112 protein-coding genes, 2 tRNA genes and 1 riboswitch (2 of these 115 cut by a window edge) are annotated in these 112034 nt (G+C 72.8%); of the genes, 75 read left to right on the forward strand and 39 right to left on the reverse strand.

The window, feature by feature from the left end; genetic code table 11:
- Positions 1 to 459 carry the 5' portion of a TetR/AcrR family transcriptional regulator gene (locus JT1_RS00865; RefSeq protein WP_082807382.1) on the reverse strand. Its footprint begins 192 nt before the window's first position, so the window shows 459 of its 651 coding nt (coding positions 1–459); its start codon is at positions 457 to 459; the stop codon falls past the left edge of the window.
- Positions 460 to 527: 68 nt separating this feature from the next.
- Between JT1_RS00865 and JT1_RS00870 the strand changes: the two genes are divergently transcribed.
- A tRNA-Gln gene (locus tag JT1_RS00870) sits at positions 528 to 606 on the forward strand.
- 2 nt (positions 607 to 608) lie between these two features.
- Here the strand turns inward: JT1_RS00870 and JT1_RS00875 are convergent.
- Complete coding sequence (locus tag JT1_RS00875) at positions 609 to 1244, reverse strand: cation efflux transmembrane domain-containing protein (protein WP_068321551.1); 636 nt, start codon at positions 1242 to 1244, stop codon at positions 609 to 611.
- A gap of 55 nt (positions 1245 to 1299) precedes the next feature.
- On the opposite strand from JT1_RS00875, the gene JT1_RS00880 reads away from it, so the two are divergent.
- Genes JT1_RS00880 through JT1_RS00895 form a run of 4 tightly spaced genes read left to right on the forward strand, consistent with a single transcriptional unit; the run spans position 1300 to position 5046 of the window.
- A complete protein-coding gene (locus JT1_RS00880) occupies positions 1300 to 2679 on the forward strand; it encodes a hypothetical protein (protein WP_169701784.1) in 1380 nt (459 codons plus the stop codon).
- Complete coding sequence (locus tag JT1_RS00885; RefSeq protein ID WP_068321558.1) at positions 2676 to 4019, forward strand: hypothetical protein; 1344 nt, start codon at positions 2676 to 2678, stop codon at positions 4017 to 4019. Before JT1_RS00880 ends, JT1_RS00885 begins: the two co-directional genes overlap by 4 nt.
- Position 4020: 1 nt before the next feature.
- Positions 4021 to 4359 (forward strand): hypothetical protein, encoded by a 339-nt coding sequence (locus JT1_RS00890; protein WP_068321561.1) that lies wholly within the window; start codon positions 4021 to 4023, stop codon positions 4357 to 4359.
- Between the two features lie 9 nt (positions 4360 to 4368).
- Positions 4369 to 5046: a histidine phosphatase family protein gene (locus tag JT1_RS00895; protein WP_068321564.1), complete on the forward strand. Its 678-nt coding sequence runs from the start codon at positions 4369 to 4371 to the stop codon at positions 5044 to 5046.
- 143 nt (positions 5047 to 5189) lie between these two features.
- Here JT1_RS00895 and nagA read toward each other — a convergent pair whose 3' ends face one another.
- The 3 genes from nagA to JT1_RS00910 are packed head-to-tail and all read right to left on the reverse strand — an operon-like array spanning position 5190 to position 8317.
- Positions 5190 to 6308 (reverse strand): N-acetylglucosamine-6-phosphate deacetylase, encoded by a 1119-nt coding sequence (gene nagA, locus JT1_RS00900; protein ID WP_255218217.1) that lies wholly within the window; start codon positions 6306 to 6308, stop codon positions 5190 to 5192.
- Positions 6305 to 7570, reverse strand: a complete 1266-nt coding sequence (locus tag JT1_RS00905; protein ID WP_082817141.1) for a PTS transporter subunit EIIC — start codon at positions 7568 to 7570, stop codon at positions 6305 to 6307. The genes nagA and JT1_RS00905 overlap by 4 nt, the downstream gene beginning before the upstream one ends.
- A gap of 3 nt (positions 7571 to 7573) precedes the next feature.
- A complete protein-coding gene (locus JT1_RS00910; protein WP_068321567.1) occupies positions 7574 to 8317 on the reverse strand; it encodes a GntR family transcriptional regulator in 744 nt (247 codons plus the stop codon).
- Between the two features lie 87 nt (positions 8318 to 8404).
- Here JT1_RS00910 and JT1_RS00915 point away from each other — a divergent pair, with 87 nt between their 5' ends.
- The 10 genes from JT1_RS00915 (at position 8405) to JT1_RS00960 (ending at position 18751) form a co-directional block, all read left to right on the forward strand.
- The gene (locus JT1_RS00915; RefSeq protein WP_068322452.1) at positions 8405 to 9424 is read left to right on the forward strand and encodes an SIS domain-containing protein; all 1020 of its coding nucleotides are present in this window, start codon (positions 8405 to 8407) and stop codon (positions 9422 to 9424) included.
- Positions 9421 to 9684 carry a PTS sugar transporter subunit IIB gene (locus tag JT1_RS00920; RefSeq protein ID WP_255218231.1) on the forward strand — a complete coding sequence of 88 codons (264 nt, stop codon included), beginning with the start codon at positions 9421 to 9423 and terminating at the stop codon, positions 9682 to 9684. Before JT1_RS00915 ends, JT1_RS00920 begins: the two co-directional genes overlap by 4 nt.
- On the forward strand, positions 9681 to 10142 hold the full coding sequence (locus JT1_RS00925) for a PTS sugar transporter subunit IIA (protein ID WP_068321573.1): 462 nt from the start codon (positions 9681 to 9683) through the stop codon (positions 10140 to 10142). The genes JT1_RS00920 and JT1_RS00925 overlap by 4 nt, the downstream gene beginning before the upstream one ends.
- A gap of 151 nt (positions 10143 to 10293) precedes the next feature.
- Positions 10294 to 11055, forward strand: coding sequence for a DeoR/GlpR family DNA-binding transcription regulator (locus JT1_RS00930; protein ID WP_068321574.1), 762 nt, complete (start codon positions 10294 to 10296; stop codon positions 11053 to 11055).
- Positions 11052 to 12011: a 1-phosphofructokinase gene (gene pfkB, locus JT1_RS00935; RefSeq protein ID WP_068321581.1), complete on the forward strand. Its 960-nt coding sequence runs from the start codon at positions 11052 to 11054 to the stop codon at positions 12009 to 12011. Before JT1_RS00930 ends, pfkB begins: the two co-directional genes overlap by 4 nt.
- A gap of 22 nt (positions 12012 to 12033) precedes the next feature.
- Positions 12034 to 14079 carry a PTS fructose transporter subunit IIABC gene (locus JT1_RS00940; protein WP_068321585.1) on the forward strand — a complete coding sequence of 682 codons (2046 nt, stop codon included), beginning with the start codon at positions 12034 to 12036 and terminating at the stop codon, positions 14077 to 14079.
- Between the two features lie 71 nt (positions 14080 to 14150).
- Positions 14151 to 14423, forward strand: coding sequence for an HPr family phosphocarrier protein (locus JT1_RS00945; protein WP_068321589.1), 273 nt, complete (start codon positions 14151 to 14153; stop codon positions 14421 to 14423).
- A gap of 5 nt (positions 14424 to 14428) precedes the next feature.
- Complete coding sequence (ptsP, locus tag JT1_RS00950; protein WP_068321593.1) at positions 14429 to 16114, forward strand: phosphoenolpyruvate--protein phosphotransferase; 1686 nt, start codon at positions 14429 to 14431, stop codon at positions 16112 to 16114.
- A 187-nt stretch (positions 16115 to 16301) separates the two neighbouring features.
- Positions 16302 to 17783, forward strand: coding sequence for a bifunctional UDP-N-acetylglucosamine diphosphorylase/glucosamine-1-phosphate N-acetyltransferase GlmU (gene glmU, locus JT1_RS00955; protein ID WP_082807383.1), 1482 nt, complete (start codon positions 16302 to 16304; stop codon positions 17781 to 17783).
- Positions 17780 to 18751, forward strand: a complete 972-nt coding sequence (locus tag JT1_RS00960) for a ribose-phosphate diphosphokinase (RefSeq protein ID WP_068321596.1) — start codon at positions 17780 to 17782, stop codon at positions 18749 to 18751. Before glmU ends, JT1_RS00960 begins: the two co-directional genes overlap by 4 nt.
- Before the next feature lie 3 nt (positions 18752 to 18754).
- Here the strand turns inward: JT1_RS00960 and JT1_RS00965 are convergent, their stop codons facing one another.
- A complete protein-coding gene (locus JT1_RS00965; RefSeq protein WP_068321599.1) occupies positions 18755 to 19309 on the reverse strand; it encodes a CGNR zinc finger domain-containing protein in 555 nt (184 codons plus the stop codon).
- Positions 19310 to 19364: 55 nt separating this feature from the next.
- On the opposite strand from JT1_RS00965, the gene JT1_RS00970 reads away from it, so the two are divergent.
- The 3 genes from JT1_RS00970 (at position 19365) to pth (ending at position 21987) form a co-directional block, all read left to right on the forward strand.
- Positions 19365 to 20381: an EamA family transporter gene (locus JT1_RS00970; RefSeq protein ID WP_068321602.1), complete on the forward strand. Its 1017-nt coding sequence runs from the start codon at positions 19365 to 19367 to the stop codon at positions 20379 to 20381.
- Between the two features lie 184 nt (positions 20382 to 20565).
- A complete protein-coding gene (locus tag JT1_RS00975; RefSeq protein ID WP_068321605.1) occupies positions 20566 to 21249 on the forward strand; it encodes a 50S ribosomal protein L25/general stress protein Ctc in 684 nt (227 codons plus the stop codon).
- Positions 21250 to 21396: 147 nt separating this feature from the next.
- Positions 21397 to 21987, forward strand: coding sequence for an aminoacyl-tRNA hydrolase (gene pth / locus JT1_RS00980; RefSeq protein ID WP_068321610.1), 591 nt, complete (start codon positions 21397 to 21399; stop codon positions 21985 to 21987).
- 43 nt (positions 21988 to 22030) lie between these two features.
- Here the strand turns inward: pth and JT1_RS18155 are convergent, their stop codons facing one another.
- The 3 genes from JT1_RS18155 to JT1_RS00990 all read right to left on the reverse strand — a co-directional run bounded on the left by JT1_RS18155 (position 22031) and on the right by JT1_RS00990 (position 25014).
- Positions 22031 to 22186 (reverse strand): hypothetical protein, encoded by a 156-nt coding sequence (locus JT1_RS18155; protein ID WP_169701785.1) that lies wholly within the window; start codon positions 22184 to 22186, stop codon positions 22031 to 22033.
- 2 nt (positions 22187 to 22188) lie between these two features.
- Entirely contained in the window at positions 22189 to 22905 is a 717-nt protein-coding gene (locus JT1_RS00985) for a PspA/IM30 family protein (protein WP_068321613.1), read from the reverse strand.
- A 75-nt stretch (positions 22906 to 22980) separates the two neighbouring features.
- Positions 22981 to 25014, reverse strand: a complete 2034-nt coding sequence (locus JT1_RS00990; RefSeq protein WP_068321616.1) for a TPM domain-containing protein — start codon at positions 25012 to 25014, stop codon at positions 22981 to 22983.
- A gap of 97 nt (positions 25015 to 25111) precedes the next feature.
- On the opposite strand from JT1_RS00990, the gene mfd reads away from it, so the two are divergent.
- The 9 genes from mfd (at position 25112) to JT1_RS01035 (ending at position 34773) form a co-directional block, all read left to right on the forward strand.
- On the forward strand, positions 25112 to 28747 hold the full coding sequence (gene mfd, locus JT1_RS00995) for a transcription-repair coupling factor (RefSeq protein ID WP_068322458.1): 3636 nt from the start codon (positions 25112 to 25114) through the stop codon (positions 28745 to 28747).
- A gap of 25 nt (positions 28748 to 28772) precedes the next feature.
- Positions 28773 to 29348, forward strand: a complete 576-nt coding sequence (locus tag JT1_RS18160) for a SurA N-terminal domain-containing protein (RefSeq protein ID WP_169701774.1) — start codon at positions 28773 to 28775, stop codon at positions 29346 to 29348.
- Positions 29349 to 29398: 50 nt separating this feature from the next.
- A complete protein-coding gene (locus tag JT1_RS01000; RefSeq protein ID WP_369407426.1) occupies positions 29399 to 30112 on the forward strand; it encodes a MazG nucleotide pyrophosphohydrolase domain-containing protein in 714 nt (237 codons plus the stop codon).
- A gap of 10 nt (positions 30113 to 30122) precedes the next feature.
- Positions 30123 to 31247: a GNAT family N-acetyltransferase gene (locus JT1_RS18790; RefSeq protein WP_082807385.1), complete on the forward strand. Its 1125-nt coding sequence runs from the start codon at positions 30123 to 30125 to the stop codon at positions 31245 to 31247.
- A gap of 100 nt (positions 31248 to 31347) precedes the next feature.
- A complete protein-coding gene (gene eno, locus JT1_RS01015; protein ID WP_068321619.1) occupies positions 31348 to 32628 on the forward strand; it encodes a phosphopyruvate hydratase in 1281 nt (426 codons plus the stop codon).
- Positions 32629 to 32636: 8 nt separating this feature from the next.
- Positions 32637 to 33173 carry an FtsB family cell division protein gene (locus tag JT1_RS01020; protein WP_068321622.1) on the forward strand — a complete coding sequence of 179 codons (537 nt, stop codon included), beginning with the start codon at positions 32637 to 32639 and terminating at the stop codon, positions 33171 to 33173.
- The gene (locus tag JT1_RS01025; protein ID WP_068321626.1) at positions 33170 to 33706 is read left to right on the forward strand and encodes a DUF501 domain-containing protein; all 537 of its coding nucleotides are present in this window, start codon (positions 33170 to 33172) and stop codon (positions 33704 to 33706) included. Before JT1_RS01020 ends, JT1_RS01025 begins: the two co-directional genes overlap by 4 nt.
- The gene (locus JT1_RS01030) at positions 33703 to 34686 is read left to right on the forward strand and encodes a Ppx/GppA phosphatase family protein (protein WP_068321630.1); all 984 of its coding nucleotides are present in this window, start codon (positions 33703 to 33705) and stop codon (positions 34684 to 34686) included. Before JT1_RS01025 ends, JT1_RS01030 begins: the two co-directional genes overlap by 4 nt.
- 12 nt (positions 34687 to 34698) lie before the next feature.
- Positions 34699 to 34773 (forward strand) — tRNA-Leu (locus JT1_RS01035).
- A gap of 21 nt (positions 34774 to 34794) precedes the next feature.
- Here JT1_RS01035 and JT1_RS01040 read toward each other — a convergent pair.
- Positions 34795 to 35628, reverse strand: coding sequence for a siderophore-interacting protein (locus tag JT1_RS01040; protein ID WP_068321633.1), 834 nt, complete (start codon positions 35626 to 35628; stop codon positions 34795 to 34797).
- Between the two features lie 80 nt (positions 35629 to 35708).
- On the opposite strand from JT1_RS01040, the gene JT1_RS01045 reads away from it, so the two are divergent.
- The 4 genes from JT1_RS01045 to JT1_RS01060 all read left to right on the forward strand — a co-directional run bounded on the left by JT1_RS01045 (position 35709) and on the right by JT1_RS01060 (position 39597).
- Positions 35709 to 37091: a cystathionine beta-synthase gene (locus tag JT1_RS01045; protein WP_068321636.1), complete on the forward strand. Its 1383-nt coding sequence runs from the start codon at positions 35709 to 35711 to the stop codon at positions 37089 to 37091.
- 6 nt (positions 37092 to 37097) lie between these two features.
- The gene (locus tag JT1_RS01050) at positions 37098 to 38279 is read left to right on the forward strand and encodes a cystathionine gamma-synthase (protein ID WP_068321639.1); all 1182 of its coding nucleotides are present in this window, start codon (positions 37098 to 37100) and stop codon (positions 38277 to 38279) included.
- A gap of 107 nt (positions 38280 to 38386) precedes the next feature.
- Positions 38387 to 39340, forward strand: coding sequence for a Bax inhibitor-1/YccA family protein (locus tag JT1_RS01055; RefSeq protein WP_068321642.1), 954 nt, complete (start codon positions 38387 to 38389; stop codon positions 39338 to 39340).
- Positions 39337 to 39597, forward strand: a complete 261-nt coding sequence (locus tag JT1_RS01060; RefSeq protein WP_068321645.1) for a hypothetical protein — start codon at positions 39337 to 39339, stop codon at positions 39595 to 39597. Before JT1_RS01055 ends, JT1_RS01060 begins: the two co-directional genes overlap by 4 nt.
- Before the next feature lie 164 nt (positions 39598 to 39761).
- On the opposite strand, the gene JT1_RS01065 is transcribed toward JT1_RS01060, so the two are convergent.
- Positions 39762 to 40757, reverse strand: a complete 996-nt coding sequence (locus JT1_RS01065; protein WP_068321650.1) for an SGNH/GDSL hydrolase family protein — start codon at positions 40755 to 40757, stop codon at positions 39762 to 39764.
- 134 nt (positions 40758 to 40891) lie between these two features.
- On the opposite strand from JT1_RS01065, the gene JT1_RS01070 reads away from it, so the two are divergent.
- A complete protein-coding gene (locus tag JT1_RS01070) occupies positions 40892 to 42904 on the forward strand; it encodes an NADPH-dependent 2,4-dienoyl-CoA reductase (protein WP_068321653.1) in 2013 nt (670 codons plus the stop codon).
- A gap of 166 nt (positions 42905 to 43070) precedes the next feature.
- Here the strand turns inward: JT1_RS01070 and msrA are convergent, their stop codons facing one another.
- The gene (msrA, locus tag JT1_RS01075) at positions 43071 to 43769 is read right to left on the reverse strand and encodes a peptide-methionine (S)-S-oxide reductase MsrA (RefSeq protein WP_068321656.1); all 699 of its coding nucleotides are present in this window, start codon (positions 43767 to 43769) and stop codon (positions 43071 to 43073) included.
- Between the two features lie 100 nt (positions 43770 to 43869).
- Between msrA and JT1_RS01080 the strand changes: the two genes are divergently transcribed.
- Complete coding sequence (locus tag JT1_RS01080; RefSeq protein ID WP_068321659.1) at positions 43870 to 44493, forward strand: WXG100 family type VII secretion target; 624 nt, start codon at positions 43870 to 43872, stop codon at positions 44491 to 44493.
- A gap of 70 nt (positions 44494 to 44563) precedes the next feature.
- On the opposite strand, the gene greA is transcribed toward JT1_RS01080, so the two are convergent.
- A complete protein-coding gene (gene greA / locus JT1_RS01085) occupies positions 44564 to 45058 on the reverse strand; it encodes a transcription elongation factor GreA (protein WP_068321663.1) in 495 nt (164 codons plus the stop codon).
- A gap of 170 nt (positions 45059 to 45228) precedes the next feature.
- Positions 45229 to 45654 (reverse strand): DUF4307 domain-containing protein, encoded by a 426-nt coding sequence (locus tag JT1_RS01090; protein ID WP_068321666.1) that lies wholly within the window; start codon positions 45652 to 45654, stop codon positions 45229 to 45231.
- Positions 45655 to 45819: 165 nt separating this feature from the next.
- Between JT1_RS01090 and mca the strand changes: the two genes are divergently transcribed.
- Positions 45820 to 46752, forward strand: a complete 933-nt coding sequence (gene mca, locus JT1_RS01095; protein ID WP_068321669.1) for a mycothiol conjugate amidase Mca — start codon at positions 45820 to 45822, stop codon at positions 46750 to 46752.
- Complete coding sequence (locus JT1_RS01100; protein WP_169701786.1) at positions 46749 to 47033, forward strand: hypothetical protein; 285 nt, start codon at positions 46749 to 46751, stop codon at positions 47031 to 47033. The genes mca and JT1_RS01100 overlap by 4 nt, the downstream gene beginning before the upstream one ends.
- Here JT1_RS01100 and trhA read toward each other — a convergent pair.
- Positions 46974 to 47693 carry a PAQR family membrane homeostasis protein TrhA gene (gene trhA / locus JT1_RS01105; protein ID WP_068321674.1) on the reverse strand — a complete coding sequence of 240 codons (720 nt, stop codon included), beginning with the start codon at positions 47691 to 47693 and terminating at the stop codon, positions 46974 to 46976. The two genes, JT1_RS01100 and trhA, sit on opposite strands and share 60 nt — an antisense overlap.
- Before the next feature lie 129 nt (positions 47694 to 47822).
- Here trhA and JT1_RS01110 point away from each other — a divergent pair, with 129 nt between their 5' ends.
- The 4 genes from JT1_RS01110 to JT1_RS01125 all read left to right on the forward strand — a co-directional run bounded on the left by JT1_RS01110 (position 47823) and on the right by JT1_RS01125 (position 52433).
- Complete coding sequence (locus tag JT1_RS01110) at positions 47823 to 48578, forward strand: isoprenyl transferase (RefSeq protein ID WP_068321677.1); 756 nt, start codon at positions 47823 to 47825, stop codon at positions 48576 to 48578.
- 157 nt (positions 48579 to 48735) lie between these two features.
- Positions 48736 to 49773: an IS481 family transposase gene (locus tag JT1_RS01115; RefSeq protein WP_068321680.1), complete on the forward strand. Its 1038-nt coding sequence runs from the start codon at positions 48736 to 48738 to the stop codon at positions 49771 to 49773.
- A gap of 468 nt (positions 49774 to 50241) precedes the next feature.
- Positions 50242 to 51480, forward strand: coding sequence for an RNA 5'-3' helicase PhoH2 (gene phoH2 / locus JT1_RS01120; protein WP_245634778.1), 1239 nt, complete (start codon positions 50242 to 50244; stop codon positions 51478 to 51480).
- A 194-nt stretch (positions 51481 to 51674) separates the two neighbouring features.
- On the forward strand, positions 51675 to 52433 hold the full coding sequence (locus JT1_RS01125; protein ID WP_068321683.1) for an aggregation-promoting factor C-terminal-like domain-containing protein: 759 nt from the start codon (positions 51675 to 51677) through the stop codon (positions 52431 to 52433).
- Between the two features lie 66 nt (positions 52434 to 52499).
- On the opposite strand, the gene coaA is transcribed toward JT1_RS01125, so the two are convergent.
- A complete protein-coding gene (gene coaA / locus JT1_RS01130) occupies positions 52500 to 53465 on the reverse strand; it encodes a type I pantothenate kinase (protein ID WP_068321686.1) in 966 nt (321 codons plus the stop codon).
- Positions 53466 to 53515: 50 nt separating this feature from the next.
- Between coaA and glmS the strand changes: the two genes are divergently transcribed.
- From glmS to JT1_RS01145, 3 genes are read left to right on the forward strand one after another with little or no spacing between them, the layout of a single operon-like run.
- Complete coding sequence (gene glmS / locus JT1_RS01135; RefSeq protein WP_068321689.1) at positions 53516 to 55375, forward strand: glutamine--fructose-6-phosphate transaminase (isomerizing); 1860 nt, start codon at positions 53516 to 53518, stop codon at positions 55373 to 55375.
- Between the two features lie 4 nt (positions 55376 to 55379).
- Positions 55380 to 55733 (forward strand): holo-ACP synthase, encoded by a 354-nt coding sequence (locus JT1_RS01140; protein ID WP_068321691.1) that lies wholly within the window; start codon positions 55380 to 55382, stop codon positions 55731 to 55733.
- A 35-nt stretch (positions 55734 to 55768) separates the two neighbouring features.
- Entirely contained in the window at positions 55769 to 57244 is a 1476-nt protein-coding gene (locus JT1_RS01145) for a bifunctional ADP-dependent NAD(P)H-hydrate dehydratase/NAD(P)H-hydrate epimerase (protein WP_068321695.1), read from the forward strand.
- Here JT1_RS01145 and JT1_RS01150 read toward each other — a convergent pair.
- Both JT1_RS01150 and mgrA read right to left on the reverse strand, forming a co-directional pair.
- On the reverse strand, positions 57241 to 57789 hold the full coding sequence (locus JT1_RS01150; RefSeq protein WP_068321698.1) for a glycine cleavage system transcriptional repressor: 549 nt from the start codon (positions 57787 to 57789) through the stop codon (positions 57241 to 57243). The genes JT1_RS01145 and JT1_RS01150 overlap by 4 nt on opposite strands.
- A 32-nt stretch (positions 57790 to 57821) precedes the next feature.
- Positions 57822 to 58865, reverse strand: a complete 1044-nt coding sequence (mgrA, locus tag JT1_RS01155; RefSeq protein WP_068321700.1) for an L-glyceraldehyde 3-phosphate reductase — start codon at positions 58863 to 58865, stop codon at positions 57822 to 57824.
- 49 nt (positions 58866 to 58914) lie between these two features.
- Between mgrA and alr the strand changes: the two genes are divergently transcribed.
- The 6 genes from alr to tsaD are packed head-to-tail and all read left to right on the forward strand — an operon-like array spanning position 58915 to position 64036.
- Positions 58915 to 60123: an alanine racemase gene (alr, locus tag JT1_RS01160; protein ID WP_082807386.1), complete on the forward strand. Its 1209-nt coding sequence runs from the start codon at positions 58915 to 58917 to the stop codon at positions 60121 to 60123.
- On the forward strand, positions 60123 to 61265 hold the full coding sequence (locus tag JT1_RS01165) for an alpha/beta hydrolase (RefSeq protein WP_068321703.1): 1143 nt from the start codon (positions 60123 to 60125) through the stop codon (positions 61263 to 61265). The genes alr and JT1_RS01165 overlap by 1 nt, the downstream gene beginning before the upstream one ends.
- Positions 61262 to 61744, forward strand: a complete 483-nt coding sequence (gene tsaE, locus JT1_RS01170; protein ID WP_068321705.1) for a tRNA (adenosine(37)-N6)-threonylcarbamoyltransferase complex ATPase subunit type 1 TsaE — start codon at positions 61262 to 61264, stop codon at positions 61742 to 61744. The genes JT1_RS01165 and tsaE overlap by 4 nt, the downstream gene beginning before the upstream one ends.
- Positions 61741 to 62490, forward strand: a complete 750-nt coding sequence (gene tsaB, locus JT1_RS01175; RefSeq protein WP_082807387.1) for a tRNA (adenosine(37)-N6)-threonylcarbamoyltransferase complex dimerization subunit type 1 TsaB — start codon at positions 61741 to 61743, stop codon at positions 62488 to 62490. Before tsaE ends, tsaB begins: the two co-directional genes overlap by 4 nt.
- On the forward strand, positions 62487 to 62960 hold the full coding sequence (rimI, locus tag JT1_RS01180) for a ribosomal protein S18-alanine N-acetyltransferase (protein WP_255218219.1): 474 nt from the start codon (positions 62487 to 62489) through the stop codon (positions 62958 to 62960). Before tsaB ends, rimI begins: the two co-directional genes overlap by 4 nt.
- Entirely contained in the window at positions 62957 to 64036 is a 1080-nt protein-coding gene (tsaD, locus tag JT1_RS01185) for a tRNA (adenosine(37)-N6)-threonylcarbamoyltransferase complex transferase subunit TsaD (protein WP_068321708.1), read from the forward strand. The genes rimI and tsaD overlap by 4 nt, the downstream gene beginning before the upstream one ends.
- Before the next feature lie 30 nt (positions 64037 to 64066).
- Here the strand turns inward: tsaD and JT1_RS01190 are convergent, their stop codons facing one another.
- Together JT1_RS01190 and JT1_RS01200 are read right to left on the reverse strand one after the other, a co-directional pair.
- Entirely contained in the window at positions 64067 to 65356 is a 1290-nt protein-coding gene (locus JT1_RS01190; RefSeq protein WP_255218220.1) for a glycoside hydrolase family 3 N-terminal domain-containing protein, read from the reverse strand.
- A 47-nt stretch (positions 65357 to 65403) separates the two neighbouring features.
- Positions 65404 to 66657 (reverse strand): THUMP-like domain-containing protein, encoded by a 1254-nt coding sequence (locus JT1_RS01200; protein ID WP_439645736.1) that lies wholly within the window; start codon positions 66655 to 66657, stop codon positions 65404 to 65406.
- Between the two features lie 193 nt (positions 66658 to 66850).
- On the opposite strand from JT1_RS01200, the gene groES reads away from it, so the two are divergent.
- Both groES and groL read left to right on the forward strand, forming a co-directional pair.
- Positions 66851 to 67147 carry a co-chaperone GroES gene (gene groES, locus JT1_RS01205; protein ID WP_068321718.1) on the forward strand — a complete coding sequence of 99 codons (297 nt, stop codon included), beginning with the start codon at positions 66851 to 66853 and terminating at the stop codon, positions 67145 to 67147.
- 98 nt (positions 67148 to 67245) lie between these two features.
- Complete coding sequence (groL, locus tag JT1_RS01210; RefSeq protein WP_068321720.1) at positions 67246 to 68853, forward strand: chaperonin GroEL; 1608 nt, start codon at positions 67246 to 67248, stop codon at positions 68851 to 68853.
- Positions 68854 to 68944: 91 nt separating this feature from the next.
- On the opposite strand, the gene serA is transcribed toward groL, so the two are convergent.
- Positions 68945 to 70147 carry a phosphoglycerate dehydrogenase gene (gene serA, locus JT1_RS01215; protein ID WP_068321722.1) on the reverse strand — a complete coding sequence of 401 codons (1203 nt, stop codon included), beginning with the start codon at positions 70145 to 70147 and terminating at the stop codon, positions 68945 to 68947.
- A 114-nt stretch (positions 70148 to 70261) separates the two neighbouring features.
- On the opposite strand from serA, the gene JT1_RS01220 reads away from it, so the two are divergent.
- Positions 70262 to 70957, forward strand: a complete 696-nt coding sequence (locus JT1_RS01220; protein WP_068322475.1) for an aspartate/glutamate racemase family protein — start codon at positions 70262 to 70264, stop codon at positions 70955 to 70957.
- Between the two features lie 39 nt (positions 70958 to 70996).
- Here JT1_RS01220 and JT1_RS01225 read toward each other — a convergent pair whose 3' ends face one another.
- Together JT1_RS01225 and JT1_RS01230 are read right to left on the reverse strand one after the other, a co-directional pair.
- The gene (locus JT1_RS01225; RefSeq protein ID WP_068321725.1) at positions 70997 to 71242 is read right to left on the reverse strand and encodes an RNA-binding S4 domain-containing protein; all 246 of its coding nucleotides are present in this window, start codon (positions 71240 to 71242) and stop codon (positions 70997 to 70999) included.
- A gap of 29 nt (positions 71243 to 71271) precedes the next feature.
- Complete coding sequence (locus JT1_RS01230; protein WP_068321728.1) at positions 71272 to 71574, reverse strand: WhiB family transcriptional regulator; 303 nt, start codon at positions 71572 to 71574, stop codon at positions 71272 to 71274.
- A 180-nt stretch (positions 71575 to 71754) separates the two neighbouring features.
- Between JT1_RS01230 and guaB the strand changes: the two genes are divergently transcribed.
- Together guaB and JT1_RS01240 are read left to right on the forward strand one after the other, a co-directional pair.
- A complete protein-coding gene (gene guaB / locus JT1_RS01235; RefSeq protein ID WP_068321731.1) occupies positions 71755 to 73296 on the forward strand; it encodes an IMP dehydrogenase in 1542 nt (513 codons plus the stop codon).
- A gap of 11 nt (positions 73297 to 73307) precedes the next feature.
- On the forward strand, positions 73308 to 74285 hold the full coding sequence (locus tag JT1_RS01240; protein WP_068321734.1) for a hypothetical protein: 978 nt from the start codon (positions 73308 to 73310) through the stop codon (positions 74283 to 74285).
- Here JT1_RS01240 and JT1_RS01245 read toward each other — a convergent pair.
- Together JT1_RS01245 and JT1_RS01250 are read right to left on the reverse strand one after the other, a co-directional pair.
- A complete protein-coding gene (locus JT1_RS01245; protein ID WP_068322478.1) occupies positions 74269 to 75300 on the reverse strand; it encodes a P1 family peptidase in 1032 nt (343 codons plus the stop codon). The two genes, JT1_RS01240 and JT1_RS01245, sit on opposite strands and share 17 nt — an antisense overlap.
- Positions 75301 to 75327: 27 nt before the next feature.
- Positions 75328 to 76554, reverse strand: a complete 1227-nt coding sequence (locus JT1_RS01250; protein ID WP_068321737.1) for an extracellular catalytic domain type 1 short-chain-length polyhydroxyalkanoate depolymerase — start codon at positions 76552 to 76554, stop codon at positions 75328 to 75330.
- 199 nt (positions 76555 to 76753) lie between these two features.
- On the opposite strand from JT1_RS01250, the gene JT1_RS01255 reads away from it, so the two are divergent.
- Entirely contained in the window at positions 76754 to 77779 is a 1026-nt protein-coding gene (locus JT1_RS01255) for a dipeptidase (protein WP_068321740.1), read from the forward strand.
- A gap of 1 nt (position 77780) precedes the next feature.
- Here JT1_RS01255 and JT1_RS01260 read toward each other — a convergent pair whose 3' ends face one another.
- Complete coding sequence (locus tag JT1_RS01260) at positions 77781 to 78074, reverse strand: antitoxin (RefSeq protein ID WP_068321743.1); 294 nt, start codon at positions 78072 to 78074, stop codon at positions 77781 to 77783.
- Between the two features lie 92 nt (positions 78075 to 78166).
- A complete protein-coding gene (locus JT1_RS01265) occupies positions 78167 to 79915 on the reverse strand; it encodes a DHA2 family efflux MFS transporter permease subunit (RefSeq protein ID WP_369407425.1) in 1749 nt (582 codons plus the stop codon).
- A gap of 51 nt (positions 79916 to 79966) precedes the next feature.
- Here JT1_RS01265 and JT1_RS01270 point away from each other — a divergent pair, with 51 nt between their 5' ends.
- From JT1_RS01270 to guaA, 6 genes are all read left to right on the forward strand, one after another.
- Positions 79967 to 81088 carry a GuaB3 family IMP dehydrogenase-related protein gene (locus JT1_RS01270; RefSeq protein ID WP_068321749.1) on the forward strand — a complete coding sequence of 374 codons (1122 nt, stop codon included), beginning with the start codon at positions 79967 to 79969 and terminating at the stop codon, positions 81086 to 81088.
- Between the two features lie 66 nt (positions 81089 to 81154).
- Positions 81155 to 82747 carry a succinic semialdehyde dehydrogenase gene (locus tag JT1_RS01275; RefSeq protein ID WP_068321752.1) on the forward strand — a complete coding sequence of 531 codons (1593 nt, stop codon included), beginning with the start codon at positions 81155 to 81157 and terminating at the stop codon, positions 82745 to 82747.
- 5 nt (positions 82748 to 82752) lie between these two features.
- Positions 82753 to 84549, forward strand: a complete 1797-nt coding sequence (locus tag JT1_RS01280) for a GMC oxidoreductase (RefSeq protein WP_169701788.1) — start codon at positions 82753 to 82755, stop codon at positions 84547 to 84549.
- A 9-nt stretch (positions 84550 to 84558) separates the two neighbouring features.
- Positions 84559 to 85308 carry an SURF1 family protein gene (locus tag JT1_RS01285; RefSeq protein ID WP_068321757.1) on the forward strand — a complete coding sequence of 250 codons (750 nt, stop codon included), beginning with the start codon at positions 84559 to 84561 and terminating at the stop codon, positions 85306 to 85308.
- Entirely contained in the window at positions 85305 to 85652 is a 348-nt protein-coding gene (locus tag JT1_RS01290; protein WP_068321760.1) for a DUF3817 domain-containing protein, read from the forward strand. The genes JT1_RS01285 and JT1_RS01290 overlap by 4 nt, the downstream gene beginning before the upstream one ends.
- A gap of 9 nt (positions 85653 to 85661) precedes the next feature.
- Positions 85662 to 87263: a glutamine-hydrolyzing GMP synthase gene (gene guaA, locus JT1_RS01295; RefSeq protein WP_068322481.1), complete on the forward strand. Its 1602-nt coding sequence runs from the start codon at positions 85662 to 85664 to the stop codon at positions 87261 to 87263.
- A 24-nt stretch (positions 87264 to 87287) separates the two neighbouring features.
- Here guaA and JT1_RS01300 read toward each other — a convergent pair whose 3' ends face one another.
- On the reverse strand, positions 87288 to 87755 hold the full coding sequence (locus tag JT1_RS01300; protein ID WP_169701789.1) for a hypothetical protein: 468 nt from the start codon (positions 87753 to 87755) through the stop codon (positions 87288 to 87290).
- A gap of 30 nt (positions 87756 to 87785) precedes the next feature.
- Here JT1_RS01300 and JT1_RS01305 point away from each other — a divergent pair, with 30 nt between their 5' ends.
- The 3 genes from JT1_RS01305 to JT1_RS01315 are packed head-to-tail and all read left to right on the forward strand — an operon-like array spanning position 87786 to position 90640.
- Positions 87786 to 88484, forward strand: a complete 699-nt coding sequence (locus JT1_RS01305) for a lysophospholipid acyltransferase family protein (RefSeq protein ID WP_082807388.1) — start codon at positions 87786 to 87788, stop codon at positions 88482 to 88484.
- 24 nt (positions 88485 to 88508) lie between these two features.
- On the forward strand, positions 88509 to 89852 hold the full coding sequence (locus JT1_RS01310) for a Mur ligase family protein (protein WP_068321767.1): 1344 nt from the start codon (positions 88509 to 88511) through the stop codon (positions 89850 to 89852).
- The gene (locus JT1_RS01315; protein WP_082807389.1) at positions 89849 to 90640 is read left to right on the forward strand and encodes a type 1 glutamine amidotransferase; all 792 of its coding nucleotides are present in this window, start codon (positions 89849 to 89851) and stop codon (positions 90638 to 90640) included. Before JT1_RS01310 ends, JT1_RS01315 begins: the two co-directional genes overlap by 4 nt.
- Here JT1_RS01315 and JT1_RS01320 read toward each other — a convergent pair whose 3' ends face one another.
- Complete coding sequence (locus JT1_RS01320; protein ID WP_082807390.1) at positions 90641 to 91708, reverse strand: lysylphosphatidylglycerol synthase transmembrane domain-containing protein; 1068 nt, start codon at positions 91706 to 91708, stop codon at positions 90641 to 90643. It abuts the gene before it with no gap.
- On the reverse strand, positions 91705 to 92550 hold the full coding sequence (locus tag JT1_RS01325) for a PIG-L family deacetylase (RefSeq protein WP_068321770.1): 846 nt from the start codon (positions 92548 to 92550) through the stop codon (positions 91705 to 91707). The genes JT1_RS01320 and JT1_RS01325 overlap by 4 nt, the downstream gene beginning before the upstream one ends.
- Positions 92551 to 92593: 43 nt before the next feature.
- On the opposite strand from JT1_RS01325, the gene JT1_RS01330 reads away from it, so the two are divergent.
- Genes JT1_RS01330 through JT1_RS01340 form a run of 3 tightly spaced genes read left to right on the forward strand, consistent with a single transcriptional unit; the run spans position 92594 to position 94687 of the window.
- A complete protein-coding gene (locus tag JT1_RS01330; protein WP_068321773.1) occupies positions 92594 to 93673 on the forward strand; it encodes a glycosyltransferase family 4 protein in 1080 nt (359 codons plus the stop codon).
- Positions 93670 to 94314, forward strand: coding sequence for an NUDIX hydrolase (locus JT1_RS01335; RefSeq protein ID WP_068321776.1), 645 nt, complete (start codon positions 93670 to 93672; stop codon positions 94312 to 94314). Before JT1_RS01330 ends, JT1_RS01335 begins: the two co-directional genes overlap by 4 nt.
- A gap of 34 nt (positions 94315 to 94348) precedes the next feature.
- Entirely contained in the window at positions 94349 to 94687 is a 339-nt protein-coding gene (locus JT1_RS01340; RefSeq protein ID WP_068321779.1) for a hypothetical protein, read from the forward strand.
- Positions 94688 to 94748: 61 nt separating this feature from the next.
- Here JT1_RS01340 and JT1_RS01345 read toward each other — a convergent pair whose 3' ends face one another.
- The 3 genes from JT1_RS01345 to JT1_RS01355 all read right to left on the reverse strand — a co-directional run bounded on the left by JT1_RS01345 (position 94749) and on the right by JT1_RS01355 (position 97602).
- Positions 94749 to 95621, reverse strand: a complete 873-nt coding sequence (locus tag JT1_RS01345) for a DUF559 domain-containing protein (protein WP_068321782.1) — start codon at positions 95619 to 95621, stop codon at positions 94749 to 94751.
- Between the two features lie 137 nt (positions 95622 to 95758).
- Positions 95759 to 96748, reverse strand: coding sequence for a quinone oxidoreductase family protein (locus JT1_RS01350; RefSeq protein ID WP_068321785.1), 990 nt, complete (start codon positions 96746 to 96748; stop codon positions 95759 to 95761).
- Between the two features lie 23 nt (positions 96749 to 96771).
- Entirely contained in the window at positions 96772 to 97602 is an 831-nt protein-coding gene (locus JT1_RS01355) for a uracil-DNA glycosylase (protein WP_068321788.1), read from the reverse strand.
- Between the two features lie 33 nt (positions 97603 to 97635).
- On the opposite strand from JT1_RS01355, the gene JT1_RS01360 reads away from it, so the two are divergent.
- Complete coding sequence (locus tag JT1_RS01360; protein WP_068321791.1) at positions 97636 to 97962, forward strand: TfoX/Sxy family protein; 327 nt, start codon at positions 97636 to 97638, stop codon at positions 97960 to 97962.
- On the opposite strand, the gene ligD is transcribed toward JT1_RS01360, so the two are convergent.
- Together ligD and JT1_RS01370 are read right to left on the reverse strand one after the other, a co-directional pair.
- Entirely contained in the window at positions 97959 to 98924 is a 966-nt protein-coding gene (ligD, locus tag JT1_RS01365) for a non-homologous end-joining DNA ligase (protein WP_068321794.1), read from the reverse strand. The genes JT1_RS01360 and ligD overlap by 4 nt on opposite strands.
- A gap of 21 nt (positions 98925 to 98945) precedes the next feature.
- A complete protein-coding gene (locus tag JT1_RS01370) occupies positions 98946 to 99536 on the reverse strand; it encodes a GNAT family N-acetyltransferase (RefSeq protein WP_068321797.1) in 591 nt (196 codons plus the stop codon).
- 49 nt (positions 99537 to 99585) lie between these two features.
- On the opposite strand from JT1_RS01370, the gene pcrA reads away from it, so the two are divergent.
- A complete protein-coding gene (gene pcrA / locus JT1_RS01375) occupies positions 99586 to 102033 on the forward strand; it encodes a DNA helicase PcrA (protein WP_068321800.1) in 2448 nt (815 codons plus the stop codon).
- A 98-nt stretch (positions 102034 to 102131) separates the two neighbouring features.
- On the opposite strand, the gene JT1_RS01380 is transcribed toward pcrA, so the two are convergent.
- Complete coding sequence (locus JT1_RS01380; RefSeq protein ID WP_068321803.1) at positions 102132 to 103058, reverse strand: M23 family metallopeptidase; 927 nt, start codon at positions 103056 to 103058, stop codon at positions 102132 to 102134.
- 120 nt (positions 103059 to 103178) lie between these two features.
- Positions 103179 to 104105 carry a lipase family alpha/beta hydrolase gene (locus tag JT1_RS01385; RefSeq protein WP_245634764.1) on the reverse strand — a complete coding sequence of 309 codons (927 nt, stop codon included), beginning with the start codon at positions 104103 to 104105 and terminating at the stop codon, positions 103179 to 103181.
- Between the two features lie 178 nt (positions 104106 to 104283).
- On the opposite strand from JT1_RS01385, the gene sucC reads away from it, so the two are divergent.
- The 6 genes from sucC to ribH all read left to right on the forward strand — a co-directional run bounded on the left by sucC (position 104284) and on the right by ribH (position 110276).
- Entirely contained in the window at positions 104284 to 105465 is a 1182-nt protein-coding gene (sucC, locus tag JT1_RS01390) for an ADP-forming succinate--CoA ligase subunit beta (protein WP_068321806.1), read from the forward strand.
- Between the two features lie 17 nt (positions 105466 to 105482).
- Positions 105483 to 106373, forward strand: coding sequence for a succinate--CoA ligase subunit alpha (gene sucD, locus JT1_RS01395; RefSeq protein ID WP_068321809.1), 891 nt, complete (start codon positions 105483 to 105485; stop codon positions 106371 to 106373).
- 218 nt (positions 106374 to 106591) lie between these two features.
- Positions 106592 to 106725: riboswitch (FMN riboswitch) on the forward strand.
- A gap of 140 nt (positions 106726 to 106865) precedes the next feature.
- Complete coding sequence (gene ribD / locus JT1_RS01400; protein ID WP_068321812.1) at positions 106866 to 107957, forward strand: bifunctional diaminohydroxyphosphoribosylaminopyrimidine deaminase/5-amino-6-(5-phosphoribosylamino)uracil reductase RibD; 1092 nt, start codon at positions 106866 to 106868, stop codon at positions 107955 to 107957.
- Positions 107957 to 108568: a riboflavin synthase gene (locus tag JT1_RS01405; RefSeq protein WP_068321815.1), complete on the forward strand. Its 612-nt coding sequence runs from the start codon at positions 107957 to 107959 to the stop codon at positions 108566 to 108568. Before ribD ends, JT1_RS01405 begins: the two co-directional genes overlap by 1 nt.
- Positions 108565 to 109809 (forward strand): bifunctional 3,4-dihydroxy-2-butanone-4-phosphate synthase/GTP cyclohydrolase II, encoded by a 1245-nt coding sequence (locus JT1_RS01410; protein ID WP_068321818.1) that lies wholly within the window; start codon positions 108565 to 108567, stop codon positions 109807 to 109809. Before JT1_RS01405 ends, JT1_RS01410 begins: the two co-directional genes overlap by 4 nt.
- Entirely contained in the window at positions 109806 to 110276 is a 471-nt protein-coding gene (gene ribH / locus JT1_RS01415; RefSeq protein WP_068321821.1) for a 6,7-dimethyl-8-ribityllumazine synthase, read from the forward strand. Before JT1_RS01410 ends, ribH begins: the two co-directional genes overlap by 4 nt.
- A gap of 54 nt (positions 110277 to 110330) precedes the next feature.
- On the opposite strand, the gene JT1_RS01420 is transcribed toward ribH, so the two are convergent.
- Both JT1_RS01420 and JT1_RS01425 read right to left on the reverse strand, forming a co-directional pair.
- Positions 110331 to 110597 carry a hypothetical protein gene (locus JT1_RS01420; protein ID WP_068321824.1) on the reverse strand — a complete coding sequence of 89 codons (267 nt, stop codon included), beginning with the start codon at positions 110595 to 110597 and terminating at the stop codon, positions 110331 to 110333.
- A complete protein-coding gene (locus JT1_RS01425; RefSeq protein WP_068321827.1) occupies positions 110590 to 111096 on the reverse strand; it encodes an RNA polymerase sigma factor in 507 nt (168 codons plus the stop codon). The genes JT1_RS01420 and JT1_RS01425 overlap by 8 nt, the downstream gene beginning before the upstream one ends.
- A 190-nt stretch (positions 111097 to 111286) precedes the next feature.
- Here JT1_RS01425 and JT1_RS01430 point away from each other — a divergent pair, with 190 nt between their 5' ends.
- Positions 111287 to 112034 carry the 5' portion of a cell division protein PerM gene (locus JT1_RS01430; RefSeq protein ID WP_068321832.1) on the forward strand. Its footprint extends 350 nt past the window's final position, so the window shows 748 of its 1098 coding nt (coding positions 1–748); it begins with the start codon at positions 111287 to 111289; its stop codon lies beyond the right edge, outside the window.

The following is a 112034-nucleotide window of genomic DNA, read 5'->3' on the forward strand; positions in this document are numbered from 1 at the left end:
CCGCTGCTCGAAGGCGTCGGAGAGCAGGTAGGAGACCTGGGCGGCCACGTCGGACATGAGCGACGAGTAGGTGCCGGTCGGAGCCCCGCCGGCGACATCGCGCACGAGGATCCGGAACCCGTCCGACGAGCCCTCGATGTAGTCGAAGAGGGCGAGTGCGGCCCGCTCGATGGTCTCCCGGTCCGACCCGCCCTGGGTGAGGGAGGTGGTGATGCGGTCCGTGAGCGTGCGCAGCTCGCGGTCGACGACGACCGCGTACAGGCCCTCCTTGCCGCCGAAGTGCTCGTACACCGCCGGCTTGGAGACCCGGGCGGTCGCGGCGATCTCCTCGACCGAGGTGCCGTCGACCCCCTTCGCCGCGAAGAGGCCACGACCGACGCTCACGAGCTGCTCGCGACGCGCGGCACCGGTCATCCGCGGACGCCGGGGTGTCGGTGTCTGGTCGTCTCGCTGGCTCATGCGTCCATTGTCGGTGACGGGCGAAGGGGGTGGGTCGACTACCCTGACCGGTGCCGCTCCGGCGGCGTTCCCCGGTTGGTCTGCCGGCAGGGCCCGCCTGACTTTGAATCAGGACTAGCGACGTAGGTTCGACTCCTACCCGGGGAGCTTCAGTCGATCTCCTCGCCCGCGAGGGCCTTGGCGGCGAGGCGCTCCTGCTCGCTCACCTCCCAGACCTCCCACGCGGCGTGCAGCGCGATGGCGATGATCCCGCAGCCGAGGACGAGGTCCGGCCAGCCCGACGAGGTCCACAGCGTGATGACGGCCATCCCGATGACGGCTACGTTGACGAGCACGTCGTTGCGCGCCGAGAGGAAGGCCGCGCGGCTGAGCGAGCCGCCCGCGTGCCGCACGCCCGCGAGCAGCCAGCCGCTCGTGCCGTTGATGACGATGGCGCCGAGCGAGGCGAGGACGACCGGCAGGACCTCGGGGGCCACGGGGTCGGAGAAGCGCCGGACGGCCTCCCAGCCGGCGACGGCGGCGGGGCCGAGGATGACCAGGGCCATGCCCTTGCCCATGAGCGCCCGTCGGGCGAGCGGCCAGCCGAGTGCGACGAAGATCAGCAGGTTGATCGACGTGTCCTCGAGGAAGTCGACGCTGTCGGCGAGGAGCGACACCGAGCCCGCGACGAGGGCCACGGAGAACTCGACGAAGAAGTAGGCGAAGTTCAGCCCGGCGACGACCAGCACGACCCGCCGCAGCCGGTCGGCATCGAGGCGCGGCGGGTGCTGCGTGTCGGTCCCCATGGGCCGCAGGCTATCCCGCGCGACGCGGCCGGGCCGGGTCGGCGACAATCTCCCCGTGACGACCTCGCCCCACACCAGCCCAGTGCAGGAGAGCGGTCCCCGGCGCCGCGTCCCGTGGATCTTCCTCGGGGTGCTCGCGCTCTCGCTCGTCCCGGCCGCCATCTACTTCTGGGACGACCTCCCGGCGTTCGGCGGCGAGGATCCGCAGGTGGGTGGCCGGGTGCTGTGGAGCAGCGAGGACATCGCGGTCCAGCTCGGCCCGGACGGGTGGGTGACCCACCCGGCGGACGGCGACGGGTACGTCGCCACCAACGTGCGCACGGACGAGAGCTGGACCGTCGGTGACATGTCCTCGCGGCGCGAGATCACGCCGAAGGGGGTCATCGTCCAGGACGTCGAGGGGCAGGTCGTCCTCCAGCGTGACGGGTCGCGGTTGACGACCCGGGCGCAGGACATCGTCGAGGCCTTCGGCGACGCGGACCTGTGGCCCGGCGAGGACGTCGTCCCGGTCGGGGTGAGTGCCGATCACGTCGCCGTCCTCACCTGCCTCGCGCCCGCACCGGCCCGCCTGGTCGACGAGGTCGAGGGCGGCACGCAGGTCGTCGCGGGCATCGACCTCGAGGACGCCTCGGTCGCGTGGACGCACGACACGGGGGTGGCGTGCGGGCCGCAGGTGACGCCGTCGTACTACCCGGGCACGCTGCCGGAGCAGGAGTACCTGCTCGTCGAGACCGCTGACGACGCCCGCCACGCGGTCGACCTCGACACCGGCCGGGTGGAGCGTCGCTGGACCGGCGTCCGCAGGTCCGACGTGACCGTCCACGGGGACCACGTCCTCGAGCCGGCCGGCGCGGATGCGGTCGCCTACCGCTCGCTGGCGACGGAGGAGGTCGTGGCGCGGGTCGAGTGCGACGGGGCGAGTGCGGGCGACCCGCAGCACATCAGCCGGCAGCTCGCGCCGGAGGTCATCCCCTTCGTCGCCTGCCGGGACGGCGTCCGCCTCGTCGACGACGGCGAGGTCGTCGACAGCGGGGCCGCCCCCGTCACCGGGATCGACGGCGAGCTGGGCTCCGAGCCGGTCGCGGTGGGCCGGACCGTCCTGCGGCGCACGGGCGACGGCGTGCAGCTCTCCGACGGGCTCACCGACGAGACCATCGGCACCCTGGACGTCCCGGAGGGCTACGAGGTCGGGCAGTTCGGGCCGGTCGGTCGGCTCATCGGGTTCGTCCGCATCGACGCCGGCGGGGAGCGCGTGACCGGTGACTACCGGGTCTTCGACGCGACGACCGGCGAGCTCGTGCTCGCCGCCGGGCCGGGGATGCGCACGGGGGCCGACCTGGCTCCGTCCGGGGAGGTCCTCGTCTCCCTCGACGAGGACGCTGCGGAGGACGGAGCGCCCCGCACCTGGGTCGCGGGCGCGCGGGAGGCGTCATGACCCGCACACCGAGCAAGGCGGCCGACCTCACCAGGCTCGTCGCCGTCGTCGTGGTCGGAGCACTGCTCGCCGGGGCGGGGTTGTGGTTCTTCACGAGCCGCGGGAGCGGCGCCGTCGACGGCCGGGTCTACTACCAGGGCGACGACACCTTCTCGGTGCAGCTGGGGCCCGGGGGCTGGTTCGTCCACTCCGACGACGAGGGCGGATACCTCGTCGAGCACGCGCAGGAGGGCGGGGCCTGGCAGCTGCCGGGCCACGGGCGGCCCGAGGCGCTGACCTCCGACGGGAGGTCGGTCAGCGCGCTCGGCGGGGACGTCACGATCTCCGGTGACGGCACACGGGTGCAGGCGCTGGCCGCGGACCTGCTCGTCGCGCACGGTGACAAGACTCTGCGGGCGGGGGAGTCGGCCGAGGTCATCGGGCTCTCCGAGGAGCACGTGGCGGTCGTGTCCTGCCTGTCCTCGGACGGCGCAGCCAGGCTGGAAGAGGAAGGGACGGACGGTCAGCTGGTCGTCTCCGGGGTCGCGCTCGACGACGGCGCGGTCACGTGGAGCCACGACCCGGGGGTGGCGTGCGACGCCGACCTGGCCGCGCTCTACCCCACCGCTCTGCCGGAGCAGCGCTACGTGCTGCTCACGCCGCGCACGGACCGGACCGAGGCCCTCGACCTCGACACCGGCAGGATCGCCCGGAACTGGCAGGACTCACCTCGCGGCCGCGTCGTGGTGCGCGAGGACATCGCGGTGCACCGCTCGGGCGACGAGGTGACGGCGACCTCCCTCCGCTCCGGCCGGGAGGTCGCACGGGTCAGCTGCCCGGGCGCGCGTCTCGACACCCCCGGTGACTCCGGCGGGCGGTTGGCGGCCGACGCGACGCCCCTCGTGAGGTGCGGCGACTCGGTCCGGCTCTTCGACGGGTCCGGGTTCGTCACGGTGAAGGCCCCTCCCGTCGACGAGAGCCAGGAGGTGCCCGATGGCAGGAGCGTCGTGCACGACCGCTACCTGCTGCGGCGCGACGGTGACCGGGTGACGATCACGGACGCGTTGTCCGGCACGGGCGTCGGCTCGGTCGAGGTGCCCGACGGCATGCGCATCGCGACCAACGAGCCACGCGGGCGACTCGTCGTGTTCTACCGCACGCGCGAGGCGGTGTTCGGCGACAAGCTCAGCTCGAGCCAGCGGGTCGTGGACGCGCGGACGGCGACGACGGTCGCGGCAGGTGACGGGATGGCCCCCGGAGTCCAGACCTCTCCCGACGGCTACGCGGTCCTCAGCAAGCGGACCGAGCGTCGTCGCAGCCGCGCCGCCCGCCAGTACGTGTGGGTCGTCGGGGTGCGCTGACGTGGACCCGCGGCCGGGATCCCCGTCGCGCCCGACGAGGGCGGTCCTGCACGACGGGACTTCCACGCCTGCGTTCGTCGACCTCGAGGACGAACTGCTGCGCGCCCTCGGTCCGGACGGCGTGGAGGCCGTCATCGACGCGGGTGAGTCCACCTCCCTCCGCCTGCTGGCGGGGATGCCGGCGCAGCGCGACTGGACGCGCGAGCTGGTGCTGCGGCGCTTCCTCACGTCGCAGTCTGGTCGCAAGGCGAGGTACGCGGGGCTGTGCGTCCAGGCGCTCGACCTCGACCGCGCGCCGGCCCCGCTGACCGCGGTGCTGGCGGCCGTGGCGGCCACGTAGCCTGCTGGCGTGCGACTCCTCCTCATCCGTCACGGCCAGACCCCCAACAACGTGACCGGTGCGCTCGACACCGCCTTCCCCGGTGCGGGTCTGACCGAGCTCGGTCAAGCCCAGTCCGCGGCCGTGCCCGCGGCGCTCGCGGACGAGGACGTGAGCGCGGTCTACGCCTCGCCGCTCGTGCGCACCCAGCTCACCGGGTCCCCGCTCGGCGCGGAGCGCGGCGTCGACGTGCACGTGCGCGAGGGGCTCCAGGAGATCGCCGCCGGCGAGTACGAGATGCGGTCGGACCGATCGGCCGTCGAGGCCTACCTCGGGGGAGTGGCCGCGTGGTTGCACCGCGACCTCGACCACGTCCTGCCGGGCGGCGCGACCGGGCACGACTTCATGGCCCGGTACGACGGGGCCGTGCGCGGCATCGCCCAGGCCCACGGGCGCGACGACACGGTCGCGCTCTTCAGCCACGGCGCGGCGATCCGCGTCTACGCAACCCTCGCGGCCGGACTCGACGCGGCGCACGTCGAGGAGCTGTGGATCAACAACACCGGCATGGTCCTGCTCGAGGGCCACCCCGGTGACGGCTGGGACCTCGTGCGCTGGCACGCCGACCCGCTCGGCGGCGCCCACCTCGCGGGCGTCCGCGCCCACGACGTCACGGGCGAGGCGATCGACGAGGAGCTCGAGGGCTGATCCCTCGGGCCACGTCGAGTGCGCCGTGGCCCGCGCGGCCCGGGCAGTGCGCCGAGTGCCTTCTCCACTGCTCCGTACTCTGGGCCCGCGTGCTCAGAGTACGGAGCAGTGGAGAAGGCGTGGACCGAGACCACGGGAGGTCGTCAGGGCCCCGTCGTCCACGACCCCGAGCGCATCACCGCGGTCACCTCGAGGGTCTCGTCGAGCACGACGAGGTCGGCGCGGGCGCTGGCCTCGATGCGACCGACGTCGCCCAGGCCGAGGGCGGCCGCCGGTGCCCGGGTCGCCGCGTCCACCGCCTGCTCGAGCGTGAACCCGCTCGCGACGGAGTGCCGCACGGCAGCGGCCATGGTCAGCGTCGAGCCGGCGATCGCGCCGCTCGGTGTGCGGGCCACCCCGTCGCGCACCTGCACGTGGATCGGGCCGAGGTGGTAGTCGCCGTCGGCCGCGGCGGCCGCGCCCATCGCGTCGGTGACGAGCACGATCCGGCCGGGCGCCGCGCCGAGCGCGAGGCGGAGCATCGCCGGGTGGACGTGCACGCCGTCGGAGATCAGCTCGACCGACACCCGCTCGTCCTGCAGGAGTGCCGCGATCGGTCCGGGCCGGCGGTGGTGGAGGCCGCGGACCTGGTTGTACAGGTGGGTCGCGGTGCTCGCGCCGGCGTCGATCGCCGCCCGCGTCTGCTCCCAGGTGGCGTCCGTGTGCCCCACCGCCGCCACCGCACCCGCACCGACGACCCGGCGCACCGCGTCGAGGCCCCCGTCGAGCTCCGGTGCGAGCGTCACCATCCGCAGCGCCTCGCCCCCGGCGGCCAGCAGCTGCTCCACGTCCTCCGGCGAAGGGGGACGCAGCAGCGCCGGCTCGTGGGCGCCGCAGAAGTCGCGCGCGAGCCACGGGCCCTCGAGGTGCAGCCCGGCGAGCAGCCCGTCGGTGACGAGGTCGCGCAGCCCCCGCATCGACCGGTCGAGGGCGTCGACCTCGTCGGTCACGAGGCTCGCGACGAGGCTCGTCGTGCCGTGGCGCAGGTGCGCCGCGGCCACGGTCGCCGCCTCGTCGGCGTCACCGACGGTGAAGGACGCGCCGCCGCCCCCGTGGCAGTGGGTGTCGACGAAACCCGGCGCGAGGGTGCCCGGCAGGACCACCTCGGCAGGTGAGGGGGGACCCCCTTCGCCGGTCCCGACGATGCGGTCACCGGCGACGCGCACCCACCCCGGGGCGAGCGTGCGCCCCGGGGCGAGGACGCGGTCGGCGGCGAGGATCACGCGCTGTCGTCCGCCGTGACCAGGGACTCCTCGCCCTCCTCCTCGCGGCCGGGGGTGCGCAGGTTCCACCGGCGGATGACGAAGCGGAAGAGCACGTAGTACACGAGCGCGTAGCCGAGCCCGATGACGACGAGCAGCAGGGGCTTGGTGGCGATGTTGAAGTTGAGGACGTAGTCGAAGAGGCCGGCGGAGAAGCCGAACCCGTCCTTGATCCCGAGGGCGTTGACCAGGGCCAGCGAGCTGCCGGTGAGGAGCGCGTGGATGACGTAGAGCGGCCACGCGACGAACATGAAGGCGAACTCGAGCGGCTCCGTGACGCCGGTGAGGAAGGCGGTGAGCGCGGCCGAACCCATGATGCCGCCGACGACCTTGCGCTGCGCCGGCTTGGCCTCGTGGTAGATCGCCAGGGCGGCGGCCGGCAGGGCGAACATCATGATCGGGAAGAAGCCGGTCATGAAGGCGCCCGCCGTCGGGTCGCCGTTGAGGAAGCGGGCGATGTCACCGGTGACCGGCTGGCCGCCCGCGGGCGTGTACTCGCCGATGAGGAACCACGGCGGGTTGTTGAGGATGTGGTGCAGCCCGGTCGGGATGAGCAGCCGGTTGACCGTGCCGTAGACGAAACCGCCGAGCACCTCGTTGTCGGCGACCCACTCACCGAGGTTGGTGATGCCGGCGTCGAACCACGTGTAGACGAGGCTGACGAGCACGGAGATGACGATGGCCGCGGTGGCGGTCGCGATCGGGACGAAGCGGCGGCCGCCGAAGAAGGCGAGGTATGCCGGCAGCTTGATCCGGTGGTAGCGCTGCCAGAGCCACGCCGCGACGAGGCCCATGATGATGCCGCCGAAGACGCCGTAGTTGATCAGCTCCTGCTCCTCGCCCTCGGGGGCAGCGCCGAGGACGAAGGGGGACATCGCGTCGCCCACGCCCTTGAAGACGAGGTAGCCGACGACGGCCGCGAGGGCCGTCGAGCCGTCCGACTTCCTCGCCATGCCGATGGCGATGCCGACGGCGAAGAGGATGGGCAGGTTGTCGAAGAGCGCGCCGCCCGCGGCGCCGATGACCGGCGCGACGCGCGTCCACCCGAGGCCGTCGGCGCCGAGGAGGTCGGGCTGGCCGAGGCGCAGCAGGAGCGCCGCTGCGGGCAGGGCCGCGATGGGCAGCATGAGGCTGCGCCCGAACTTCTGGAGCGGGGCGAGGTTGAGCTTCTTGCGTTCCGGGCGGTCGCCGGGCACGTCGATGGGCCCGTCTGCAGTGGTCACGAGTCAATCCCTTCCTTCAGGTGCCGGGGGTGGGGTGTCGTCCCGGCGCAACGACATGTGCAGCTGGTAGCGGTCCCCGCGGTAGCGGGAGACGACGTGCTCGACCGGGCGGCCGAGACTCGAGGAGAGGCGACGGAAGACGAGCAGCGGCGTGTGCGCCGGGCTCGCGAGCAGCCGGGCGACGGTGCCCTCGGCGCTCTCGCCCCACAGGGTCTGCTCGGCGGCGTCGATGGCGACGCCGTACTCGTCGGAAAGGAGGGCGTAGATCGAGTCGCCCAGGTCGTGGGCATCGAGGTCGGGCAGGAGCGTGGCGGAGTACCAGCTCTCCTCGAGGGCGATCGGCTGGCCGTCGGCCAGCCGCAGGCGCTCCAGCCGCCACGAGCTGTCCTCGCCGAGCCATGCGGCGACCTCGCCCGGGGGAGCCGCCCGCTCGACGGCGAGCAGCCGGGTCGAGGGCTCGAGCCCGCGCCGGCGCATGTCCTGGCTGAAGCTCGCCAGGTGCAGCTGGCTCTCGAGCCGCGGTCGGGTGACGAAGGTGCCCTTGCCGTGCACGCGGCTCAGCAGGCCGTCGGCGATGAGCGACTCGATCGCCTTGCGCACCGTGGCCCGCGAGACGTCGTGGGTCGTCATGAGCTCGCGCTCGGAGGGGATGGCCGCGTCGGGCCCGAGGGCATTCGCGAGCTCGGCGAGGCGGGCGCGCAGCTGCGCGTGCTTCGGTCGAGAGCCGATCAGCCTGTCCCGGGACACTTCCGGATCCTCACCCTCATTGGTACGGTCTGGTACGTACCAGTGAGGATCCACGTCGAGGTGGGAGGTGTCAAGCACGTGAGCGTCATGGCCGACGAGATCGCGCAGCAGCCCGATGCGGTCCGTCGCACCCTCGCCGCCCTGCTGCCGCTGCGTGCCGACGTGCACGCCCTGGCCCGGGGTCGTCGCCGCGTCCTGCTCGTCGCCCGCGGCTCGAGCGACAACGCCGCCGTCTACGCCCGCTACCTCCTCGAGGCCCGCGCGGGCGTCCCGACGGGCCTCGCCGCCCCGAGCATCGCGACCCACTACCGCGCCCGCCTCGACCTCACCGACACGCTGGCCGTCGCGATCTCGCAGTCCGGCGCGACCACGGAGATCGTCGACACGCTCGCGTGGGCCCGGGCCTGCGGTGCCGCGACCGTGGCCGTGACCAATGTCGAGGGCTCCCCGCTGGCGAAGGGGGCGGACCTCCCCTTCGTCACCCGGGCCGGGCCGGAGCGGGCGGTGCCCGCCACGAAGACCTACCTCAGCCAGCTCGCCGCGACGGCCGTCCTCGGTGACGCCCTCGGCGCGCGGGTCGAGGAGCCGCTCGCCCGGGTCGCTGACGAGGTCGAGGCGGCGCTCGCCGACCCGGGCCGGCTCGACCCCGCCGTGGAGCTGCTGCACGGCGCTGAGCACGTCGTCGTCTCGGGCCGCGGGATGTGCCTCGGCACCGCGCTGGAGACCGCGCTGAAGATCGAGGAGACCTGCCTCGTGCCCGTGCGCGGCTACTCGTACGCCGACCTGCGACACGGGCCGATCTCCGTCGTCGACCCCGGCGTCGTCGCGGTGCTCGTCGCCGCCCAGGACGGCCCGATGACCGGACCGGTCACCGAGCTCGCCGACGACCTGCGCCGCAGGGGCGCGCAGGTCGTCGGCATCGGCGGGGACACCCCCTTCGCGCGGGCCTGCGACGTCCACGTCGCCGGGCCCGACCTGCCGGAGGCGGTGGCTCCGCTCGGGCTCATCGCGCCGGCCCAGCAGCTCGTCGAGCGGCTCTCCCGAGCGCTCGGCCTCGACCCCGACAGCCCCCGCGGCCTGGCCAAGGTCACCCGCACCGACACCTGACGCACCACCCTACGAGAGGACACACCATGGCAACCAAGGCGGAGCAGATCCTCGCCGGCCTCGGCGGCGCCGACAACGTCGTCGAGATCGAGCCGTGCATCACGCGGCTGCGCACCGAGGTCCGCGACGGCTCCAAGGTCGACCAGGCCGCGCTCAAGGCGGCCGGCGCGCACGGCGTCATGGCCCAGGGCACGGTCGTCCAGGTCGTCGTCGGCCCCGAGGCCGACACCCTGGCCGAGGACATCGAGGACCTGATGTGAGTGAGGTCCTCGCCCCCTGCGCCGGCGCCGTGCGGCCCGTGACCGAGAGCGTCGACGACGTCTTCGCCGCCCAGCTCGTCGGCCCCGGGGTCGTCATCGACCCACCCGACGGCCGGACGAGCGTGCTCGCCCCGATCGGCGGGGCGGTGATGAAGGTGCACCCGCACGCCTTCGTCGTCGTCGGCGAGGGCACCGGCGTGCTCGTGCACCTCGGGATCAACACCGTGGGGCTCCAGGGCGAGGGCTTCGAGGTGCTCGTCGAGCAGGGCGCGACGGTCGCCGCCGGTGACCCGATGATCACCTGGGACCCGTCGTCGCTGCCGAACGAGGTCGCGGGGCGGCCGATCTCGCGCGAGGTCCCGGTCATCGTCCTCGACGCCGCCCCCGACTCGCTCGACCTGTCAGGCGTGCCGGAACGTGTCGGCGCCGGCGACCTGCTCTACGCCGTGCCGGGCTAGGCGGCGCGGGCAGGTCCTGCCGCTCGGAACTCCCAACACAAATACAGGTTGGTTTCTCTTTACTTCTGTTGGTTCGGGTCCTATCGTGGTGCTTCGTCACCACTGGTACGGGCGCCCGTGACGCCCATGGAGGACGAGGGAGTCCACCGCGATGTACGCACCCGAGCGGCAGCAGCGCATCCTCGAGATGGCGCGCGCCCACGGGCGGGTCGAGGTCCTCGCCCTGTCCTCGGCCCTGGGGGTGACGACGGAGACCGTCCGGCGTGACCTCACCGCCCTCGAGCGCCGGGGGTCCGTGCGCCGGGTCCACGGCGGGGCGCTCCCGGTCGAGCGGCTCGAGGTCGAGCCGCCCCTGGCGACCCGCGCGAGCCAGAACTCGCAGACCAAGCGCCGCATCGCCGCCCGGGCCCTGGACGAGCTGCCCACCGAGGGCGCGATCCTCCTCGACGGCGGCTCGACGACGCGGGCGCTCGCCGAGCTCCTCCCGGACCGCGAGGGGCTCACGGTCGTCACCAACTCCATCGACACCGCGGTGATCCTGCAGGGCCACACCCACACGGGCCTCTACGTCCTCGGGGGTCGCGTCCGCGGCCGGACCGGCGCCTGCGTGGGGGCCTGGGTCACCTCCGCCCTCGCCGATGTCTGCGTCGACGTCGCCTTCCTCGGCACCAACGGCTTCTCCCCGACGCGCGGCATGACGACCCCGGACCAGGCCGAGGCCGTGGCCAAGCGGGCCATGGTCTCCGCCGCGCGCCGGACCGTCGTCCTCGCGGACTCGACCAAGTCCGGGGACGACCACTTCCACCGCTTCGCCGACGGTGGGTCGATCGACCTGCTCATCACCGACGAGGACCTCGACACCGACACCGCCGCCGCGCTCGGCGCCGAGGGCATGGCCGTGGTGCTCGCATGATCATCACGCTCACGCCCAACCCGAGCGTCGACCGCACCGTGGCCTTCGACGACCTGCACCGGGGTGCGGTCAACCGCGCGACCTCGAGCCGGATCGACCCCGGCGGCAAGGGGGTCAACGTCTCGCGGGCGCTCACCGCCCAGGGCGCGGCGACGCTCGCCGTCCTGCCCGAAGGGGGCCCCGAGGGGCACCTGATGGCCGACCTGCTCGACGACGCAGGAGTCGCCCGCCGGGGGGTCCCGATCCGCGGCTCCGTCCGGCTGAACATCACCGCCGTCGAGCCCGACGGCACGACGACCAAGCTCAACGAGCCCGGCCCGACCCTCGACGCCTCGGAGGTCGGCCGCCTCCTGCAGACCGTCGCCGACTGCGTCCGCTCCGTCCCCGACGAGCCGGTCTGGGTCGTGACGTGCGGCTCCCTGCCACCCGGTGCGCCCGTCGACCTGCACGCCCGGCTCGTGCGTTCTGCTCGGGCGGCGGGGGCCCGCGTCGCCGTCGACTCCTCGGGCGACCCCCTGCGTCCCGCGGTCGCCGAGCGCCCGGACCTCGTCAAGCCCAACCGCGTCGAGCTCGAAGAGCTCGTCGGTGCCGAGCTCCCCACGCTCGGCGACGTCATCGACGCGGCCCGCGACATCGTCGCGCAGGGCATCGGCACGGTCGCCGTGAGCCTCGGTCGCGACGGCGCGGTCCTCGTCGACGCCTCGGGAGCCACCCACGCCCGGGCCACGATCGGCACCCCCCGGTCCACCGTCGGTGCCGGCGACTGCATGCTCGCCGGCCTCGTCCACGACCTGTCGAGCGGCACCACACCCGAGGCCGCCCTGCGCACGGGCGTGCTCTGGGGCGCCGCGGCCGTCACCCTGCCCGGCAGCCGCGTCCCCGGCCCCGACGACCTCGTCGGCATCGCCGTCGAGCTGACCTCCACCCCCGACCGCTCCCTCGCCGTCCGCGACTGAGCTGTCCGAAAGGAACCCCGAGATGGCGCTCATCACCCAGTCCCAGGTCGTGCTCGACCTGGTCGCCCCGGATCGGCACGCGGCCACCCGGACGCTCGCCGAGACCCTCGTGACCGCCGGTCGCGCGACGGACCTCGAGGCCTTCCTCGAGGACGTGCGCGCCCGTGAGGAGGTCATGGCCACCGGTCTCCCCGGAGGCATCGGGATCCCCCACGCCCGCAGCGCGGCGATCACCGAGCCGTCGCTCGTCTTCGGACGATCGCGCGAGGGGATCGACTGGGGCGCGGCGGACGGCCCCGCCACCCTCGTCTTCCTCATCGCCGCCCCCGGGGGCGGGGGAGAGGCGCACATGCAGGTCCTGCCCAAGCTCGCCAGGGCCCTCATGGACACGAGCTTCCGCGCGGACCTCGAGGCGGCGACGACGGAGGCCGAGGTCGTCGACATCGTCAACGCGCGGGTGGCCCTGGACGAGCCCGCCGCCGCCGCAGCGCCGGCAGCAGTGCCGGCCGAGGCTCCCGCGGCAGCGCCGTCGGACGCGCCCCTCCACCTCGTCGCGGTCACCTCCTGCCCGACCGGCATCGCCCACACCTACATGGCCGCCGAGGCCCTCGAGCTCGCCGCCACCGAGGCCGGGCACACGATCTCCGTCGAGACGCAGGGCTCTGCGGGCTCGAAGCCGTTGTCGCGCAAGGAGATCCAGAGCGCTGACGCGGTGATCTTCGCCCACGACCTCGAGGTCCGGGACAAGGACCGGTTCGCGGGCAAGCCCACGGTCGACGTGGGCGTGAAGAAGGCCGTCTCCGACGCACCCGAGCTCGTCCGGCGCGCCACGACGCTGGCCCGCGAGTGGGCTGCCGACCCCGAGCGGGCCGCGGCCCGGGCCGCGCGCACGGAGGACGACGACTCGGCCGGGGCGCAGGACGAGGTGTCGACGGCCACCAGGGTGCGCCAGTGGCTCATGACGGGCGTGAGCTACATGATCCCCTTCGTCGCCGCGGGCGGGATCCTCATCGCGCTCTCCTTCATGCTCGCCCAGGTCGCCCTCGGCGAGCAGGGCGCCATCGAGATCACCAAGTACGCCCTCGACGCGGAGGGGAAGTACAACATCACCAACAGCTTCGACCCGGTGAGCCTCACCTCGTGGGCCGCGCTCCTCTTCGTCATGGGCGGCGCCGCCTTCGGGTTCCTCGTGCCGATCCTCTCGGGCTACATCGCCTACGCCATCGCCGATCGTCCCGGCCTCGTCCCCGGCATCGTCGGCGGCTGGATCGCGGCGACGATGGGGGCCGGCTTCCTCGGCGGCCTGGCCACGGGCTTCCTCGCGGGCTTCGTCGCCCGGTGGCTGGCCGGCTGGACCGTGCCCGCCGGCGTGCGCGGCATCATGCCCGTCGTCGTCATCCCGCTGCTGTCGACCTTCATCACCGCCGGCCTCTTCATCACCGTCCTCGGCCGGCCGATCACCTGGCTCATGGACAACCTCACGGCGGCGCTCGAGGGCATGGGCGGAGGCAGCTCGCTCGTCCTGGGTCTGATCCTTGGCGCGATGATGGGCTTCGACCTCGGCGGCCCGGTCAACAAGGTGGCCTACGCCTTCGCCACGACCGGCCTGGCCACGGCGGGCGCGGCGACCGACGCCATCCAGCTGAAGATCATGGCCGCGGTCATGGCGGCCGGCATGGTCGCCCCCCTCGCCATGGCGCTCGCCACCACCGTGCGGCCGCGGCTCTTCACCGAGCCCGAGCGGGAGAACGGCCGCGCGGCCTGGCTGCTCGGCGCGTCGTTCATCTCGGAGGGGGCCATCCCCTTCGCCGCCGCCGACCCGGTCCGGGTCATCGCCGGCTCCGTCGTCGGATCGGCCCTCACCGGGGGCATCGCCCTGGCCGCCGGGGTCACCCTGCGCGCACCCCACGGCGGCATCTGGGTCCTGCCACTCATGGGCAACTTCCTCATGTTCGTCGTCGCGCTCGTGATCGGCGTGCTCGTGATGGCCCTGATCGTCGTCGTCCTCAAGTCCCTCGGGGCCCGCACGACGGCGGTCGACACGCAGCCACAGCGCGTCGCCGCCTGACAAGGTGGGAGCCTGCCCGCGCCAGCGGGCCGGCTGACCGCCGACCACCACCACACCACCAGGAGAACCCCATGGCCCGTCGCACCACCACCATCGCCTCCTCCGTCGGTCTCCACGCCCGGCCCGCCGCGCTGTTCGTCAAGCAGGCCAGCGAGTCCGGTCTCGACGTGCAGATCGCCCGCCTCGGCGAGGCGCCCGTCGACGCGACGAGCATCCTCGGCGTCATGGCTCTCGGGGCCAAGCACGGCGAGCGGGTCGAGATCTCCGCCGACGGGGACGGCGCCGAGGAGGTCCTCGACGGTCTCGTCGAGCTCCTCGAGACCGACCTCGACGCCAAGGAGTGAGCCCGATGGCCGTCGAGGACAGCACGCGCCGCGGCATCGGCGTCTCCCCGGGCAGCGCGTACGGCCCGGTGGTGCTCGTCGCCCCGCCCGTCCGCGCGCCCGAGGGTGAGCCGGCCGCCACCGACCCGGAGCAGGCGAAGGGGGCGGTCGCCGCGGCCTTCGAGTCGGTCGCCCGGGACCTCGAGGACCGCGCCGGCCGGGTCGAGGACACCGCTGCCGAGATCCTGTCGGCCACCGCGCTCATCGCCCGGGACAAGAGCCTGCTCAAGGCGGCGGGTGCGCACCTCGACGCCGGGGAGGGGCCGGCCACCGCGATCGAGTCGGCCGTGGACGAGTTCGTCGTGCAGTTCGAGGCCCTCGGCGGGTACTTCGCCGAGCGCGTCGCCGACCTCAGGGACGTCGGCGCGCGGGCGGTCGCGGCGGTCCTCGGGGTGCCAGCTCCCGGCGTCCCGGACCTCGCCGAGCCGAGCATCGTCGTCGCCGAGGACCTCGCGCCGGCGGAGACCGCCGTCCTCGACCGCGCCCTCGTCCTGGCCATCGTCACCAGCGGTGGTGGCCGCACGAGCCACACCGCCATCCTCGCCGCGCAGCGCGGCATCCCCGCCGTCGTGCAGTGCGACCGGGCGCTCGAGCTGGTCGCCGGCACGCCGGTCGCCGTCGACGGGGACCTCGGCACCGTGACGCTCGACCCCAGCGAGGAGTTCGTCGCCGACCTCACCGCACGCCGGGAGCGTCGCGCCGCGGCCCTGGTCGGCGCCATCGGTCCCGGGCGCACGCGCGACGGGCACCCCGTGCCGCTGCTGGCCAACATCGGTGACGTCGAGGACGCGGAGTCCGCTGCGGCCCAGGACGTCGAGGGGGTCGGGCTCTTCCGGACCGAGTTCGTCTTCCTCTCCGCCACGACCGCCCCGACCGTCGAGGAGCAGGCGGAGATCTACCGCCGGGTCCTGGCCCCCTTCGGGGACCGGCGCGTCGTCGTGCGCACCCTCGACGCCGGCGCCGACAAGCCGTTGTCCTTCGCCGACCTCGGTCCCGAGGAGAACCCGGCCCTCGGCCGTCGCGGCCTGCGGCTGTCCGCCGCCCGACCCGAGCTGCTCGACACCCAGCTCGCGGCGCTCGCCGTGGCCGCCGCGGACACCGGAGCCGACGTGCGGGTCATGGCCCCGATGGTCGCCACCGCCGAGGAGGCGGACTGGTTCGCCCGGCGGGTGCGCGAGCACGGGCTGCCCACGGTCGGCGTGATGATCGAGGTGCCGGCCGCCGCCCTTCGCTCGCGGCACGTCCTGGCCGACCTGGACTTCGCGAGCATCGGGACCAACGACCTGTCGCAGTACACCCTCGCGGCGGACCGGATGCAGGGTGAGCTGTCCGACCTGCTCGACCCCTGGCAGCCGGCCGTCCTCGACGTCATCGCCGCCGCGTGCGACGGGGGAGCGGCGACCGGGACCCCGATCGGTGTGTGCGGCGAGGCGGCGGGCGACCCGCTGCTCGCCCTGGTCCTCGTCGGCCTCGGCGCCTCGAGCCTGTCGATGGCCCCCTCCAGGGTGCCGATGGTCCGGCTCGCCCTCTCGCTGCACTCCCGCCCGGACTGCCAGCGGATCGCCGTCGCCGTGCGGGACGCCCGGACGGCAGCGGACGCCCTGCGCGCCGCGCTCGACCTCGCCGACCCGGGCCTGCGCGACCTCCTGTGACGGCATTCCCCTAGGGCAATGCAGCCCCTCGACGTCGAGACTCTGCATTGCCCTAGGGGAATGCAGGGTCCTGCCGGTCCGTCGCGGTCGGGGGGGCGCCGGGTCGAGGGGCGCGCCGATCGGCCGCTACAGTGGCGAGGCGGCCCGGTCGGCCGGCCGCACCCCCGACACCTCGGAGATCAACCGCGTGAACGACGTCCGTCCCGACGCAGTCATCATCCTCGCCGCGGGCGAGGGCACCCGGATGAAATCGACCCTCCCCAAGGTCCTCCACCCCCTGGGTGGGGCCCCGCTCCTCGGTCACGCCATGCGTGCCGCCGCGGGTGCCGGCGCCGCGGAGACGGTGGTCGTCGTCCGCCATCAGCGGGATCGGGTCGCCGCCTTCATCGAGGAGTACGCGCAGCGCAGCGGGCTGGCCTGCCGCACCGCCGACCAGGACGAGGTCAAGGGCACCGGCCGAGCCGTCGAGTGCGGCCTCGAGGTCCTCCCGGCCGACCTCACCGGCACCGTCGTCGTGACGATGGGCGATGTCCCGCTGCTGTCCGCCGAGACGATCAGCGAGCTGACCCGGGTGCACCACGAGGAGCGCGCCGCGGTCACCGTCATCACCTCGGTGCTCGAGGACGCCAAGTCCTACGGCCGCATCGTCCGCGACGCCGACGGCCACGTCGAGCGGATCGTGGAGTTCAAGGACGCCACCGAGGCCGAGCGCGGCATCCGCGAGATCAACTCGGGCATCTACGCCTTCGACGCCGCCGTGCTGCGCCGCGAGCTGGCCAACGTCAGGAGCGACAACGCCCAGGGCGAGAAGTACCTGACCGACGTCCTCCAGCTGGCGCGTGCCGCCGGGGGGACGGTCGCCGCCCACGTCCTCACCGACCTGTGGCAGACCGAGGGCGTCAACGACCGCGTCCAGCTCGCCCAGCTCGGCAAGGAGCTCAACCGCCGCACCTGCGAGCGCCACATGCGTGCCGGCGTGACGATCATCGACCCCGACACGACCTGGATCGACGTCGACGTGACCATCGGCCAGGACACCCGCCTGCTCCCCGGCACCCAGTTGCTGGGGGCCACGAGCATCGGCGCGGAGGCGACGATCGGGCCGGACGTCACGCTCACCGACTGCGAGGTGGGCGACGGGGCGGAGGTCAAGCGCGCCGAGGGCCTGCTCGCGGTCATCGGCGACGGTGCCAAGGTCGGCCCCTTCTCGTACCTGCGTCCGGGGACCGAGCTCGGGGCGAAGGGGAAGATCGGCGGCTTCGTCGAGACCAAGAACACGAAGATCGGCGAGGGGGCAAAGGTCCCTCACCTCACGTACGCGGGGGACGCCGACATCAGGGAGGGCGCCAACATCGGCGCCGGCACGATCTTCGCCAACTACGACGGTGTCCACAAGCACCGGACCGTCGTCGGGCGCCACTCCTTCATCGGCTCCGACGCCGTGCTCGTCGCGCCCGTCGAGATCGCCGACGGTGCCTACGTCGCCGCCGGCTCCGCGGTGACGGAGGCCGTCGGCCCCGGCCAGCTCGCCGTCGCCCGCGGCCACCAGCGCAACGTCGACGGCTGGGTCGCCAGGCAGCGGCCCGGCACCCAGACCGAGGCCGCCGCGCTCGCCGCAGCCCAGCCCCCTTCGTCCGCCACCCCCGACAGCAGCGAGGACACCAAGTGACCGGTATCAACAAGACCACCGAGAAGAACCTCATGGTCTTCACGGGGCGGACCCACCCGGCGCTCGCCGAGGCGGTCGCGGAGAAGCTCGGGACCGAGCTCGTGCCCTCGAGCGCCTACGAGTTCGCCAACGGCGAGATCTACGTGCGCTACGAGGAGTCGGTGCGCGGCTGCGACGCCTTCGTCCTGCAGAGCCACGCGACGCCGATCAACGAGGCGATCATGGAGCAGCTGCTCATGGTCGACGCCCTCAAGCGCGCGAGCGCCAAGCGGATCACCGTGGTCCAGCCCTTCTACGGCTACGCCCGCCAGGACAAGAAGCACCGCGGCCGCGAGCCGATCTCGGCCCGCCTCATGGCCGACCTCTTCAAGACCGCCGGGGCCGACCGGCTCATCGCGGTCGACCTGCACACCGACCAGATCCAGGGCTTCTTCGACGGGCCGGTCGACCACCTCATGGCCCGGCCGATCCTCGCGGACTACGTCAAGGACAAGTACGGCGACCGTGAGCTCGCCGTCGTCTCCCCGGATGCCGGCCGGATCAAGGTCGCCGAGCAGTGGTCCCGCCAGCTCGGCGGCGTCCCGCTGGCCTTCATCCACAAGACACGCGACATCGACCGGCCGAACGAGTCCGTCGCCAACCGCGTCGTCGGTGAGGTCGAGGGCCGCTGGTGCGTGCTCGTCGACGACATGATCGACACCGCCGGCACGATCACCAAGGCTGCGGACGCGCTCATGGCCGACGGTGCCGCCGGCGTCATCATCGCCGCGACGCACGCGATCTTCTCCGGCCCGGCCGTCGAGCGCATGCAGGCCTGCGCCGCCGAGGAGATCGTCGTCACCGACACCCTCCCGCTCTCCGACGAGCAGAAGTTCGACGGCCTCACGGTCCTGTCGATCGCCCCCCTCGTCTCCCGCGCCATCCGTGAGGTCTTCGAGGACGGGTCGGTCACCAGCCTCTTCACCTGAGGCTCAGCCCTGCCGCGAGCGGTAGGCGGCGGCGGCGAGGCGGTTGCCGCAGCCGCCGTCGCAGTAGCGCCGGGACCGGTTGCGGGAGAGGTCGACGAGCACGTCGTCGCAGTCGTCGGCGGCGCAGACGCGCAGCCGGGAGAGCTCACCGGCACGGATGACGTCGACGAAGGCCATCGCGGCCTCGACCTGCACCCGCCGGGCGAAGGGGGCGTCCGCGTCGGTCGCGTGGATGTGCCAGCCGTAGTCGTCGTGGTCGACGAGCTGGGGGAGGGCGCGTCCGTCGCGCAGCAGCTCGTTGACGGCCTCGACCGCCGCCGCCTCGTCCTCGGCGCGGACCCACACCCCGCGCAGCCGGTCCCGCAGCCTGCGCACCTGCTCGAGCTCGGCCGCGTCGCCGTCGAAGCGCCCCGTCCAGCCCCACCCGACGTAGAACTCGTGGAGGGCCTCGAGGGTGGCCAGGGTGTCGCCCTGCTCGTCGGGGAAGGCGCCGACCCCCGTGTTGACCAGCGCCGCGGCCGTGCGCAGAGCCACGTCGGTGTCATGGGCAAAGGTCATGTTGACTCCTGACGGCGTCGAGGTCTAGCGTCATCAGCAACAGGTTACTTCACTCATGACGTCAGGAGCAGCCGTGCGGGCCGCCACCACGGGTCACCAGACCCCCTTCGTCGTCGGGCTGGGCATCGCGCTCTTCTCGGCTGCCGCCTTCGGCTCGTCCGGCACCTTCGGCACCGCGCTCATGGCCACCGGGTGGAGCCCGGCCGCCGTCGTCACGCTGCGCATCGTCGGCGCCGCGCTGCTCCTCGCCGGCCCGACGGCCGTCGCGATGCGCGGGCGCTGGCACCTCCTGCGGCGCAATGTCGTCCCCGTCCTCGCCTACGGCCTCCTCGCCGTGGCGGGCTGCCAGTTCGCGTACTTCATGGCGGTCGACAGCCTGTCCGTCGGCGTCGCGCTCCTCCTCGAGTACCTCGCGCCGGTGCTCATCGTCGGCTGGATGTGGGCGCGCCGGGGTCACCGGCCGAGCCGGCTGACCTCGGCCGGCGTCGTCGCCGCGATCGTCGGGCTCGTCCTCGTCCTCGACGTGGCGTCCGGGGCCGAGCTGGACGTCGTGGGTGTCCTGTGGGGCCTGCTCGCCGCCGTCGGCCTCGTCGTCTTCTTCCTCGTCGCCGCGCACGAGAGCGAGCACTCGCTGCCGCCCATCGCGCTCGCCGGGGGCGGCCTCGCGGTCGGTGCCCTCAGCCTCGTGGCCACCACCGCGCTCGGTATCCTCCCGTGGTCGGCCAGCACGGCCGACGTCACGCTCGGCGGCTGGTCGCTGCCGTGGTGGGCCGCGGTCCTCGAGCTCGCACTGGTCGCCGGGGCCGTCGCCTACGCGACGGGCATCGCGGCGGCCCGCGTCCTCGGCGGCACGGTCGCCTCCTTCGTCGGCCTGAGCGAGGTCCTCCTCGCGATCACCTTCGCCTGGCTCCTCGTCGGCGAGGCGATGAGCCCGGGCCAGCTGCTCGGCGGCGTCGCGGTCCTCGCGGGCGTCGTCATGGTCAAGCTGGGCGAAGGGGAGGGCCCCGCCCTCCCGACGCCCACGGACGAGGCGATCGGGGCCGGTTTGGCCGACGCCACGCGGGTCCACTAGGATCTCGGGGTTGCCTCGGCGAGGGACGCTGCACGGTCGCAGCGATCCGTGATCGACGCGGTGCCGCCATGTGGGTTCGCCTGCGCGTCGACACCCTTCGTCCGCGCCACGTCCCGCGTCGAGGCCACCGCCCGAGACTCGCCCGCTCCCTTCGCGGGCACACCCCCACGACAAGGAGCACCACATGTCCAGCGACGAGATCCGCCTGGTTTCCGACAAGCGCACCGAGTTCGGCAAGGGCGCGGCCCGCAAGCTGCGCCGCGCCGAGAAGGTCCCCGCGGTCCTCTACGGCCACGGCGAGGCCCCCATCCACCTCGCGCTGCCCTTCCACGACACCTTCCAGGCGCTGAAGAACCCCAACGCCCTGCTCACCATCGCCGTCGACGGTGAGGGCGACCAGCTGGCCCTGGCCAAGGACGTCCAGCGCGACCCGATCAAGCCGATCATCGAGCACGTCGACCTCGTCATCGTCAAGCGCGGCGAGAAGGTCACCGTCGAGGTCCCCGTCCACGTCGAGGGCGACGCGGCTCCCGAGACCGTCGTGACGCTCGACGCCCAGACCCTCGAGATCGAGGCCGACGTCACCAACCTGCCCGAGGGCCTCACCGTCTCCGTCGAGGGCCTCGAGGTCGGCACCCAGGTCCTGGCGAGCCAGGTCGAGATGCCCGCCGGCGCGACCCTCGTCTCCGACCCGGAGCTGCTCGTCGTCAACATCACCCAGCAGATCTCCGCGGAGGAGCTGGAGGCCGAGCTCGCCGAGGCCGAGGCCGAGGCCGGCATCGAGCACGACGAGTCCGACGCCGAGGCCGCCGAGGCCGCCGAGGGCGAGTCCTCCGAGGGTGGCGAGGAGTCCTCCGAGCAGGAGTGACCCCACGTATACCGTCTCGAAGGCGTTCCCTGAGGAGGCCGCTCGCGGCCGTCTCGAAGGGCGGGACCTCCACCACGGAGGTCCCGCCCTTCGTCCGTCTGCAGCAGGCGCGGGACCTGCCTGCTGCATTGCCTAGAGTGGGGCCCCGTGAGTGATGACACCTGGCTCGTGATCGGTCTCGGCAACCCCGGACCGCAGTACGCGGGCAACCGGCACAACGTCGGCGCGATGGTGGTCGAGCACCTCGCCGAGCGCGCCGGGGCGAGGTTGCGCAGCCACAAGGCCGGCGCCGCGGCGGAGTCGATCCGCCTCGGGCCGATGCCCGGGACGCGCGCGATCATCGCGATCCCGAGCTCGTACATGAACCTCTCCGGCGGCCCGACCAAGGGCCTCGCGAGCTTCTTCTCCGTCCCGCCCGAGCGCACGATCGTGCTGCACGACGAGCTCGACATCCCCTTCGGCGAGGTGCGGCTCAAGCTCGGCGGCGGCGAAGGGGGGCACAACGGCCTGCGCTCGATCTCCAGCAGCTTCGGGACCAAGGACTACCTGCGGGTGCGCGTGGGCATCGGCCGTCCGCCCGGTCGCATGGACGCCGCCGCCTACGTGCTCAAGGACTTCAGCTCGACCGAGCGCAAGGAGCTGCCCTTCCTCGTCGACGACGCGGCCGACGCGGTCGAGCTGCTCATCGACAAGGGCCTGACCGACGCGCAGCAGGTCGTCCACGCCCCGCGCGTCTGACCCCCGATACGAGAACCTGCTCCGCGCCCTGCAGAGGGTCACGTCATGCACGAAGACGGTGATTTTCGTGCATGACGTGACCCTCTGCCGCGGTGCGTCGGGTGGCTACCCGGCGCGAGCTCATCGAGCCACCGCGACGCGCGATGACCGCGCCGAGCCCGGCGATGGCGGCGGCGATGCCGCCCAGCAGCCACCACATGCTCAGGCCTGCTTGCGCAAGGCGGCCAGGCGCGCCTCGATCTCGGCGTCCTGGCTGTGGTCCTCGAGCTCGGCGAACTGGTCCTCGAGGGAGGTCGACTGCGCCTCCGCACGGCCCTGGACGAGCGCCTCCTGCTGGCGGATGCGGTCCTCGAAGCGACCCAGCTCGCTCGTCGGGTCCATGACGTCGATGGAGCCGATGGCCTCCTGGACGCGGGACTGGGCCTCGGCCGAGCGGGCGCGGGCGATGAGGGCCGAGCGGCGGGACTTCAGGTCCTCGAGCTTGGTCTTCATCTGCACGAGACCGGACTTGAGCTGCTCGACCTGCGCGTTCTGCTGCGCGATCGCCGGCTCGGCCTCCTTGGCCTCGCCCTCGTGCTGGATCTGGCGCTGCAGGGCGACGCGGGCGAGATTGGTGAACTTCTCGGCGCCGGCGGTGTCACCGGCGGCGGTGAGCTCGTCGGCCTTCGCGGCCGCGGCAGCGGCCTTGCGCCCCCACTCGGTCGCGGCCTCTTGGTCGGCCTTGAGGTCGCCCTCGGCCATGCGCGTGTGCGCGATGGTCTGGGCCACGGCCTCTTCCGCCTCGGCGATGGAGTTGGTGTAGTCCCGGACGAGCTGGTCGAGCATCTTCTCCGGGTCCTCGGCGCGGTCGAGGAGGGCGTTGATGTTGGCCTTGGCCAGCTGGCTGACGCGGCCGAGGATGGTCTGCTTCTTGGTCATCGTGCGTTCCTCCTGGCGGTGGGACCGCCGGTCGTGGTGCCTGGTGATCGGTTCACGTGCTGGTCCTGGCCGCGGTCAGAAGCGACCACCCCCGCCGAAGCCGCCGCCTCCGCCTCCGAAGCCGCCCCCGAACCCGCCGGAGGAGCCGCCCCAGCCGCCGCCCCGGCCACCGAAGCCGCCGGAGAGGATGCCGCCGAGGACGAGGGAGCCGATGTCGATGCCGCTGCTGCCGCGGCGGGTGCCCCCGCCGAAGCCGCCCCAGTCGTCGTCCCGGGAGTGCAGGTTGCCGGCCACGCGCTCGGCGAGGATCTCGGCCTCGGTGAGGTGCTCGGCGGCCAGGTCGAGGTTGCGCTCGCGCTCGCCGTGGGCCAGCGACAGCAGGCGGGAGGCCTCGCGCAGCTGGGTGCGCGGCTCGGCGTCGACCCGCCCGCGCACGCTGTCGAGCTCGCGCTCGAGGGTGATGATGCGGGTGCGCACGTGCTCGTAGCGTCGGTCGAACTTCTCCGCCCTGGCCCCCGCGCGGTCGGCGTCCTTGCGGTACCGCTCGAGGGCGGTGTCGAGGTAGTGCTCGGCCCGCTCGAGGGTGCTCAGGGCGCCGATGACGTCGCCGCCGCCACGGGCCCGGGTGCCCATCTCGACGGCGCGCTGCGCCTCGGCGACCGCGGAGAGGGTCATCTGGTCGTTGGCCTGCAGCCGCGTGGCGTCGAGCAGGTCGGAGGAGATCGAGGCCAGGGCCTGGTCGAGGGCCGCTGCGGCGTCGGCCAGCACGGTGCGCGCGGACAGGACCGCCTCGAGTCGGTTGTCCGCCTGGCCGAGGGCGTCCTCCGCGGCCCGGGCGGCCGCGACCGCCGACGGGCGGTCACCGGCCTGCAGGTGCTGCTCGCCCGTGGTGACGAAGCCGCGCGCCGACTCGATGAGGCGGGGCGCCTGCTCGACGTTGGCCACGAGCGTGGTGAGCGCGTCGCGGGCATGGGTCGCGGACAGCCCCGCGAGCTCCTGCCGCGCGACCGTCACCCGGGCCTCGACCTCGGCGATCCGGGTCCGCAGCGAGGCGAGGAACTGCGGGACGGTGGCCTCCAGGTCGCGCAGCCTGGCGAACTCCGCCTCCTGGGCGTCGAGCTCGGCGTCCGCGGACCGGGTCAGCTCGAGGACCTGCGCCAGGCGCGCGCGTTCCTGGGCCTCGACGAGGCGGCCCGCGCCGCGGGCGACGTCGAGCTCCTGCTGGATGCGAAAGGCCTCGGCGGCCTTGCCGCGGGCCGCCTCGAGGGCGGCCGTGAACTGCTGGGTCGCCTGCTCGCCGAACTGGGCCTGCGCGAAGGACAGCTCCTGGCCCGAGGCACGGATCGCGTTGTCGAGGTCGACGAGGGCCGTCGCGACCTGCTGGCGCAGCTGGTCGGTGGGGACGGAGGGCAGGACCGGCTCGGCCTGGCCGATCGGCGGGGCCGCGGGCTGGGGGTCGCGGCGCCCGCGGACGGCGCCGACGACCTTGCCGATGACCGGCAGGAGGACCATCCCGACCAGCAGGAGGGGGAAGAAGGAGAAGAGGTTGAACCCGCCGAGGATGCCTCCGCCGCTGCTACCGCTGGTGTCGTCGTAGCGTTCGTCGAGGCCTTGCGCGGCGGCGGTCACGGCGCCGTCCCAGTCGTCCTGGCCCAGCCGCGGCTCGACGTCGCGGGTCTGGACCTGCGTCAGCAGGTCCGGGGTGACGCCGGCGCCCTCCTGGGCCCACATGCCGTAGGCGCGGTCCTGGACGGCGACCGCGAGCAGCACGTCGTTGGTCCCGAAGCCGGACTCCTCGTAGGTCGCCCTGACCCACTCCTCGCCGGTCCGCCCGTCGAAGCTGTCGACGTAGACGACCCACAGCTGGATGCCGCGCTCGCGCTGGAGGGTGTCGAGGTCGTCCTGCAGTGCGCCCTCGTCGAGGACGTCCGCCCGGTCGGTGATCTGGTCCGGCAGGGAGAAGGGGGCCTCTGCGGGGACGGCGGCGACGGTGACCTGCGGTGGGGCGGAGGCGGTCGTCGCACCTGCCGGCGAGGCGCCGAGCACCAGTGCGGCAGCACCCGCGAGGCCGCACAGGACCCCGCCCAGACGTCGCGTGCGGTCGGTCATCCGGTGCCCTGCCCCTTGGTGCGCGAGCCCCCGGCCTGTCGCCGGAGCCCAGTGCTTGCTGAGTATTACAGACACGTGCGGCAGAATCATGGCCAGCATGACTTCCTCCCTCGCCCCGCTCCTGAGTGCGATCGCCGGCCTGCCCGGTCTCGCCGACATCCCACGACACCGCGACGCCAGCGACCTGGTCGACATCGTCGCGCCCTCCGGTCTGCGGGCGCCCACGGTCGCCTGCATCGGTGGCGATCGCGCCTCGCACGCACCGCGGCTCGTCGTCACCTCGACCGCGCGCGAGGCCGACGACATCGCCACCGCGCTCGGTGAGCTCGTCGGCCACGAGCAGGTGGTCACCTTCCCGAGCTGGGAGACGCTGCCGCACGAGCGGCTCAGCCCCCGCAGCGACACCGTCGGCCGTCGGCTGGCCGTCCTGCGCCGGCTGGCGCACCCCGACGAGGGGGAGGGGCACGGCCGACCCGGCTACGTCATCGCCTCGGTCCGAGCCGTCCTGCAGCCGATCGCCAAGGGGCTGGCCGACCTCGAGCCCGTGCGGCTGCGCGTCGGTGACGAGGCGGCGCTCACCGAGGTCACCGAGGCGCTCGCGGGCGCCGCGTACGTGCGCACCGACCTCGTCGAGCGCCGCGGTGAGTTCGCGGTCCGCGGCGGCATCCTCGACGTCTTCCCGCCGACCGAGGAGCACCCCGTCCGCGTCGAGTTCTTCGGCGACACGGTCGACGAGATCCGGTGGTTCAAGGTCGCCGACCAGCGCAGCCTCGACACGGCGGTCGAGCTGTGGGCCCCGCCCTGCCGGGAGGTCCTGCTGACCGACACCGTGCGTCGCCGCGCGGCGACCCTCGCCGGGGAGCTGCCCGGCGTCGCCGACATGCTCCTCAAGGTCGCCGAGGGCATCGCCGTGGAGGGCATGGAGTCGCTCGCGCCCGCGCTCGTCGACGGCATGGAGTCGGTCCTCGACGTCCTGCCGCAGGGCGCCGGCGTCGTCGTCCTCGACCCCGAACGGGTGCGCGCCCGCGCCCACGACCTCGTCTCGACGAGCGAGGAGTTCCTCCAGGCCAGCTGGGCCAACGCCGCCGCGGGCAACGCCGTCCCGATCGACCTCGAGGGCGTGCTCGGCACGGCCTCCCACTGGACCCTGGGGCAGGCCCGCGACCACGCGCTCGAGATCGGACTGCCGTGGTGGAGCATCACCCCCTTCGCCGTCGACGACGAGCTGGCTGCCATCGCCGCCGACCTGGACGACCGGGTCGACCACGACCACGTGGGCCTGCGGGTGCCGGCGGAGGAGCCGCCGCACTTCCGCGGCAACACCGAGGCGGCGATCGCCCAGCTGCGCGAGTGGACCGCCGAGGGCTGGCAGGTGCTGATCGCCACCGACGGCCCGGGTCTCGTCAAGCGCGTCACCGAGGTGCTCGGTGACGCGGGCGTCCCGACCCGCGTCGCGGACGAGGGCGAGCCGGTCGCCCTGACGGCGGGCGTCGTCGCGCTCACCCGGGCCAGCCTCGGCACGGGGTTCGTCGTGCCCGAGCGGCGGCTGGCCGTGCTCACCGAGGCCGACCTGCTCGGCTCGAGCGGGGCAGGGGCGAGCACGCGCGACATGCGCCGGATGCCCTCGCGCCGGCGCAAGCAGGTCGACCCGCTCCAGCTGCGTCCCGGGGACCACGTCGTCCACGAGCAGCACGGCGTCGGCTCCTTCGTCGAGATGATCCAGCGGACCGTGCAGGGCGCGACCCGCGAGTACCTCGTCATCGAGTACGCCCCGTCCCGCAAGGGGCACCCCGGTGACCGGCTCTTCGTGCCGACCGACCAGCTCGACCAGGTGACCCGGTACGTGGGCGGCGACGCCCCACCGCTCAACAAGATGGGTGGCAGCGACTGGCACAAGACCAAGTCGCGCGCCAAGCGCCACGTGCGCCAGATCGCCGGCGAGCTCATCCGTCTCTACAGCGCGCGCATGGCCACGCCCGGCCACGCCTTCGGCCCGGACACCCCGTGGCAGCGAGAGCTCGAGGACGCCTTCGCCCACATCGAGACGCCCGACCAGCTCAGCACCATCGACGAGGTCAAGGACGACATGGAGAAGACGGTCCCGATGGACCGCCTGATCTGCGGCGACGTCGGCTACGGCAAGACCGAGATCGCGGTCCGGGCGGCCTTCAAGGCGATCCAGGACGGCAAGCAGGTCGCCGTCCTCGTGCCGACGACCCTGCTCGTGCAGCAGCACCTCAACACCTTCTCCGAGCGGTACGCCGGCTTCCCCGTCACCGTCAGGGCGCTGAGCCGCTTCCAGACCGACAAGCAGGCCAAGGAGGTGCTCGAGGGCATGGAGTCCGGTGCGATCGACCTCGTCATCGGCACTCACCGGATCCTCGGCAACGAGGTGAAGTTCAAGGACCTCGGCCTGGTCATCATCGACGAGGAGCAGCGCTTCGGCGTCGAGCACAAGGAGCAGCTCAAGGCGATGCGCACCAACGTCGACGTGCTCGCCATGTCGGCCACACCGATCCCGCGCACCCTCGAGATGGCGGTCACCGGCATCCGCGAGATGTCGACCCTCGCCACGCCCCCGGAGGAGCGCCACCCGGTGCTCACCTTCGTCGGCGGCTACGAGGAGAAGCAGGTCGCCGCCGCGATCCACCGCGAGCTCATGCGCGAGGGGCAGGTCTTCTACGTGCACAACAACGTCAGCACGATCGACAAGACCGCGGCCCGCATCCGCGAGCTCGTGCCCGACGCCCGCGTCGAGACCGCCCACGGCAAGATGGGCGAGCACCGGCTCGAGCAGGTCGTCCTCGACTTCTGGGAGCGGCGCTTCGACGTCCTCGTGTGCACGACGATCGTCGAGACCGGCCTGGACATCTCCAACGCCAACACGCTGATCCTCGACCGCGCCGACCGCTTCGGCCTGAGCCAGCTGCACCAGCTGCGCGGTCGCGTCGGGCGTGGTCGCGAGCGCGCCTACGCCTACTTCCTCTACCCGCCGGACAAGCCGCTCACGGAGATGGCCCACGACCGCCTCGAGACGATCGCGAGCAACACCGACCTCGGCTCCGGCATGCAGGTGGCGATGAAGGACCTCGAGATCCGCGGCGCGGGCAACCTGCTCGGCGGCGAGCAGTCCGGCCACATCGCCGGCGTCGGTTTCGACCTGTACGTGCGGATGGTCGGCGAGGCCGTCGCGGACTTCAAGGGCGAAGGGGAGACCGCCCCGGCCGAGGTCAAGATCGAGCTGCCGGTCGACGCCCACCTGCCGCACGAGTACATCCCGGGGGAGCGGTTGCGGCTGGAGGCGTACAAGAAGCTCGCGTCCGCGGAGACCGAGGCCGACCTCACCGAGATCCTCGAGGAGCTCACCGACCGCTACGGCCAGCCGCCGGAGCCGGTGCGCAACCTCGTCGAGGTCGCCCGCCTGCGCATCGTCGTGCGCTCGGCCGGACTGACCGATGTCGTGGCCCAGGGGGCCAACGTGCGCTTCGCCCCGGCCCGGCTCCGCGAGAGCCAGCAGCTGCGGCTGGCCCGCCTCTACCCCAGGTCGAGCTACAAGGAGGGCACCCAGACGGTGCTCGTCCCCAAGCCCACGACCGCGCGCATCGGGGGGGCCCCGCTTCGGGACACCGCGGTGCTCACGTGGGCCACTGACCTCATCCGTCAGGTCATGCTCGATGATGTCATCGTGGACAGCGGGGCGACGGCGCCCCGAGACACCTCGCGCTCGCGCTGAGGACCGGACGAAAGGGACCCACACCGTGCTCCGTCGACAGCCCCTCGCTCGCCCCGCCCGGGCGATCGCCCTCGCAGCCGCTGCGACCCTCGCCCTCTCGGCGTGCGGCGGCTCCGCCAACGACCCGGTGGACGTGGACGGCTCGGGCAGCGACGCCGTCGCGGCCAAGGTCGGCGACGAGGTGGTCACCGTCGGCGACGTGCAGCGCACCACCCGCGAGCTGGGCACGATCATCGAGGCGCAGAGCCAGGGCCAGCCGGGTCAGGAGATCACCGCGGACCAGGTCGTCGCCCTCCTCGTGCAGGTGCCGTCGGTCCTCGAGTTCGCCGACGAGCAGGGCACCCCCGTCCCGTCGGCCGGGAGCGTGCGCCAGCAGCTCGCGCAGGTCCTGCCCTCACCGTCGGACACGACCGTCGACTTCCTGCGCGCCAACTCGCTCAACTCCCAGCTCGACGAGGCCGCCCGCAAGGAGCTGAGCGCGCACGTCCAGGAGCAGGACGTGACCGTCAGCCCCCGGTACGCCGCCGCCGTCGGCGAGTCGCCCGACTGGCTCCAGGAGCCCGCCGCGCAGGATGCCCAGCTGCCGACGGGCACGCCCTGACGGCCGGTCGCCTGGTCCTCCTCGCGACCAGCCCCCGCGTCTCGCCCGGCCTGCTCAGCCGGGACGCGTGGCGTGCCCTCGAGGCCGCCGACGCCGTCCTCGCCGCCGACCCGGGCGACGCCCTGCCGCTCGCGCTCGTCGACGACGGCGTCGCCGTCGAGACCATCGGTGCGCAGGCGCCCCACGAGCGGGCGCGCCTGCTCGTCGACGCCGCCCGGTCCAGCCAGGTGCTGTGGGTCGGCTCATCGGACGGCGACCCCGGCCTGAGCGATGCCGTCGCCGCGGAGGTCTCCCGCCTGGAGGACGCACCCGAGGTCGAGGTGCTCGTCGGCTCCTGGGACGTCGAGGGCGGTCGGCTGCTCGACGCCGTCGCCGTCATGGACCGCCTCCGCTCGTCCGGCGGGTGCGCCTGGGTCGCCGCGCAGGACCACGCGAGCCTGCTCCCCTTCGTCCTGGAGGAGGCGCACGAGGTGACCGAGGCGCTCGAGGCCGTCATCGCCGTCCCCGACGACGTCCGGCTGCGCGAGGAGCTGGTCGACGAGCTCGGCGACCTGCTCTTCCAGGTGCTCTTCCACGCCCGGGTCGCGGCCGACCACCCGGACGCCCCCTTCACCGTCGACGACGCGGCCGCCGCGCTCGTCGACAAGCTCGTGCGCCGCAACCCGCATGTCTTCGGCGACGCGACCGCCGAGACCCTCGAGGAGATCGAGGCGCAGTGGCAGGCGATCAAGGCGCAGGAGAGGTCCGAGCGGCCCGCTCCGTAAGGTCGTGCGCATGGACCAGCGCATCAGCTTCGTCACCCTGGCCGTCGCCGACCTCGACGCGACGCGCCGCTTCTACCTCGACGGGCTGGGGTGGCGCGCGGTTCTCGACGTCCCCGGCGAGGTGCTCATGATCCGCGTCGGCGAGCACCTCGTGCTCTCGCTGTGGGACGAGGACGAGTTCGAAGGGGAGGTCGGCCCGATCCGCGGCGGCCCGGGCATCGCGCCGGTCACCCTGGCGCACAATGTCGCCGGCGAGTCGGAGGTCGACGCGATCCTCGAGCTGGCCCGCGCCGCCGGCTCGCCCGAGGTGCAGCCGGCGCAGCGCCGCGACTGGGGCGGGTACACGGGCTACTTCGCCGACCCCGACGGGTTCCGCTGGGAGGTCGCGGTCAACCCGGGGCCGATCGGCCAGGTCGTGCTGCCGCCGGCGTCGCGCGACGAGGTGCGCGCGACCCCCTTCGGGCAGCCGGTCGGGCCCCCGGTCGACGGGTGGGCCGGGGCGCCGTGGCCGCAGGTCACGACGATCACCGGGAGCCACTGCACGCTCGAGGCGCTCGCGCCCGAGCACGCCCACACGTTGCGTCAGCAGGTCGCGGGGGAGGACCACGACGACCTGTGGACCTACCTCAAGGAGGAGCGCCCGGGCGATGCCGCCGCCTTCGACGCGTACATCGCCCGGCGCTGCGGGCCGGGCACGGTCGACGTCGTCGTCCGGGACGGCGAGGGCGTCGCCTGCGGCCTGGCCAGCCTGATGCGCATCGACGAGGCGAACGGCGTCGTCGAGATCGGCAACGTCCTCCTCGGTCCGCGGCTGCAGCGCACCACCGCGGCGACGGAGGCCTTCTCGCTCCTCGCCCGGCACGTCTTCGACCTCGGGTACCGGCGCCTGGAGTGGAAGTGCGACTCCCTCAACGCCCCCTCGCGCCGGGCGGCGCAGCGCCTCGGGTTCACCTGCGAGGGCACCTTCCGCCGCCACGTCGTGACGAAGGGGAGGTCCCGCGACACCACGTGGTTCGCCATGGTCGTCGAGGACTGGCCGGCCATCCGGGCGGCGCACGACGCGTGGCTCGACCCGGCCAACTTCGACGACGGGGCGCAGCGGTCCCCCCTTCGGCCTCCCGTCGCAGGGGTGTGAGCCCGCCCGAGGTGCGGGTCGGTCTGCGCCCCGGTGCCGGCCAGCCGTTACGCTCGGAGCCACCCAACCCGTGTCATCGAGCACCACCTAGGAGCCGGTAGTGGCCAGCATCGAAGCAATTGGCGCGCGCGAGATCCTCGATTCGCGCGGCAACCCGACCGTCGAGGTCGAGATCGCCCTCGACGACGGCACCATCGCCCGGGCCGCGGTGCCCAGCGGTGCCTCCACCGGGGCCTTCGAGGCCGCCGAGCGCCGCGACGGTGACGACAAGCGCTACCTGGGCAAGGGCGTCGAGGACGCGGTCCGCGCGGTCGAGGACGACCTGATGCCCCGCCTCGTCGGCTTCGAGGCCAGCGAGCAGCGTCTCGTCGACGCCGAGATGCTCGCCCTCGATGGGACGGACAACAAGAGCTCGATCGGCGCGAACGCCATCCTCGGCGTCTCGCTCGCCGTCGCCAAGGCCGCCGCGGAGTCCGCGGGCCTGCCGCTCTTCCGCTACATCGGCGGCCCCAACGCGCACATCCTGCCCGTCCCGATGATGAACATCCTCAACGGTGGCTCCCACGCCGACTCCAACGTCGACATCCAGGAGTTCATGATCGCGCCCATCGGTGCGCCCTCCTTCCGCGAGGCGCTGCGCTGGGGCACGGAGGTCTACCACTCGCTCAAGGCCGTCCTCAAGGACAAGGGCCTGTCGACCGGCCTCGGCGACGAGGGCGGCTTCGCGCCCAACCTCGAGAGCAACCGCGAGGCGCTCGACCTCATCCTCGACGCCATCACCAAGGCCGGCTACGAGCCGGGCAAGGAGATCGCGCTCGCCCTCGACGTCGCGGCCAGCGAGCTGCACGAGGACGGCTCCTACACCTTCGAGGGCAAGCAGATCAGCTCCTCCGAGCTCGTCGACTACTACGCCGACCTCGTCGACGCCTACCCGCTCGTGTCCATCGAGGACCCGCTCGACGAGGAGGACTGGGAAGGCTGGCAGACGATGACCGAGCGCCTCGGCGACCGCGTCCAGATCGTCGGCGACGACCTCTTCGTCACCAACCCCGAGCGCCTGGCCCGTGGCATCGCGGACCGGGCCGCCAACGCGCTGCTCGTCAAGGTCAACCAGATCGGCTCGCTCACCGAGGCCCTCGACGCGGTCGCGCTCGCGACCCGCAGCGGCTTCGCCTCGATGATGAGCCACCGCTCCGGCGAGACCGAGGACGTGACGATCGCCGACCTGGCCGTCGCGACGAACTGCGGCCAGATCAAGACCGGCGCCCCGGCCCGCTCCGAGCGCGTGGCGAAGTACAACCAGCTCCTGCGCATCGAGGAGGAGCTCGACGACGCGGCGATCTACGCCGGCGCCGGCGCCTTCCCGCGCTTCAAGGGCTGATCCAGGACATGGCCGGGACCCCGCGTCGCCGCCCTGCACGCACGAGCGCGCAGGGCGGGACGCGGCGACCCCGCACGACCCGGCCCGCGGGCCGCGGCACGCGCCCCAGCCGCACCCGCTCCGGCACGGCCGCCAAGGCGGCCCAGGAGCGTCGGGCCGTCATGACGACCCGACGCTGGGTGGTGCTCGTCTCCCTCGGCGTCCTGCTCGCCGTCATGCTCCTGCCGACCGGCAAGTCCTGGTACGACCAGCGTCAGCGCCTCGACGCACTGCACGAGCAGGTCGCCGCGCAGGAGGCCAACGTCGCGGACCTCAAGCGACAGCGCGACCTGTGGGAGACCGACGAGTACGTCGAGGCCCAGGCCCGCCAGCGGTTGAAGTTCGTCAAGCCGGGGGAGCGGACCTACACGGTCATCGACCCCGCGGGCGAGACCCCCGACGTCGACCCCGAGACGGGCACCGTCCAGGCCCCGGCGACGCAGCCGTGGTACGAGCAGGTCGCCTCCTCCGTCGAGGCCGCCGACGACCCGACCGCGGGCCGGTGAGCACCGACGAGCGGGGCAACGACCTGGAGCGGGTCGACCCGCAGGACCTCGAGACCGTCCACCGGCAGCTCGGCCGCCCGGCGCGGGCGACCGTCGCCGTCGCCCACCGGTGCCCCTGCGGCGGCCCGACGGTCCTGCGCACGGCCCCGCGCCTGCCCGACGGCACCCCCTTCCCGACGACGTACTACGCGACCTGCCCGCGCCTGACCGGCGCGATCTCGACGCTCGAGTCCAGCGGGCTCATGGCGCAGATGTCGCAGCGGCTGCTCGACGACGAGGACCTGGCCGCCCGGTACCGCGCGGCCCACGAGGACTACCTGCGTCGGCGGGCCGAGCTCGGCGACGTGCCCGAGGTCGAGGGGATCTCCGCGGGGGGCATGCCCACCCGCGTGAAGTGCCTGCACGTCCTCGTCGCGCACTCGCTGGCCGCCGGCCCCGGGGTCAACCCCCTGGGGGACGAGGCGCTCGACCTGCTGCCGCAGTGGTGGCACACCAGCCCGTGCGTGGGCCCGGACGAAGGGAGCGACGCATGAGAGTCGCAGCGATCGACTGCGGGACCAACTCGATCCGGCTGCTCGTCGCCGACCGCGACGAGGAGACCGGGACGCTGAGCGACGTCCTGCGCCGCATCGAGGTCGTGTGCCTGGGCGAAGGGGTCGACAGGACCGGCCGGCTCGGGGAGGAGGCGCTGCGGCGCACCCTGGCCGTGGCCGCCGAGTACGCGGCACAGTGCCGTGAGCTGGCGGTCGACCCGGGGGCCGTGCGCTTCGTCGCCACGTCGGCCTCGCGCGACGCCGACAACGCCGCGGACTTCGTCGCCGGTGTGCAGGAGGCCTTCGGTGACCTAGCCGTCACCCCTGAGGTCATCTCGGGGGACGAGGAGGCCCAGCTGAGCTTCGCGGGGGCCACTGGCGGGCTGCTCGACGCGGGCTTCGAGGGGCCGTACCTCGTCGTCGACATCGGCGGCGGCTCGACCGAGATCGTCCGCGGCACCCACGAGGTCGTGGCCGGCACCTCCCTCGACATCGGCTGCGTGCGACTCACCGAGCGGCACCACCGCACCGACCCACCCACGCAGGAGGTCATCGACGCCGCGCGCTTCGACATCGCCGAGGCGCTGGACCGGGCCGAGGCCGAGGTCGGGCTCGGCGGCATCCAGACCGTGGTCGGGCTCGCCGGGTCGGTGACGACCGTGACCGCCCAGGCCCTCGGCCTGGGCTCGTACGACCCCACGGCGATCCACCTCGCCCGGGTGCCGGTCGCACAGATGATGGAGTCCTGCGAGCGGCTCATCCTCAGTACCCGCGCCGAGCGGGCTGCGCAGCCCTACATGCACCCCGGCCGGGTCGACGTCATCGGCGCCGGCGCGCTCATCTGGTGGGAGATCCTGGAGCGGGCGCTCGGCGCCAACGGCCCCGACATCGTCGTCACCGCCTCCGAGCACGACATCCTCGACGGCATCGCGATGTCGATCGGCGCCGTCGCCGCGGAGGGCGTCGACCAGGCTGGCTAGTCTGACGGCCACGCCCCCGTAGCCCAACTGGCAGAGGCACGCCACTTAAAATGGTGCACGGTGCGGGTTCGAGTCCCGCCGGGGGTACGCGCGGACGACGACGGGTCGTCAGACCTCGATCCGGCCGACCGGTGTGCGCTTCTCCGCCTGGAAGGCGTCCTCGGTCCGACCGCGCGCCCAGTAGCCCGAGATCGACAGCGCCTCGCGGGGCACGCCCCGCTCCTTGAGGACCCGGCGCACGGCCTTGATCGACTCGCGCTCGCCGTGCGCGAAGACCTGCACGGTGCCCGCGTCGACCTGCTCGGGCCACGGCGCCGCGTCGACCGCGCGGGCGAGGAAACCGATGTCCGTGGGGTCGGGGTTGACGAGCCACTCGACGCGCACGCCCTCGGGTGCGGCCAGCTCGAGCACGTCCTCCGCCAGCTCCACCTCGACGAGCGCGACGCCCCGCGCGGACGCGGGGAGCGCCTCCAGCGAGGCGGCGATCGCCGGCAGCGCGGACAGGTCACCCGCGAAAAGGTGCCAGCCGACCTGCGGGTCGGGGGCGTAGCCGCCGCCCGGCCCCATGACGACGGCGACGTCACCCCCCTTCGCCCGCTGGGCCCAGGCTCCGGCGTACCCGACGTCGCCGTGCGTCACGACGTCCAGCGTCAACCGTCGCGCCTCGCGGTCGATCGCACGGACGGTGTAGGTGCGGGTCACCGGCTGCAGGTGCGCGGGCGCGCTCTCGCGGATCGCGGCGAGGTCGAAGGGGGGCTCCAGCCCGAGCTCGTCCGGCACGAAGAGCAGCTTGACGTACGCGTCGGTCGACTCCCGCGCGCCGAAGTCCGCCAGCGACTCGCCCTCGAGGACGAGCCGCACGAGGTGCGGCCCGAGCGGCTCTGCGGACTCGACCGTCAGCACGCGCTGGGGCCGGGGCGGACGTGCTGCGGGGGTCGTCATAAAACTAAGGCTACCCTTACGCGACCGTCGCGCTGCGACCCCCTTCGTGGGCCGTGGTGATCCGTGCCACGATGCTTGTCATGCAGATCGCCAGCCACATCTCCGACCTGATCGGCAACACCCCGCTCGTCAGGCTCAGCTCCGTCGTCCCCGAGGGCTCCCCCCTCGTCGCGGCCAAGGTCGAGTACCTCAACCCCGGCGGCAGCATCAAGGACCGCATCGCCCGCAAGCTCATCGACGCGGCCGAGGCCTCCGGCGAGCTGAAGCCCGGTGGAACCATCGTCGAGCCGACCTCCGGCAACACCGGCGTCGGGCTGGCGCTCGTCGCGCAGGAGCGCGGCTACCGCTGCATCTTCGTCTGCCCCGACAAGGTCGGCAAGGACAAGATCGACGTGCTGCGGGCCTACGGCGCGGAGGTGCAGATCGTGCCGACCTCCGTCGCGCCGGACCACCCGGACAGCTACTACTCGGTGAGTGACCGGCTGACCGCCGAGATCGAGGGGGCGTGGAAGCCCAACCAGTTCTTCAACCTCAACGGGCCGCAGGCGCACTACGAGAGCACCGGCCCGGAGATCTGGGAGCAGACCGACGGGGAGATCACCCACCTCGTCGCGGGCATCGGCACCGGCGGCACGATCACCGGCACCGGGCGCTACCTCAAGGAGGTGTCCGGCGGCCGGGTCAAGATCATCGGCGCCGACCCCGAGGGCTCGGTCTACTCCGGCGGCACCGGCCGGCCGTACCTCGTCGAGGGCGTCGGCGAGGACATGTGGCCCGGTGCCTACGACCCGTCCGTGCCCGACGAGGTCATCGCGGTGGACGACCAGGAGGCCTTCGCGATGACGCGGCGCCTCGCGCGCGAGGAGGGCCTGCTCGTCGGTGGGTCGAGCGGCATGGCCGTCGTCGCGGCGCTGCGCGTCGCCGAGACCGCCGGCCCCGACGCCACAATCGTCGTCCTGCTGCCCGACGGCGGCCGCGGCTACCTCGGCAAGATCTTCGACGACGAGTGGATGGCCTCCTACGGCTTCCTGCCGGGTGACGCAGGCAGCGACGCCAGCGTGGGTGAGGTGCTCCGCGGCAAGTCCGGCGAGCTGCCCGACCTCGTGCACACGCACCCCAACGAGACGATCCGCGAGGCCATCGACATCCTGCGCGAGTACGGCGTCTCCCAGATGCCCGTCGTCGGCGCGGAGCCGCCGGTCGTCATCGGCGAGGTCGCGGGTGCGGTGACCGAGCGGGACCTGCTCACCGCCGTCTTCGAGGGGCACGCCTCGCTCGCCGACCCGGTGAGCGCGCACATGGGCGCCAAGCTGCCGCAGATCGGTGCCGCCGAGCCCGTCTCGGCCGCGACCGAGGCGCTCGAGCACGCCGACGCGCTGCTCGTCGTCGAGGGCGGCAAGCCGGCCGGCGTCATCACCCGGCAGGACCTGCTGGGCCACCTGTCCCACCGAGCGAAGGGCTGAGACACCATGGGTGAGCACAAGAGCGCGGCGGACGCCCGCGCCAGCCAGGGCTTCTCCACGCGAGCGATCCACGCGGGCTACGAGCCCGACCCGCTGACCGGTGCGGTCAACGTCCCGATCTACGCCAGCTCGACCTTCGCCCAGGACGGCGTGGGCGGCCTGCGGGGCGGCTTCGAGTACGCCCGTACCGGCAACCCGACCCGTCAGGCGCTCGAGGCCAACGCGGCGTCGATCGAAGGGGGGACCCACGGTCGTGCCTTCGCCTCCGGCATGGCGGCGACGGACGCGATCCTGCGGGCCTCCCTTCGCCCCGGGGACCACCTCGTCATCCCGGACGACGCGTACGGCGGCACCTTCCGGCTCATCGACAAGGTCTTCTCGCAGTGGGGGATCGAGCACACGCCGGCCCCCGTCGGCGACGTCGACGCGATCCGCGCGGCGATCCGGCCCACGACCAAGCTCGTGTGGCTCGAGACGCCGACCAACCCGCTGCTCAACATCGGGGACATCACGGCGGTCGCCGAGGTCGCCCACGCGGCCAGGGCCCGGTTGGTCGTCGACAACACCTTCGCCAGCCCGTACCTGCAGCAGCCGCTCTCCCTCGGCGCCGACGTCGTGCTGCACTCGAGCACGAAGTACCTCGGCGGACACAGCGACGTCGTCGGTGGCCTGCTCGTCACGGACGACGAGCAGATCGATGCCGACATCGCCTTCCTGCAGAACGGGTCCGGAGGCGTGCCCGGCCCCTTCGACGCGTACCTGACGATGCGTGGCATCAAGACGCTCGGGGTGCGCATGGACCGTCACTGCGACAACGCGGAGGCGGTCGTGGACCTGCTGTCCGCGCGCAAGGAGATCACCTCGGTCCTCTACCCGGGCCTGCCCGAGCACCCGGGTCACGACGTCGCGGCGCGGCAGATGACCCGGTACGGCGGGATGATCTCGGTGCGCATGGCCGGCGGGCGCGAGGCCGCGCAGCAGCTGTGCGCGCGGGCCGAGGTCTTCACCCTCGCCGAGTCCCTCGGCGGCATCGAGTCGCTCATCGAGCACCCCGGCGCGATGACGCACGCGTCGACCGCCGGCTCGATGCTCGAGGTGCCGGACGACCTGGTGCGCCTGTCCGTCGGCATCGAGGACTGCGCGGACATCCTCGCCGACCTCGAGCAGGCGCTCGACGGCCTGTCCTGAGGCCGGGATCGCCTGTGGAGGGCGGGAACACCGCGACGCGGTCGTGCGCTTAGTCTGGTACCAGTCAGCGGCGACCGCGTCGCGCCAGCCCCTCACCAGGAGCACACATGAGCAACCCGATCCTCGGCCGGGTCGAGCAGGATGCCCAGCGCGGGTACGCGGGCTTCCGTGACTCGAGCACCCAGTACCCGCAGCAGGGCTACCAGCAGCCCGGTTACCAGCAGCCCGGTTACCAGCAGCCCGGATACCAGCAGCCCGGTTACCAGCAGCCCGGCTTCCCGCAGCAGGGCTACGGCCAGCCCCAGCCCGGCTACGGCCAGCCCGGTCCCGTCGGCGGCTTCGGCGGGGGTGGCGGCGGTGGCCGGTCCCTGACGCTCGACGACGTCATGATCCGTACCGGTGCGCTCTTCGGCGTCATGCTCGCCGTGGCGGCGATCGGCTGGACGCTCACCTCGGTGGCGCCCGGCGTCGGCGGCATCATGATGATGGTCGGCCTCGTCGGCACCATCGGCATGAGCCTGTTCATGATGTTCCGGCGCAAGCCGGTCGGTGCGCCGCTCGCGGTCGCCTACGCCGCCCTGGAGGGCGCCTTCGTCGGCCCGATCAGCGGCATCTACCACCAGATCTACGACCCGGTGGGGACCAATGTCTTCGAGTCGATCGTCACCCAGGCGATCCTCGCGACGGTCTGCGTCTTCGCCGCGATGCTCACCCTGTACAAGACGGGCGTCATCAAGGTCACGCAGAAGTTCCGCGCCATCGTCAGCATGGCGATCCTCGGGTACTTCATCTTCTCGATGATCAACCTGGGCTACATGCTCTTCTTCGACGGCTCGCCCTTCGGCTTCGGTGGCACCGGCATGCTCGGCATCGCCATCTCGGTCTTCGGCACCGGCCTCGCGGCCGTGACGCTGGCGCTCGACTTCGACTCCATCGAGACCGCGATCCGCACGGGCGCCCCGGCGAGCTACGCGTGGCACCTGGCCATCGGTCTCCTCGTCACCCTCGTCTGGCTCTACCTCGAGCTGCTGCGCCTGCTGGCCCGGCTCCGCTCGGATTGATCCCGGACGACATCGCGACCGAGGTCGGCCGCGCGGTCCGCAGGTGGCAGCAGCTGCCACTGGACCGCGCGGCCGACGCGGTTGCGGGGGTGCACGACCTCCTCGAGGAGCTCGCGGGGGAGCGTCTGCCCGACCTGGGTCCGGCCGTGGTCATGGACCAGATGCGGGTCGTCGTCTTCGACGCCTGCACAACGGGCGAAGGGGGCCCCCCTCACCTCGCGCGGCGCCTCGCCGACCTGCGCCTCTCCTGGTCCTGACGAGGCCGCGAGAAGCTGCATTGCCCTAGGGGAATGCAGCCGGGGGGCCTCCCCTTCGCCCGCGGTGGGTCACGTCGTGCACTACCGCCGGGGGTGATGGTGCACGACGTGACCCACCACCGGCCCCAGCGGTGCGCGAGGCCCAGCCGCATCGCCGGGCGGCCTCAGAGGTCGGTGACCTCGTGCACGCCCCGGCGACGGAGCATGGCCCAGGGGCCCCGGGGGCCGGCGCGCTTGCCGCTGAGGTGGGCCGGTCCGACCTCGGTGCCCGGGGTGGACGCCGCGCGCTCGGCGGCGTCGTCCAGCGCGCCGATGCCCTCGCCCAGTCGGGCCTCGGGCTCGGAGTCGTGCTCGGCGCCCTCGGGCCAGGCCCGCAGCTCGGCCGCGACGGAGGGCAGCAGCGCCGAGGCGACCCGGGCGTAGCCGGCGGCCGAGGGGTGGAAGCGGTCCACGCTGAACATCACCGCGGGGCTGGCCTCGAACTCCGGGCCGAGCAGGTCACCCAGCGACACCGTGCGGGCCCCGGCCTCGACCGCGGCCACGGTCTGCGCGGCGGCGAGCTCGCGGCTCCACTGCCGCAGCAGCTTGTTGAGCGGGAAGGGGATCGGCTCCACGGTGCCGAGGTCGGGGCAGGTCGCGACGACCACGGGCACGTCGAGGGTGCGCAGGTAGCGGACCGTGCGGCCGAGGTGCTCCACGGAGACCGAGCGGTCGATGCGGTGGGTCACGTCGTTGGCGCCCACGAGGATCACGGCGACGTCCGGGTTGTCGATCCGCGCCAGGGCCTTGGACAGCTGGACGTTCAGGTCGGAGGACTCGGCGCCCACGACCGCCTCGTTGGTCAGCTCCACGGGGCGGCCCATGATCGCTGCCAGACCGCTCGCGAGGATCGCGCCGATCGTCTGGTACCGGTTGTCGGCGCCCATGCCGGCCGCGGTCGAGTCCCCGAGGATCAGCAGGCGCACCGGGTCGCCCGGGGCGGCGCCGTAGAGGCCGTCGTCGTCGGGCGCTCCCTCGAAGGGCTGTCCCACGATCCGGCGGGTGAGCTTGGCCTCGGCCTGGATGAGCCCGTAGCCCAGGCCCGCCAGCGTCACGCTCGCCATGGCCGCGCCGGCTGCGCCGACGGCGGCACGCCCGGCCATGCGTCCCAGCTCCGCCATGCTTCTCCCTCGCTCGGTGTCGATCCCTCGAGGCCACCTTGTCATCCCCGGGTGACGATGCCAACGAGCCACGGCCCGCAGCCCGCCCATTGGGTACCGTCGGTGACGATGGCCCCCTTCGTCACGAGGACACGATGAGCGAGTACCCCCACCTCTTCACCCCGCTCGACCTGGGGTTCACCACCCTGCGCAACCGCACGATCATGGGGTCGATGCACACCGGTCTCGAGGACCGCGCGAGCAGCTTCGAGCGGCTCGCCGCCTTCTACGCCGAGCGGGCGAAGGGGGGCGCCGGGCTCATCGTGACCGGCGGTTTCGCGCCGAACATCGAGGGCAGCTTCTACCCCTTCGCCTCCAAGCTCACGACCCGCCGCGAGGCCCGCCGGCACCAGCAGGTCACCGACGCCGTCCACCGCGAAGGGGGCAAGATCGCCCTGCAGATCCTGCACGCGGGGCGCTATGCCTACCACCCGTACTCGGTGTCGGCCTCCTCCACGAAGTCGCCGATCACCCCCTTCGGTGCCCGCGGGCTGAGCGAGCGCGGGGTCCGCCGGCAGGTCCGGGGCTTCGCGCGTGCGGCCGAGCTGGCCCGCGGCGCGGGCTACGACGGCGTCGAGGTCATGGGCTCCGAGGGGTACTTCATCAACCAGTTCCTGGCGCCGCGCACCAACCAGCGCACCGACGGGTGGGGCGGCACGCCGGCCAACCGCCGCCGGATCGCCACGGAGATCGTGCGCGCGGTGCGCGCGGCCGTCGGCGAGGACTTCATCATCGTCTACCGCCTCTCGGTCCTCGACCTCGTCGAGGACGGCCAGACGTGGGAGGAGATCGTCACCCTGGGCCAGGAGATCCAGGCCGCCGGTGCGACGATCCTCTCGACCGGCATCGGCTGGCACGAGGCCCGGGTGCCGACGATCGTCACCTCCGTGCCGCGGATGGCCTTCACCGAGGTCGCCGAGCGGCTGCGGCCCCACGTCGACATCCCGGTCGTCACGAGCAACCGCATCAACATGCCCGACCAGGCCGAGCAGGTCCTCGCGGAGGGGCGCGCCGACCTCGTCCAGATGGCGCGGCCGTGGCTCGCCGACCCGCAGTGGGCAGCCAAGGCCGAGGCCGGTCGCGCGGACGCGATCAACACCTGCATCGCCTGCAACCAGGCCTGCCTCGACCACACCTTCCGGCGCCAGACGGCCTCCTGCCTGGTCAACCCGCGCGCCGGCCACGAGACCGAGCTCGTACTGGCTCCCACGTCCCGTCGCAAGCGCGTCGCGGTCGTCGGCGGCGGCCCCGCCGGCCTGTCCGCGGCCGTCTCCGCCGCCGAGCGCGGCCACGACGTCGAGCTCTTCGAGGCGGGGGAGGACATCGGCGGCCAGTTCGCGCTCGCCCTGCGCATCCCGGGCAAGGAGGAGTTCGCCGAGACGATCCGGTACTACCGCGGCGAGCTCGAGCGGCGCGGCGTGCGGGTGCACCTCCGCACCCGTGCCGGCGTCGACGACCTCGCCGGGTACGACGAAGTCGTGCTCGCCACCGGGGTGAGCCCGCGCGTCCCCGAGATCGAGGGGATCGACCACCCCATGGTGCTCACCTACCCCGAGGCCGTCCTCGGTACCCGTGAGGTCGGGCAGCGCGTCGCCGTCATCGGTGCCGGCGGCATCGGCGTCGACGTCACCGAGCTCCTGACGACCGTCGAGTCGCCGACGCTGGACCTCAAGGAGTGGCAGGACGAGTGGGGCGTCGACCCCTTCTCACCCGGCCGAGGCGGGCTCAAGGAGCCCCACCCGTCGCCGTCTCCCCGCACCGTGTACCTGGTGCAGCGCAAGGAGAGCAAGATCGGCGCCGGCCTCGGCAAGACGACCGGATGGGTCCACCGCGCCGCGATCAGGGCCAAGGGCGTCCACCAGGTCACCGGGGCCACGTACGAGCGCATCGACGACGACGGCCTGCACATCACCGTCGACGGCCGGCCGCGCACCCTCGCGGTCGACAACGTCGTCGTGTGCACCGGTCAGGAGTCCGTGCGTCACCTCGTCGAGCCGCTGCGGGCGAAGGGGGTCGTCGTGCACGTCATCGGTGGCGCCGACGTCGCGGCCGAGCTCGACGCCAAGCGCGCCATCCGCCAGGGCACCGAGCTCGCGACCACCCTCTGACGCGCGCCGCCTCACGTCCTGCTGCGGCTGGACGCCGGGCCGCCCACCAGGGACGGTGCCCGACCTGACCCCCGACGTCGCCGACCTGGTCCCCGACCGCCGGCTCGCGCCGGTGGACGGGCTGGGTCAGGGGCGGGAGTGATTCGCCCCGAAGGGCACCCTCGGGCTACCGGGGCGGGGCGATGTCCTGCTGCGCGGGGACCTCGTCCTGGCGCAGGATGCCGACCTGGCAGGTCAGGCCGTTGGGCCCGTGGTTGCAGTACCCGCCGGGGTTCTTGTGCAGGTACTGCTGGTGGTAGTCCTCGGCGTACCAGAACGTGCCCACCTCGCTCGCCGGGCGCATCTCGGTGCTGATCGGCGGCAGCTGGTGGCTGGCCAGCTCCTCGCCGAAGGACGCGGCGGTGGCCTCGACCGCAGCGCGCTGGGCCTCGCTCGTCCAGTAGATCGCCGAGCGGTACTGCGTGCCGACGTCGTTGCCCTGGCGGTCGGGCGTCGTCGGGTCGTGGTTCTCCCAGAACGCCTTGAGCAGCAGCTCGGGACGGGTCCGCTCCGGGTCGTACGCGACGAGGACGCTCTCCGTGTGGCCGGTCAGGCCGGAGCAGGTCTCCTCGTACGTCGGGTTCGCGGTGAAGCCGCCCATGTACCCCGCGGCGGTCGTCACCACCCCCGGCAGCTGCCAGAAGATCCGCTCCGCCCCCCAGAAGCAGCCCATCGCGACGTACATGACCTCGGTGCCCGTCGGCCACGGGCCCTCGAGCGGCGTGCCGAGCACCTCGTGCAGCTCCGGCACGGAGAAGGTCCTCTCGGCTCGCCCCGGCAGGGCGGTCTCGGCGGTGGGCATGGGCGGGATCCGGCGACCGAACATGACTCCAGTGTCGCAGGTCGGGCGAAGGGGGAGTCCTCCCCATTGGGGAGACGACCCCTCGGTCCCTACCCTTGGGCCTGACGACAGTGGAAGGCGGGAGATGGCACAGCACCTGAGCCACGGCGCGGACGTCGAGCGACTCGACGACATCGCCGTCGCCCTGCGCCGCCAGAGCGACGCGGTCGCGGAGATCGGCGCTCGCGGCGCGACGCTCCTGGAGCGGCTGCGCGTGCTCTGGCAGGGGCCTGACTTCGAGAGGTTCGCCGGGGAGTGGCGCGCCGCCCGTCGCACGATCGAGGGCGCGGAGACCCAGCTGCGGGTCTACAGCCGCAAGGCGGGTGCGGCGTCCGAGCTGCAGCGGTCCGCGTCCGGCGGCCCCTCCGGCGACGGTGGCCGGCCCGGCCAGGTCTTCCGGCGCCTCGACGACGGCCAGCCCGTGGGCGCGCGCGAGGCGGAGCCGCCGCGTGCGGCCTTCCTCCCGACGGTGCCGCTCGCGGTGCCGCCACGGCTCGAGGGCGAGCTCGTCGGTGAGAGCACGTGGTCCGGCCCGGCCTTCCAACGGCTCGAGCTCGGCGTCTACCCGCCGGTCGGGCCCGCGGAGCCGAGCTCCAGCTGGATCCCGGGGGAGCGGGGCGTCGCCTTCGACCCCACGCAGACCTCGCGGGTCGCCCCCCTTCGCCCCGCGCCGGAAGGCGGGGAGTGGCTGCACGTCCACGAGCACTGAGCCGGCGCCGGCCGCGACGCAGGGGGTGTCCCGACCACTGGTCGGGACACCCCCTGCATCGTGCCCTCGGTCAGGCCGAGTACGGCTTGGCCGCGAGGATCTTGACCTCGATCGTCTTGCCGTTGGGGGCCTCGTAGGTGGCCGTCTCGCCGACCTTCTTGCCGTTGATGCCGCCGCCGAGGGGCGACTGCTCGGAGTAGACGTCGATGGAGTCGTTGCCGTCGGCGATCTCACGGGAGCCGAGGAGGAAGGTCTCCTCCTCGCCGAACATCTCGACGGTGACGACCATGCCGGGCTCGACGACACCGTCGTCGGGCGGGGTCTCGCCGACGATCGCGGTGTCGAGGATCTGCTTGAGCTGGCGGATGCGGGCCTCCATCTTGCCCTGCTCCTCCTTGGCGGCGTGGTAGCCGCCGTTCTCCTTGAGGTCGCCCTCCTCACGGGCAGCCTCGATGCGCTTGGCGATGTCGACACGACCCGGGCCCGAGAGCTCGCGCAGCTCGGCCTGGAGTCGGTCGAACGCCTCCTGGGTCAGGTAGGACGCGGAAGACGCGGTCTGGGTCACGGGTAACTCCTTGCTTCGGGCCGCGGGGAGACCTGGTGAACCCCCGTGGACGATGAACCGGTGGTGCCGCCCGGTCGTCCGGGTCAAGCACAAAGGTCTGGACCCATCGGTCCAGACCCACGGTTGCGGTAAAGGACCAGTATAACGCGGAATCGGCGTGGGTGCAGGTCTCACTCGACCCGCGAGCAGCCCTGCACGGTGGCCGTCACGGCGCGGGTGGTCGTGCGCACGGCGGCGCGCACCCGGGTGGTGCGCTCCCGGCTCGCCGGGACGAGCTGCTCCTTGGTCCCGACGCGCGCGTAGCTGCCGTCCATCGCCGCGATCGTGCACGAGACCGCCGTTCCCTCGGGACGGGTGACGTCGAAGACCATGGTGATCCGGCTGTCGCTGTCCTTCTCGAAGCCGATGTCGGTCGTCGTGATCGCGCCTCGGGTGCCGGAGATCCCGAACCAGATCGTCAGGGCGGTCGCGAGCGTCACGAGCACCGCGGCGACGACCCACCAGCGACGGCTGCCCCGGTCGCGGCGCGACTCAGCCTCTGCCTCCTCGCGCTCCGGGTCCCAGGCGGGCACGGCGTCGGGGGCGTCGGAGGTCATGCACGGGCTCCTGCGGGACGAAGGGGGTCGGTCCGGCCGGCGGTCGAGACCACCCGGGCGCGGTGAGAGGATGGAGCCATTGTCCGTGACCGAAGTCCGCGGCGGCACACCGGGCCGCGGGCGCACCCCTCCGGGAGGACCCGAGCAGTGGAAGCACTCAGGCTGATGGCCGTGCACGCCCACCCCGACGACGAGGCGAGCAAGGGTGGCGCGACGACCGCCCGCTACGTCCACGAGGGCGCGGAGGTGCTCGTCGTGACGTGCACCGGCGGTGAGCGTGGTGACGTGCTCAACCCCAAGCTCAAGGGGGACGTGCACATCCTGCGCGACCTCGTCCAGGTGCGCCGCGAGGAGATGGCCAGGGCGCAGGCGGCGCTCGGGGTGCAGCACACGTGGCTGGGCTTCGTCGACTCCGGTCTGCCGGAGGGCGACCCGCTCCCGGCGCTGCCCGCCGGCTGCTTCTACCTCGAGCCCCTCGAGGTGGCGACCGAGGCCCTCGTCCGCGAGATCCGCCGGTTCCGCCCGCACGTCGTGACGACCTACGACGAGAACGGCGGCTACCCGCATCCGGACCACGTCATGACCAACCGCGTCAGCGTCGCGGCCTTCGAGGCCGCGGGCGACCCGGAGGCCTTCCCGCACGCGGGGGAGCCGTGGCAACCGCTGAAGCTCTACTACATCGGTGGGTTCAGCCGCGAGCGGATCCACACCTTCCACGAGGCCCTCATCGCCCGGGGGCAGGAGTCCCCCTTCGTCGAGTGGATCCAGCGCACCGAGGGTCGTCCGCAGCGCACCCTCACCACCTGGGTGCCGTGCTCGGACTTCTTCGACCAGCGGGACGAGGCGCTGCGCGCGCACGCGACGCAGATCGACCCCGACGGCTTCTTCTTCGCCGTCCCCAACGACGTGCAGGCCGACCTGTGGCCGACCGAGGAGTACGAGCTCGTCATGAGCCACGTGCCGACGACGGTCCCCGAGGACGACCTCTTCGCCGGGGTGCCGACGAGCCTGGCCGAGGCCGACGCCCTCGCCACCCGCGGTGACCTCGAGCTCGTGCTCGACGAGCGGACCGAACCGACCGTGAGGGAGTGGTCATGAGCGCCCCGAGCACCGAGGTCGGCCCCGGCTGGTGGGCCTTCGTCGCCTTCTTCTTCCTCGCGGTCGCGCTGTGGCTGATCATGCGCAGCATGTTCACGCGGCTGCGTCGCATGAACCTCGCGCAGAAGGACGAGCTGCGCCGACAGCAGGAGGAGGCGCGGGCCCGTGACGACCTCACCGAGCGCGCTCGGGACCAGGACCTGCCGGAGGGGTCCGGCGGCTCAGCCGGCGTTCGTCGCGATGGGCCCGAAGAGGGCCAGGGTCGCCGCGACGAAGTGTGAGATGAACGCCAGCACCGTCAGGGCGTGGAAGATCTCGTGGAAGCCGAACCAGCGCGGTGACGGGTTGGGACGCTTGAACCCGTAGACGAGCGCGCCGGCCGTGTAGAGCGCACCGCCGACGACGACGAAGGCCAGGATCGTCCAGCCGCCGTGGGTGAGCAGCGGCTTGATGTAGAAGACGGCCACGAAGCCGAGCGCGACGTAGACCGGCACGTAGAGCCAGCGCGGGGCGCCGATCCACAGGACGCGGAAGAGCACGCCCATGATCGCCCCGCTCCAGACGATGACGAGCAGGGTGATGGCCTGCTGGCGCGGCAGCATCAGCGCGAAGGGGGTGTAGCTGCCCGCGATGATGAGGAAGATGTTGGCGTGGTCCCAGCGCCGCAGCACCGCGCCCGCGCGCCGTCCCCACCGGCCGCGGTGGTAGATCGCCGAGGTCGCGAAGAGCAGGCCGGCGGTGATCGTGAAGACCATGGCCGCGATGCGCCCGGCCTGGGTCGGGGCGGTCGAGGTGAGGACGAGCCCGCCGATGAGGGCGAGCGGGGCGGTCACCAGGTGGAGCCACCCGCGCAGGTGCGGCTTGACCGCGTCGACGAATGCGTCGACGTGCTCGCCGACGTGCTCGCCGAGCTCCTTGATCTCTGCCCGGGGGGAATCCATGCCGAAGACGTTAACCTACGGGCCCGTAGGTTGGCCATGTGCGTCGGGTCTCCACGGGGACGCGCGTGAGGGCGGACACGTCGCGCAGGTAGGTTTGGGCGGACCACGTCGCCAGGAAGGGAACCGCGAGTGCGCAATCCGCTCTACAGCGCCTACGAGAGGCGGCTCGTCCGCAACCTCGACTCCCAGTCCGTCCCTCGGCACGTCGGGATGATCGTCGACGGCAACCGCCGCTTCGCCAAGGCGCGCGGGGCGAACGCCGACGAGGGGCACCGGGCCGGCGCGGCCAACATCGCCAGCTTCCTGGAGTGGTGCGAGGACGCCGGGGTCGAGGTCGTCACCCTGTGGCTGCTGTCGACGGACAACCTCACCCGTCCGCCGGAGGAGCTCGACCGCCTGCTGCGCATCATCGAGGGGCTCGTCGCCGACCTCGCCGCCGCGGGCCGCTGGCAGCTCCACCCCGCCGGTGCGCTCGACATGCTCCCGGTCCAGACGGCCGCCGCGCTGCGCCGTGCCGAGGAGGAGACCGCCGAGGTCGAGGGCCTCATCGTCAACGTCGCGGTCGGGTACGGCGGTCGCCAGGAGATCGCCGACGCGGTCCGCTCGCTCCTGCGCCACCGTGCGGAGCAGGGCGCGACGATCGAGGACATCGCCAGCGAGCTGACCGTCGAGGACATCGGCGCGCACCTGTACACCAAGGGCCAACCCGACCCGGACCTCGTGATCCGCACCTCGGGCGAGCAGCGGCTCTCCGGGTTCCTCCTGTGGCAGTCCGCCCACAGCGAGTACTACTTCTGCGAGGTCTACTGGCCCGAGTTCCGCCGGGTCGACTTCCTGCGCGCGCTGCGCTCCTACGCGGACCGGCACCGCCGCTTCGGCGCCTGACCTCCCCTTCGCTCTCCCGACCCTGCATTGCCCTAGGTGTTGCGGGGCATGAGGTTGGTGACACGAGGAGGGGCGTAACAGGGCGGGCAGGTCCCCGTGGCGACAGGATGAGGGTGTCAAAGCCGTTCATCACGAGCCAGCCAAAGGAACCTGCCCTGTGTCCCACGCTAATGCCCCGATGACCCCTGGTGGTCGCCTACGTCTGATCGAGCGAGTGCTGGGTCAGGCCAATGATGAGGCCGGCCCGCGGCCGATCGCGCACGTCGCAGCCGAGGCCGCGATCTCACGCCAGTGCCTGTCCAAATGGGTAGCCCGCTACCGCGAGCACGGCGAGGAAGGGCTGCACGACCGCTCCAGCCGGCCACAACGCTCCCCGAGCGCGACTGCCGAACCGGTGGTCGAGCGGATCATCGAGCTGCGGCGCCGTAAGTGGTCCGCGCGGCGCATCCATCTGGCGCTGGCCGATGAGGGCACGAATGTGGCGGTGTGCACCATCGCCCGGATCCTGCGCCGCGAGGGCTTGAACCGGCTGCGGGACCTGGACGTCGACGGGCAGCCCCTGCGCCAGCAGCCCGCCGGCAAGATCATCGCGCGCTACCCCGGGCACATGATCCACCTGGACGTGAAGAAGGTCGGACGCATCCCGCCCGGGGGCGGGTGGCGCGTCCACGGCCGCGGCTCGGACGCTGACCGGGCCCGCGGCCTGCGAGGACACCACCGCGGCGCCAAGGTGGGCTACACCTACCTGCACTCGGCCGTGGACGGCTTCACCCGGATGGTCTACACCGAGGCCCACGACGACGAGAGCGCCGCGACCGCGATCGCGTTCCTGGCCCGCGCCCGGGTCTTCTTCGCCGCGCACGGCATCACCCGCATCACCCGCATCGTCACCGACAACGGGTCCTGTTACCGCGCCAAGAACTTCACCCGCTCGGTGCTCTCCTTCGCCTCGAAACACAAGCGGATCAAGCCCTACACGCCCAAGCACAACGGCAAGGTCGAGCGCTACCAGCAGACCATGGCCCGCGAGGTCCTCTACGCCGACGCCTACCCCTCCGAAGAAGCCCGCCGACGACAGCTACAGATCTGGGTGACCCACTACAACTACCATCGCCCACACAGCGCCATCGGGGACCAACCCCCAGCCAGCCGCGCCAAGACCCGTGTCACCAAGGTCATGCCCAGTTACACCTAGGGCAATGCAGACGAGCGGTCGTGGCCGGACGAAGGGGGAGGGACAGGAGTGGCCCGTGGGGCGGGTGAGGTGTCGACGGCGTGAACACCTCGAGCCGCACCCGCGACACGCCCCCGACGTCGCGCGCGTCCTGCTCCGGTGGTCCTACGTTGAGCGTGACGACCCGCACACCGCAGGACGTCTCGGGAGGCCTCGCATGGAGCAGCTGCTCAGCAGGAGGGGCCGGACCCGGCCCCGGCTCCGGCCCGCGGCCCGGTCCCGGCACCAGCACCGAGAGTAGGCGCGCACGCGCCTGCCGGCGCGGCGCCCGTGGAGGAGACCGACGTGGACGACCTGATGACCCAGACCGTCACCCCCTCGCTCGCGCAGCCCGAGGGCGCGCCCGACCCGGTGGACCTCCCGCCCCAGGACGAGGGCCCCCGCACCTACGTGCTCGACACCTCCGTCCTCCTCTCCGACCCGCGCGCGATGCTGCGGTTCAAGGAGCACGAGGTCGTCCTGCCGGTCGTCGTCGTGACCGAGCTCGAGGGCAAGCGGCACCACCCGGAGCTCGGCTACTTCGCGCGGACCGCACTGCGTCTCCTCGACGACCTGCGCGTGTCCGCCGGCCGCCTCGATGCGCCGGTGCCCGTCGGCGAGGACGGCGGGACGCTGCGGGTGGAGCTCAACCACACGGATACGCAGTCCCTGCCGTCGGGCTTCCGGCTCGGGGACAACGACACCCGCATCCTCGCCGTGGCCAAGAACCTCTCCCTCGACGGCGCCGACGTCACGATCGTCTCCAAGGACCTGCCGATGCGGGTCAAGGCCTCGGCGGTGGGCCTGGACGCCCAGGAGTACCGCCACGAGCAGCGTCCGTCCGACTCCGGCTGGACCGGCATGTCCGAGCTCGAGATGAGTGCCGAGGACGTCGACCACCTGTACGAGACCGGTCGGGTCGAGCACCTCGCTGCCGCCGAGATGCCCTGCCACACCGGGCTGAAGATCCTCTCGCCCAAGGGCAGCGCCCTCGGCCGGGTCGGCGCCGACAAGCAGGTGCGACTCGTGCGCGGCGACCGTGACGCCTTCGGCCTGCACGGCCGCTCGGCCGAGCAGCGCATCGCCCTCGACCTGCTGCTCGACCCGGACGTGGGCATCGTCAGCCTCGGCGGTCGCGCCGGCACCGGCAAGAGCGCCCTGGCGATGTGCGCCGGCCTCGAGGCGGTCATGGAGCGGCGCCAGCACCGCAAGGTCGTCGTCTTCCGCCCGCTCTACGCGGTCGGCGGCCAGGAGCTCGGCTACCTGCCCGGCAGCGAGTCCGAGAAGATGGGCCCGTGGGCGCAGGCGGTCCACGACACCCTCGGCGCGCTGGTCTCCAAGGAGGTCGTCGACGAGATCCTCGACCGCGACATGCTCGAGGTGCTCCCGCTGACGCACATCCGCGGCCGCAGCCTCCACGACGCCTTCGTCATCGTCGACGAGGCGCAGAGCCTGGAGCGCAACGTCCTGCTCACCGTGATGTCCCGCATCGGGCAGAACTCGAAGATCGTCCTCACCCACGACGTCGCCCAGCGGGACAACCTGCGCGTCGGTCGCCACGACGGCGTCGCCGCGGTCATCGAGACCCTCAAGGGTCACCCGCTCTTCGCCCACGTGACCCTCACCCGCAGCGAGCGCAGCCCCATCGCCGCGCTCGTCACGGACCTGCTCGAGGGCCTCGACCTCTGACCCCCCGCAGCGAAGGGGAGGCCCCGCCGGATCACCGGGCGGGGCCTCCCCTTCGTCCACAGGGGCGCTTTGCGTCCGGCGCGGCCCGTCGGCTAAGGTCTCGAAAAGATAACGGCCGGTCCGACGCCTCGTCGTCGCCGGCGGCACTTGGCCACTCCCCGTGAGTGGCTTTTTCACGGAAAGGAGCTGGTCACGTGCTCTCGTCGAGCTACGCGCCCAGACACGGCGGTGCCCCCGAGGGGGGCAAGGGAGCCGCGCTGCGCGCTGCCGTCCGTCGCCCCCTCGTCGGTGGCGCCCTCGCGGTGGCCATGCTCGGATCGGTCGGCGCCACCGTCGCCATCGGTGACCCCTCGCACTCGGACGGGAGCGCTGCCGCCGTCGAGTCCCCGACCTCCGAGGTGACCGCCGACACCGCCACGGTCGACGCCACGCGCCTGGCGCAGGACCGCCGCACGACCAATGTCTCCCGCAGCGCCTCCCGCGAGCAGGCCCGCCTGTCCGAGGTCGAGCGCGCCAAGAAGGCCGAGGCCAAGAAGAAGGCCGAGGCGAGGCGCAAGGCCGAGGCCGCGAAGAAGAAGCGCGCCGAGGAGAAGGCCAAGCCGGTCAGCGAGCGTGAGTTCACCGACGCCGAGATCGCCGTCATCCAGAAGGACCCCGCGCCGTACGCCAAGGAGATGCTCCCGGAGTTCGGCTGGGGCGAGGGCGAGTGGTCCTGCCTCATCAGCCTCTGGAACGGCGAGTCCAACTGGGACTACAAGGCGACCAACTCCAGCTCGGGCGCCTACGGCATCCCGCAGTCCCTGCCGGCCGACAAGATGGCCACCTCGGGCGAGGACTGGAGGACCAACCCCATCACCCAGATGCACTGGGGCATGGACTACATCAAGCAGTCCTACGGCACGCCCTGCGGGGCCAAGGCCTTCTGGGACAGCAACAACCCGCACTGGTACTGAGCCGCTGCCGGTACGACGAGGCTCCCGCGACCCCTGGGTCGGCGGGGGCCTCGTCGTCGCGCGGCGTCAGAGCTTGCGCAGGCGGATCCGGCGGACCTGGTGGTCGGCGCCCTTCGTCAGCACGAGCGTGGCCCGGCCCCGGGTCGGCAGGACGTTGTCGACGAGGTTGGGCTCGTTGATCGTCTCGAAGATGTGCAGCGCCCGAGCCTCGGCCTGCTCGTCGGTGAGGCTCGCGTAGCGGTGGAAGTACGACGCCGGGTCGGCGAAGGCGGTCTGCCGCAGGCTGAGGAACCGGTCGACGTACCAGCGCCGGATGTCGGCGACGTTGGCGTCGACGTACACGGAGAAGTCGAAGAAGTCGCTGACCGCGAGACCGGTGCGCCCGTCGCTGCGCGCCCCCGGCGGCTGGAGGACGTTGAGCCCCTCGACGATGAGCACGTCCGGCTGGCGCACGACGATCCGCTCGTCGGGGACGATGTCGTAGGTCAGGTGCGAGTACACCGGCGCCGTGACCTCGGGCTGGCCGGCCTTGATCGCGGAGATGAAGCGCAGCAGTGCCCGCCGGTCGTAGGACTCCGGGAAGCCCTTGCGCTGCAGCAGCCCCCGGCGCTCGAGCTCGGCGTTGGGCAGGAGGAACCCGTCGGTCGTCACGAGGTCGACCTTGGGGGTGTCGGGCCAGCGCTGCATGAGCTCGCGCAGGATGCGCGCGGTCGTGGACTTGCCGACGGCGACCGACCCGGCGACGCCGATGACGAAGGGGGCCTTCGGCGGCCGCTCGCCGAGGAAGGTCGACGTGATGCGGTGCAGCCGCGTCGTCGCCGAGACGTAGAAGGTGAGCAGGCGGGAGAGCGGGAGGTAGACCTCCTGCACCTCCTCCAGGTCGATCGGGTCGCTCAGCCCGCGCAGGCGGGCGAGGTCACCCTCGTCGAGGTTGAGGGGGTGGTTCTCGCGGAGGTGGGCCCACGCCTGGCGGTCGAGCTCGACGAAGGGGGACGGCAACGTCGCCGTGAGGGCGGTGGACACGCCCCCCATTGTGTCCCACGTGGTCTGGCGACGACGCACGGACGGTTAGCCTGTCCGTCATGTGCGGAATCGTTGGATACGTGGGGCCCGACTCCGGTGCCCGCTCCCTGGACGTCGTGATGGAGGGCCTGGCCCGCCTCGAGTACCGCGGGTACGACTCCGCGGGCGTCGCGCTCGTCGACCGTGGCGGGGTCTTCACCGAGAAGCGTGCCGGCAAGCTCGCCAACCTGCGCGGCGCGCTCGAGGGCGACACCGTCCCCGGGTCGGCGACCGCCATCGGCCACACCCGCTGGGCCACCCACGGTGGTCCGACCGACCAGAACGCGCACCCGCACCGCGGCGGGGGCGACGGCAAGCTGGCGGTCGTCCACAACGGCATCGTCGAGAACTTCCACGCGCTGAAGCAGGAGCTGCTCGCCGAGGGCGCGGAGTTCACCTCCGAGACCGACACGGAGGTCGCGGCGCACCTCGTGGCCCGGGCCTTCGCCGCGACCGGTGACCTCACGGAGGCCATGCGCACGGTCGTCGGCCGCCTCGAGGGCGCCTTCACCCTCCTCGCGGTCCACGCGGACCAGCCGGACACGGTCGTCGCGGCCCGTCGCAACAGCCCGCTCGTCGTCGGTCTCGGCGAAGGGGAGAACTTCCTCGGCTCCGACGTCGCTGCCTTCATCGGGTACACCAAGCGGGCCGTCGAGCTCGACCAGGACCAGATCGTCACGATCACGCCGTCCTCGTACTCGGTGATCAACTTCGACGGCACCCCCGCGGAGGGCAAGCCCTACGAGGTGACCTGGGACGCCGCGGCCGCCGAGAAGGGCGGCTACGACACCTTCATGGAGAAGGAGATCCACGACCAGCCCCAGGCGGTCGGCGACACCCTCCTCGGCCGCACCGACGCCGACGGACGCCTCGTCCTGGACGAGCTGCGCATCGACGAGGCCAAGCTCAAGGACATCGACCGCATCACCATCGTCGCGTGCGGCACCGCCGCCTACGCCGGCATGGTCGCCAAGTACGCCATCGAGCACTGGACCCGCATCCCCGTCGAGGTCGCGCTGGCGCACGAGTTCCGCTACTGCGACCCGATTGTCTCCGACCGCACGCTCGTCGTCTCGATCAGCCAGTCAGGCGAGACCGCCGACACGGCGATGGCGGTGCGGCACGCGCGCTCGCTCGGTGCCCTGACCGTCTCGGTCTGCAACACCCACGGCGCGACGATCCCGCGCGAGTCCGACGCCGTGCTCTACACCCACGCCGGACCCGAGATCGCCGTCGCCTCGACCAAGGCCTTCCTCGCGCAGATCACCGCCTGCTACGTGCTCGGCCTCTACCTCGCGCAGCTGCGCGGCGAGACCTACGCCGACGACGCCAAGGCCGTCATGGCCGAGCTGCACGAGGTGCCCGCCAAGATCGAGTCGCTCCTGGGCGAGATGGACCGGGTCAAGGAGATCGCCCGCTTCATGGCCGACACCCGCGCGGTGCTCTTCCTCGGCCGCCACGTCGGGTACCCCATCGCCATGGAGGGCGCGCTCAAGCTCAAGGAGCTCGCCTACATCCACGCCGAGGGCTTCGCCGCCGGTGAGCTCAAGCACGGCCCGATCGCGCTCATCGAGCCCGGCCAGCCGGTCTTCGTGGTCGTGCCCGGCCCGGACACGCCCAACGAGCTGCACAAGAAGGTCGTCTCCAACATCCAGGAGATCCGCGCGCGCGGGGCCCGCACCCTCGTCATCGCGCAGGAGGGCGACGAGGAGGTCCTCCCCTTCGCCGACGAGGTCATCCGCGTGCCGCACACCTCACCGCTGCTCCAGCCGCTGCTCACGGTCGTGCCGCTGCAGGTCTTCGCCCTGCACCTGTCGACCGCCAAGGGCCTGGACGTCGACCAGCCGCGCAACCTGGCCAAGTCCGTCACCGTCGAGTGACCCGGTGATCATCGGGGTCGGCATCGACGTCGTCGACATCGCGCGGCTCGGCGAGCGGCTCGACCGCACGCCGAAGCTGCGCGACCGCGTGTTCACGCAGAGCGAGCGCGGCCTCCCGCTGCACTCGCTGGCGGCCCGTTTCGCAGCCAAGGAGGCGGTCGGCAAGGCGCTGCGCACCCCCGGCGACCTGCCGTGGCAGGGCGTCGAGGTGACCAACGGCGAGCACGGCGAGCCGGTCCTCGTCATCTCCGGCACGGTGGCCGCGCGGGCGCAGGACATGGGCGTCGCCCGCATGCACATCTCCCTGAGCCACGACGGGGGCATCGCCACGGCCTTCGTCGTCGCCGAGTCCGCCTGACCCCGGGGCGAAGGGGGCGCGGTAGCGTCGGTCTCGTGATCACCGGCTACTCCGTCGAGACCATCCGCGCGGCCGAGGCAGCACTCCCCGAGCTCCTCGAGAGCGGCGAGCTCATGCAGCGGGCCGCCCGGGGTGTCGCCCGGCTCACCGCCGGTCGCATGCGCGAGCGCGGCGCCCGCACCGTCGTCGGTCTCGTCGGGCCCGGCAACAACGGCGCCGACACGCTCTTCGCCCTGGCCCGACTGGCCCGACGCGGCTTCGCGGCCACGGCCGTGTGCGCCGACCCGAGCGCCTCGCAGGTCCAGACCGAGGCCGCGGCCCTGGCCACGACGCGCGGCGTCACCGTGCTCACGGGTGCCGGTCCCGAGGTGGTCACCGCGATCTCCCGCGCCGAGGTGGTCCTCGACGGCATCACCGGCATCGGCGGGCGACCGGGGCTGGCCCCCTTCGCCCGCCCGTGGGTCGACGCGATCCGGGACCGGTCCTGGGTCATCTCCGTCGACACCCCGAGCGGGCAGCCGGTCGAGGGCGGGCCGCTGGTGGCCGACGCCGTCTTCGCCGACGAGACGGTGACCTTCGGCGCCCCGAAGCCGGTGCACCTCCTGCCGCCGACCGAGGTGGCGTGCGGCGTGCTCACGGTGCTCGAGATCGGCCTCGACCTCGAGGGAGCGACGCCGGCCGTGGTGCGCCACACGCCCGACGACGTCGCGCGGCTCTGGCCGGTCCCGACCGCCGAGGACGACAAGTACTCCCGGGGCGTGCTCGGGGTCGTCGCGGGCGGCGAGGAGTACCCGGGTGCCGCGGTGCTCGCCGTGACCGCGGCCGTGACCGCGGGCGCGGGGATGGTCCGCTACGTCGGCACCCCGACCCCCAGCGCGCTGGTGCGCGCCGCCGTCCCCGAGGCCGTCCACGGCGAAGGGAGGGTCCAGGCCTGGGTCGTCGGGCCGGGCCTCGACGTGACCTCGACGGCCGAGGGTGCGGCGGCCCAGACCGAGGTCGCCCGCGCGGCGCTCGCCTCCGACCTGCCGGTGCTCGTCGACGCCGGGGGCCTCGACCTCGTCGAGGGACCGCGTGACGCACCGACCCTGCTCACCCCGCACGCGGGGGAGTGCGCCCGCCTGCTCACCCGGCTGCGGGGTCGCACGACCGAGCTGACCCGCGAGGAGGTCGAGGGGTCACCGCTCGAGCACGCCCGGGCGCTCGCCGAGGCCACCGGCGCCACCGTGCTCCTCAAGGGCGCGACGACGCTCGTCGTCGACGCCGACGGGCCGGTCCACGTCCAGGACGACGCCCCGGCGTGGCTCGCGACGGCCGGCGCCGGGGATGTCCTCGCGGGCCTCCTCGGCGTGCTGCTCGCGGCCGACCTCGAGCCGGCGGAGGCGGGGTCGCTGGGCGCCCTCGTCCACGGTCGGGCCGCGGACGTCGCCAGCCCCGGTGGGCCGCTCCGCGCGCTGGACCTCGCGCACGCCCTCGGTCGCACCGTCGCGGGCCTGCTGCGCGACGCGGGCTAGCCGCGCTCGGGCACCGCGCCCCAGGCCGAGGGCTCGAGCCCGTCGTCGATGCGCACGTCGAGGCTCAGCTGCGCGGACACCTCGTCCAGCGTGCTGCGCAGGGCGGCCAGGTCGACGTCGGGTCCCACGCCGACCACCGCCACGGCCTCGAAGAGTCGCTCGCCGCTCATCGGGGCGTCGCTCGTCCACGTGTGCAGCTCGCGGATGCTCAGGCCGCGGGCAGCGAGCGCCGTGGTCACGTCGCGCACGATGCCGGGCTGGTCCTGGCCGACGACCTGCAGGTCGACCGACTGCCCCGGGTCGTCACCGGCCGACGTGACGGAGACGTCGACGACGCCGACGTCCGGGAGCGACCGCACCGCGGCAGTGAGCGACTCGACCCGCTCGTGGTCGATCTCGACGAGGGCCGCGCCGGCGAACGATGCTCCGAGCCGGCCCATCTGGCTCTCGAGCCAGTTGCCGCCCTGCTCTGCGACGGTGCGGGCGAGGTCGGCGACGAGGCCGGGACGGTCGGCGGCGATGAGGCTGATGACGACGGTGCGCATGAGCCGAGGCTAGCCCCACCGCCGCCTCGCGATCAGCCCTGCGCGGACTCCGCCCACCAGTTGACCCCGCCGTCGACGGCGTGCTCGTCGATCCGCCGCAGCTCCTCGTCCGTGAAGTCCGGGCGCTCCATCGCGTCGAGGCTGTCGTCGAGCTGCTCGACGGTGCGGGCGCCGACGAGCAGCGAGGTGACGCGCCGGTCGCGCAGCGCCCACGCCAGGGCCATCTGGGCGAGCGTCTGCCCGCGCCCCTGCGCGATCTCGTCGAGCGCACGGATACGCGCGAGGTTGTCCTCGGTCAGCTGGTCGACGATGCCGGTGCCCTCGCGCGCGGCCCGGGAGTCGGCCGGGATGCCGCCGAGGTACTTGTGGGTGAGCAACCCCTGCGCGAGCGGGGTGAAGGCGATCGTGCCGATGCCGAGCTCGTCGACCGTGTCGAGCAGCTCGTCCTCGATCCAGCGGTTGATCATCGAGTACGACGGCTGGTGGATGAGCAGGGGCGTGCCCATCTCCCGCAGGATCGCGTGCGCCTCTCGGGTGCGCTCGGGGCCGTAGGAGGAGATGCCGACGTAGAGCGCCTTGCCGCTGCGGACGGCGGCGTCGAGGGCGCCCATCGTCTCCTCGAGGGGCGTGTCGGGGTCGAAGCGGTGGCTGTAGAAGATGTCGACGTAGTCCACCCCCATCCGCTCCAGCGACTGGTCGAGGGAGGCGAGCAGGTACTTGCGCGAGCCGCCGCCCTGCCCGTAGGGCCCGGGCCACATGTCCCAGCCGGCCTTGGTCGAGAGGACCAGCTCGTCGCGGTAGCGCCGCAGGTCCTGCGCGAAGATCGTCCCGAAGTTGCGCTCGGCCGCCCCGTACGGCGGGCCGTAGTTGTTGGCGAGGTCGAAGTGCGTCACGCCGCGGTCGAAGGCGCGTCGCAGCACCGCGCGCTGGGTCTCCAGCGGCTCGGCGTCGCCGAAGTTGTGCCACAGACCCAGCGAGATCGGGGGCAGCACCAGCCCGGAGCGTCCGCAGCGGCGGTAGTCCGTCCCGTCGTAGCGGGTGCCATCGGCCTGGTAGTCGTCAGTGCGGTACGTCATGCCTCCCATCCTGCCCCGCCGGCGCGACCTAGACTTGTCCGGAAGCCCCATGGACCTGTCGACCCCGCACCCCGAGCTCCCGTCCGTCGCGACCCCCTCCGTCCTGCCGCAGGGGGCGTCCACGGTCGGTCTGTCGGCGTGGGCCGACATCGACCTCACGGCGATCCGTGACAACGTCGCCCAGCTCTCCCGCCTCGCCGGCGACGCGGACGTCATGGCGGTCATCAAGGGCGACGCCTACGGGCACGGCCTCGTGCCGGTCGCCGGGGCCGCCCTCGCCGGAGGAGCGACCTACCTCGCGGTCGCCCAGCTCGCGGAGGCCCGCGCCGCCCGTGCCGCCGGCGTGAGCGCGCCGATCCTCACCTGGCTCTACCCGCCGGGAGCTGACCTCTCGGGTGCCATCCGCGAGGACCTCACCCTCTCCGCCGGCGCCCCCTGGGCGCTCGCCGAGATCGCCGCCGCCGCCCGCTCGCTCGGCACGACCGCGCGGATCCACCTCAAGGTCGACACCGGCCTGGGCCGTGGCGGTGCCTGGGGCGAGGACCTCGCCGCCATGCTCGTCGACGCCGCCCGGCTCGAGGCGGAGGGCGTCGTCGACGTCGAGGGGATCTTCTCCCACTTCGCCTCTGCCGACGCGCCGGACCACCCGACGGTGCGGGCGCAGCAGGAGACCTTCGCCGCGGTGCTCGCCGACGCCGACCGCGTCGGGCTGCGCCCGCGCCTGCGCCACCTCGCCAACTCGGCGGCGACCCTGACCAACCCCTCGGCGCACCTCGACATGGTGCGGCCCGGCATCTCGATCTACGGCCTGAGCCCCGTGCCCGACATCGGGGGGCCGACGCACTTCGGCCTGCGCGAGGCCATGCGGGTCACCGCGCGGCTCATCGCCGTGAAGGACTGCCCGGCCGGTCAGGGCGTCTCCTACGGGCACCAGTACGTGACACCGGCGGAGACCCGCCTGGGCCTCGTGCCGCTGGGCTACGCCGACGGGATCCCGCGGCACGCCTCGGGCGTCGGCCCGATGCAGGTGCACGGGCGTCGGTACACCATCGCCGGGCGCGTGTGCATGGACCAGGTGGTGCTCGACCTCGGTGCCGACAACCCGGCCGCGGCCGGCGACGAGGTCGTCCTCATCGGCCGCGAGGCCGCCGGCGAGCCGACCGCGCAGGACTGGGCCGCGGCCATCGGCACGATCAACTACGAGATCGTCACCCGGCTCGGGCCCCGCGTCCCGCGCCGCTACCTGGAGGAGTCGTGATGGACGAGCAACGCACCGGCCTCGGCAGGACCGCGGCGACCGGGATCGGTCTGGCGGCTGCGGCCGTCGGCGGCATCGCGCTCGCCGGGGCCGGCCTCGCCGGCAGGTCCGTCGCCCGACGGTCCCGGGTCCACGCGGTGACCAGCGCCGACAAGGTGCACGTCTTCCCCTTCGCCACGGACAAGTACGTCGCGGTACCGGCCAACGACGGCCTCGTGCTGCACGCCGAGATCGACGAGCCGAAGGGCTGGAGCCCGCAGGACGGCCCGACGGTCGTGCTCATCCACGGCTTCGTGCTGAACCTCAGCTCGTGGGTGCACCAGCGTCGCGCCCTCGTCGACGCCGGCTACCGCGTCGTGAGCTACGACCAGCGCAACCACGGCGCCTCGCAGGTCGGCGAGCTCGAGCGGTGCACCATCGACCAGCTCGCCATGGACCTGCGGGCGGTGCTCGACGCGACGACGCCCGAGGGCCAGCTCGTCCTCGTCGGCCACTCCATGGGCGGCATGACGATCATGAGCTTCGCCGGGCGGTACCAGCAGTACACCCGGGCCCGCGTCGCCGGCGCCGCGCTCATCGCGACGAGCGCGGGCGGCGACAGCCTCGTCCGGCTGGGCCTCGGTCAGGTCTTCGACCGGATCATCGCGCGCCTCGGCCCCGGGTTCCTCGGACGGCTCGGTGACCAGGAGGCCGTCTGGGGCGGGCTGCGGCTCGGGGGGCGCGCCATCGAGGAGCGGCTCGTGCAGTACTACGCCTTCGGCCAGCCGGTGCCCAAGGAGCTGCTGCGCAAGGTCGCCACGATGGTCTTCGGTACCCGGCTGGAGACGATCGGCGCCTTCCTGCCCGAGCTCGACGAGCTCGACATCCGCGCCTCGCTGCCCGGTCTGCGCGAGACGCCGGTCCTCATCGTCGCCGGGTCCGCGGACAAGATGACCCCGCCCGAGCACAGCGTCGCGCTCGCCGAGGCGCTGCCGACCGCGGAGCACGTCGTCGTCCCCGGCGTCGGGCACATCCTCTACCTCGAGCGGCCCGGTCCGGTCACGGACGCGATCTTCGGTCTGCTCGAGCGCACCCGTGGCGACGACGCGGCGCGCGACGCCAAGCGGGCGAAGGGGGCCGTCGACGAGGTGGCCCGCACGTGAGCCTGGTCCTCCCGGACACCGACGCGACGGTCGCGCTCGGCCGCCGGCTGGCGCGCCTGCTGCGTGCCGGTGACCTCGTCGTCCTCACCGGTGGCCTCGGCGCCGGCAAGACGACCCTGACGCGTGGCCTCGGCGAGGGCCTCGGTGTCCGCGGCGCGGTGACCTCCCCGACCTTCGTCATCGCGCGGGTGCACCCGCCCCTCGGTGACGGGCCCGAGCTCGTCCACGTCGACGCCTACCGTCTCGGCGGCGCCGCGGAGCTCGACGGCCTGGACCTGGACGCCGACCTCGACGAGGCAGTCACCGTCGTCGAGTGGGGCGCCGGCCTCGCCGAGGGGCTCGCTGACGACCGCCTCGAGCTGACCCTCGTCGCCGACCCGGCCACCGAGTCGCGCCGGCTGGACGTGCTGGCCGTCGGCCCGCGCTGGGCCGGGACCGATGTCGAGTCCCTCCTGCGGGACGAAGGGGGAGACGCATGAGACTGCTCGCGCTGGACACCGCGACCTCGGCGATCACCGTCGCCGTGCACGACGGCGCGCAGGCGCTCGCGACCCGGTCGGTGCTCGACCCGCGCCGGCACACCGAGCTGCTCGCGCCCCTCGTCGCCGAGACCCTCGCCGCGGCCGGCGCCACGACCGCCGACATCACCCACGTGGCGGTGGGGACCGGCCCGGGACCCTTCACCGGGCTGCGGGTCGGACTGGTCACCGCCGTGACCTTCGCCCACGCCCGCGGGATCAGCGTCCACGGGGTCTGCTCCCTCGACGCCCTGGCTGCGGCTGCCGCCGTCGAGGGTCACGAGGGCCTGCTGCTCGTCGCGACCGACGCGCGGCGCAAGGAGGTCTACTGGGCCCGGTACCGGTGTGCCGCAGGGACGGCCACCGCGATCGACGACCCCAGCGTGACCCGCCCGGCCGACCTGCCCGAGGAGGTCCGCGCCCTGCCCACCGTCGGTCGTGGACCGCTGCTCTACCCCGAGCTGCTGCCCCACGCCAGCGACCTGCTCGACGTCGACGCGGGCGTCCTCGCGACCCTCGCGGTCACGAGGCTCGCCGCCGGGGACGACATGCCCGTCGAGCCCCTCTACCTGCGCCGCCCGGACGCCGTCGCGCCGGCGCCCCCGAAGCCCTCTCTGGCCGCCCCGCCCCTCCAGCAGCAGCGCCCGCTGCGGCAGGTGGGCCGTGGGTCGTCAGGTGAGCCGCGGCGCGGGGAGGCGGACCAGTGACCACGGTGACGCAGACCCCCTTCGTCCTGCGGGAGGTGCGCTGGCAGGACCTCGCCGAGCTCGCCGGGCACGAGGTCGACCTCTTCGGGACCGAGGCCTGGTCCGAGGCCTCGTGGTGGGGCGAGCTCGCCGGGCGGCCACGGCGCGAGTACCTGCTCGCCGAGGACGACGAGGGCATCGCCGGGTACGCCGGGCTCGACCACGGCGGTGAGGTCAGCGACCTCATGACGATCGCGACGCTGCCGCGCGCCCGGGGCACGGGCCTCGGCCGACGACTGCTCGAGGAGCTCGTCGAGCGATCCCGCGCCGCGGGCGCCGAGCGCCTCCTCCTCGAGGTGCGCGCCGACAACGCGGCCGCCCGCCGCTTGTACGCCGCACGCGGGTTCGAGCTGCTGCAGACCCGTCGTGGCTACTACGCGGGTGGGGTCGACGCGCTCGTCCTCGCCCTCGACCTCGGGAGGCAGTCATGAGCAGCCAGCCACTCGTCCTCGGCATCGAGACGTCGTGCGACGAGACCGGCGTCGGCATCGTCCGCGGCGAGGAGCTGCTCGTCGACGCCGTGGCCTCGAGCGTCGACGAGCATGCGCGCTTCGGCGGGGTCGTGCCCGAGGTCGCCTCCCGCGCGCACCTGGAGGCGATGGTCCCGACGATCGAGCGGGCCTGCCGCGAGGCCGGCGTCGCGCTCGGCGACCTTGACGGCATCTCCGTCACCGCCGGCCCCGGCCTGGCCGGCGCCCTCATGGTCGGGGTGGCCTCGGCCAAGGCGTTGGCGCTCGCGCTCGGCGTCCCGCTCTACGGCGTCAACCACCTCGCGAGCCACGTCGCGGTCGACATCGTCGAGCACGGGCCGCTGCCCGAGCCGACGTTGGCGATGCTCGTGAGCGGCGGCCACTCCTCGCTGCTGCTCGTCCCCGATGTCACCCACGACATCCGCAGCCTCGGCGCGACGATCGACGACGCGGCGGGGGAGGCCTTCGACAAGGTCGCGCGCGTGCTCGGCCTGCCCTTCCCCGGAGGGCCGCACATCGACCGCGCCGCGGGTGATGGGCAGATCACCATCGACTTCCCGCGCGGGCTGTCGACGCGCAAGGACATGGAGCGCCACCGGTTCGACTTCTCCTTCTCGGGGCTCAAGACCGCCGTCTCGCGCTGGGTCGAGACCGAGCGGGCCGCCGGCCGCGAGGTCCCGGTCGCCGATGTCGCCGCCTCCTTCCAGGAGGCTGTCGTCGACGTGCTGACCCGCAAGGCGGTCCTCGCCTGCCGCGAGCACGACGTCGCAGCGCTGCAGATCGGTGGCGGCGTGGCCGCCAACTCGCGCCTGCGGGCGATGGCACAGCAGCGCTGCGACGACGCCCGGATCGCGTTGCGTGTCCCGCGGCCGGGGCTGTGCACCGACAACGGCGCGATGGTCGCGAGCCTCGGTGCCCAGATGATGCTCAAGGGGCGTCCCGCGAGCGACCTGTCGCTGCCCGCCGACAGCTCGTTACCGGTGACCGACGTGAGCACCGGCCTGCCGGTGCACGTCGACCACGACCACGCGCACTGACCGGAGGAGCGGTGCGGGGGTGCGCGCCGGTCAGCCGCAGCGCAGCAGACCCATGTCCTCCTTGAGCGTCAGCACGCGGGTGACCGAGGCGGTGACCTGCCGCGCGAAGGCCGGGTCCCCCTTCGCCGTGCCCTCGATCGCCGAGACCATCGTCGGGACCTGGCCCGGGTCGGCGGTGAGGACGATGTCCCCGCCGGCGGCGATGAACTTCGTGGCGCGCGCGCCGACCGGGGTCGCGGCGACCGCCTTGGCCGCGCCGACGTCGTCGGTGATGACGACCCCGTCGAAGCCCAGGTCCTCGCGGAGCATGCCGTCGACGATCTTCTTCGAGAACAGCGCGGGCGTCTCGCCGTCGATCCTGGAGTAGTGCGCGGAGCCGACCATGACGATCCTGGTCCCGCCCTCGATGTTGTCGGCGAAGGGGGCGAGGTAGGGGTCCGTCGTCGTCGCCGTGGAGTCGGTGATGCCGGTCGCGGAGAGGTCGGTGTTGCCGGTGATGCGACCGATGCCCGGGAAGTGCTTGACGGTCGGCTCCACGCCCGCGTCCTGCATGCCGCGCGCGAAGTCCTCCGCCCCGGCGCTCGACGCGGCCGGGGTCGAGCCGTACTGGCGGCCCCACCTGCCGATCGGCTGGTTGGCGCGACCGATCTCGGCGGGGACGGTGTCGGCGACGGGGGCGAGGTTGACGTTGACCCCGGCCGCAGCGAGCTCCGCGCCCCAGGCCTTGGCGGAGGCCCGCAGGTCGGGGTCCCGGGCCTGCTCGAGGGCGGAGGGCATCTCGGTGAAGCCTGCGCCCGTGAGCTGCTGGACCTCGCCGCCCTCCTGGTCTGCGGCGACGAGCATGCCGACCTTGGTGCCGTCGACGGTCGGGGAGACGTCCTGCAGGTGCGCGCTCGCCGCCGCGACGGTGCCAGAGTCCTGCCACCCGCCCAGGTAGAGCATCGAGCCGAGACCCTGCTGCCCGATCGGACCGTCGAGACCGGTCGCCGGTCCCGGCTGCATCGCTGCCATGAGCAGCTGGCCGGCCTGCTGGGTCGGGGTCATCGCGTCCCGGACGGAGGCCACGCAGGAGCTCGCGGCCGGGCCGGACGCGCTCGTCGTGGTCGAGGTCGAGGACGACGTCTTCTTCGAGGACGGGGACGAAGGGGAGGCCGTCGCCGAGGTCGACCGGCTCGTCGAGGAGGTGCCCGAGGAGGTGCTCGAGGAGGTGCTCGAGGTCGGGCTGGACGCCTCGTCACCCGGGTCGGAGCCGCATCCCACGAGGGTGAGCGCGGCGACGGCGGCGGTGGCGCGGGTCAGGTGGGTGGCTCGACGCGGCATGCCCTGCAGGCTACCCGGGGCGGGCGAAGGGGACGTGATCCCGGGACTCAGGCCCCGGCCGGCCGCACGACGAGGACCGCCTGGGTGCCGCCGACGCGGGTGAGGACGATGGTCGCGCTGTCGCCGCTGCCGGCGCCGCGGCCGATCTTCAGCTGCTTGCGCAGCTGGTCCTCGTCGAGGCGGATGCCGCGCTTCTTGACGGTCAGGCCGGTGACGCCGCGCTCACGCAGCCACGCTCGCAGCCCCTTGACGGAGAAGGGCATCGCCTCGAGCACCTCGTAGCGGCGCGCGTGCCCGAGGTCGAGCGCGCGGTCGCTGCTCACGTACCCGAGGCCGGCCTCGAGCTCGCGGCCCGAGACGGCGCCGGTCACGGTGCCGATGAGCCCCGCGCGGGTCACGGCCCGGTCGGCCTCGTAGAGCCAGGGCCCGAGGTCGGCGAGCGAACCGGCGACGTCGGGGTCGTCCTCGCAGGTGCGCTGGTCGACCTCGACGGGCGGGGCGTCCTTGCGCAGGATCCGCGCGCTGCGGCCGGCCTCCTTGACGAGAGGCCCCCACCACACGGCGCACTCCAGGACCGTCCCCTGCCACGAGGTCCACTGCGCCTCGGTGCCGAGCGGCGGGATGTCGTGGGGGAGCGAGGGGCTGAGCTTGGCGCCCGTCGCCGGCACGTCACGGGCGACGGACAGCACGAACTCCCACGACGGCGAGATCTCGTCGAGGCGGAAGACCCGGCGCGTGCGGCCGGTGCGGTCTGTGTGCCCGGGGGTGCGGCGGGCGGGGTCGAGCCAGACGCCCACGCGGGAGTGGAGCGGGTCGATCGGTGCCTCGAAGTCCTCGGCGACGCCCGGCCGGGCGCGGCTGTCCGGCCACGGGCGGAGGTTGACGTCGGCGATCGCCGCGGTGAGGGGGTCGGCGTCCACGCCGTGGACCGTGACCCCGAGGGCATTCATCGCCATCGCGTCCGAGCCGATGCCGCAGCCGAGGTCGTGGACCGTCGCGAGGCTGGCCGCCGCGAAGCGCCCCGCGTGGGTCGCGGCGACCTCGAGACGGCTGGCCTGCTCGAGCCCGTCGGGGGTGAAGAGCATCCCCTCGGCGAACTCGCCGAACTTGTCCTTCGCCTTGTCCTGCAGGCGCTTCTGGGTCAGCAGCCCGGCGGCGTGCTCGGGTGCCAGGCCCTCGGACCGCAACCGGGCCGCGGTGGTCACGGCGTCGGCCTCGCGGTAGGCGGGGAGCTCGTGCAGCCGGGCATGGCCCTCCGGGGAGGCGAGCCAACGCACGGTCTGGATGTCCACAGGCGGCATTGTCCACGGTCGCGACGTCCCGCACCGCACATTGGCACTCAGGTTGACCGAGTGCCAGCCGGGTGCCTAGATTTGCCCTTGGCACTCACCTTCGGCGAGTGCCAGATGCCACGGCTGGTCGACCCCCGCGACGGCGCCCGGCCCGGCACGCCAGAACTCATACTCACGACCCTCACTTCACTAAGGAGTCACCGTGTCGGTTTCCATCAAGCCGCTCGAGGACCGCATCGTCGTCCAGGCCGTCGAGGCCGAGCAGACCACCGCTTCCGGCCTCGTCATCCCGGACACCGCCAAGGAGAAGCCGCAGGAGGGCGAGGTCGTTGCGATCGGCCCCGGCCGCTTCAACGAGGACGGCGACGAGCGCATCCCCATGGACATCGCCGTCGGCGACCGCGTCATCTACTCCAAGTACGGCGGCACCGAGATCAAGCACGGCGGCCAGGAGTACCTGATCCTCTCCGCCCGCGACGTCCTCGCGATCGTCTCCTGACGACCTCTCTCCGCTTGCAGCGCACGCCCCGGGTGCGGGCCCTCCCGGGTCCCTCCGGGGCGTCGCTTCTTCCCCCTTCGTAGAACCAAAGGACAGACATGGCCAAGGAACTGGAGTTCAACGACTCCGCCCGTGACGCCCTCCAACGCGGCGTCGACCAGCTCGCCAACGCCGTCAAGGTGACGCTCGGCCCCAAGGGCCGCAATGTCGTCATCGACAAGCAGTGGGGCGCGCCGACCATCACCAACGACGGCGTGACGATCGCCCGGGAGATCGAGCTCGAGGACCCGTACGAGAACCTCGGCGCCCAGCTCGCCAAGGAGGTCGCGACCAAGACCAACGACGTCGCCGGTGACGGCACCACGACCGCGACCGTCCTCGCCCAGGCCATGGTCCGCGAGGGCCTGCGCAATGTCGCCGCGGGTGCCGCACCGTCCGGCCTCAAGCGCGGCATCGACCAGGCCGTCGAGGCCGTCGCCGCCCGCCTGCTCGAGAACGCCCGTGAGGTCGAGGGCAAGGACGAGATCGCCCAGGTCGCCTCCCTGTCCGCCCAGGACCAGGGCATCGGCGAGATCATCGCCGAGGCCTTCGACAAGGTCGGCAAGGACGGCGTCATCACCGTCGAGGAGTCCTCGACCGCCGAGACCTCGCTCGACTTCACCGAGGGCATGCAGTTCGACAAGGGCTACATCAGCCCGTACTTCGTCTCGGACCCCGAGCGCATGGAGGCCGTCCTCGAGGACGCCTACGTCCTGATCAACCAGGGCAAGATCTCCACGATCGCCGACGTGCTGCCCGTGCTGGAGAAGGTCGTCCAGTCCGGCAAGCCGCTGCTCATCATCGCCGAGGACATCGACGGCGAGGCCCTGAGCACGCTCGTCGTCAACAAGATCCGCGGCACCTTCAACGTCGTGGCCGTCAAGGCCCCCGGCTTCGGCGACCGTCGCAAGGCGATGCTGCAGGACATGGCGATCCTCACCGGTGGTCAGGTCATCGCCGAGGAGGTCGGCCTCAAGCTCGACCAGGCCGGTCTCGAGGACCTCGGCCAGGCCCGTCGCGTCGTCGTCACCAAGGACAACACGACGATCATCGACGGCCAGGGCAACGGTGAGGACGTCACCGGCCGGGTCAACCAGATCAAGGCCGAGATCGAGCGCACCGACTCCGACTGGGACCGCGAGAAGCTCCAGGAGCGCCTCGCCAAGCTCGCCGGTGGCGTCTGCGTCATCCAGGTCGGTGCCCACACCGAGGTCGAGCTCAAGGAGAAGAAGCACCGCATCGAGGACGCGATCTCCGCGACCCGCGCGGCCATCGAGGAGGGCATCGTCGCCGGCGGTGGCTCCTCGCTCGCCCACGCGGTCGCCGTCCTGGACGGCATCGAGCTCGAGGGCGACGAGAAGGTCGGCGCCAACATCGTGCGCAAGGCCGCTGTGGAGCCCCTGCGGTGGATCGCCGAGAACGCCGGCCTCGAGGGCTACGTCGCCGTCGCCAAGGTGCAGGAGCTGGCCCCCGGCCAGGGCCTGAACGCGGCGACCGGCGAGTACGGCGACCTCATCGGCCAGGGCGTCATCGACCCGGTCAAGGTCACCCGCTCGGCGCTCATCAACGCCGCGTCGATCGCGTCGATGGTCCTCACCACCGACACGCTCGTCGTGGAGAAGAAGGAGGAGGAGCCCGAGACCCACGGTCACGGCCACTCCCACTGATCTCCTGATCCGACGAAGGGGGCCACGCACCATCCGGTGCGTGGCCCCCTTCGTCGTGCCCGGCGCTGCACTGCCCCGGGCGGGTGCAGCCTCAGGCCGTCACGATGACCCGGACCTCGATGGTCTCCGGAAGCTCGCGCAGGCGCTGCTCGGTGTCGGCGGGCAGGCTGCTCGCGAGGTCGGTGACGGCGTAGCCGTACTCGCCCTTGGTGCTCAGCTGCTGGCTGTCGATGTTGACGTCGCCCTCGGACAGGATCGTGTTGACCCGGGCCAGGACTCCGGGGACGTTCTGGTGCAGGTGGAGGATGCGGGTGCCGCCCAGGGCGACGGGGGCGGCGACGGCCGGGACGTTGACCGACATCGTCGTGGCACCGGTGGTCGCCCAGTCACGCAGCTTGCCGGAGACGTAGCGGCCGATGTCGAGCTGCGCCTCCTCGGTGGAACCGCCGATGTGCGGGGTGAGGATGACGTTGGGGATGCCCTGCAGGCAGTTCTCGAAGGCGTCGCCCGCCTTCTTCGGCTCGCTCGGGAAGACGTCGATCGCGGCACCGGCGATGTGGCCGGAGAGCAGGTTGTCGCGCAGTGCCTCGAGGTCGACGACGAAACCGCGCGAGAGGTTGAGGAAGAGGCTGCGGGGGCGCATCCTGGCGAACTGCGCGGCGCCGAAGTTGCCGGCGTTGCCCGCCCGGCCGTCGACGTGGAGCGTGATCGTCTCGCAGGTCTCGAGGAGCTCGTCGAGGGTCTCGCACTTTTTGGCGTTGCCCAGGGGGAGCTTGTCCTCGAGGTCGTAGAAGGAGACGTGCATCCCGAAGGCCTCGGCGACGACCGACAGCTGGGCGCCGATGTTGCCGTAGCCGATGATGCCGAGCGTGCGGCCGCGGACCTCGTGTGCCCCCTTCGCCGACTTGTCCCAGACCCCGGCGTGCAGGGCGGTGCTCTTGTCGGTCAGGTGGCGGGCCAGCGAGATGATCTCGCCCAGTGCCAGCTCGACGACGCTGCGGGTGTTGGAGAAGGGGGCGTTGAAGACGACCGTGCCGGCCTGGGCAGCCGCGTCGAGGTCGATCTGGTTGGTGCCGATGCAGAAGGCACCGACCGCCTTGAGCTCGGGGCGGGCCTGGATGACCGCCTGGGTCACCTTGGTCTTCGAGCGGATGCCGAGCAGGTCGACGCCCTCGAGGGCGGAGATCAGTTCGGTCTCGTCGAGGGCCCCGGAGCGGGTCTCGACGTCGAAGCCGGCGTCGGTCAGGGCCTCGCGGGCAGCGTCATGGATGTTTTCGAGCAGCAGCACCTTCACGCCCTGCAGGGTATGCCCGGCCGCGGTGTGACCTGGCACTCGCCCGCGATGCGGGCGCGCACCACCGTGCGGAACGGACCCCACGACGGCGCGCTCGCTGGCTAGGGTGTGGCCATGCGTCTCCTCGGTGTCATCGGCGGTATGGGCTGGTCTGCGACGGCGGAGTACTACCGCCGTCTCAACGAAGGGGTGGAGGCGCGCCTGGGCGGTCTGCACAGCGCCCGCGTCCTGATCCACAGCGTCGACTTCCAGCCGATCGACGACGCCGAGAACGCCGGCGACTGGGACGCCATGGCGCAGACCCTCGTCGAGGCCGCCCGCGGCCTGGAGGCCGCTGGCGCACAAGGATTCCTCCTCGCTGCCAACACGATGCACGCCGTCGCCGACCGGGTCGAGGCGGCCGTCGACATCCCCTTCCTCCACATCGCGAAGGCCACCGCGAGCCGCGTCGAGGCCTCGCACCAGCGCAAGGTCGGGCTCGTCGCCACCGCGACGACGATGGCGGGGGACTTCTACACGACCCCCTTCGAGCAGCGCGGGATCGAGGTGATCCTGCCCGAGGAGCAGCAGCGCCCCGAGGTCGACCGGATCATCTACGAGGAGCTCGTCCACGGGGTCATCAAGGACAGCTCGCGCCGCCAGCTGCGCGCCGTCATGGAGGGGATGTCCGACCGCGGCGCCGAGTGCGTCGTGCTGGCCGGGACCGAGATCGGACTGCTCATCGAGGAGGACGACTGCCCGGTGCCGCTGCACGACACGACGGCGGTCCACGTCGACCGGGCGCTGGACTGGATGCTCACCGAGGGCTGACCCTTCGAGACGGTTGCTGCGCAACCTCCTCAGGGACCGTCACCAGGGGACGTCGACCTCTTCTTCGCCCGTGACGACCTCGACCTGCTGCCCGGCGAACTCGACGACGCTGCCCGCCCGGACCTGCGCGCCGCGGCGCGTCTCGGGGGAGCCGTCGACGCTCACCTCGCCCGCGGCGATGACCTCACGGGCCATGGCGCCGTCCTCCACGAGCCCGGCGAGCTTGAGCAGCTGGCCGAGACGGATGGACTCGTCGCGGATGTGGACCGGTGCGGGAGAGCTCACCCCACCAGCCTAGGCGGCGAAGGGGAGCCTCAGCCGGCGAGGCCGGCGGCGGCGATGTCGCGCTCGGCCAGCAGGGCGTGGCGCTCGTCCTCGGTCATGCCGCCCCACACGCCGAAGGGTTCACGGATGGCGAGCGCGTGCTCGCCGCAGGCCGCGACGACCGGGCAGCTGGCGCAGATCTCCTTGGCAGCGGCGTCCCGCAGGCGTCGGGCGGCGCCGCGCTCACCATCCGGGTGGTAGAAGGACTCGCTGCCGGTGTCCCGGCAGGCGCCCTCGAACTGCCACTCCCAGTGGTCCGCCACGGGACCCGGCACCTTGTCGTTGTGCGCCATCTCTGCTCCACCTCCGTGCCTGGGGCGGCCCTGACGACGCCTCCCCTGTCTGCTGCCAACCTAAGGACGGCAACGCAAACGCAGGTGGTCGGGAAGGTATGGATTCGCCCCGGAATTGCGGGAGTTCGTCAGGAAAGGGTCACGTCCGAGGGCGTGTGCGCGGTGGCTTAGGATAGGGAGATGGATTTCGGTGCAACGCCCGCCCCTGACGACTCCGGGGCAGCGGCCCCGAACCCCTTCGCCAAGCTCGGTCTGACCTACGACGACGTCCTGCTGCTCCCCGGGTACAGCGAGCTGGCTCCCGGCGACCTCGACACGACGACGCGCCTGACGCGTGAGATCTCCATCAAGACGCCGCTGATCTCCGCCGCCATGGACACGGTCACCGAGTCCCGCATGGCCATCGCCATGGCGCGGCAGGGTGGCCTCGGCGTCCTCCACCGCAACCTCTCGATCGAGGACCAGGCCTACCAGGTCGACCTCGTCAAGCGGACCCAGACCGGCATGATCACCAACCCGGTCGTCATCGGTCCGGACGCGACCCTCGACGACCTGGACCAGCGCTGCGGCGAGTACCGCGTCTCGGGCCTGCCGGTCGTCGACGGCGACAACGTCCTCATCGGCATCATCACCAACCGCGACCTGCGCTTCACGCCGGTCGCCGAGTGGTCGACCACGCTGGTGCGCGACGTCATGACCCCGATGCCGCTCATCACCGCTCCCGTGGGGATCTCCAACGAGGCGGCGACCCTGCTGCTGCGCCAGCACAAGCGCGAGCGGCTGCCCATCGTCGACGGCGACGGCCGGCTCGCGGGCCTGATCACGGTCAAGGACTTCGTCAAGAGCGAGCAGTTCCCCGACGCGAGCAAGGACGCCCAGGGGCGCCTGCTCGTCGGCGCTGCCATCGGCTACTTCGGTGACGCGTGGGAGCGCGCGACGACGCTCGTCGACGCGGGCGTCGACGTCCTCGTCGCCGACACCGCCCACGGCCACGTCAAGCTCCTGCTCGAGATGGTCGAGCGCCTCAAGAAGGACCCGGCGACCCGGCACGTCCAGGTCATCGGCGGCAACGTCGCGACCCGCGAGGGCGCCCAGGCGTTCATCGACACGGGTGTCGACGCGATCAAGGTCGGCGTCGGCCCGGGCTCGATCTGCACCACCCGCATCGTCACCGGCGTCGGCGCCCCGCAGATCACCGCGGTCCACGACGCCTCCCTCGCCGCGAAGCCGGCCGGCGTCCCGGTCATCGCCGACGGCGGGCTGCAGTACTCGGGCGACATCGCCAAGGCGCTCGTCGCCGGCGCCGACTCCGTCATGGTCGGTTCGCTCCTGGCCGGCTGCGAGGAGAGCCCGGGCGAGCTGATCTTCGTCAACGGCAAGCAGTTCAAGGCCTACCGCGGCATGGGCAGCCTCGGCGCGATGAGCAGCCGCGGCAAGAAGTCCTTCTCCAAGGACCGGTACTTCCAGGCCGAGGTCACCAGCGACGACCAGCTCGTCCCCGAGGGCATCGAGGGCCGCGTCTCCTACCGCGGCACCCTGGCCCAGGTGGCCCACCAGATGGTCGGGGGCCTGCGCCAGTCGATGTTCTACGTCGGTGCCGGCACCATCCCCGAGCTGCAGGCGAAGGGGCAGTTCGTCCGGATCACCTCCGCCTCCCTCAAGGAGAGCCATCCGCACGACATCCAGGGCATCGTCGAGGCTCCCAACTACAGCCTCGGCTGACGGGTCGCGTCATGGGGGACAGCTCGACGTCGCGGCCGGACTGGCGCGCACCGCGGAGCATCGGCACCGGCTGGTGGCTGCAGCAGCTCGTCGGCCTCGTCCTGACCCTCGCTCTCATGGGGGTGCTGGCCTTCGCCCTGATGATGCTCACCCGCATGCCCCTCGAGGGGACCTCTGAGCCGGACCCGCACTGGCCCACCTTCGCCGTCTGGTTCGTGCTGTGCACCGTGCTCCTCGTCGGCGAGATGCTGCGCTCGTCGTGGCGCCAGCTCAAGGACGAGCGGGTCTACACCGACCTCGCCGGCAACGAGCTGCGGGTCGACCGCTGGTCGCCACCGCACGAGCGTGAGCGGCTCGCCCAGCGCTGGGCCGCCGACGAGCGGATCCGGGAGCGCCACCGGCAGGAGCAGGCCGGGCACGAGCAGGCGCACCCGCGGGCACCGCGACCGGAGCCGACGTCCGAGGAGCTGCGTGCGGCCGCGCTGCGGCGTCGGGAGCTCGGACCGGGCATCCCCACGTCGGTGCGGGCAGGACGGTGGTCCCGGCCGCTGCAGCGGCTGCGGATGGTGGCGAAGGTGTGCATGATCGCCTCCATCCCCTTCGCCGTCGTCCTCGTGGTCGTCCTGGACGTGCTCGATCCGGAGTTCCCCCGGGAGTGGGCCCTGGTGAGCTTCCTGCTCCTCCCGATCGGCTGGGTGCTCATGTGGGCGCACGACCTGCTGCGGCACCGCTGGCTCGGCACCCGTGAGTCACGCAGCGACCTCGCGGGCTTCCAGGGGATGAGCGCCTTCATCGCCGCATTCTTCCTCGCGATCGTCGCCTTCACCGGTCTCGTCGACCGCGAGCTCATCGTCGTGACCGTGATCGGCCTGCCGCTCGTCGTCGTGCTCGGGTGGGTCGGCAAGAACGAGCTCAGGCACCACATCCCGAGCGGTCACGGTGACGGCGGGTCGTCGGACGTCACCGACGTGGTCAGCTTCCTCGACTGATCGTCTCCCGGTAGCCGGGCAGGCACAGCCCGCCCTCGTCGGTGCGGTCGACGGTCCGCGCGGCGAGCACCGCCCGCACGATCGCCCGGCTCACACAGTCGGCTGCCGCGGTCTGCAGGGCCACGAGCTCGAAGGGGGTCGGTCCCTGGCGTCCACCCGTCGCCAGGGCGAAGACCGTGTCGCCGTCGAAGGCCGTGTGGACCGGTGAGAGCGCCCGCGCGAAGCCGTCGTGGGCCACGCCGGCGAGCCGCGCGCAGCCGGCCTTGTCGAGGGTGGCGTCGGTCGCGACGACCGCGAGGGTGGTCGCCGTGCCCGCCTGCAGGGCCCGCGCCTCAGCGGCCTGCCTCTCCCAGTGGCCCTGCACGGCAACGGGATCCGGCTGCGGGACGGCGACCTCACCGTCGAGCAGGTGACGCGCGCCGAGGAGCTCACCGCTCGGCAGGAGCGGTGAGCCGACCGCGTTGACCGCGACCACCGCGCCGACGGTGATCCCCGAGTCGAGGACGAGGCTGGCGCTCCCGATGCCTCCGCGCAGACCGCCGGCACGGGCTCCCGTCCCGGCGCCGACACCCCCTTCGTCCACCGGGCCGTCGCTCGCGTCGAGGTAGGCCGCCCGGCCCTCGTCCGGGCCGGGGTGGTGGCGCCAGGTCCCGGCGCGTCCGAGGTCGAAGAGGATCGCGGCGGGGACGATCGGCACGATCTCGCCGGGGCGGCCGACCTGCCAGCCGCGGCCCTCGTCCGCCAGGGCCGCCATGACCCCGTCGGCCGTCGAGAGGCCGTAGGCGCTGCCGCCGGAGAGCACGACCGCGTCGACGGCGTCGACGAGGTTGCGCGGGTCCAGCAGGTCGGTCTCCCTGGTGCCCGGCCCGCCGCCGCGGACGTCGACGCCGCCGACGGTGCCGACCGGCGGGACCACGACCGTCGTCCCGGTCAGCCAGTCGGTCTCGTCACGGGTGGCGTGCCCGACCCGGATGCCCGGGACGTCGGTGATGGCATTGTGCGCTCCGGGGTGCATGGCCCCCAGCATGCACCCCGGAGCGGTTCAGCAGCCGAGCTCCCAGTACCCGGGCGAGGTCTCCTCGAGCTCGGTCGTCGTGTAGACGTTCCACAGGCCCATCGGGTCGTTCGAGCCGTTGGCGTAGGTCAGGCCACCGCTCTGGTGCGCGCGCCCCTCGACGGTGTGGGTGTAGTTGCTCGAGGTGATGCACGCGCCCGGCTCCGGGTCGGGGTCGCCCGGGTCGCCCGGGTCTCCGGGGTCGCTCGGGTCGCCCGGGTCGACGGCGTCGGTCAGCCCGAAGAAGGCCGCGTCGTACCTGGCCGAGCAGATGGTGTCGAGGAAGTAGGCGCCGGCCTGGCCGCACTGCTCCGGTCCGGTGCCCGGGTCGACAGGGGTGCCGTGGCCCATGCCCTGGACCGAGTAGCGCACGACGGCGTCGCCGTAGGACGTGCGGGTCGTGCCGCCGGGCAGGCTGCTCGTGGCGGTCGGCGTCGTGCCCACCCCCGCGACGTCGGTGAACTGGTCGACGAGCTCCCGCGCGTTGGCCGGGACGACCGTCGAGTCGGCGGTGCCGTGCCAGACCGCCACCCGGGGACGCGCACCGGAGTACCCGGGGAAGCCCTGCCGGGCGAGGTCGCCCCACTGCGTCGGGGTCCGGTCCGGCGGGTTGTTCATGCAGCCGAAGGCGTCGATCATCGAGGTCGCGCAGCGGTAGGGCAGACCGGCGATGACCGACCCGCCCGCGAAGAGATCCGGGTAGGTCGCGAGCACCGCAGACGTCATCCCGCCCCCGGCCGACAGCCCGGTGACGAAGGTGTTGTCGCTGCCCAGACCGTGGCTCGAGCGCGCGTGCTGCACCATCTGCGCGATCGAGGCGACCTCGCCGTGGCCACGCGTCGTGTCCGCCGCCTCGAAGAAGTTGAAGCACGAGTTGGCGTTGTTGCCCGACGACGTCTGCGGGTAGACCACCGCGAAGCCGTGCTCGTCCGCCAGCTGCGACCAGCCCGAGCCCACGTGGTACGCCGACGCCGACTGCGTGCACCCGTGGAGCGCGACGACGGTCGGCGCGCCTGCGGGCAGGTCGGCGGGGACGTACTCGTACATCGACAGGTTGCCGGGGTTGGAGCCGAAGCCGGTGACCGGCGTCAACGTCCCGGCCGCGAGCGCAGCCGACGAGCCCGGTGGCGGGGCCGAGGTCGCCGGCACCGAGGAGGCGCCCACCAGGGCTCCGCCGAGCAGGACCGATCCGAGTAGCAACCGCACTGAACGCATGTGTGTCTCCTCGTCGTGCACCGACGTCCACGCTGACGCCGGTGTCATGGGTGTCCGCCACGTTCGTCGCCGGCGCGGGCGAGGGGCAATGTGCCGCCTGCCCACTCCTGGTCGGGGCGCTCTGGTGCGCGTCCACGTGTGGCGAGGGGCCACCCTTCGAGGTGCGGGGAGCGTGGTGGGTCGGTGGTTGACTGGAGCGATGACGACGAGCAGCACCCCGATCCGCGTCCTCGACGGCCACAACGACCTGCCGTGGCACCACCGCGAGGTGGCCGGCTACGACCTCGACGCGTGCGACATCGCGCGGCCGCAGCCGCACCTGCACACCGACCTGCCCCGGATGCGTGAGGGCGGTCTCGCGGCGCAGCTGTGGTCGGTCTGGGTCCCGACGACGGTGCAGGGCGCGGAGGCGGTCGCCGCGACGCACGAGCAGATCGACTTCGTCGAGGCGATGTGCGCGCGCTACGAGGAGATGGTCCCCGCGCGCACCGCCGCGCAGGTCCGGGCCGCGTGGGACGCGGGGAGGCACGCGGCGCTCATCGGGATGGAGGGCGGCCACTGCATCGACGGCTCGCTCCAGACGCTGGAGGCCTTCGCGGGCAGGGGGGCTCGCTACATGACCCTCACGCACAACGACAACACCCCGTGGGCCGACTCGGCCACGGACGAGCGCGTCCACGGTGGGCTGACGGACTTCGGTCGTGAGGTCGTGGCGCGGATGAACGACCTCGGGATCGTCGTCGACCTGTCCCACGTGAGCGCCGAGACGATGCACGACGCGCTCGACGCGACCCGCCTGCCGGTGATGTTCAGCCACTCCGGCGCCCGCGCGATCTGCGACCACCCGCGCAACGTCCCGGACGACGTCCTCGAGCGCATCCCCGGCAACGGCGGGATCGTCATGGCCAATGTCGTGCCCAAGTTCGTCAACCAGGCCCGGGCCGACGTGGACCTCGGACGCACCGACGTGGTCCCCGACCCGGTGGCGACCACCGAGCACGTCCTCGCCCACTTCGAGCACCTGCGCGAGGTCGTGGGCATCGAGCACGTCGGCATCGGGGCCGACTACGACGGCGTCGACGAGACACCGGTCGGCCTCGAGGACGTCGCGAGCTACCCGCGGCTGCTCGCGGCCCTGGGGGAGCGGGGCTGGTCACGCAGCGACCTCGAGGCCCTCGCGCACGGCAACGTGCTGCGGGTCCTCGAGGCCACCGAGGTGCGGTAGGTCAGGCGCGCCCGTCGGGGAAGAAGCGCTTGTCCTGCGGCGGGGGCGGCGTCGCGGCGTTCCCGTTCGAGCCGTGCACGGTCGACCCGGTCACCGTCTGGCTGCCGGTCAGGTTCTTCTTCGCGGTCCGCGAGAAGCCCTCGACGTGCTTGTGGTACCTGCCCTTGGTGCGGCCGTCGACGAAGCCGGCGGCCCGGTCGATGTACGTGCCCGCCTTGTCCGGGTTGGACCGGGCCCACTGCCGGGCGGCCTCGAGCGCGGTGAGCATGGCTGCTGCGTTCTTGAACTTGGCCATCTGACGTCCTCATCTGTCGGTGGTCACTCCAGCATGACAACGAAGGGGGGCGGCGCAGGATTCCTGCGCCGCCCCCCTTCGTCATCGAGCCGTCAGTGGACGGCGACCGTGGTCACCTCGGGGGTCTGCTCGTCGAGCAGGTGGCTCTCCTCGTGCTTGCGCGGGAGAAAGGCCGCGACGAGCAGCGTCGCGAGGCACATGAAGGCGGAGACCCAGTAGGTCGCGGCGAAGGCTTCGGCCATGTCGACGCGGACCGCGTGCACGAGCGCCTGCGCGCCCGCCTGCGGGTCGGTCGCGTACTGGCCGAGGACCTGGGCGACCTCGGGGAACCTCGCGAGCAGCTGCTGCATCGCGTTGGGGTCGCTGACCTGGGCGCTCTCCTCGCCGAAGGCCTGGGCCTGGCCGATGAGCGGGCGGTCCTCGAAGCCACGCGTCAGGACGACGGAGGCGATGGCGACACCGAAGGAGCTCGCGACCTGCTGGGTGATGTTGAGCAGGGTCGAGCCGCGGGCCACCTGGTGGGCGGTGAGGGCCTTGAGCGAGCTCGTCATGAGCGGCATCATCGTCGCGCCCATGCCCAGACCCATGACGAAGAGCGCGGGGATGACGAAGCCCCAGTAGCTGGAGTCCGCGGAGAGCTGGGTGAAGGCGAACATGCCGCCGGTGATCAGGGCGATGCCCACGGGCACGATGCGGCCGACCGGGTACTTGTCGACGAGGGCGCCGGCGATCGGCATGGTGATGAGGGCGCCGAGGCCCTGCGGGATCATCAGCACGCCCGCCATCGTCGTGCTCTCGCCGCGCACCTGCTGGAAGTACGTGGGCATGAGCAGCAGGCCACCGAAGAAGGCCGCGGCGAAGAGGAACATCGTCAGGGCCGCGACGGAGAAGCGCCGGTTGGCGAGCAGGCGCAGGTCGAGCAGCGGGTGCTTCGGGCGCATCGACCACCACCCGAAGGCGGCGATGAGCACGAGCCCGGCGAGCGCCGTGCCGTAGACCTTGGGCGAGCTGACCGTGCCCTCCTCGGGGATCGAGGAGACGCCGTAGAGGAAGAGCGCCAGGCCGGGCGACATGAGCAGCAGGCCGACGACGTCGAGGGACTCGGTGGGCTCGGTGTGGTCCTTGGGCAGGACGATCGCGGCGTAGGCCAGGGCGATGACGCCGATCGGCAGGTTGATCAGGAAGATCCAGGTCCAGCTCGGACGGCCCAGCCAGTGGGCGTTGTCGATGAGCCAGCCACCGAGGATCGGGCCACCGATCGGGCCGAGGAGCATCGGGACACCGAGGATGGCCATGAGGCGGCCGATGCGCTGGGGGCCGGCCGCGCGGGTCATGATCGTCATACCGAGCGGCATGAGCATGCCGCCGCCGAGGCCCTGCAGGACGCGCGCGCCGATGAGCATCTCGATCGACGGCGCGAAGGCGCACAGCACGGAGCCGGCCACGAAGAAGGCGATGGCCGCGAGGTAGAGGCGCTTGGTGCCGAAGCGGTCGGCCGCCCAGCCGGTGAGCGGGATGACCGTGGCGAGGGCCAGCGTGTAGGCGGTGACGGTCCACGCGACGGTCGAGTACTGCAGCGGCTCGGGGCCCGTGGCGAGGTCGGTCTGGAAGTGGGGGAGGGCGACGTTGACGACCGTGATGTCGAGGATCGACATGATGGCGCCGAGGACGACGACACCGGCCACCTTGAGCACGGCGGCGTCGATCTTCTCCGGGTACTCCTGTGGCAGGGAGGGGTCGGGCGCGGTGACGGGCACAGGGGTCTCCTGAGGGGGTGCGAAGGGGGAGGCGGTGGCCTCGTCGCCACCCTGGCCGGGGCAGAAGATGCATGCATCGGCCAAGCAAGTATGCGCCCCTGCGGGTGCGACGACCAAGCCCTTTAGGGTGGGTGGGTGAACGAGATCGAGATCGGCCGGGGCAAGCGGGGCCGCAGGGCCTACTCCTTCGACGACATCGCCGTGCTGCCGAGCCGCCGCACGCGCGATCCGGAGGAGGTCTCGCTCGACTGGCAGATCGATGCCTACCACTTCGACATGCCGGTCATCGCGGCCCCGATGGACTCGGTCATGTCGCCGACCACGGCCATCGCCTTCGGCGAGGCCGGTGGCCTGCCCGTCCTCGACCTCGAGGGCCTGTGGACGCGCTACCCGGACCCCGAGCCGCTCCTGGCCGAGATCGCCTCGCTCGACCCGGCCGTGGCCACCGCCCGCATGCAGGAGATCTACGCCGCGCCGATCCAGCCCGAGCTCATCACCGAGCGGCTGAGGCAGATCCGCGCCGCCGGGGTCACGGTCGCCGGTGCCCTCAGCCCGCAGAACACCCAGCAGCACTGGAAGTGCGTCGTCGACGCCGGGGTCGACCTCTTCGTCATCCGGGGCACGACGGTCTCCGCGGAGCACGTGAGCAGCCGCGCCGAGCCGCTGAACCTCAAGCGCTTCATCTACGAGCTCGACGTGCCCGTCATCGTCGGCGGCGCCGCGGGCTACACCGCGGCCCTGCACCTCATGCGCACCGGCGCCGCGGGCGTCCTCGTCGGCTTCGGCGGCGGTGCGGCGCACACGACGCGCAAGGCGCTGGGCATCCACGCCCCGATGGCGAGCGCGGTCGCCGACGTCGCCGCCGCCCGCCGCGACTACCTCGACGAGTCCGGCGGCCGGTACGTGCACGTCATCGCCGACGGCGGCCTCGGCACGAGCGGCGACATCGTCAAGGCCATCGCCTGCGGTGCCGACGCGGTCATGCTGGGGGCCGCCCTGGCTCGGGCCGCCGACGCGCCGGGTCGCGGGTACCACTGGGGCGCCGAGGCGCACCACCCGGAGCTGCCCCGCGGCGCCCGCGTCGAGGTCGGCTCGGTCGCGCCCCTCCAGGAGGTCCTCTTCGGCCCCAGCCGGGTGGCCGACGGCTCGACCAACCTCATCGGCGCCCTGCGCCGGGCGATGGCCACCACCGGGTACACCGAGGTCAAGGAGCTGCAGCGCATCGAGGTCGTCGTCGCGCCGCACCAGCCGAGCTGATCCCCCTTCGTCCCATCCGGGGCGCTCCCCATGGCCTGCGGCGGCGCGCACGGTTACCCTTGGGTAATGACCTCGGAGATCATCGCTGACCCTGAGCTGGACCCGACGGCCACCTACGCCGTGGACCCGGGCCGCACCCGCCGGTACGCCAGTCGGGTGGTGGCCTCACCCCGGGCGGAGACCTTCACGCGGACCTCGCCGCTCACCGGCGGCCCGATCGCCTCGCTGCCGATGTCGACCACCGAGGACGTCCACCGGGCCGTGGCCGCGGCCCGCGCGGCCCAGCCCCGGTGGGCGGCGACCTCCTTCGACGAGCGCCGCCGCATCATGCTGCGCTTCCACGACCTGGTCCTGGCCAAGCAGGTCGAGCTGCTCGACCTGGTCCAGATCGAGTCCGGCAAGGTGCGCAAGCAGGCCTTCGAGGAGGTCCTCGACACCGCGCTCGCCGCGCGCTACTACGCCCGCACCGCCGAGGCGCACCTGCGGACGCGCCGGGTCGCCGGTGCCTACCCGGTGCTGACGCAGACCCGCGTGCTCCACCACCCCAAGGGCGTCGTCGGGATCGTCTCCCCGTGGAACTACCCGCTGAGCCTGGCCATCACCGACGCGCTGCCCGCGCTCATGGCCGGCAACGCCGTCGTCCTGCGGCCGGACCAGCAGGGCTCGGTCACCGCGCTCGCCGGCGTCGAGCTGCTGCGCGAGGCCGGCCTGCCCGAGGGCGTCCTCCAGGTGGTCCTCGGCTCCGGTCAGGAGGCCGGCCAGGCGGTCGTCGACTCCACCGACTACGTCAGCTATACCGGGTCGACCCGCACGGGGCGCGGTGTCGCCCGGTCGGCGGCGGCCCGGCTGGTCTCCTTCAGCCTCGAGCTCGGCGGCAAGAACTCCGTCTACGTCGCCGCCGACGCCGACCTCGACCGCGCCGTCGAGGGCGCCGTGCGGGCATGCTTCTCCAGCGCGGGGCAGCTGTGCATCTCCACCGAGCGGGTCGTCGTCCACGAGGCCGTCGCCGACGAGTTCGTCCCGCGGTTCGTCGCCGCGGTCGACGCCATGACGCTCGGCACGGCGCTCGAGTACGGGTACGACATGGGCTCGCTGGTGAACCAGGCCCAGCTCGACACCGTCACCGCCCACCTCGAGGACGCCGTGGCGAAGGGGGCGAGGATCCTCACCGGCGGACGCCACCGCCCCGAGATCGGGCCCTTCGTCTTCGAGCCCACCGTGCTCGAGGGCGTCACCTCCGCGATGACCTGCCGGGACGAGGAGACCTTCGGCCCGCTCGTCTCGATCTACCGGGTCGCCGACGACGCGGCCGCGATCGCGCTGGTCAACGACACCGACTACGGCCTCAACTCCTCGGTCTGGACCCGGGACGTGCGCCGCGGCCGGGAGATCGCCGCCCGCATCCGCACGGGCACGGTCAACATCAACGAGTGCTACGCCGCCGCGTGGGCGTCGATGGGCGCGCCGATGGGCGGGATGAAGGACTCCGGCATGGGCCGCCGTCACGGAGCCGAGGGGATCCTGAAGTACACCGAGGCGCAGACCGTCGCCGCGCAGCACCTCCTGCCGATCGCCCCGGCCCTCGGGATGAGCGACAGGGTGCACGCCAAGGTCCTCACCGCGGGCCTGCGCCTCATGAAGACGGCAGGGATGAGGTGAGCCCGGTGCAGACCACCGACACCGACGTGCTCGTCATCGGGTCCGGCTTCGGCGGCTCCGTCGCCGCCCTGCGCCTGGCGGAGAAGGGCTACCGCGTCATGGTGCTCGAGGCCGGGCGACGCTTCGCCGACGAGGACTTCGCCGAGACGAGCTGGGACCTGAAGAACTTCCTGTGGGCACCCCGGGCCGGGTGCTACGGCATCCAGCGCATCCACCTGCTCAAGGACGTGATGGTCCTCGCCGGGGCGGGCGTCGGCGGCGGGTCGCTCAACTACGCCAACACGCTCTACGTGCCGCCGGAGGTCTTCTTCACGGACCGCCAGTGGGGCCACATCACCGACTGGCAGTCCGAGCTGAAGCCTCACTACGACATGGCGAGCACGATGCTCGGGGTCGTGACCAACCCCTGCGAGTCCGTCGTCGAGGACGTCATGCGCAGCGCCGCCGCCGAGATGGGCGTCGCCGACACCTTCCGCAAGACGCCCGTGGGTGTGCTCTTCGGTGACGACGACTCGAGCGAGCAGCAGGGGCGCACCGTCGCGGACCCGTACTTCGGGGGCGCCGGGCCCACCCGCACGACGTGCACCGAGTGCGGCAACTGCATGGTCGGCTGCCGCGTCGGCGCCAAGAACACGCTCGTCAAGAACTACCTGGCCCTCGCCGAGGGGTTGGGCGTCCAGATCGTCCCGATGCGCACGGTGACCCGGGTGGGCGTCGTGCCCGGGACCGAGGGCCACGACGAGGTCTACCGGGTGCGGCACGAGGCCACGGACGCCCCGGGTGACCGGAGCGCGCGGGTCGTCACCGCGGGCAAGGTCGTCGTCGCGGCCGGGACGTGGGGCACGCAGCACCTGCTCCACGCCATGAAGGCCGATGGCGAGCTGCCGGGCACCAGCGACCGGCTGGGTGAGCTGACCCGGACCAACTCGGAGGCCCTCGTCGGCGCGCTCGCCAGCACCCCGCCCACCGGCGAGGACGACCTGACGAAGGGGGTGGCGATCACCTCCTCCTTCCACCCGGACGAGGCCACCCACATCGAGAACGTCCGCTACGGGCGCGGGTCGGACGCCATGGGCCTGCTGACCACGCTCCTGGCGCCGCCGAGGACCGGGCGCACCCCCCGCGTCCTGAAGCTCCTTGCCGACCTGCCGCGCAACCTCCCCGCGCTCAGGGCGTGGTTCCCGCCGGGGACCCACTTCGCGGACAGCACGGTCATCGGCCTGGTCATGCAGTCCCTGGACAACTCGCTGACGACCTACCTGACCCAGGGCCCCCGCGGTCGTCGGCTGACGTCCCGGCAGGGGCACGGCGAGGAGAACCCCACGTACATCGCGGCCGGGCACGAGGGCATCAAGGTCATCGCCGAGCAGCTCTCGTCGCGGCTCGGGCAGCCCTTCTACGCGGGCGGCACGTGGAGCGAGGCCTTCGACATCCCGCTCACCGCGCACTTCCTCGGCGGCGCCCCGATCAGCGACTCTCCCTCGACCGGGGTCATCGACCCCTACCAGCGCCTGTGGGGCCACCCCGGCATCAGCGTGGTCGACGGGTCCGCGGTCTCGGCGAACCTCGGCGTCAACCCGTCGCTGACGATCACCGCCCAGTCGGAGCGGGCCTTCTCGATGTGGCCCAACGCCGGCGACGCGGACCCGCGTCCGCCGCAGGGCGAGGCCTACCGCCGTGTCGACGCGGTCGTGGCCCGGCAGCCGGCGGTGCGCGAGTACACCCACGCCAGCGCCAGGGTGACCCTGCCCGTGCCCACCGTCCGCGACGGTGTGTCCAGGGCGTCCGGAGTGCTCACGTAGCCTGAGCGGGTGCTCAGGACCGCCGCTCGACCCCGCTGGCTGGGGCTGCTCGTCGTGGCGCTGGTCCTCGTGGCCCTCGGCATCACCGCCGGGCGCTGGCAGTGGTCCGTCGCCCACGACGAGGCCCGCGCCGACGCCGTGCGCGAGGTCCAGGACCGTCCGGTGCGGCCGCTCGCCGACGTCGTGGCCCCCCACGAGGGCTTCCCCGACGACGGGTCCGGGCAACGGGTCTCGACGCGGGGCGAGTACGTGGGGGACCCCCTTCGCATCCTCGATCGTCGACTCGACGGCCGGCCGGTCGAGTGGGTCCTCGACCGGTTCGTCGTCGCGGAGAGCGGCGCCAACCTGCCGGTCGTGCGCGGCTGGGTCCCGGAGGGCGAGGACGCACCGGCGGCGCCGTCGGGCACGATCGAGCTCGTCGGGTCGTTGGCTCCTGCGGAGGCCCCGGACGAGACCGGTGGCGTGCGGGACGGCGAGCTGACCTCCGTCGACGTCGCCCAGCTCGTCAACGTCTGGCCGGGCGAGATCTACAACGGCTTCGCGTTCGCCGTCACGGAGGACGGGACGGCGGAGGCGAAGGGGGTCCAGCGCGTCCCCCCGCCACTGCCGGACACCTCGCTGCAGTGGCGCAACGTCATGTACGCCTTCCAGTGGTGGATGTTCTCGGTCTTCGCGCTGTGGATGTGGGTCAAGATGGTGCGCCAGGCGGCGCGCCCGGAGCAGACGGCAGCCGCCGTCCAGATGGAGGAGAGCACGTGAGCACGGACAACAGGACCCGACCCGCAGCCCACCCGCGGGCCATCGCGGGTGCGCTGACCTTCTTCCGTGGCGCGGCGATCGTCGCCGGTCTGGCGATGTTCGTCCTCATCGTCGAGATGGTCCTCAAGTACGGCCTGGACAACGACGTGCTCACCTGGTGGTCGCCCGTCCACGGCCTGATCTTCATGGTCTTCGCGGTGGCGACGGCCAACCTGGGGTTCAAGGTCGGCTGGTCGGTCGGGCGGATGGTCCTCATCCTCCTGCTGGCCTGCATCCCGTTCCTCGCCTTCGTCGAGGAGCGTCGGGTCGTGCGCGAGGTCGGCCCGCTCACCGCGCCCCGGTAACCTGTGCGCGTGACGGATTCGCTCAAGACCTCCCCGGCCGACTCCCTCAAGACCTCGCCGGTCCTGGTGGTCGACTACGGCGCCCAGTACGCCCAGCTCATCGCCCGACGGGTGCGTGAGGCGAAGATCTACAGCGAGGTCGTGCCGCACACGATGCCCGTGGCCGAGATCCTCGCCAAGGAGCCGGCCGCGGTGATCCTCTCCGGGGGGCCCTCGTCGGTCTACGCCGAGGACGCCCCGGGTCTGGACGTCGCGCTGCTCGAGGCCGGGGTCCCCGTCTTCGGCATGTGCTACGGCTTCCAGGCGATGGTCCGGGCGCTCGGGGGCACCGTCGAGCGGACCGGCCTGCGCGAGTACGGCTCGACCCGCGCACAGGTCAGCGACCGCGAGTCCACGCTCTTCAACGGCCAGCCCGCCGAGCAGTCGGTGTGGATGAGCCACGGCGACTCCGTCACCGAGGCCCCCGAGGGCATGCGGGTCACCGCGAGCACGTCCGGCGCACCCGTCGCGGCCTTCGAGGACGACGAGCGCCGTCTCTACGGCGTGCAGTGGCACCCCGAGGTCATGCACTCGACCTTCGGCCAGCCGGTCCTGGAGAACTTCCTCCTGCGCGGCGCCGGGCTCACCCCCGACTGGACCGCGGACAACGTCATCGACGAGCAGGTCGCGACCATCCGCGAGACCGTCGGCGAGGACCGGGTCCTGTGCGCCCTCTCCGGCGGCGTCGACTCGTCCGTCGCCGCCGCGCTCGTCCAGCGGGCCGTCGGCGAGCAGCTCACCTGCGTCTTCGTCGACCACGGCCTGCTGCGCCAGGGCGAGGCCGAGCAGGTCGAGGAGGAGTTCGTCGCCGCGACCGGCGTCCACCTCGTCGTCGTCGACGCCCGGGAGCGGTTCCTCTCCGCGCTCGCCGGGGTGACCGACCCGGAGGAGAAGCGCAAGATCATCGGCCGCGAGTTCATCCGCGTCTTCGAGCAGGCGGCCCGCGACGTCGTCGGTGAGGGCGCCGACGAGGGCCACCCCGTCAAGTGGCTCGTGCAGGGCACGCTCTACCCGGACGTCGTCGAGTCCGGGGGCGGCACCGGTGCGGCCAACATCAAGTCGCACCACAACGTCGGTGGCCTGCCCGACGACCTGCAGTTCAAGCTCATCGAGCCGCTGCGCGCTCTCTTCAAGGACGAGGTGCGCCAGGTCGGTCGCGAGCTCGGTGTCCCCGACCCGATCGTCGACCGCCAGCCCTTCCCCGGGCCGGGGCTGGGCATCCGCATCATCGGTGAGGTCACCGAGACCAACCTCGACATCCTGCGCCGGGCCGACGCGATCGCCCGCGAGGAGCTGACCGCGGCCGGTCTCGACAAGGAGATCTGGCAGTGCCCGGTCGTCCTGCTCGCCGACGTCCGCTCGGTCGGCGTCCAGGGCGACGGCCGCACCTACGGCCACCCGATCGTCCTGCGCCCCGTCTCCTCCGAGGACGCCATGACGGCCGACTGGACCCGCGTGCCCGGTGACGTCCTCGCGCACATCTCGAACCGGATCACCAACGAGGTCGAAGAGGTCAACCGGGTCGTGCTCGACGTGACGAGCAAGCCGCCGGGCACCATCGAGTGGGAGTGAGCGCAGGCGCCCCGGGGGCCGCGCTCAGCCGAGCAGCGCTGCGCCGAGCGCGCAGCCGAGGACGAGCACGGTGACGAGCGCGAGGAGCGCGAGCACCACGCCGAGTCCCTTGCGCGTCTGCTTGACGTGGCCGATGGAGCCGGTCGTGAACTGGTGCCACGGCACGGCGTAGTACCCGGGGACCGTCTGGCCCTCACGGATGTCGAGGTCCATCGACGCCTGCCCGTACTGCCGCAGCCACTGGGTGTGCACGTCGACGCGGTGGCGCCCGGGGCGAAGGGGGTAGAAGTTGGGTCCGAAGCCCCCCGGCACCGGGTAGCCGTCGATGTGGACCGACGGGGTGAGCCCCGCGGTCATCGCATTGCCCTGGAGGGTGAGCACCAGGGCGCCGTGGCCGGCGGGCGGCTGCAGGAACGCGGCCTGCGGCCCGGTGACCGGCATGACCGGCTGCTGGTGGGGCTGGGGCTGGTGCGGCGGTGGAACGTTCGTCATGGCAGCGAGGCTAGTGACTACTCTGGCCGGGTGAACGGCAACCTCCCCATGCGCGGGCTCGAGTGGCTCCTGCGTCGAGTCCTCGTGGGACCTCCCCTTCGCGCCTACCTGCGCCTGCGGGTCGAGGGCGCCGAGCACATCCCGGCCACCGGTCCGGTCATCATCGCGAGCAACCACCTGAGCTTCGTGGACTCCATGGTCATCCCGATCGCGGCCGGCCGCAAGGTCGGCTTCCTCGGCAAGGCCGAGTACGTGCAGGGCACCGGGGTCTCCGGCTGGCTCGGTCGGCTGTGGTTCGGGGAGTTCGGCGGCATGATCCCCGTGGACCGCTCGGACGCCCGGGCCGCCGCCCGCTCGATCGAGCTCGCCGAGGAGCACCTGGCCCGCGGGGGAGCCTTCGGCATCTACCCCGAGGGGACCCGCAGCCGGGACGGCCGGCTGCACAAGGGACGCACCGGCGTCGGGCGGCTCGCCCTGGCCAGCGGGGCCACGGTCGTCCCGTGCGCGCTCGTCGGCACCGACAAGGCGCAGCCGGTCGACTCCCGCGGCATCCGTCCGCACCGGGTCACCGTGCGCTTCGCGCCACCGGTCGACGTCGCCGCGCTGCAGGCGCAGTACACCAAGGCCCGGCTGCTGCGCGCGATCACCGACGAGGTCATGGACGCGATCGCGCAGCGCTCCCCGCAAGAGCGCTCCGACGACTACGCCAACCGCCCCGACTCGGCCTGAGGCACGCTTGAGTACGCTGGCGCGGTGCTGAAGACCACCGTCGCCGCCCTCGCCGGCAAGGCCGCCCGCCGTGCCGCCCGACTCCGCGGCGGCGGCTCCGGGGGCTCCGCGCTCCCCGGTCTCGTCGCCGAGCGGATCGACCCCGGGTTCCTCGCGCACGCGCTGGCGGACGTGCCGGGCGGCATCGTCGTCGTGTCCGGGACCAACGGCAAGACGACGACGACCAAGATGCTCGTCGCGCTGCTGCGGGCGCACGGGCGCACGGTCTTCACCAACCCGACGGGCAGCAACTTCACCCGCGGGGTGATCTCCGCGATGCTCGCCGAGATGCCGCTGCGCGGCCGGCTCGAGGCCGACATCGCGGTGCTCGAGCTCGACGAGGCCCACGCCCTGCACTTCGCCCGGGCGGTCGCACCGACGCACGCCCTCCTGCTCAACGTCGCCCGCGACCAGCTCGACCGCTTCGCCGAGATCGACCACACCGCGGGGCTGCTCGAGCAGCTCGCCGGCATGACGACCCGGGGGGTCGTGCTCAACCGCGACGACCCCTTCGTCAACCGCATCGCGACGACCCTCACCCCCGGCGTGGGGGTCTCGTGGTTCGGCCTCGACGCGTCCGTCGCCGAGCGCCTCGGTGAGCTGCAGGAGCACGACTCCCGCGCCCACGACGCGTGGACGCCACCGGCGGTCACCGCCGAGGACGCGCTCCTGGTGCCGCTCGACGAGCAGCGCCTGCGCGTGGACTTCGGCGAGCACGGCGAAGGGGGCACCGTCGGCCCCGTCGAGCTGCGTCAGCGTGGCCTCGCCGCGATGATCAACGCGACGGCCGCCACCGCCACCGCCCGCGCGCTGCTCGGCGACGACTTCCGCACCGACGCCGCGGAGCAGGCCCTGCGCACGGTGTCGCCCCCCTTCGGCCGCGGTGAGGTCATCGACGCCGACGGGACCCCGCTCGAGCTCGTCCTGGTCAAGAACCCCGCCGGGTTCACGGTCGCGCTCGGCACCTACGGGTCGACCCCCGTCGCGTCGATGATCGCGATCAACGACGACTACGCCGACGGGCGCGACGTGTCGTGGCTCTACGACGTGAGCTTCGAGTCCCTGCGGGACCAGGGCGTCGCCGTCACCAGCGGCGTGCGCGGCTGGGACATGGCGCTGCGCCTGCAGTACGACGAGGTGCCCGTCGGCGGGACCGAGGTCGACCTCGCGCGAGCCCTGGACGGCTTCCTCGCCGCGCACCGCGACGAGCCCAAGCGGATCTTCTGCACCTACACGGCGATGCTCGCGCTGCGACGCATGCTGGGGGAGCGGTACGACCTGCCCGAGATGGGCGTCGACGCCCCCGAGCCCACCGGAGGTGCGGCATGAGCCGCGACATCACGATCCTCGGCGAGCCCGCCGGCTCCGACCTGCCGGCCGAGCCCGGCAGCGAGGGCAAGGGCGAGATCCACCTCGTGCACCTCTACCCGCGCGAGATGAGCATCTACGGCGACCTCGGCAACACCCGGTGTCTCGCCTCGCGGATCCGGCGCCACGGGTACGTGCCCGTCGTCCACCAGCACCACCCCGGGCAGGACCTGCCCGAGCAGGTCGACCTGCTCGTCGGCGGCGGCGGCCAGGACTCCGGCCAGGCGAAGGTGGAGGAGGACCTCGAGCGGATCGCCGACCGGCTGCGCGCCCTGGCCGCCGACGGCACGCCGATGCTCATGATCTGCGGGATGTACCAGCTCTTCGGCAATGCCTTCATCACCGTGCAGGGCCAGCGCCTGCCCGGCCTGGGCATCCTCGACGTCACGACCCAGGGCAACGAGAAGCGGATGATCGGCCCCGTCGTGCTCTCCACCGACCACGGTGACGTCGTCGGCTACGAGAACCACTCGGGATCCACGACGCTCGGGGCGGGGCAGGCTCCCTTCGGCCGGGTGCGACACGGCCTGGGCAACAACGGCAACGACGGCACCGAGGGCGCGATCACCGGCCATGTCATCGGCTCGTACCTGCACGGCCCGATCCTCCCGGCCAACCCGCAGCTCGCGGACACGCTCATCGGGTGGGCGGCCGAGTCGGCGACGGGGCGGGAGTTCGAGCCGGGCGCGCTCGACGACGAGGTGGCCGGGCAGGCGCAGACGCGCCAGGTGCGCCGCCTGCTCGGCTGATCAGGCCTCGGTCTCGGCGAGCTCCCGGGCGCTGGCCTTGGGCATGAGGCTCCACGCCACCCACCCGAGCGCCCCGAGCGGGATCTCGAGGAAGTGCGTGAAGATCGAGAAGAGCACGACCCCCGCCATCGACGCGGCCGGGTCGGCGCCCCACGCCACGAGCGCGGCCGCGGTACCCGTCTCGGTCACCCCGAGCCCTCCGGGCGTGACGCCGACGGCCGTGAGCAGCCGACCGATCGCGTACGCGGCGAAGAGCTGACCGAAGGGCAGCTCGATGCCGGTCGTGTCCGTGCACAGCAGGAAGAGCACGTAGTACAGGCCGAAGAACCCGACCATGCCGAGCGTCATCTGCAGCCAGCCGGTGCGGACCGTGTCGGCCGTGCGCTCGCGCATGCCGGTGAGGCCCCGCTCGACGGAGTCCCCGTGCCCCCGCCGCACGAGGCGGACGAGACGGTCGATGCCGTGGCCGAGACGGCGGGCACCCGCGTCGGTGCCGATGGCCACCGCGAAGAGGACGGCGATCGCCGTGCCGGAGAGCACCGCGGCCCACGCGGCCTCCCGCATCGCGGAGGGCAGGTCGGTGGCGCCCCAGGCCAGCGCGAGGACGGCGATGATCGGCAGGGCGACCCGCGCCAGGACGTTCCACACGCCGGTCACGACGGCCATCGTCGTGACGCTCGCGGCGGAGAAGCCCCAGGACTTGGCGATCGAGTAGGTCGCCGCGAGGCCGACCGCGCCGCCACCGGGCAGCAGGTTGGACACGGACGAGCCGCAGACGTTGAGGATGAGCGCGCGCACGTGACCCAGTCCGTGCATCGCGCCGGTCATGACGAAGGTGTAGCAGTAGAGCCCGCTCAGGACGAGCGCGACGAAGAGAGCGGCCCTCCACAGCGGCACGGTGTCGAGGACGGCGAGGACCTCCGACCAGGAGGTCTTGGCGAAGTGCGGCAGGCCCCACCAGAGCATGACGACCGCGAGCCCGAGGCCGAGGACGACCTGCGCCCCCCGGACGACGGGGGAGGTCCTCCGGGTCGTCGCCGCCACCGGCTCGCCCGGCGCGGCCGTCATGCCAGCCCCTCGAAGACGTCGGTCCGGGTCGTCCCGGCCGGCACGTCGGGGTCGACGAACCACTCGCGGCGGAAGACGAGGTCGTAGAGCGGCCGCGGGATGCGCACGAGCATGCCGAGCGTGCGGTCCCCGCCGCCGGAGTCGGCGCCCTGGCTCGCGTGGGCGCGCATGGACGCCCGCTTGGCGGCGGCGAAGCCGCGCACCGGGACCCGGTGGGTGATCTCGGCGCCGGCGACGAAGGCGCGGTCGAAGCTGCTGCGGTCGAACTCGGGCGGGAAGCGGTAGACCCTGGCGACCAGGTCGATGGCGCGGCAGATGAGGTCACGGGGGACCGTCGCCCAGAGCACCCGCACGGGCAGGCCGCGCTCGCGGGCGAGCTCCGCCGCGCGGGCCCCGACCTCGTGGACCCGCACGTGGTCACGGTGGCCGTAGCCGCCCCGGGGGTCGTAGGTCGTGAGGACGTCCGCGCGCTCCTGCAGGAGGATCCCGCAGAGCGCCTCGGCGGCCTCGTCCACGGGGACCCGCACGAAGCGTCGTCCGCCCGGCGGGTCGGCCGACACCTGCGGCCCGCTCCCGCTGTCGGCGTACCCGAGCTCGACGGTACGGGCGACGCCGAGCGCACGGGCGCTCGCCGCCAGCTCCCGGCTGCGGGTCGAGGCGAGGGCATCCCCCTTCGTCCCGAAGGAGGCCTCGTCGGTGAGCCCGAGCGCGCCGTCGGTGGCGACGACGAGGACGACGCGGTGCCCCGCTGCGGCGGCGCGCGCCATGGTGCCCGCGGTCAGCAGGGCCTCGTCATCGGGGTGCGCGTGGAAGACCACGAGCGTGCGGGTCGGCTCGTCCATCGGGTGAAACCCTGCCACACCACCGCGTGGCACCCTTGGACCCGTGAAGGTCGCCCTGCTCTCCGACTGCTACCCGCCGCGCACCGGGGGGATCGAGTCGCAGGTGGGCGACCTGGCCGCGCAGCTCGCGGCCGCCGGGCACGAGGTCGAGGTCTTCACGGCGACTGCCGGGGGAGCGGGCACCGAGGGGGTGCGCGTGCACCGGCTCAGCACGCCACTCTCGATGGGCCTGCCGGTCAACCCCTTCGCCCCGCCGGAGGCGCGACGTCTGCTGGCCGTCGGCGGCTTCGACGTGGCTCACGTGCACCTGGGGGTGGTCTCGCCCTTCGCCTGGGACATGACGCGGGTGACGACCTCGCTCGGTCTGCCGACGGCCCTGACCTGGCACTGCGTGCTCGACGGGGCGGCGCCGGCGATCGGACCCGCGGTCCGGCGGTGGGTGCGCCGGGGCGCCGTGCTGTCCGCGGTGTCGGCCTTCGCCGCGGACGGCGTGCGGCGGGCCGCGCGCGGTGGACCGGTCACCGTCCTGCCGAACGGGATCGACCCGAGCGCGTGGCCGCCCGGCCCGGTCCGCACGGGCCGCCCGGTGCGGGTCGTCAGCGCCTCGCGTCTCGCACCGCGCAAGCGGGTGGGCGCCATGCTGTCGGTGGTCGCCGCGGCCCGCCATCGCCTCGGTCCGGGGGCGATGAGCCTCGACGTGTACGGCGAGGGACCGCTGCGGCCGTGGCTCGAGGCGCGGGCCGCCGCGCTCGGGCTGGCGGACGTCGTGCGCCTGCGCGGGCGGGTCACGCGCCCCGAGCTCGCGGCCGCGTGGCGCGACGCCGACGTGTACCTGTCGCCGACCCGGCTGGAGGCCTTCGGCATTGCTGCGCTCGAGGCCCGCACCGCCGGGTTGCCCGTCGTCGCGCGCGGTGACTCGGGCGTGCGCGAGGTCGTGGCCGACGGACGCTCGGGCCTGCTCGCCGAGGACGACGCGGGGCTGGCCGACGCGCTCGTGCGGCTCGTCGCCGACGAAACCCTGCGGACCCGCATTGCGCAGCACAACACGCGTACGCCTCCGGCGCAGACCTGGGAGCGGGTCGTCGACCTGGCCGTCACCGAGTACCGCAGGGCCGGTGCATGAGCGTCGTCCTGGTCGCCGGTGACGAGCGCCTGCCGCTGCGGCACGGGCAGCACCCGGTGGACCTCCTCGCGGAGCACGGCTGGGTGGGTGAGCCGGTGGGCTCTCGGCTCGGGCGAAGGGGGGAGGTCGAGGTCCACTACGACGTCGCGCCGGTCGACGCGCGACCGCCGGTCCCCGTCGAGCCGGGCAGTCCGGGTGCCCGCCGGCTGCAGCGCCTCGGGTCGTACGCGATCGTCGTCGCGTCCGGGCGGCTGCTGATGTCACGGCTGGCGGCCGGCGTCGTCGGCGGGGCCGGCCGGTGGACCCTGCCCGGGGGCGGGGTCGACCCCGGGGAGGAGCCGGTGGCCGGTCTCGTGCGCGAGGTGCACGAGGAGACAGGCCAGCACGTCGTGCCCGGAGGGCTCGTCCAGGTGCAGTCCGTGCACCGGGTGGCGGCCGACGGGTCCGAGGACTTCCACGCCGTGCGGCTGATCCACCTGGCGCACTGCCCCGACCCGGGACCGGCGCGGGTCGTGGAGGTCGACGGGTCCACCGGTGCCGCGGCCTGGGTGCCGATCGAGGAGGTGCCCGGCCTCCCGCTCGGGAGCATGATGGCGCCGCTGTGGCCGTGGGTGCCCGGCAGCCACTCCTACCCGCTGTAGGAGCGGCCGCGTCCGCTCGCCTACGCTGGCGGCCATGGAAGCCCTGCGTCTCGTCCTGTACGTCCTGCACATGATCGCCATGCTGGCGATCCTCGTCGGCCCGGCCGTCGCCGGTCGTGGTCACCTGGTCCAGGTGTGGGGCGCCCGCATCCAGCTGCTGCTCGGCCTCGGGCTGACCGGCATCGCCGAGGCCGGTGACGCCGAGGTCAACCACGCCAAGATCGGCACCAAGCTCGTCATCATGATCGCCGTCCTGGCCTGCGCCGAGATCGGCAACGCCAAGGCCAAGCGAGGCGAGGCCGCCGCGTCGAAGCTCGCCTGGGCCGCTGCCGGTCTGGCGCTGGTCAACGCCGCCATCGCCTTCCTCTGGTGACCTTGACGGTGTGTCGGACTGCAGCTCGTCACACCGACGCTCGATCCGGCCCGCGAGCTCGTCACGCGCCGAGTGAACTGCAGTACGACACGCGTTGCCGCACCACCCAGCCGATGACCTCGCGCACCCACTCCGGGTTGAACATCACCTGCTCCCACGCGAAGCGCAGCACGATCCAGCCGGAGATGATCATCTCGTCGTAGCGCCAGCAGTCCCGGCGCACGTCCAGACGGCTCTTGTGGAACTCGTGGCTGTCGGCCTCGAGGGCCACCCGCACCTCGTCACACCCGACGTCGGCGTGCAGGACCTGACCGCTGCGCAGGGTGATCGGCTGCTGCGGCGCCCACGCGACATCGGTGGCCTCGACGGCCAGGGCCCTCAGGCCCGACTCGAAGGGGTTGACAGCCTGCGCCGACGCGAGGTCGAGCACCCGGCGGGCGGCTGCGCGACCGGTCCTCGGCAGGACGGCGCGGTTGAGCTCGTCGACGGTCACGGTGCCCGATCGCAGGGCCGAGTCCGCCACCGCGAGGGCGTCGGGCAGGGGCAGGTCGCGGGCGCAGTCGATCACGGTGCGCAACGCAGTCGTGGCGTGCAGCCCCAGGTCGTCGTCGGCGAGGGTCCGGTAGCGCAGGTCGAGATCGGTGGGCCGCCGGATGCGGCGCGTGCGCGAGGCGATGACCTCGGGGCGGTCAGGGACATGAAGGACGCCCCAGCCGTGGTCCAGGGCGGCGGTCCGGTGGCTCAGGTGCACCCCGAGCTGCGCCGCGCGGGCCGGGGCACCGTCCGCCGGAAGTCCGTAGACCCCGCGTCGGTGTCGAGCGACCTCCCCGGAGCGGAGTGCGCTCGCCACCGTCGCGGCCGTCGTGAGCTCGAGCAGCTGGGCGCGGGTGGCGGAGCCGCCGTGCTGGCCCACGAGATGGGTGACGATGCTCATCACCACAGGGTGGCCCTGTCGGCGATCCGCCCGTACGGCTTGTCCACAGGTGGGTGTCGGACTGCAGTTCACCCCGCCGTGGCCCTACCCGGCCCGGGATCTCGTGAGGCGAGCCGTGAACTGCAGTGCGACACGCGTCAGGGGATGAGCAGCAGCTTCCCGGTCGACGCCCGTCCCTCGAGCGCCCGGTAGGCCTCGGCCGCGTCGGCGAACCCGTAGCGCCCGCCGACGGAGACCTCCAGCTCCCCGGCGGCGATCGCGCCGAAGACCTCGCGCCCGCGCCGGAGCAGGTCCTCGCGCTCCTCGATGTAGTGCGCCAGCGTCGGGCGGGTGACGAAGAGGGAGCCACCGGCGTTGAGCCGCTGCAGGTCGAAGGGCGGCACCTGCCCCGACGCGCCACCGAAGAGCACGAGCATCCCGCGCCGCCGCAGCGAGGCCAGCGACGCGTCGAAGGTCGCCTTGCCGACGCCGTCGTAGGCGACGTCGACCCCCTTCGCGGCACCGAGCCGCTCCGCCGCCGCGCGGATGTCCCCGGCGAGGTCGTCGGTCGCCGAGTAGTCGACGAGCTCGACGGCTCCGCGGGAGCGGGCGATGTCCAGCTTGGCCGGGGACCCGGCCGTGGCGATGACCTGTCCGCCGCGCGAGGTGATCATCTGCGTGAGCAGCTGACCCACGCCGCCCGCGGCGGCGTGGACGAGTGCCACGGTCCCCTCGCCGACCGGGAAGCAGTCGGTCACGAGGGCATGCGCCGTCATTCCCTGCAGGGTTGCGGCACAGGCGGTCTCGAGGTCGACGCCAGCGGGCACAGGCACCAGTCGGGCCGAGTCGGCCATGACGAGGCCCGCGTGCAGGCCGAGCGTCATCGACCAGGCGACCCGGTCGCCCACGGCCACGACGGCGCCCTCGCCGACGGCCCGCACGGTGCCCGCTGCCTCGTAGCCCTGCACGTACGGCGGGTGGGTGGGGTAGACCCCCTCGCGCTGGTACACGTCGATGAAGTTGACCCCCGCGGCCACGACCTCGACGAGCGCCTCCCCGGGCCCGGGGTCGGCCACCTGCCTCTCCTCGAGGGCGAGGACCTCGGGCCCTCCGTGGGCGGTGACGACGAGCGCTGTCGTGGTGGTCATGGGCCCACCCTAGGACGCGCCGGTCAGAGCGAGGCGATGACCTCGTCGAGCATGGACTCGGTGAGCTTGCCGGTGAAGGTGTTCTGCTGGCTCACGTGGTAGCAGCCGACGAGCGCGACCTCGCGGCCCTCGGGCGTGCGCAGGGTGGCGCGGGCGCCGTGCCCGAACTTCGGCTTCGGTCGCGGCACCTCCCAGCCCGCGTGCCGCACCCCGGCGATCGTCGCGTCCCAGCCGATGGACCCGAGGCACATGATCGAGCGGACGAAGGGGGCGCTCCTCGCCAGGTCGGCGTCGAGCCAGGGTGCGCACGTCTGTCTTTCCACCAGGGTGGGCTTGTTCTGCGGGGGAGCGCAGCGGACCGGCGCGATGATCCGCACGCCGTCGAGCTCGAGACCGTCCCCGGCCGCCCACGAGACCGGCTGGTTGGCGTACCCCGCCCGGTGGAGGGCGGCGTAGAGCCAGTCGCCCGAGCGGTCGCCGGTGAAGTTGCGCCCGGTGCGGTTGGCGCCGTGGGCCGCCGGCGCCAGGCCCACGACGAGCACGGGCGCGTCGGGCGGGCCGAGCGCGGGCACCGGTCGGCCCCAGTACGGCTGGTCGGAGAAGGCCGCGCGCTTGGTCACCGCCACCTCCTCGCGCCACGTGACGAGTCGCGGGCAGGCGCGGCAGACCGAGATCCGCGCGTCGAGCTCGTCCTGCCCGACCGCACCGGCGGCCAGGCGGCGGACCTGGGCGGCCGTCCGTGCGACGGGGGTCTCGCGCGTCGCGAGGTCGTCCGGCCACCCGGTCCCCGGCACGACCGGCGAGGCGAAGGGGGCGCCCGTCACCGGGTGCGGGAGGAGCACGTCGTCAGCCACCCCTCCACCCTAGGCACCTGCCATCGTGGACCCATGGCGATCGACGAGGTCCTCGCGGACCGGGTGCGCACCGCACTCTTCGACCGAGGCGTGCAGTGGGAGGAGAAGCGGATGTTCGGCGCCCTGATCTTCATGGTCGGCGGGTCGATCCTCGTCGGCTGCCGCGGCGGGGGAGGACTGCTCGTGAGGGTCGCGCCGGACGAGAGCGAGCAGCTCGTGGCGGGCGCCGGCCCGTACTACGCGCAGGTCGCCGACATGGGCGGCCGCGACATGGGGCCGAGCTGGCTCGACGTCTCCCCGGACGCCGTCGAGGACGAGGCCGGCCTGGGCCACTGGGTCGACGCGGCCCTGCGTCGCTAGTCCTCCGGGTCGACCGGCGGCTCCGCGCCCCCGGCCTCGTCCCGGTCGGCCCACTCGAGCAGCGGCGTGAGGTCGTGCGCGAGGTCGTCGATGGCGGCGTGCAGGTCGCCCAGCCGGGCGTAGCGCTCCGGCACGGTCGCGATCGTGCAGTCCCGCGGCTCGACGTCGGGGATCTCGTCCCAGGTGATCGGCGTCGAGACGGTGCCGGCGGCGTTGCCCCGCACCGAGTACGCCGCGGCGATCGTGTGGTCGCGGGCGTTCTGGTTGTAGTCGACGAAGACCGCCGCCGGGTCGCGGTCCTTGCGCCACCACGTCGTCGTCACGTCCTTCGGCACGCGTCGCTCGACCTCGCGGGCGAAGGCGAGGGCCGCCCTTCGCACCTCCCCGAACTCCCACCGGGGCTCGACGCGCACGTAGACGTGCAGCCCGGACCCGCCGGAGGTCTTGGGGTAGCCCACGACCCCGAGCTCGTCGAGGACCTCGTGGACCACGCCGGCCACCCGTCGCACCCGCTCGAAGGGGGCGTCCGGCATGGGGTCGAGGTCGATGCGCCACTCGTCGGGGCGGTCGACGTCGGCGCGGCGGACGTTCCACGGGTGCAGCTCGACCGTGCTCATCTGCACGGCCCAGATGATCTGCGCGAGCTCGGTCGGGCACAGCTCGTCGGCGTGCAGGTCGTACCGGGGGAAGTGCAGCCGCACGGTCTCGACCCAGTCGGGCGCACCCTTGGGCAGGCGCTTCTGGTGGACCTTGGCGCCCGCGACGCCCTTGGGGAAGCGGTGCAGCATCGTCGGCCGCTCGCGCAGCGCGCGCAGGATCCCCTCGCCGACGGCGAGGTAGTACTGCGCGAGCTCGAGCTTGGTCTCACCGCGCTCGGGGAAGTACACGCGGTCGGGGGAGGAGATGCGCACATCCCGACCGCCGACGTCGAGGTGGACGTCCTCACCGTGCTCCTTGGCCATGCCCCCGAGCCTAGGGCCGCCTCAGCCGATGACGGCGCCCGCGGGCCGGTCGGTCGCGACCGTCGGCACCCAGTAGCGCCGCTTTCCGGCGCGGGAGTCCTCGTAGGCCCCGCCGGCGCCCTCGATCGTCGCGCGGGAGGGGAGGTTGTCCTCGTCGCACGTGATGAGGACCCGTTCGAGCCCCATCTCGGCCGCGAGCTCCAGGACCTGCCGAAGGGCGGTGCCCGCGTGCCCCTGCCGCCGCGCCGAGGGGCGGATCGAGTACCCGATGTGCCCGCCCTGCTCGCGGAGGACGTCGGTCAGCTCGTGCCGGAGGGCGATGGACCCCAGGTAGTCGTCACCGTCGACGACCCACAGGAAGGTGCAGGGTACGTGGCCGGTGGGCCGGGGCGTCTCCGGCAGCTCGGCCGCACGCCGCACCTGCACGAGGCGGCGGAACTCGTCGGGGTCCTCCAGGCCCTCGCGGGTGAAGACGTGGCCGGCGAAGCCCGTCGCCTCGTCCCCCGCCTGCTGCCACTCGCCGTCACCGTCGCGGTGCGCGCCGCCGAACTCGTCGTGCGCCTCGAGGTAGGAGCGCTGGTAGCGGGCATCGGGTCGCACGATCTGGGCCATGGGAGGCACCCTAGGGCTGTCACCTGCGCCACGTAGGCTGGACGCCGACATGAGCAGCCTCTTCGACGACCTCCCCGATGCCCTGCCCGGTGACTGGACCAAGGACGTGACCGACACCGGTGTCCCCACGTGGGCCATGTCCGACGAGGGTCCCACCCGCGCGGCGCACAGTCGCCACGGGCGCCCGGCGCAGCCGGACCCCGAGGAGCTCGTCGCCGGCCTCAACCCCGCCCAGCGCGAGGCCGTGCTCCACGACGGCGGTCCCCTCCTCATCATCGCCGGTGCCGGCTCGGGCAAGACCCGGGTGCTCACCCACCGCATCGCGCACCTGCTCGCGGCGCGCGGCGCGCAGCCGGGGCAGATCCTGGCGATCACCTTCACCAACAAGGCCGCCGCCGAGATGCGCGAGCGCGTCGAGGACCTCGTGGGCCCGCGGGCCAAGGCGATGTGGGTCATGACCTTCCACTCGGCGTGCGTGCGCATCCTGCGTCGCGAGGCGACCAAGGTCGGGATGAAGAGCAACTTCTCGATCTACGACGCGGCCGACAGCCAGCGACTCATCGCGCTCGTCATGCGCGACCTCGACCTCGACCCCAAGCGCTTCCCGCCGCGATCCTTCTCCCACCGCATCAGCAACCTCAAGAACGAGCTGGTCGACGCGGAGGACTTCGCCCGCACGGTCGCCGCCGACGAGGACGCGCAGCGACCCGGCGGCACGCACCAGGAGCAGACGCTCTCCGCGGTCTACACCGAGTACCAGCGCCGCCTGCGTCAGGCCAACGCGCTGGACTTCGACGACATCATCATGATGACGGTGCACATCCTGCAGGCCTTCCCGGACGTCGCCGAGCACTACCGCCGCCGCTTCCGCCACGTGCTCGTCGACGAGTACCAGGACACCAACCACGCGCAGTACCAGCTCGTGCGCGAGCTGGTCGGTGGTGCCGACGGGCAGGCCCGCGGCGAGCACGCCGTCGAGCCGAGCGAGCTCGTCGTCGTCGGCGACGCCGACCAGTCGATCTACGCCTTCCGCGGCGCCTCGATCCGCAACATCGTCGAGTTCGAGGAGGACTACCCCGACGCCCGCTCAATCCTCCTCGAGCAGAACTACCGCTCCACCCAGACGATCCTCACCGCGGCCAATGCCGTCATCGAGCGCAACGAGTCGCGCCGCAAGAAGAACCTGTGGACCCAGGCCGGCGCCGGCGAGCCGATCATCGGCTACGTCGGGGACAACGAGCACGACGAGGCCGCGTTCATCGCCAAGACGGTCGACGAGCTGCACGACCAGCACGGGGTCCGCCCCGGCGATGTCGCGATCTTCTACCGGACCAACGCCCAGTCGCGCGCCATCGAGGAGGTCCTCGTGCGGGTCGGGCTGCCGTACAAGGTCGTCGGCGGCACCCGCTTCTACGAGCGTCGCGAGGTCAAGGACGCCCTGGCCTACCTGCGCGTCGTCGCCAACCCTGCCGACACGGTCAACCTGCGCCGGATCATCAACGTGCCCAAGCGGGGCATCGGCGACCGGGCCCAGGCGGCCGTGGCGCAGCTGGCGGAGCGCGAGCGCATCCCCTTCGTCGCGGCGCTCGGGCGGGTCGAGGACGCGCCCGGCATCGCCACGCGCTCGGTGACCTCGGTCAAGGGGTTCACCGCGCTCCTGGAGGGCCTGGGAGAGCTGCACGAGTCCGGGGCCGGCATCGGGGACATGCTGGAGGCCGTCCTCGACCGCACCGGTTACGTCACCGAGCTGCAGGCCAGCCGCGACCCCCAGGACGAGACCCGGCTGGAGAACCTCGCGGAGCTCGTCGGCGTGGCCCGCGAGTTCGACGCCACCCGCGAGGCGACCGGCGAGGTGATCAGCCTCGACGACTTCCTCGAGCAGGTGAGCCTCGTCGCCGACGCGGACGAGATCCCTGAGGAACCAACGGCAGGGGAGGGCCGTGTCGACCAAGGAGTCGTCACCCTGATGACGCTGCACACCGCCAAGGGCCTGGAGTTCCCCGTCGTCTTCCTCACCGGCATGGAGGACGGCACCTTCCCTCACAGCCGCAGCCTGAGCGACCCCAAGGAGCTGGAGGAGGAGCGGCGCCTCGCGTACGTCGGCATCACCCGCGCCCGCGAGCGGCTGCACCTCTCCCGGGCGGCGGTGCGCAGCGCCTACGGCGCGCCCCAGTACAACCCGGCCTCGCGCTTCCTCGACGAGATCCCCGCGGACCTCGTGCGCTGGGAGCGCACCGGCCCACCGGTCGGTCCGTCGCGCTCACGCCGCGAGCCGGCGGTCGCGCGCCTGGCGGCCCGACCCGGGGTGCGCTCGCCGGGCAACCGACCCCCCATCGCGCTCGCCGACGGCGACAAGGTGACCCACGACAGCTTCGGCCTCGGCACGGTCATCCGCGTCGAGGGCGAGGGGGACAAGGCGATGGCCCACGTCGACTTCGGCGGTGAGGACGGCGTCAAGCGCCTGCTGCTGCGCTACGCGCCGCTCGAGAAGCTCTGACCGACCGCTCACCCGCATTCCCCTAGGGGAATGCAGGTCCCGGGCACGACGAAGGGGGCCGACGACCAGTGGTCGTCGGCCCCCTTCGCGCGGGTGGGTCAGCTGATGCCGCGCTCGGCGAGCCAGCCGGCCGGGTCGATCGTGCCGCCGCCACCGGGGCGGATCTCCATGTGGAGGTGCGGTCCGGTGGAGCGACCGGTGTTGCCCGAGAGGGCGACGACGTCGCCGGGGGCGACCTGCTGCCCGACCGAGGCGGACACGGAGCTCAGGTGGCCGTACCGGGAGACCGAGCCGTCCCAGTACTTGACGTCGATGTAGACGCCGTAGCCGCTCATCGGGCCGGCGGCGATGACGGTGCCGCTGCTCATCGCCTTCAGGGGCGTGCCGATGGAGGCCGCGTAGTCCTGGCCGGCGTGGAGGCGGCCCCAGCGCATGCCGAAGGGGGAGGTGAAGACCGCGTTGTCCAGGGGCTTGACCCAGCCCTGGGAGCCGACCGAGGCGTTGGTGGCCTCCGGCCCCTTGGTCGCGGTCCCGCCCGGGGCGGAACCGGTCTCCTGGGCCTGCTCCTTCTCCTTCTTCTCCTTCTTCTTCTCGGCGCTGGCGCGCTTGGCAGCGAGCTCCTTGCGGGCCTTGTCGCGGGCGATGCGCTGACGCTCCTGGAGGCGGCCCTGGTCGCGGGCGACCTCGGTGGAGACGGCCTGGCGGCGCTGCGCGAGGTCGTCGGCCTCGGCGGTCGAGCCGGCGACCTCCGCCCGGGCGGCCTCGTTGACCTTCGGGTCCTCGAGGAAGGCGGCGGCGGCCGAGGGCGCAGGTGCGGCGAGCGCACCCTGTGCCTGGACGGTCCCGCCCGCGAACGTGGAGGACTGGGCGGCGGTCGCACCCGCGGCCGACAGGACCAGGGTCGCGGCGGCGGCGGTGGGCAGCGCGTAGGCAGGGCTGAAACTCTTGGGCAGGCGCGAACGGCGCTCGATCGCGCGGCGCTCGGCTCGGGTGGGCGGCCGGTGCCGTCCGGTGTAGTCACTCATGAAGGGGGACGTCCTCGCAGGGGGTCTCGGACAAATCTTGCGAAACCCTAGCGTGACCTTTTCGTTATGCAAAACCGGGTGGTGGGCGTCACGTGACCCCGGTCACGGGGTGGCTCCGGCTCAGGCCGGGCGCTGGGAGATGTCGGTGACCGAAGCCGTCTGGTTGCCGTCGTGGTCGAGCATCGTCAGGCTCGTCGCGATGCGGTGGACCACCGACGGCAGGATCGGCAGCGAGAGGTGGCCGACGCCGTGCAGGCGAATGTTGCTGACCTCGACACCCTCCTGGACGAGCGAGGCGTTGACCGCGGGGACGATCGCCTCGTCGGTGTCGGACCAGAAGGCGATGATCCGCGTGAGGCAGCCGGGCGCGGGGGCGTTCAGCTCCTGCATGAGCGCGCTGCCCGGGCGCAGCTGCCGGGTGAGCGAGGCCGGCACGAGGTGCGCGAGGAGCGTCCCGGTGTGCGGTGCGCCCAGCGTGACGAGGGTGTGGATGCGCTCGTCGCCCCCGAGTCGGGTGACGTAGTAGCGGGCGACGACGCCACCGAGGCTGTGCGCCACGATGTGGATGCGCTCGTAGCCGGTCTCCGCGGCGATCGCCTCGATCTCCTCGGCCAGCTGCACGGCGGCGGTGCGCACGTCCCGGGTGCGCACGGAGTAGTTCATCGCGAAGACCCGGCTGAAGCCTCGCCGCAGGAGGCCGCGGCGCAGCAGGGTGAAGATCGAGTGGTTGTCGGCGTAGCCGTGCAGCAACAGGATCGGGGTCCCGACCTCGGTCACGCCGTTGACGAGCATGCCGCGCTGCACGGGGCTGAGATGCTCGATGCGGTAGCCGTGCCGGTCGCCGCCGCGGCGCGGCGCCCGGGTGCCGAAGGGGTAGAGCGAGACGTGGGTCGCGGCCCAGACGAGCTCGACCGCGGCGAAGACCATCGCCTGCGCGGAGACCATCTGGCGCACCTGCTGGTACACGCCGGACCGCAGCGCGGCCGGCGTCGTCGCCGGGTCGCTGGTGGGGTGGGTCTGCCTCACGTGGGGCTGGTGCGGGGCCATGGTGACTCGAGGGTAACCCCGGTGGGAGTGCGGTGCGAGGCGTCGTGACGACTCCGTGACCGGTCGGCTGCTCGCGGGCCTCGCGGCCGCGTCGCGGACCGGAGGATGCTCGGCCCCCGTCCGGGGGCTAGTCTCGACCCGCACCCCCGTTACCACAGCAGAGGACGGAATCACCCTCGTGGATCTCTTCGAGTACCAAGCACGCGACGTGTTCGAGAAGCACGGCGTCCCGGTTCTTGCCGGCGCCGTCGCCACCACCCCGCAGGAGGCCCGCGCGGCCGCCGAGACCATCGGGGCCAAGAGCGGCGGCGTCACCGTCGTCAAGGCCCAGGTCAAGACCGGTGGACGTGGCAAGGCCGGTGGCGTCAAGGTCGCCAAGACCCTTGACGAAGCAACCGAGGCGGCCGAGAACATCCTCGGCATGGACATCAAGGGCCACACGGTCCACAAGGTCATGATCGCCCAGGGCGCCCAGATCGCCGAGGAGTACTACTTCTCGATCCTGCTCGACCGGGCCAACCGCTCCTACCTCGCCATGTGCTCCAAGGAGGGCGGCATGGAGATCGAGCAGCTCGCCGTCGAGCGCCCCGAGGCCCTCGCGCGCATCGAGGTCGACCCCAACGTCGGCATCGACGACGCCAAGGCCACGGAGATCGTCCAGGCCGCCGGCTTCGACGCCGCGGACCAGGCCAAGATCGCTGACGTCCTGAAGAAGCTCTGGGTCGTCTACCGCGAGGAGGACGCGACCCTCGTCGAGGTCAACCCGCTCGTCAAGACGCAGCAGGGCGACATCGTGGCCCTCGACGGCAAGGTGACGCTCGACGGCAACGCGGACTTCCGCCAGCCCGAGCACGCCGCGCTCGAGGACAAGGAGGCCGCGGACCCGCTCGAGGCCAAGGCGAAGGCCAAGGGCCTCAACTACGTCAAGCTCGACGGCAACGTCGGCATCATCGGCAACGGCGCCGGGCTCGTCATGAGCACCCTCGACGTCGTCGCCTACGCGGGTGAGGACTACACCGCGGGCAGGGCCAAGCCGGCCAACTTCCTCGACATCGGTGGCGGCGCCTCGGCCGAGGTCATGGCCAACGGTCTGGACGTCATCCTCCACGACGAGCAGGTCAAGTCCGTCTTCGTCAACGTCTTCGGCGGCATCACCGCGTGCGACGCGGTCGCCGACGGCATCGTGGGCGCGCTCAAGACGCTGGGCGACGGGGCGACCAAGCCGCTCGTCGTCCGCCTCGACGGCAACAACGTCGAAGAGGGTCGCCGCATCCTCGCCGAGTTCAACCACCCCCTCGTGTCCATCGAGGACACCATGGACGGCGCCGCCCGCAAGGCCGCCGAGCTGGCCGCGAAGTAAAGGACGCAGACACAGACATGGCAATCTTCCTCACCGCTGACTCCAAGGTCATCGTCCAGGGCATGACCGGCTCCGAGGGCATGAAGCACACCACGCGCATGCTCGCCTCCGGCACCAACGTCGTGGGCGGCGTCAACCCCAAGAAGGCCGGCCAGAGCGTCGACTTCCCGGGTGGCCAGTCCGTCCCCGTCTTCGGCTCCGTCGCCGACGCCATCAAGGAGACCGGCGCCGACGTGTCGGTCATCTTCGTGCCGCCGGCCTTCGCCAAGTCCGCCGTCGTCGAGGCGATCGACGCCGAGATCGGCCTCGCCGTGATCATCACCGAGGGCATCGCGGTCAAGGACTCGGCGGAGTTCTACAACTACTCCAAGGGCAAGGCCACGCGTCTCATCGGCCCCAACTGCCCGGGCCTGATCAGCCCCGGCAAGGCCAACGCCGGCATCATCCCGGCGGACATCGCCGGCGCCGGGCGCATCGGTCTCGTGTCGAAGTCGGGCACGCTGACCTACCAGATGATGTACGAGCTGCGTGAGTTCGGCTTCTCCACGGGCGTCGGCATCGGTGGCGACCCGATCATCGGGACGACGCACATCGACTGCCTCGAGGCGTTCGAGAACGACCCCGAGACCGACGCGATCGTCATGATCGGCGAGATCGGTGGCGACGCCGAGGAGCGCGCCGCGGCGTACATCAAGGACCACGTGACCAAGCCGGTCGTCGGCTACGTCGCCGGCTTCACCGCCCCGGAGGGCAAGACCATGGGCCACGCCGGCGCCATCGTCTCCGGCTCCTCCGGTACGGCGGCCGCCAAGAAGGAGGCCCTCGAGGCCGCCGGTGTCAAGGTCGGCAAGACGCCGTCCGAGACGGCGGACCTCATGCGCGAGATCATGAAGGGCCTGTCCAGCTGAGGACGTCCCGGCCTGACGAAGGGCGCCGCACACGACCACGTGTGCGGCGCCCTTCGTCGTGAGGACGTGGGCGGACGAAGACCTGACGCAATCGGGCGAAGGCTCAGGTACGTCGCCACGCACTGAGACACCCCGCGGTCCACGTGGGCGCCACCACGTGGACCGCGGGTGACCCTGCGGCGGGGCGCGAGTATCCTTCACGGCGTACGAGTTGTCGTACGCGTGCTCCGGGGTCGGTGCAATTCCGAGCCGGCGGTGACAGTCCGCGAACCCGTCCTCCTCACCGAGGTCGGGCCGAGCCGGTGAAATTCCGGGACCGACGGTGAAAGTCCGGATGGGAGGCAGCACGCGGCGTCGCCTGCCGTGCCGTGCGTGGGTCCTCCACACCCGGCGCGGTCCCACCGGGGTGCCGGTGGCCCGGCGCACGCCGCCACGCCCGACGGGCGTGTCTCCCTTCGCCCCCGTGGTCCGCGTCGGACCACGGAGAGGCACATGCAGCACCGCTTGATCATCGAGACCGCGATGGCGCGAGCCGTCGGGCTGGCCGCGCGCGGCCTCGGTCGCACCAGCCCCAACCCGGTCGTCGGCTGCGTCGTGCTCGACGCCAGCGGGCGCATCGTGGGCGAGGGCCACCACGAGCGGGCCGGGGGACCGCACGCCGAGGTCGTCGCCCTGCGGGCCGCCGGCGACGCCGCCCGCGGCGGCACCGCCGTCGTCACCCTCGAGCCGTGCCGGCACACGGGCCGCACCGGACCGTGCACGAGCGCGCTGCTCGAGGCGGGCATCGCGAGCGTCGTCATCGCCGTGCCCGACCCCACGCGCACCGCCGGCGGGGGAGCGGACCTGTTGCGGGACAACGGTGTCGACGTCGTGGAGGGAGTCGGTCGGGAGGCCGCCGCGCACGTCAACCGGGCCTGGCTGCGCGCGACGGTCGCCGGTCGACCGCACGTCACGTGGAAGCTCGCGAGCACCCTCGACGGCCGCACCGCCGCCGCCGACGGGACGAGCCGGTGGATCACCGGGCCGCAGGCGCGGGCCGCCGTGCACCGGCTGCGCGCGGAGCGCGACGCGGTCCTCGTCGGGGGCGGGACGCTGCGGGCCGACGACCCCCACCTCGCCGTCCGGGACCTGCCCGGCGCCCACCAGCCACTGCGCGTCGTCCTCGACTCCGGCGCGAGGATCCCGCTCGACGCCCGCGTGCTCGACGACGTCGCACCGACCCTCGTCGTCGTCGCGGACGACGCCGACGCCTCCCGGCTGCTCGCCGCCGGCGTCGACGTCCTCGCCGTGCCGCGCGGCCCGCGCGGCCTCGACGTCGTGGCCGTCCTCACGACCCTGCACGAGCGCGGGGTGCGCTCACTGCTCCTCGAGGGCGGCGCGCGCCTCGCCGCAACCTGCATCGCGCACGACCTCGTCGACGAGGTCGTCGCCCACATCGCCCCCGCCCTGCTCGGCGCCGGGACCTCGGTCCTCGCCGACGCGGGCATCACGACCATGACCGGCGCGCTGCGCCTCGACACGACCGACGTGCAGCGGCTGGGCGACGACGTCGCCCTCACCGCCACCGTCAGAAGGGACCACTGATGTTCACCGGGATCATCGAGGAGCTGGGGGAGGTCGTCGCCGTCGAGGAGGGGGCCGACTCCAGCCGCATCACCGTGCGAGGGCAGGTCACGACGACCGACGCACCGCACGGGGCCTCCATCGCCGTCAACGGCGCCTGCCTCACCGTCACCGACACGGAGGCGAAGGGGGGTGAGGTCACCTTCGACGTCATGGCCGAGAGCCTGCGCCGCACCGTGCTCGGCGACCTCGCCGTCGGCGACGCGGTCAACCTCGAGCGGGCCATGGTGCTCGGCGCCCGCCTCGACGGCCACCTCGTGCAGGGGCACGTCGACGGGACCGCGACGATCACCCAGCGCCGCCCGGGCGACAGGTGGGAGGAGGTGCGCCTGGCGATTGACCCGGCGCTGGCCCCCTTCGTCGTCGAGAAGGGCTCGATCTGCCTCGACGGCGTGAGCCTCACCCTGACCGCCGCCGGGGACGACCACGTCGAGGTGGCCCTCATCCCCACGACGATGGAGCTGACGACCTTGGGCCGCAAGGGAGTCGGCGACCGCGTCAACGTCGAGGTGGACATCCTCGGCAAGTACGTGCAGCGCATGCTCGCACTCGACCCGAAGGACCCGCGATGACCCACGACGACGACCTGCTCGACCCGATCGAGACCGCGATCGAGGCGATCGCGGCCGGTCGCCCGGTGCTCGTCGTCGACGACGCGGACCGGGAGAACGAGGGCGACATCATCTTCGCGGCGGACGCCGCGACGGACGAGCTCATGGGCCTCACGGTGCGCCTGGGCAGCGGGGTGATCTGCGTCGCGATGACCGGTGCCGAGCTCGACCGGCTCGCGCTGCCGCCGATGACCGCGATCAACGAGGACTCCAAGGGGACGGCCTACTCGGTCTCCGTCGACGCGAGGACCGGCGTCACCACCGGCATCAGCGCCGCCGACCGCGCCCGCACGGCGCGGCTGCTCGCGGACCCGAGCACCGGTCGCGGGGACCTCGCGCGGCCCGGGCACGTCTTCCCGCTGCGCGCCCGGGACGGGGGCGTGCTCGTGCGCCGCGGCCACACCGAGGCCGCGGTCGACCTCTGCCGGCTCGCCGGGCGGGCGCCCGCGGGCGTCATCTGCGAGGTCGTCGAGGAGGACGGCTCGATGTCGCGGCTGCCCGGGCTGCGCCGCCTCGCCGACGAGCGCGGCTGGCCGCTCGTGAGCATCGCCGACCTCGTCGACCTGCGCCGCCGCTCCGAGGCGCTCATCGAGCACGTCGTCTCGACCCGGCTGCCGACCTCCCACGGGGAGTTCGTCGCGCACGGCTACCGCAGCGCCGTCGACGGCTCCGAGCACATGGCGCTCGTCCACGGCGACATCGGCCGGGGCACGCCGCTCGTGCGGGTGCACAGCGAGTGCCTCACCGGGGACGTCTTCGGCTCGTTGCGCTGCGACTGCGGACCGCAGCTCCAGGCGGCCATGGCGGCCGTCGTCTCGGCCGGATCCGGCGTCATCGTCTACGTGCGCGGGCACGAGGGCAGGGGCATCGGCCTCGTCGACAAGCTGCGGGCGTACGCCGCCCAGGACCGCGGTGCCGACACCGTCGACGCCAACGCGGACCTGGGGCTGCCGGTCGACGCACGGGACTACACCCACGCCGCCCAGGTGCTGCGCCGGCTCGGCGTCACGACGGTGCGGCTGCTGAGCAACAACCCGGCCAAGGTCGACGCCCTCCAGGCGCTCGGCATCACCGTCGCCGGTCGCGACCCGCTGCCGGCGGGCGTCACGAGTGACAACCTGCACTACCTGCGCACCAAGCGCGACCGGATGGGCCACGACCTCCCGTGGCTGCCGGACACGGACGAAGGGAGCACCCGATGAGCGGGCACGGAGCACCGAGGATCGACATCGCCGCGGCCGGCGACCTGCGCGTGGCGGTCGTCGCCTCGAGCTGGCACACGCAGGTCATGGACGGTCTCGTCGGTGGCGCGCGGGCAGCGCTCGCGGAGGCGGGCATCGAGCCGATGCTCGTGCGCGTCCCGGGCAGCTTCGAGCTGCCGCTCGTCGCGGCCGAGCTGGCCGGCACGCACGACGCGGTCGTCGCCCTCGGCGTCGTGATCCGTGGCGGCACACCGCACTTCGACTACGTCTGCGCAGCGGCGACGGACGGGCTCTCCCGGGTGGCGCTCGACTCGGGTACGCCCATCGGCTTCGGCCTGCTCACCTGCGACGACGACGCCCAGGCACTCGACCGGGCCGGCCTGCCGGGATCCCGGGAGGACAAGGGCCGCGAGGCCGCAGAGGCCGCCGTCGCCACGGCCGCCCTGCTCGCCGGCCTGCGGGCGTGATGCACGACACGGCCCCCGGTCAGGCCGACTGGTGACGCGGACGACCTGACGGGCTTAGCCTGTCTCCCACAGCGCCGACCCGGTCGATCCCCCCTGCTCCCGGGTCGGCGTTGTTATGCCCGGGTGGTCCGCGGCTGCGCCCGTCGCGGCCGAGGAGGGGGTGGCCGGCGGACGGGGCTCCTGCGTGAGGTCGGCGCGGGCCCGCACGGCCGACGGCTCGGGCAGCGGGTGCGCGCCCACGTCGTCCATGAGCTCCATGAGGGCGGCACGCACGAGCTCGTCGTCGTCGGGGCCGCGCGGGGTGTCGTGGCGGTCAGTCATCGTGGACCTCCGTGTCGGCGAGGACCGTGGCCAGCTGGGCACGGCCGCGGTGCAGCCGTGCCTTGATGGTCCCCGACGGGGTGCCCGTCTGCCGGGAGATCTCGTCGACCGACAGGTCGGCGAGGTAGTACAGGGCCAGGGTCTCGCGCACGTCGGGGCCGAGGGTGCGCAGGGCGGCGATGACCGCGACCCGGTCCACCGTCGGCGCGGCCGGTCGGGCGTCCTCGCCGCGCCGCTCCATCGCCCTGGTGCGGTTGGAGTCCTTGCGCCATGTCGAGATGGCGATCCGGCGAGCCACCGTCCGGACCCACGCGCCCGGCTCGTCCGCGGTCCGCACCTGGTCCCAGCGCTGCCATGCGCGGGCGAAGGCCTCCTGGGTGGAGTCGCGCGCGAGCTCCAGGTCGCCCGTCGCGGCGTACACCAGGTGCACCACGCGCGGTGCGGTCGCCCGGTAGAACTCGTCGAACTCGTCCTCGGCTGATGCCCGACCTCCCTCCATCACCTCTCCAGACGCGTGTGCCGGCGATGCGGTTGCCCCGCGGGTGCGTGGTCCTTTCCACTTCTTTTGGTCCTCCCCGGCTGGCCTCCACCACCAGCCGTCCCCCGTCGGTGACGATGGGGCCGTGACGGTGATGGAACTCATCCGGTCGGCCACGACGGGAGAAGACGCTACTCGCAGGCGGCCCGAGGTGGCGGCCGCGGCCGCCGGTGCGCTGACGGCGCTCGCCGGGTGGCTCGTGCCCGTCGTCCTCGTCCTGCTCGGCGCCCTGGCGGTGCCCCGTGCCTCCGCCGGCGTCGGCGACGCCCTCGGATCGGGCAGCCTCCTGTGGCTGGTCCTCGGTGGGGCGCGGCTGCACCTCGGCGACGGCACGCTCGCCATGACGCCCCTCGTCGGGACCCTCCTGCTGCTCCTCCTGGCCCGGGCCGGTGCCCGGCGCGGCCTGCCGCAGGAGCCGTCGCGCGCGCTCCAGGGCGCCTGGCTCGGCGGTTACGCCGGTGTCGGCCTGCTCGTCTCCCTCCTCGGTCTGCTGTCGCCGGCCGGACCTGTGGTCCCCAGCGTGCTCCTCCCGCTCGTCGTCCTCCCCGCGCTCGGCCTGGTCCTCGCGCACGGGCTGCCCGAGGAGGCCGCGCGGGTGTGGGAGCGGGCGCCGACCTCGCTGCGTCGCGGCGTCGTGCCGGGGGCGAAGGGGGCCGCCCTCCTCGTCCTCCTCGGCTCCGCACTGGTCCTCGTCGCGACGGCCGTGCACCTCGGCCGGGTGGCGCACCTGCACGCTGGCCTCGACGCGGGGGTCTTCGGCGGGACGCTCCTGGTGCTCCTGCAGCTGATGCTCCTGCCCAACCTCGGGATCTGGGCGCTGTCCTTCGCCGCCGGTCCGGGCTTCTCGACCGCGGGCGGTGCGATGACGACGTGGTCGGGGGCGGAGTCCGGCCTGCTGC

This window comes from Janibacter terrae NBRC 107853 (genome assembly GCF_001591405.1).
GTDB lineage: Bacteria > Actinomycetota > Actinomycetes > Actinomycetales > Dermatophilaceae > Janibacter > Janibacter terrae.

Bases quoted from the DNA above. Each gene is read 5' to 3' on its own strand.
- JT1_RS00875 (WP_068321551.1), bottom strand. From the start codon at position 1,244: ATGGGGACCGACACGCAGCACCCGCCGCGCCTCGATGCCGACCGGCTG.
- JT1_RS00885 (WP_068321558.1), top strand. From the start codon at position 2,676: ATGACCCGCACACCGAGCAAGGCGGCCGACCTCACCAGGCTCGTCGCC.
- JT1_RS00915 (WP_068322452.1), top strand. From the start codon at position 8,405: ATGGCCGACGAGATCGCGCAGCAGCCCGATGCGGTCCGTCGCACCCTC.
- JT1_RS00930 (WP_068321574.1), top strand. From the start codon at position 10,294: ATGTACGCACCCGAGCGGCAGCAGCGCATCCTCGAGATGGCGCGCGCC.
- pfkB (WP_068321581.1), top strand. From the start codon at position 11,052: ATGATCATCACGCTCACGCCCAACCCGAGCGTCGACCGCACCGTGGCC.
- JT1_RS00940 (WP_068321585.1), top strand. From the start codon at position 12,034: ATGGCGCTCATCACCCAGTCCCAGGTCGTGCTCGACCTGGTCGCCCCG.
- JT1_RS00945 (WP_068321589.1), top strand. From the start codon at position 14,151: ATGGCCCGTCGCACCACCACCATCGCCTCCTCCGTCGGTCTCCACGCC.
- ptsP (WP_068321593.1), top strand. From the start codon at position 14,429: ATGGCCGTCGAGGACAGCACGCGCCGCGGCATCGGCGTCTCCCCGGGC.
- JT1_RS00965 (WP_068321599.1), bottom strand. From the start codon at position 19,309: ATGACCTTTGCCCATGACACCGACGTGGCTCTGCGCACGGCCGCGGCG.
- JT1_RS00970 (WP_068321602.1), top strand. From the start codon at position 19,365: ATGACGTCAGGAGCAGCCGTGCGGGCCGCCACCACGGGTCACCAGACC.
- JT1_RS00975 (WP_068321605.1), top strand. From the start codon at position 20,566: ATGTCCAGCGACGAGATCCGCCTGGTTTCCGACAAGCGCACCGAGTTC.
- JT1_RS18155 (WP_169701785.1), bottom strand. From the start codon at position 22,186: ATGTGGTGGCTGCTGGGCGGCATCGCCGCCGCCATCGCCGGGCTCGGC.
- JT1_RS00985 (WP_068321613.1), bottom strand. From the start codon at position 22,905: ATGACCAAGAAGCAGACCATCCTCGGCCGCGTCAGCCAGCTGGCCAAG.
- JT1_RS00990 (WP_068321616.1), bottom strand. From the start codon at position 25,014: ATGACCGACCGCACGCGACGTCTGGGCGGGGTCCTGTGCGGCCTCGCG.
- mfd (WP_068322458.1), top strand. From the start codon at position 25,112: ATGACTTCCTCCCTCGCCCCGCTCCTGAGTGCGATCGCCGGCCTGCCC.
- JT1_RS18790 (WP_082807385.1), top strand. From the start codon at position 30,123: ATGGACCAGCGCATCAGCTTCGTCACCCTGGCCGTCGCCGACCTCGAC.
- JT1_RS01020 (WP_068321622.1), top strand. From the start codon at position 32,637: ATGGCCGGGACCCCGCGTCGCCGCCCTGCACGCACGAGCGCGCAGGGC.
- JT1_RS01030 (WP_068321630.1), top strand. From the start codon at position 33,703: ATGAGAGTCGCAGCGATCGACTGCGGGACCAACTCGATCCGGCTGCTC.
- JT1_RS01040 (WP_068321633.1), bottom strand. From the start codon at position 35,628: ATGACGACCCCCGCAGCACGTCCGCCCCGGCCCCAGCGCGTGCTGACG.
- JT1_RS01045 (WP_068321636.1), top strand. From the start codon at position 35,709: ATGCAGATCGCCAGCCACATCTCCGACCTGATCGGCAACACCCCGCTC.
- JT1_RS01050 (WP_068321639.1), top strand. From the start codon at position 37,098: ATGGGTGAGCACAAGAGCGCGGCGGACGCCCGCGCCAGCCAGGGCTTC.
- JT1_RS01055 (WP_068321642.1), top strand. From the start codon at position 38,387: ATGAGCAACCCGATCCTCGGCCGGGTCGAGCAGGATGCCCAGCGCGGG.
- JT1_RS01065 (WP_068321650.1), bottom strand. From the start codon at position 40,757: ATGGCGGAGCTGGGACGCATGGCCGGGCGTGCCGCCGTCGGCGCAGCC.
- JT1_RS01070 (WP_068321653.1), top strand. From the start codon at position 40,892: ATGAGCGAGTACCCCCACCTCTTCACCCCGCTCGACCTGGGGTTCACC.
- msrA (WP_068321656.1), bottom strand. From the start codon at position 43,769: ATGTTCGGTCGCCGGATCCCGCCCATGCCCACCGCCGAGACCGCCCTG.
- JT1_RS01080 (WP_068321659.1), top strand. From the start codon at position 43,870: ATGGCACAGCACCTGAGCCACGGCGCGGACGTCGAGCGACTCGACGAC.
- JT1_RS01090 (WP_068321666.1), bottom strand. From the start codon at position 45,654: ATGACCTCCGACGCCCCCGACGCCGTGCCCGCCTGGGACCCGGAGCGC.
- mca (WP_068321669.1), top strand. From the start codon at position 45,820: ATGGCCGTGCACGCCCACCCCGACGACGAGGCGAGCAAGGGTGGCGCG.
- JT1_RS01100 (WP_169701786.1), top strand. From the start codon at position 46,749: ATGAGCGCCCCGAGCACCGAGGTCGGCCCCGGCTGGTGGGCCTTCGTC.
- trhA (WP_068321674.1), bottom strand. From the start codon at position 47,693: ATGGATTCCCCCCGGGCAGAGATCAAGGAGCTCGGCGAGCACGTCGGC.
- phoH2 (WP_245634778.1), top strand. From the start codon at position 50,242: ATGCTGCGGTTCAAGGAGCACGAGGTCGTCCTGCCGGTCGTCGTCGTG.
- coaA (WP_068321686.1), bottom strand. From the start codon at position 53,465: ATGGGGGGCGTGTCCACCGCCCTCACGGCGACGTTGCCGTCCCCCTTC.
- glmS (WP_068321689.1), top strand. From the start codon at position 53,516: ATGTGCGGAATCGTTGGATACGTGGGGCCCGACTCCGGTGCCCGCTCC.
- JT1_RS01150 (WP_068321698.1), bottom strand. From the start codon at position 57,789: ATGCGCACCGTCGTCATCAGCCTCATCGCCGCCGACCGTCCCGGCCTC.
- mgrA (WP_068321700.1), bottom strand. From the start codon at position 58,865: ATGACGTACCGCACTGACGACTACCAGGCCGATGGCACCCGCTACGAC.
- alr (WP_082807386.1), top strand. From the start codon at position 58,915: ATGGACCTGTCGACCCCGCACCCCGAGCTCCCGTCCGTCGCGACCCCC.
- JT1_RS01165 (WP_068321703.1), top strand. From the start codon at position 60,123: ATGGACGAGCAACGCACCGGCCTCGGCAGGACCGCGGCGACCGGGATC.
- tsaB (WP_082807387.1), top strand. From the start codon at position 61,741: ATGAGACTGCTCGCGCTGGACACCGCGACCTCGGCGATCACCGTCGCC.
- tsaD (WP_068321708.1), top strand. From the start codon at position 62,957: ATGAGCAGCCAGCCACTCGTCCTCGGCATCGAGACGTCGTGCGACGAG.
- JT1_RS01190 (WP_255218220.1), bottom strand. From the start codon at position 65,356: ATGCCGCGTCGAGCCACCCACCTGACCCGCGCCACCGCCGCCGTCGCC.
- JT1_RS01200 (WP_439645736.1), bottom strand. From the start codon at position 66,657: ATGCCGCCTGTGGACATCCAGACCGTGCGTTGGCTCGCCTCCCCGGAG.
- groL (WP_068321720.1), top strand. From the start codon at position 67,246: ATGGCCAAGGAACTGGAGTTCAACGACTCCGCCCGTGACGCCCTCCAA.
- JT1_RS01220 (WP_068322475.1), top strand. From the start codon at position 70,262: ATGCGTCTCCTCGGTGTCATCGGCGGTATGGGCTGGTCTGCGACGGCG.
- JT1_RS01230 (WP_068321728.1), bottom strand. From the start codon at position 71,574: ATGGCGCACAACGACAAGGTGCCGGGTCCCGTGGCGGACCACTGGGAG.
- guaB (WP_068321731.1), top strand. From the start codon at position 71,755: ATGGATTTCGGTGCAACGCCCGCCCCTGACGACTCCGGGGCAGCGGCC.
- JT1_RS01240 (WP_068321734.1), top strand. From the start codon at position 73,308: ATGGGGGACAGCTCGACGTCGCGGCCGGACTGGCGCGCACCGCGGAGC.
- JT1_RS01245 (WP_068322478.1), bottom strand. From the start codon at position 75,300: ATGCACCCCGGAGCGCACAATGCCATCACCGACGTCCCGGGCATCCGG.
- JT1_RS01250 (WP_068321737.1), bottom strand. From the start codon at position 76,554: ATGCGTTCAGTGCGGTTGCTACTCGGATCGGTCCTGCTCGGCGGAGCC.
- JT1_RS01255 (WP_068321740.1), top strand. From the start codon at position 76,754: ATGACGACGAGCAGCACCCCGATCCGCGTCCTCGACGGCCACAACGAC.
- JT1_RS01260 (WP_068321743.1), bottom strand. From the start codon at position 78,074: ATGGCCAAGTTCAAGAACGCAGCAGCCATGCTCACCGCGCTCGAGGCC.
- JT1_RS01275 (WP_068321752.1), top strand. From the start codon at position 81,155: ATGACCTCGGAGATCATCGCTGACCCTGAGCTGGACCCGACGGCCACC.
- JT1_RS01300 (WP_169701789.1), bottom strand. From the start codon at position 87,755: ATGACGAACGTTCCACCGCCGCACCAGCCCCAGCCCCACCAGCAGCCG.
- JT1_RS01315 (WP_082807389.1), top strand. From the start codon at position 89,849: ATGAGCCGCGACATCACGATCCTCGGCGAGCCCGCCGGCTCCGACCTG.
- JT1_RS01320 (WP_082807390.1), bottom strand. From the start codon at position 91,708: ATGACGGCCGCGCCGGGCGAGCCGGTGGCGGCGACGACCCGGAGGACC.
- JT1_RS01325 (WP_068321770.1), bottom strand. From the start codon at position 92,550: ATGGACGAGCCGACCCGCACGCTCGTGGTCTTCCACGCGCACCCCGAT.
- JT1_RS01335 (WP_068321776.1), top strand. From the start codon at position 93,670: ATGAGCGTCGTCCTGGTCGCCGGTGACGAGCGCCTGCCGCTGCGGCAC.
- JT1_RS01340 (WP_068321779.1), top strand. From the start codon at position 94,349: ATGGAAGCCCTGCGTCTCGTCCTGTACGTCCTGCACATGATCGCCATG.
- JT1_RS01345 (WP_068321782.1), bottom strand. From the start codon at position 95,621: ATGAGCATCGTCACCCATCTCGTGGGCCAGCACGGCGGCTCCGCCACC.
- JT1_RS01350 (WP_068321785.1), bottom strand. From the start codon at position 96,748: ATGACCACCACGACAGCGCTCGTCGTCACCGCCCACGGAGGGCCCGAG.
- JT1_RS01360 (WP_068321791.1), top strand. From the start codon at position 97,636: ATGGCGATCGACGAGGTCCTCGCGGACCGGGTGCGCACCGCACTCTTC.
- ligD (WP_068321794.1), bottom strand. From the start codon at position 98,924: ATGGCCAAGGAGCACGGTGAGGACGTCCACCTCGACGTCGGCGGTCGG.
- JT1_RS01370 (WP_068321797.1), bottom strand. From the start codon at position 99,536: ATGGCCCAGATCGTGCGACCCGATGCCCGCTACCAGCGCTCCTACCTC.
- pcrA (WP_068321800.1), top strand. From the start codon at position 99,586: ATGAGCAGCCTCTTCGACGACCTCCCCGATGCCCTGCCCGGTGACTGG.
- JT1_RS01380 (WP_068321803.1), bottom strand. From the start codon at position 103,058: ATGAGTGACTACACCGGACGGCACCGGCCGCCCACCCGAGCCGAGCGC.
- JT1_RS01385 (WP_245634764.1), bottom strand. From the start codon at position 104,105: ATGGCCCCGCACCAGCCCCACGTGAGGCAGACCCACCCCACCAGCGAC.
- sucD (WP_068321809.1), top strand. From the start codon at position 105,483: ATGGCAATCTTCCTCACCGCTGACTCCAAGGTCATCGTCCAGGGCATG.
- ribD (WP_068321812.1), top strand. From the start codon at position 106,866: ATGCAGCACCGCTTGATCATCGAGACCGCGATGGCGCGAGCCGTCGGG.
- JT1_RS01405 (WP_068321815.1), top strand. From the start codon at position 107,957: ATGTTCACCGGGATCATCGAGGAGCTGGGGGAGGTCGTCGCCGTCGAG.
- JT1_RS01410 (WP_068321818.1), top strand. From the start codon at position 108,565: ATGACCCACGACGACGACCTGCTCGACCCGATCGAGACCGCGATCGAG.
- ribH (WP_068321821.1), top strand. From the start codon at position 109,806: ATGAGCGGGCACGGAGCACCGAGGATCGACATCGCCGCGGCCGGCGAC.
- JT1_RS01420 (WP_068321824.1), bottom strand. From the start codon at position 110,597: ATGACTGACCGCCACGACACCCCGCGCGGCCCCGACGACGACGAGCTC.
- JT1_RS01425 (WP_068321827.1), bottom strand. From the start codon at position 111,096: ATGGAGGGAGGTCGGGCATCAGCCGAGGACGAGTTCGACGAGTTCTAC.